This is a genomic window from Halorarius halobius, from assembly GCF_024298865.1.
GTDB lineage: Archaea > Halobacteriota > Halobacteria > Halobacteriales > Haloarculaceae > Halorarius > Halorarius halobius.
This window is the reverse complement of the sequence record NZ_CP101162.1, coordinates 112,976-226,860: the sequence shown is the minus strand read 5'-3', so window position 1 is coordinate 226,860 and position 113,885 is coordinate 112,976. Positions and strand designations below refer to the sequence as shown.

General features: G+C 58.3%; 116 protein-coding genes, 1 tRNA gene and 7 pseudogenes (1 of these 124 cut by a window edge). 54 read left to right on the top strand and 70 right to left on the bottom strand.

Going from position 1 to position 113,885, the window contains the following annotated elements; genetic code table 11:
• The first annotated feature begins 54 nt into the window (after positions 1–54).
• Positions 55–570, top strand: coding sequence for a redoxin domain-containing protein (locus tag NL112_RS20855; protein ID WP_255152764.1), 516 nt, complete (start codon positions 55–57; stop codon positions 568–570).
• Between the two features lie 23 nt (positions 571–593).
• Here the strand turns inward: NL112_RS20855 and NL112_RS20850 are convergent, their stop codons facing one another.
• Positions 594–1,619 (bottom strand): NAD(P)/FAD-dependent oxidoreductase, encoded by a 1,026-nt coding sequence (locus tag NL112_RS20850; RefSeq protein ID WP_255152763.1) that lies wholly within the window; start codon positions 1,617–1,619, stop codon positions 594–596.
• A 178-nt stretch (positions 1,620–1,797) separates the two neighbouring features.
• On the opposite strand from NL112_RS20850, the gene NL112_RS20845 reads away from it, so the two are divergent.
• The 3 genes from NL112_RS20845 to NL112_RS20835 all read left to right on the top strand — a co-directional run bounded on the left by NL112_RS20845 (position 1,798) and on the right by NL112_RS20835 (position 3,947).
• Positions 1,798–2,223, top strand: coding sequence for a hypothetical protein (locus NL112_RS20845; protein ID WP_255152762.1), 426 nt, complete (start codon positions 1,798–1,800; stop codon positions 2,221–2,223).
• 64 nt (positions 2,224–2,287) lie between these two features.
• Positions 2,288–2,845, top strand: coding sequence for a carboxymuconolactone decarboxylase family protein (locus NL112_RS20840; protein WP_255152761.1), 558 nt, complete (start codon positions 2,288–2,290; stop codon positions 2,843–2,845).
• A 115-nt stretch (positions 2,846–2,960) separates the two neighbouring features.
• Positions 2,961–3,947 (top strand): sulfite exporter TauE/SafE family protein, encoded by a 987-nt coding sequence (locus NL112_RS20835; RefSeq protein WP_255152760.1) that lies wholly within the window; start codon positions 2,961–2,963, stop codon positions 3,945–3,947.
• Positions 3,948–3,991: 44 nt separating this feature from the next.
• Here the strand turns inward: NL112_RS20835 and NL112_RS20830 are convergent, their stop codons facing one another.
• Positions 3,992–5,500: a PAS domain-containing sensor histidine kinase gene (locus NL112_RS20830; protein ID WP_255152759.1), complete on the bottom strand. Its 1,509-nt coding sequence runs from the start codon at positions 5,498–5,500 to the stop codon at positions 3,992–3,994.
• Positions 5,501–5,724: 224 nt separating this feature from the next.
• Here NL112_RS20830 and NL112_RS20825 point away from each other — a divergent pair, with 224 nt between their 5' ends.
• From NL112_RS20825 to NL112_RS20805, 5 genes are all read left to right on the top strand, one after another.
• Positions 5,725–6,588 carry an SDR family oxidoreductase gene (locus NL112_RS20825; protein ID WP_255152758.1) on the top strand — a complete coding sequence of 288 codons (864 nt, stop codon included), beginning with the start codon at positions 5,725–5,727 and terminating at the stop codon, positions 6,586–6,588.
• Entirely contained in the window at positions 6,581–7,591 is a 1,011-nt protein-coding gene (locus NL112_RS20820) for a patatin-like phospholipase family protein (RefSeq protein WP_434084207.1), read from the top strand. Before NL112_RS20825 ends, NL112_RS20820 begins: the two co-directional genes overlap by 8 nt.
• Before the next feature lie 128 nt (positions 7,592–7,719).
• Positions 7,720–8,424 carry a bacterio-opsin activator domain-containing protein gene (locus NL112_RS20815; RefSeq protein WP_255152754.1) on the top strand — a complete coding sequence of 235 codons (705 nt, stop codon included), beginning with the start codon at positions 7,720–7,722 and terminating at the stop codon, positions 8,422–8,424.
• Between the two features lie 145 nt (positions 8,425–8,569).
• Positions 8,570–9,406 carry an alpha/beta fold hydrolase gene (locus NL112_RS20810; protein WP_255152951.1) on the top strand — a complete coding sequence of 279 codons (837 nt, stop codon included), beginning with the start codon at positions 8,570–8,572 and terminating at the stop codon, positions 9,404–9,406.
• Positions 9,407–9,520: 114 nt separating this feature from the next.
• The gene (locus tag NL112_RS20805) at positions 9,521–10,015 is read left to right on the top strand and encodes a cupin domain-containing protein (RefSeq protein WP_255152753.1); all 495 of its coding nucleotides are present in this window, start codon (positions 9,521–9,523) and stop codon (positions 10,013–10,015) included.
• A gap of 27 nt (positions 10,016–10,042) precedes the next feature.
• On the opposite strand, the gene NL112_RS20800 is transcribed toward NL112_RS20805, so the two are convergent.
• Positions 10,043–11,083: an NAD(P)-dependent alcohol dehydrogenase gene (locus NL112_RS20800; RefSeq protein ID WP_255152752.1), complete on the bottom strand. Its 1,041-nt coding sequence runs from the start codon at positions 11,081–11,083 to the stop codon at positions 10,043–10,045.
• A gap of 95 nt (positions 11,084–11,178) precedes the next feature.
• Between NL112_RS20800 and NL112_RS20795 the strand changes: the two genes are divergently transcribed.
• Both NL112_RS20795 and NL112_RS20790 read left to right on the top strand, forming a co-directional pair.
• Entirely contained in the window at positions 11,179–12,231 is a 1,053-nt protein-coding gene (locus tag NL112_RS20795; protein ID WP_255152750.1) for an amidohydrolase family protein, read from the top strand.
• Positions 12,232–12,300: 69 nt separating this feature from the next.
• Entirely contained in the window at positions 12,301–13,059 is a 759-nt protein-coding gene (locus tag NL112_RS20790; protein WP_255152748.1) for an iron-sulfur cluster assembly protein, read from the top strand.
• A gap of 189 nt (positions 13,060–13,248) precedes the next feature.
• Here the strand turns inward: NL112_RS20790 and NL112_RS20785 are convergent, their stop codons facing one another.
• From NL112_RS20785 to NL112_RS20765, 5 genes are all read right to left on the bottom strand, one after another.
• Complete coding sequence (locus NL112_RS20785) at positions 13,249–14,067, bottom strand: hypothetical protein (RefSeq protein WP_255152747.1); 819 nt, start codon at positions 14,065–14,067, stop codon at positions 13,249–13,251.
• Positions 14,068–14,195: 128 nt separating this feature from the next.
• On the bottom strand, positions 14,196–15,557 hold the full coding sequence (locus NL112_RS20780; RefSeq protein WP_255152745.1) for a dihydrolipoyl dehydrogenase family protein: 1,362 nt from the start codon (positions 15,555–15,557) through the stop codon (positions 14,196–14,198).
• 108 nt (positions 15,558–15,665) lie between these two features.
• Complete coding sequence (locus tag NL112_RS20775; RefSeq protein ID WP_255152742.1) at positions 15,666–16,265, bottom strand: helix-turn-helix domain-containing protein; 600 nt, start codon at positions 16,263–16,265, stop codon at positions 15,666–15,668.
• Between the two features lie 59 nt (positions 16,266–16,324).
• A complete protein-coding gene (locus NL112_RS20770; protein ID WP_255152740.1) occupies positions 16,325–16,693 on the bottom strand; it encodes a hypothetical protein in 369 nt (122 codons plus the stop codon).
• A gap of 42 nt (positions 16,694–16,735) precedes the next feature.
• On the bottom strand, positions 16,736–18,121 hold the full coding sequence (locus tag NL112_RS20765) for a putative ATP-dependent zinc protease (RefSeq protein ID WP_255152738.1): 1,386 nt from the start codon (positions 18,119–18,121) through the stop codon (positions 16,736–16,738).
• A gap of 115 nt (positions 18,122–18,236) precedes the next feature.
• On the opposite strand from NL112_RS20765, the gene NL112_RS20760 reads away from it, so the two are divergent.
• The 7 genes from NL112_RS20760 to NL112_RS20730 all read left to right on the top strand — a co-directional run bounded on the left by NL112_RS20760 (position 18,237) and on the right by NL112_RS20730 (position 24,641).
• Entirely contained in the window at positions 18,237–19,259 is a 1,023-nt protein-coding gene (locus tag NL112_RS20760; RefSeq protein WP_255152735.1) for a succinylglutamate desuccinylase/aspartoacylase family protein, read from the top strand.
• Positions 19,260–19,537: 278 nt separating this feature from the next.
• A complete protein-coding gene (locus tag NL112_RS20755) occupies positions 19,538–20,938 on the top strand; it encodes an NAD-dependent succinate-semialdehyde dehydrogenase (RefSeq protein WP_255152733.1) in 1,401 nt (466 codons plus the stop codon).
• Entirely contained in the window at positions 20,935–22,521 is a 1,587-nt protein-coding gene (locus tag NL112_RS20750) for an acetolactate synthase large subunit (protein ID WP_255152732.1), read from the top strand. The genes NL112_RS20755 and NL112_RS20750 overlap by 4 nt, the downstream gene beginning before the upstream one ends.
• A gap of 50 nt (positions 22,522–22,571) precedes the next feature.
• Complete coding sequence (locus tag NL112_RS20745) at positions 22,572–23,207, top strand: DsbA family oxidoreductase (RefSeq protein WP_255152730.1); 636 nt, start codon at positions 22,572–22,574, stop codon at positions 23,205–23,207.
• Positions 23,208–23,277: 70 nt separating this feature from the next.
• Positions 23,278–23,850, top strand: a complete 573-nt coding sequence (locus NL112_RS20740; protein WP_255152729.1) for a redoxin domain-containing protein — start codon at positions 23,278–23,280, stop codon at positions 23,848–23,850.
• Positions 23,847–24,122 (top strand): glutathione S-transferase N-terminal domain-containing protein, encoded by a 276-nt coding sequence (locus NL112_RS20735; protein WP_255152727.1) that lies wholly within the window; start codon positions 23,847–23,849, stop codon positions 24,120–24,122. The genes NL112_RS20740 and NL112_RS20735 overlap by 4 nt, the downstream gene beginning before the upstream one ends.
• A 3-nt stretch (positions 24,123–24,125) precedes the next feature.
• The gene (locus NL112_RS20730) at positions 24,126–24,641 is read left to right on the top strand and encodes a redoxin domain-containing protein (RefSeq protein ID WP_255152726.1); all 516 of its coding nucleotides are present in this window, start codon (positions 24,126–24,128) and stop codon (positions 24,639–24,641) included.
• 77 nt (positions 24,642–24,718) lie between these two features.
• Here the strand turns inward: NL112_RS20730 and NL112_RS20725 are convergent, their stop codons facing one another.
• The 4 genes from NL112_RS20725 to NL112_RS20715 form a co-directional block, all read right to left on the bottom strand.
• Positions 24,719–25,567: a hypothetical protein gene (locus NL112_RS20725; RefSeq protein ID WP_255152725.1), complete on the bottom strand. Its 849-nt coding sequence runs from the start codon at positions 25,565–25,567 to the stop codon at positions 24,719–24,721.
• A 185-nt stretch (positions 25,568–25,752) separates the two neighbouring features.
• Positions 25,753–25,911, bottom strand: a complete 159-nt coding sequence (locus NL112_RS23000) for a DUF7559 family protein (RefSeq protein ID WP_434084206.1) — start codon at positions 25,909–25,911, stop codon at positions 25,753–25,755.
• Positions 25,912–26,133: 222 nt separating this feature from the next.
• Positions 26,134–26,718, bottom strand: a complete 585-nt coding sequence (locus NL112_RS20720) for a histidine kinase (protein WP_255152724.1) — start codon at positions 26,716–26,718, stop codon at positions 26,134–26,136.
• 200 nt (positions 26,719–26,918) lie between these two features.
• Complete coding sequence (locus NL112_RS20715; RefSeq protein WP_255152723.1) at positions 26,919–27,158, bottom strand: hypothetical protein; 240 nt, start codon at positions 27,156–27,158, stop codon at positions 26,919–26,921.
• Between NL112_RS20715 and NL112_RS20710 the strand changes: the two genes are divergently transcribed.
• A complete protein-coding gene (locus NL112_RS20710; protein WP_255152722.1) occupies positions 27,157–27,624 on the top strand; it encodes a cupin domain-containing protein in 468 nt (155 codons plus the stop codon). The two genes, NL112_RS20715 and NL112_RS20710, sit on opposite strands and share 2 nt — an antisense overlap.
• Positions 27,625–27,735: 111 nt before the next feature.
• Here the strand turns inward: NL112_RS20710 and NL112_RS20705 are convergent, their stop codons facing one another.
• The gene (locus NL112_RS20705; RefSeq protein WP_255152721.1) at positions 27,736–28,152 is read right to left on the bottom strand and encodes a CoA-binding protein; all 417 of its coding nucleotides are present in this window, start codon (positions 28,150–28,152) and stop codon (positions 27,736–27,738) included.
• A 159-nt stretch (positions 28,153–28,311) separates the two neighbouring features.
• Between NL112_RS20705 and NL112_RS20700 the strand changes: the two genes are divergently transcribed.
• Positions 28,312–28,641, top strand: coding sequence for an SDR family NAD(P)-dependent oxidoreductase (locus NL112_RS20700; RefSeq protein ID WP_434084205.1), 330 nt, complete (start codon positions 28,312–28,314; stop codon positions 28,639–28,641).
• Between the two features lie 81 nt (positions 28,642–28,722).
• The gene (locus tag NL112_RS20695) at positions 28,723–30,657 is read left to right on the top strand and encodes an aconitate hydratase (protein WP_255152720.1); all 1,935 of its coding nucleotides are present in this window, start codon (positions 28,723–28,725) and stop codon (positions 30,655–30,657) included.
• Positions 30,658–31,030: 373 nt separating this feature from the next.
• Here the strand turns inward: NL112_RS20695 and NL112_RS20690 are convergent, their stop codons facing one another.
• The gene (locus tag NL112_RS20690; protein WP_255152719.1) at positions 31,031–33,616 is read right to left on the bottom strand and encodes a heavy metal translocating P-type ATPase; all 2,586 of its coding nucleotides are present in this window, start codon (positions 33,614–33,616) and stop codon (positions 31,031–31,033) included.
• Between the two features lie 107 nt (positions 33,617–33,723).
• Between NL112_RS20690 and NL112_RS20685 the strand changes: the two genes are divergently transcribed.
• Together NL112_RS20685 and NL112_RS20680 are read left to right on the top strand one after the other, a co-directional pair.
• Complete coding sequence (locus tag NL112_RS20685; RefSeq protein WP_255152718.1) at positions 33,724–34,269, top strand: ArsR/SmtB family transcription factor; 546 nt, start codon at positions 33,724–33,726, stop codon at positions 34,267–34,269.
• A 77-nt stretch (positions 34,270–34,346) separates the two neighbouring features.
• Positions 34,347–34,550, top strand: coding sequence for a heavy-metal-associated domain-containing protein (locus NL112_RS20680; protein ID WP_255152717.1), 204 nt, complete (start codon positions 34,347–34,349; stop codon positions 34,548–34,550).
• Positions 34,551–34,626: 76 nt separating this feature from the next.
• On the opposite strand, the gene NL112_RS20675 is transcribed toward NL112_RS20680, so the two are convergent.
• Positions 34,627–34,920, bottom strand: a complete 294-nt coding sequence (locus tag NL112_RS20675; RefSeq protein ID WP_255152715.1) for a PadR family transcriptional regulator — start codon at positions 34,918–34,920, stop codon at positions 34,627–34,629.
• Between the two features lie 127 nt (positions 34,921–35,047).
• Between NL112_RS20675 and NL112_RS20670 the strand changes: the two genes are divergently transcribed.
• On the top strand, positions 35,048–35,215 hold the full coding sequence (locus tag NL112_RS20670; RefSeq protein WP_255152713.1) for a DUF1931 domain-containing protein: 168 nt from the start codon (positions 35,048–35,050) through the stop codon (positions 35,213–35,215).
• A 75-nt stretch (positions 35,216–35,290) separates the two neighbouring features.
• On the top strand, positions 35,291–35,851 hold the full coding sequence (locus NL112_RS20665) for a TATA-box-binding protein (protein WP_255152711.1): 561 nt from the start codon (positions 35,291–35,293) through the stop codon (positions 35,849–35,851).
• Between the two features lie 44 nt (positions 35,852–35,895).
• Here the strand turns inward: NL112_RS20665 and NL112_RS20660 are convergent, their stop codons facing one another.
• On the bottom strand, positions 35,896–36,471 hold the full coding sequence (locus tag NL112_RS20660; RefSeq protein ID WP_255152708.1) for a hypothetical protein: 576 nt from the start codon (positions 36,469–36,471) through the stop codon (positions 35,896–35,898).
• Between the two features lie 37 nt (positions 36,472–36,508).
• Positions 36,509–36,763: a DUF8129 domain-containing protein gene (locus NL112_RS23060; protein WP_491543653.1), complete on the bottom strand. Its 255-nt coding sequence runs from the start codon at positions 36,761–36,763 to the stop codon at positions 36,509–36,511.
• A 324-nt stretch (positions 36,764–37,087) separates the two neighbouring features.
• Between NL112_RS23060 and NL112_RS20650 the strand changes: the two genes are divergently transcribed.
• Entirely contained in the window at positions 37,088–37,237 is a 150-nt protein-coding gene (locus tag NL112_RS20650) for a hypothetical protein (protein ID WP_255152706.1), read from the top strand.
• Positions 37,238–37,379: 142 nt separating this feature from the next.
• On the opposite strand, the gene NL112_RS20645 is transcribed toward NL112_RS20650, so the two are convergent.
• The 3 genes from NL112_RS20645 to NL112_RS20635 form a co-directional block, all read right to left on the bottom strand.
• Positions 37,380–38,153, bottom strand: a complete 774-nt coding sequence (locus NL112_RS20645; protein WP_255152705.1) for a hypothetical protein — start codon at positions 38,151–38,153, stop codon at positions 37,380–37,382.
• 87 nt (positions 38,154–38,240) lie between these two features.
• Positions 38,241–39,167 (bottom strand): hypothetical protein, encoded by a 927-nt coding sequence (locus tag NL112_RS20640; RefSeq protein WP_255152704.1) that lies wholly within the window; start codon positions 39,165–39,167, stop codon positions 38,241–38,243.
• A gap of 159 nt (positions 39,168–39,326) precedes the next feature.
• Entirely contained in the window at positions 39,327–41,939 is a 2,613-nt protein-coding gene (locus NL112_RS20635) for a VWA domain-containing protein (protein ID WP_255152702.1), read from the bottom strand.
• A 121-nt stretch (positions 41,940–42,060) separates the two neighbouring features.
• Between NL112_RS20635 and NL112_RS20630 the strand changes: the two genes are divergently transcribed.
• Positions 42,061–42,393 carry a hypothetical protein gene (locus NL112_RS20630; protein WP_255152701.1) on the top strand — a complete coding sequence of 111 codons (333 nt, stop codon included), beginning with the start codon at positions 42,061–42,063 and terminating at the stop codon, positions 42,391–42,393.
• A 66-nt stretch (positions 42,394–42,459) separates the two neighbouring features.
• Here the strand turns inward: NL112_RS20630 and NL112_RS20625 are convergent, their stop codons facing one another.
• The 18 genes and pseudogenes from NL112_RS20625 to NL112_RS20540 all read right to left on the bottom strand — a co-directional run bounded on the left by NL112_RS20625 (position 42,460) and on the right by NL112_RS20540 (position 58,443).
• Positions 42,460–44,070 (bottom strand): AAA family ATPase, encoded by a 1,611-nt coding sequence (locus tag NL112_RS20625; RefSeq protein WP_255152699.1) that lies wholly within the window; start codon positions 44,068–44,070, stop codon positions 42,460–42,462.
• Between the two features lie 148 nt (positions 44,071–44,218).
• A complete protein-coding gene (locus NL112_RS20620) occupies positions 44,219–44,752 on the bottom strand; it encodes a PIN domain-containing protein (protein ID WP_255152697.1) in 534 nt (177 codons plus the stop codon).
• A gap of 6 nt (positions 44,753–44,758) precedes the next feature.
• A complete protein-coding gene (locus NL112_RS20615; RefSeq protein WP_255152696.1) occupies positions 44,759–45,346 on the bottom strand; it encodes a DUF7437 domain-containing protein in 588 nt (195 codons plus the stop codon).
• 57 nt (positions 45,347–45,403) lie between these two features.
• Entirely contained in the window at positions 45,404–45,646 is a 243-nt protein-coding gene (locus tag NL112_RS20610; protein WP_255152694.1) for a hypothetical protein, read from the bottom strand.
• A gap of 63 nt (positions 45,647–45,709) precedes the next feature.
• Positions 45,710–46,648: a hypothetical protein gene (locus tag NL112_RS20605; protein ID WP_434084204.1), complete on the bottom strand. Its 939-nt coding sequence runs from the start codon at positions 46,646–46,648 to the stop codon at positions 45,710–45,712.
• Entirely contained in the window at positions 46,645–47,373 is a 729-nt protein-coding gene (locus NL112_RS20600) for a DUF8168 family protein (RefSeq protein WP_255152950.1), read from the bottom strand. The genes NL112_RS20605 and NL112_RS20600 overlap by 4 nt, the downstream gene beginning before the upstream one ends.
• Before the next feature lie 10 nt (positions 47,374–47,383).
• On the bottom strand, positions 47,384–48,250 hold the full coding sequence (locus tag NL112_RS20595) for a hypothetical protein (protein WP_255152689.1): 867 nt from the start codon (positions 48,248–48,250) through the stop codon (positions 47,384–47,386).
• 318 nt (positions 48,251–48,568) lie between these two features.
• Positions 48,569–49,978: a hypothetical protein gene (locus tag NL112_RS20590; protein WP_255152687.1), complete on the bottom strand. Its 1,410-nt coding sequence runs from the start codon at positions 49,976–49,978 to the stop codon at positions 48,569–48,571.
• A gap of 157 nt (positions 49,979–50,135) precedes the next feature.
• On the bottom strand, positions 50,136–50,666 hold the full coding sequence (locus NL112_RS20585; protein WP_255152685.1) for a hypothetical protein: 531 nt from the start codon (positions 50,664–50,666) through the stop codon (positions 50,136–50,138).
• Positions 50,667–50,750: 84 nt separating this feature from the next.
• Positions 50,751–51,002, bottom strand: a pseudogene (locus NL112_RS22955) (DUF6166 domain-containing protein); the annotation flags it as partial.
• Positions 51,003–51,027: 25 nt separating this feature from the next.
• The gene (locus NL112_RS20575; protein ID WP_255152681.1) at positions 51,028–51,951 is read right to left on the bottom strand and encodes a DNA polymerase sliding clamp; all 924 of its coding nucleotides are present in this window, start codon (positions 51,949–51,951) and stop codon (positions 51,028–51,030) included.
• Positions 51,952–52,118: 167 nt separating this feature from the next.
• A complete protein-coding gene (locus NL112_RS20570; protein ID WP_255152680.1) occupies positions 52,119–52,988 on the bottom strand; it encodes a hypothetical protein in 870 nt (289 codons plus the stop codon).
• Positions 52,985–53,935, bottom strand: a complete 951-nt coding sequence (locus tag NL112_RS20565; protein WP_255152679.1) for a winged helix-turn-helix domain-containing protein — start codon at positions 53,933–53,935, stop codon at positions 52,985–52,987. The genes NL112_RS20570 and NL112_RS20565 overlap by 4 nt, the downstream gene beginning before the upstream one ends.
• Positions 53,936–54,277: 342 nt before the next feature.
• Positions 54,278–55,933: a transposase gene (locus tag NL112_RS20560; RefSeq protein ID WP_255152678.1), complete on the bottom strand. Its 1,656-nt coding sequence runs from the start codon at positions 55,931–55,933 to the stop codon at positions 54,278–54,280.
• A 93-nt stretch (positions 55,934–56,026) separates the two neighbouring features.
• Positions 56,027–56,140, bottom strand: a pseudogene (locus tag NL112_RS20555) (DUF2080 family transposase-associated protein); the annotation flags it as partial.
• A gap of 125 nt (positions 56,141–56,265) precedes the next feature.
• Complete coding sequence (locus tag NL112_RS20550) at positions 56,266–57,279, bottom strand: transcription initiation factor IIB (protein WP_255152676.1); 1,014 nt, start codon at positions 57,277–57,279, stop codon at positions 56,266–56,268.
• A gap of 45 nt (positions 57,280–57,324) precedes the next feature.
• Positions 57,325–57,864: a hypothetical protein gene (locus NL112_RS20545; protein ID WP_255152674.1), complete on the bottom strand. Its 540-nt coding sequence runs from the start codon at positions 57,862–57,864 to the stop codon at positions 57,325–57,327.
• Between the two features lie 81 nt (positions 57,865–57,945).
• The gene (locus NL112_RS20540; RefSeq protein ID WP_255152672.1) at positions 57,946–58,443 is read right to left on the bottom strand and encodes a DUF7995 family protein; all 498 of its coding nucleotides are present in this window, start codon (positions 58,441–58,443) and stop codon (positions 57,946–57,948) included.
• 152 nt (positions 58,444–58,595) lie between these two features.
• Between NL112_RS20540 and NL112_RS20535 the strand changes: the two genes are divergently transcribed.
• A complete protein-coding gene (locus NL112_RS20535; protein WP_255152671.1) occupies positions 58,596–59,207 on the top strand; it encodes a hypothetical protein in 612 nt (203 codons plus the stop codon).
• Entirely contained in the window at positions 59,200–60,027 is an 828-nt protein-coding gene (locus tag NL112_RS20530; protein WP_255152670.1) for a nucleotidyl transferase AbiEii/AbiGii toxin family protein, read from the top strand. Before NL112_RS20535 ends, NL112_RS20530 begins: the two co-directional genes overlap by 8 nt.
• A 38-nt stretch (positions 60,028–60,065) precedes the next feature.
• Here NL112_RS20530 and NL112_RS20525 read toward each other — a convergent pair.
• From NL112_RS20525 to NL112_RS20515, 3 genes and pseudogenes are all read right to left on the bottom strand, one after another.
• Positions 60,066–60,738: pseudogene (locus tag NL112_RS20525) on the bottom strand (RNA polymerase subunit sigma-70).
• Positions 60,739–60,801: 63 nt separating this feature from the next.
• The gene (locus tag NL112_RS20520; RefSeq protein WP_255152669.1) at positions 60,802–61,095 is read right to left on the bottom strand and encodes a hypothetical protein; all 294 of its coding nucleotides are present in this window, start codon (positions 61,093–61,095) and stop codon (positions 60,802–60,804) included.
• Positions 61,096–61,155: 60 nt separating this feature from the next.
• Positions 61,156–61,228: transfer RNA gene (locus tag NL112_RS20515), tRNA-Gly, on the bottom strand.
• On the opposite strand from NL112_RS20515, the gene NL112_RS22995 reads away from it, so the two are divergent.
• Complete coding sequence (locus NL112_RS22995; protein ID WP_434084203.1) at positions 61,203–61,457, top strand: DUF7475 family protein; 255 nt, start codon at positions 61,203–61,205, stop codon at positions 61,455–61,457. The two genes, NL112_RS20515 and NL112_RS22995, sit on opposite strands and share 26 nt — an antisense overlap.
• 72 nt (positions 61,458–61,529) lie before the next feature.
• Here NL112_RS22995 and NL112_RS20510 read toward each other — a convergent pair whose 3' ends face one another.
• Positions 61,530–62,387 carry a DUF7847 domain-containing protein gene (locus NL112_RS20510; RefSeq protein ID WP_255152668.1) on the bottom strand — a complete coding sequence of 286 codons (858 nt, stop codon included), beginning with the start codon at positions 62,385–62,387 and terminating at the stop codon, positions 61,530–61,532.
• A 157-nt stretch (positions 62,388–62,544) separates the two neighbouring features.
• Here NL112_RS20510 and NL112_RS20505 point away from each other — a divergent pair, with 157 nt between their 5' ends.
• Together NL112_RS20505 and NL112_RS20500 are read left to right on the top strand one after the other, a co-directional pair.
• On the top strand, positions 62,545–63,105 hold the full coding sequence (locus tag NL112_RS20505; RefSeq protein ID WP_255152667.1) for a TATA-box-binding protein: 561 nt from the start codon (positions 62,545–62,547) through the stop codon (positions 63,103–63,105).
• Positions 63,106–63,188: 83 nt separating this feature from the next.
• Positions 63,189–63,356 carry a DUF1931 domain-containing protein gene (locus tag NL112_RS20500; protein ID WP_255152665.1) on the top strand — a complete coding sequence of 56 codons (168 nt, stop codon included), beginning with the start codon at positions 63,189–63,191 and terminating at the stop codon, positions 63,354–63,356.
• Between the two features lie 99 nt (positions 63,357–63,455).
• On the opposite strand, the gene NL112_RS20495 is transcribed toward NL112_RS20500, so the two are convergent.
• From NL112_RS20495 to NL112_RS20485, 3 genes are all read right to left on the bottom strand, one after another.
• On the bottom strand, positions 63,456–64,493 hold the full coding sequence (locus NL112_RS20495; protein ID WP_255152664.1) for a sensor histidine kinase: 1,038 nt from the start codon (positions 64,491–64,493) through the stop codon (positions 63,456–63,458).
• Between the two features lie 154 nt (positions 64,494–64,647).
• Positions 64,648–65,304 carry a sensor histidine kinase gene (locus tag NL112_RS20490; RefSeq protein WP_255152663.1) on the bottom strand — a complete coding sequence of 219 codons (657 nt, stop codon included), beginning with the start codon at positions 65,302–65,304 and terminating at the stop codon, positions 64,648–64,650.
• Positions 65,305–65,842: 538 nt separating this feature from the next.
• Positions 65,843–66,157: a DUF7344 domain-containing protein gene (locus NL112_RS20485; RefSeq protein ID WP_255152661.1), complete on the bottom strand. Its 315-nt coding sequence runs from the start codon at positions 66,155–66,157 to the stop codon at positions 65,843–65,845.
• A 272-nt stretch (positions 66,158–66,429) separates the two neighbouring features.
• Here NL112_RS20485 and NL112_RS20480 point away from each other — a divergent pair, with 272 nt between their 5' ends.
• The 7 genes from NL112_RS20480 (at position 66,430) to NL112_RS20450 (ending at position 71,955) form a co-directional block, all read left to right on the top strand.
• Positions 66,430–67,065, top strand: coding sequence for an RAD55 family ATPase (locus NL112_RS20480; protein WP_255152659.1), 636 nt, complete (start codon positions 66,430–66,432; stop codon positions 67,063–67,065).
• 110 nt (positions 67,066–67,175) lie between these two features.
• A complete protein-coding gene (locus tag NL112_RS20475) occupies positions 67,176–67,550 on the top strand; it encodes a DUF7522 family protein (RefSeq protein WP_255152657.1) in 375 nt (124 codons plus the stop codon).
• Positions 67,551–67,680: 130 nt separating this feature from the next.
• Complete coding sequence (locus tag NL112_RS20470) at positions 67,681–68,190, top strand: hypothetical protein (RefSeq protein ID WP_255152655.1); 510 nt, start codon at positions 67,681–67,683, stop codon at positions 68,188–68,190.
• A 229-nt stretch (positions 68,191–68,419) separates the two neighbouring features.
• Positions 68,420–69,454, top strand: coding sequence for a sensor histidine kinase (locus tag NL112_RS20465; protein WP_255152653.1), 1,035 nt, complete (start codon positions 68,420–68,422; stop codon positions 69,452–69,454).
• A 191-nt stretch (positions 69,455–69,645) separates the two neighbouring features.
• Entirely contained in the window at positions 69,646–70,836 is a 1,191-nt protein-coding gene (locus NL112_RS20460; RefSeq protein WP_255152651.1) for a GAF domain-containing sensor histidine kinase, read from the top strand.
• A gap of 102 nt (positions 70,837–70,938) precedes the next feature.
• The gene (locus NL112_RS20455) at positions 70,939–71,586 is read left to right on the top strand and encodes a DUF3267 domain-containing protein (RefSeq protein ID WP_255152649.1); all 648 of its coding nucleotides are present in this window, start codon (positions 70,939–70,941) and stop codon (positions 71,584–71,586) included.
• A gap of 111 nt (positions 71,587–71,697) precedes the next feature.
• Complete coding sequence (locus NL112_RS20450; protein ID WP_255152648.1) at positions 71,698–71,955, top strand: hypothetical protein; 258 nt, start codon at positions 71,698–71,700, stop codon at positions 71,953–71,955.
• A gap of 16 nt (positions 71,956–71,971) precedes the next feature.
• Here NL112_RS20450 and NL112_RS20445 read toward each other — a convergent pair whose 3' ends face one another.
• The 4 genes and pseudogenes from NL112_RS20445 to NL112_RS20430 all read right to left on the bottom strand — a co-directional run.
• A complete protein-coding gene (locus tag NL112_RS20445) occupies positions 71,972–72,268 on the bottom strand; it encodes a hypothetical protein (RefSeq protein ID WP_255152647.1) in 297 nt (98 codons plus the stop codon).
• A gap of 208 nt (positions 72,269–72,476) precedes the next feature.
• On the bottom strand, positions 72,477–72,974 hold the full coding sequence (locus tag NL112_RS20440) for a type II toxin-antitoxin system VapC family toxin (protein WP_255152646.1): 498 nt from the start codon (positions 72,972–72,974) through the stop codon (positions 72,477–72,479).
• A complete protein-coding gene (locus tag NL112_RS20435) occupies positions 72,958–73,290 on the bottom strand; it encodes a hypothetical protein (protein WP_255152645.1) in 333 nt (110 codons plus the stop codon). Before NL112_RS20435 ends, NL112_RS20440 begins: the two co-directional genes overlap by 17 nt.
• Before the next feature lie 66 nt (positions 73,291–73,356).
• A pseudogene (locus NL112_RS20430) lies at positions 73,357–73,470 on the bottom strand (zinc ribbon domain-containing protein); the annotation flags it as partial.
• A gap of 177 nt (positions 73,471–73,647) precedes the next feature.
• Between NL112_RS20430 and NL112_RS20425 the strand changes: the two are divergent.
• Together NL112_RS20425 and NL112_RS20420 are read left to right on the top strand one after the other, a co-directional pair.
• On the top strand, positions 73,648–73,902 hold the full coding sequence (locus NL112_RS20425; protein ID WP_255152644.1) for a hypothetical protein: 255 nt from the start codon (positions 73,648–73,650) through the stop codon (positions 73,900–73,902).
• On the top strand, positions 73,899–74,306 hold the full coding sequence (locus NL112_RS20420) for a PIN domain-containing protein (protein ID WP_255152643.1): 408 nt from the start codon (positions 73,899–73,901) through the stop codon (positions 74,304–74,306). Before NL112_RS20425 ends, NL112_RS20420 begins: the two co-directional genes overlap by 4 nt.
• Positions 74,307–74,336: 30 nt before the next feature.
• Here the strand turns inward: NL112_RS20420 and NL112_RS20415 are convergent, their stop codons facing one another.
• Positions 74,337–75,593 (bottom strand): RNA-guided endonuclease InsQ/TnpB family protein, encoded by a 1,257-nt coding sequence (locus NL112_RS20415; protein WP_255152642.1) that lies wholly within the window; start codon positions 75,591–75,593, stop codon positions 74,337–74,339.
• Positions 75,594–75,949: 356 nt separating this feature from the next.
• Between NL112_RS20415 and NL112_RS20410 the strand changes: the two genes are divergently transcribed.
• Both NL112_RS20410 and NL112_RS20405 read left to right on the top strand, forming a co-directional pair.
• Positions 75,950–77,581, top strand: coding sequence for a hypothetical protein (locus NL112_RS20410; protein WP_255152641.1), 1,632 nt, complete (start codon positions 75,950–75,952; stop codon positions 77,579–77,581).
• Between the two features lie 168 nt (positions 77,582–77,749).
• Positions 77,750–78,643, top strand: a complete 894-nt coding sequence (locus tag NL112_RS20405) for a DUF4238 domain-containing protein (protein ID WP_255152640.1) — start codon at positions 77,750–77,752, stop codon at positions 78,641–78,643.
• Between the two features lie 178 nt (positions 78,644–78,821).
• Here the strand turns inward: NL112_RS20405 and NL112_RS20400 are convergent, their stop codons facing one another.
• From NL112_RS20400 to NL112_RS22990, 4 genes are all read right to left on the bottom strand, one after another.
• Positions 78,822–80,084 carry an RNA-guided endonuclease InsQ/TnpB family protein gene (locus tag NL112_RS20400; protein ID WP_255152639.1) on the bottom strand — a complete coding sequence of 421 codons (1,263 nt, stop codon included), beginning with the start codon at positions 80,082–80,084 and terminating at the stop codon, positions 78,822–78,824.
• 1,060 nt (positions 80,085–81,144) lie between these two features.
• The gene (locus tag NL112_RS20395) at positions 81,145–81,783 is read right to left on the bottom strand and encodes an IS6 family transposase (protein ID WP_255152638.1); all 639 of its coding nucleotides are present in this window, start codon (positions 81,781–81,783) and stop codon (positions 81,145–81,147) included.
• A 59-nt stretch (positions 81,784–81,842) separates the two neighbouring features.
• A complete protein-coding gene (locus NL112_RS20390; protein ID WP_255152943.1) occupies positions 81,843–83,030 on the bottom strand; it encodes a tubulin/FtsZ family protein in 1,188 nt (395 codons plus the stop codon).
• Positions 83,031–83,219: 189 nt separating this feature from the next.
• The gene (locus NL112_RS22990; RefSeq protein WP_434084211.1) at positions 83,220–83,522 is read right to left on the bottom strand and encodes a DUF7577 domain-containing protein; all 303 of its coding nucleotides are present in this window, start codon (positions 83,520–83,522) and stop codon (positions 83,220–83,222) included.
• A 472-nt stretch (positions 83,523–83,994) separates the two neighbouring features.
• Between NL112_RS22990 and NL112_RS20385 the strand changes: the two genes are divergently transcribed.
• Complete coding sequence (locus tag NL112_RS20385) at positions 83,995–84,420, top strand: ArsR/SmtB family transcription factor (protein WP_255152942.1); 426 nt, start codon at positions 83,995–83,997, stop codon at positions 84,418–84,420.
• Between the two features lie 2 nt (positions 84,421–84,422).
• Positions 84,423–84,725, top strand: coding sequence for a DUF7521 family protein (locus tag NL112_RS20380; RefSeq protein ID WP_255152941.1), 303 nt, complete (start codon positions 84,423–84,425; stop codon positions 84,723–84,725).
• Positions 84,726–84,788: 63 nt separating this feature from the next.
• Here NL112_RS20380 and NL112_RS20375 read toward each other — a convergent pair whose 3' ends face one another.
• Positions 84,789–85,415 carry a DUF502 domain-containing protein gene (locus tag NL112_RS20375; RefSeq protein ID WP_255152940.1) on the bottom strand — a complete coding sequence of 209 codons (627 nt, stop codon included), beginning with the start codon at positions 85,413–85,415 and terminating at the stop codon, positions 84,789–84,791.
• Between the two features lie 274 nt (positions 85,416–85,689).
• On the opposite strand from NL112_RS20375, the gene NL112_RS20370 reads away from it, so the two are divergent.
• Complete coding sequence (locus tag NL112_RS20370) at positions 85,690–86,709, top strand: hypothetical protein (protein ID WP_255152939.1); 1,020 nt, start codon at positions 85,690–85,692, stop codon at positions 86,707–86,709.
• 753 nt (positions 86,710–87,462) lie between these two features.
• Here NL112_RS20370 and NL112_RS20365 read toward each other — a convergent pair.
• Together NL112_RS20365 and NL112_RS20360 are read right to left on the bottom strand one after the other, a co-directional pair.
• Positions 87,463–88,497, bottom strand: a complete 1,035-nt coding sequence (locus tag NL112_RS20365) for a helix-turn-helix domain-containing protein (protein WP_255152938.1) — start codon at positions 88,495–88,497, stop codon at positions 87,463–87,465.
• A 457-nt stretch (positions 88,498–88,954) separates the two neighbouring features.
• The gene (locus NL112_RS20360; protein ID WP_255152949.1) at positions 88,955–89,743 is read right to left on the bottom strand and encodes a universal stress protein; all 789 of its coding nucleotides are present in this window, start codon (positions 89,741–89,743) and stop codon (positions 88,955–88,957) included.
• 769 nt (positions 89,744–90,512) lie between these two features.
• Here NL112_RS20360 and NL112_RS20355 point away from each other — a divergent pair.
• On the top strand, positions 90,513–91,382 hold the full coding sequence (locus NL112_RS20355; RefSeq protein WP_255152937.1) for a universal stress protein: 870 nt from the start codon (positions 90,513–90,515) through the stop codon (positions 91,380–91,382).
• A gap of 108 nt (positions 91,383–91,490) precedes the next feature.
• Here NL112_RS20355 and NL112_RS20350 read toward each other — a convergent pair whose 3' ends face one another.
• Positions 91,491–91,778 carry an amphi-Trp domain-containing protein gene (locus tag NL112_RS20350; RefSeq protein WP_255152936.1) on the bottom strand — a complete coding sequence of 96 codons (288 nt, stop codon included), beginning with the start codon at positions 91,776–91,778 and terminating at the stop codon, positions 91,491–91,493.
• Between the two features lie 281 nt (positions 91,779–92,059).
• Between NL112_RS20350 and NL112_RS20345 the strand changes: the two genes are divergently transcribed.
• Both NL112_RS20345 and NL112_RS20340 read left to right on the top strand, forming a co-directional pair.
• Complete coding sequence (locus tag NL112_RS20345; protein WP_255152935.1) at positions 92,060–93,406, top strand: hemolysin family protein; 1,347 nt, start codon at positions 92,060–92,062, stop codon at positions 93,404–93,406.
• A gap of 344 nt (positions 93,407–93,750) precedes the next feature.
• Positions 93,751–94,128 (top strand): DUF555 domain-containing protein, encoded by a 378-nt coding sequence (locus NL112_RS20340; RefSeq protein WP_255152934.1) that lies wholly within the window; start codon positions 93,751–93,753, stop codon positions 94,126–94,128.
• 102 nt (positions 94,129–94,230) lie between these two features.
• Here the strand turns inward: NL112_RS20340 and NL112_RS20335 are convergent, their stop codons facing one another.
• Both NL112_RS20335 and NL112_RS20330 read right to left on the bottom strand, forming a co-directional pair.
• Complete coding sequence (locus tag NL112_RS20335) at positions 94,231–97,206, bottom strand: DEAD/DEAH box helicase (RefSeq protein ID WP_255152933.1); 2,976 nt, start codon at positions 97,204–97,206, stop codon at positions 94,231–94,233.
• A gap of 266 nt (positions 97,207–97,472) precedes the next feature.
• A complete protein-coding gene (locus NL112_RS20330; RefSeq protein ID WP_255152932.1) occupies positions 97,473–98,066 on the bottom strand; it encodes a hypothetical protein in 594 nt (197 codons plus the stop codon).
• Positions 98,067–98,296: 230 nt separating this feature from the next.
• On the opposite strand from NL112_RS20330, the gene NL112_RS20325 reads away from it, so the two are divergent.
• The gene (locus NL112_RS20325) at positions 98,297–98,809 is read left to right on the top strand and encodes a hypothetical protein (RefSeq protein ID WP_255152931.1); all 513 of its coding nucleotides are present in this window, start codon (positions 98,297–98,299) and stop codon (positions 98,807–98,809) included.
• 557 nt (positions 98,810–99,366) lie between these two features.
• On the opposite strand, the pseudogene NL112_RS22985 reads toward NL112_RS20325, so the two are convergent.
• From NL112_RS22985 to NL112_RS20305, 4 genes and pseudogenes are all read right to left on the bottom strand, one after another.
• Positions 99,367–100,224: pseudogene (locus NL112_RS22985) on the bottom strand (replication factor A); the annotation flags it as partial.
• 323 nt (positions 100,225–100,547) lie between these two features.
• On the bottom strand, positions 100,548–102,251 hold the full coding sequence (locus NL112_RS20315) for a phage NrS-1 polymerase family protein (RefSeq protein ID WP_255152929.1): 1,704 nt from the start codon (positions 102,249–102,251) through the stop codon (positions 100,548–100,550).
• Between the two features lie 268 nt (positions 102,252–102,519).
• Entirely contained in the window at positions 102,520–106,638 is a 4,119-nt protein-coding gene (locus NL112_RS20310; protein WP_255152928.1) for an ATP-binding protein, read from the bottom strand.
• A gap of 361 nt (positions 106,639–106,999) precedes the next feature.
• The gene (locus tag NL112_RS20305; RefSeq protein WP_255152927.1) at positions 107,000–107,392 is read right to left on the bottom strand and encodes a hypothetical protein; all 393 of its coding nucleotides are present in this window, start codon (positions 107,390–107,392) and stop codon (positions 107,000–107,002) included.
• 288 nt (positions 107,393–107,680) lie between these two features.
• Here NL112_RS20305 and NL112_RS20300 point away from each other — a divergent pair, with 288 nt between their 5' ends.
• The 4 genes and pseudogenes from NL112_RS20300 to NL112_RS20285 all read left to right on the top strand — a co-directional run bounded on the left by NL112_RS20300 (position 107,681) and on the right by NL112_RS20285 (position 110,410).
• Positions 107,681–107,866, top strand: coding sequence for a hypothetical protein (locus NL112_RS20300; RefSeq protein ID WP_255152926.1), 186 nt, complete (start codon positions 107,681–107,683; stop codon positions 107,864–107,866).
• Positions 107,867–108,134: 268 nt separating this feature from the next.
• The gene (locus NL112_RS20295; RefSeq protein WP_255152925.1) at positions 108,135–108,860 is read left to right on the top strand and encodes a CPBP family intramembrane glutamic endopeptidase; all 726 of its coding nucleotides are present in this window, start codon (positions 108,135–108,137) and stop codon (positions 108,858–108,860) included.
• 705 nt (positions 108,861–109,565) lie between these two features.
• Positions 109,566–109,733, top strand: a pseudogene (locus NL112_RS20290) (ATP-binding cassette domain-containing protein); the annotation flags it as partial.
• Between the two features lie 32 nt (positions 109,734–109,765).
• Positions 109,766–110,410 (top strand): amidohydrolase family protein, encoded by a 645-nt coding sequence (locus tag NL112_RS20285; protein WP_255152924.1) that lies wholly within the window; start codon positions 109,766–109,768, stop codon positions 110,408–110,410.
• Between the two features lie 347 nt (positions 110,411–110,757).
• Here NL112_RS20285 and NL112_RS20280 read toward each other — a convergent pair whose 3' ends face one another.
• The 6 genes and pseudogenes from NL112_RS20280 to NL112_RS20260 form a co-directional block, all read right to left on the bottom strand.
• A complete protein-coding gene (locus NL112_RS20280) occupies positions 110,758–111,135 on the bottom strand; it encodes a hypothetical protein (RefSeq protein ID WP_255152923.1) in 378 nt (125 codons plus the stop codon).
• Positions 111,136–111,269: 134 nt separating this feature from the next.
• A complete protein-coding gene (locus NL112_RS20275; RefSeq protein ID WP_255152922.1) occupies positions 111,270–112,067 on the bottom strand; it encodes a DUF7847 domain-containing protein in 798 nt (265 codons plus the stop codon).
• Between the two features lie 103 nt (positions 112,068–112,170).
• The gene (locus NL112_RS20270) at positions 112,171–112,587 is read right to left on the bottom strand and encodes a hypothetical protein (RefSeq protein WP_255152921.1); all 417 of its coding nucleotides are present in this window, start codon (positions 112,585–112,587) and stop codon (positions 112,171–112,173) included.
• Between the two features lie 223 nt (positions 112,588–112,810).
• Positions 112,811–113,341, bottom strand: coding sequence for a PQQ-binding-like beta-propeller repeat protein (locus NL112_RS20265; RefSeq protein ID WP_255152920.1), 531 nt, complete (start codon positions 113,339–113,341; stop codon positions 112,811–112,813).
• Between the two features lie 21 nt (positions 113,342–113,362).
• Positions 113,363–113,443, bottom strand: a pseudogene (locus tag NL112_RS23055) (hypothetical protein); the annotation flags it as partial.
• Positions 113,444–113,491: 48 nt separating this feature from the next.
• Positions 113,492–113,885: the 3' end of an IS1595 family transposase gene (locus NL112_RS20260; RefSeq protein WP_255152919.1), read on the bottom strand. 584 nt of this gene lie beyond the right edge of the window; the window shows 394 of its 978 coding nt (coding positions 585–978); the start codon falls outside the window, past its right edge; it ends in the stop codon at positions 113,492–113,494.

Sequence of the window (113,885 nt, the reverse complement as noted above, 5' to 3'; positions counted from 1 at the left end):
GCCAGGTTGCACGGCTCCCTGTCTCTAAAGTCACCCGGTGTGGTACTATCCCACATGATACGAGTAGGACAGGAGGCACCGGACTTCACGCTTCCCGGCGCGGCCGCCGGAAGGATCGAAACGCACGGGCTCTCGGAATATACGGACCGGGGCTGGGCGGTGGTGCTCGTCTTCTATCCATTCGACTTCCATCCGGCCTGTACTGACCAGTGGTGTTCACTGCGCGACGCCGACTGGCTCACGTTGCTGGACGACGTGGTCGTCCTTGGCGTGGGGGCGGACGGGGCTTACGCCCATCGTGAGTACGCAGACAAGCACAACATCCAGTTCCCACTGCTGTCAGATACGGACGGACAGGTCAGCCGGGCGTACGGCGTACTGGCTGAGGAATTCGATGGACATCGCGATGTTCCGGGTAGAGCGACCTTCGTCGTCGGCCCTGGCCGAGTCGTCCAATTCGCATGGTCTGCTCGCAGCCCGGATGAACAGCCTGATCTCGACGCGCTCCGGAAGGCGACGAACTGCCGCGACGATCAGTGTACCATCGATGAATCCGACGAAGCAGTCTGACCACTTCGCGTAGGCTGAAACGGCTATTTTTCCCCGTAAGTGTGGAAGTCAACGGCTTGTTCGAGCAGTTCGTCGGGAATTCCAGGGACCTCCTCGGAACGCACTGGCCCCTGCTCGTCGAGGAGATCGGGGTCACGTGGGAAGTCCCGGAGCTGGAAGTGAACGTCGATGCCGGCCTTCGCACCTTGGCCGAGCGCGACGGGGATCTGATTGTGACCTGGAGTACAGTCTCCCACGGCGTAGACGTCGTCAACGGATGTCCGTCCGTGGTTGTCGACCTCGATCGTTCCGTCGTCGTTGATATCACAGCCGAGTTCTCGCGCGAGGCCGTTGTTGTACTCTGCGCCGTACATGGCGAATCCACCCTTGTACTCCCGCACGCTCCCGTCCTCGAACTCCAGAGCCTTCAGCCAGCCGTCCTCACCGTTCCGGACGCCCGAGACGTCGTCATGGACGACATCGATCGGGTGGTTCTCGAGCATTTCGGCGGTCTGTTCGCTCCATTCGGGGTCGTTCCCGCGCGTGAGCAGGTCGACCTCGTCGGTGAAATTCAGCATGATGGCCGCAACGTGGGCGGCGCTCTCGGCGTGGCCCATCACGTACACCGACTCGTCGACGAACATGTGGGCGTCACAGTGCAGACAGTAGTGGAGCCCGCGGCCGGTCCGCGGGAGCGGCGGCGCCGGCCGAACGTCGTTAAACCCGGTCGCGAGAACGACACGGTCTGCCTCGTACTCCGCGTTGTTACCGGAAAGTCGGATTCCGTCCGAGTCGGGCCGCGAACAGGTCGTAACCATGTCGCGGTGGATATCACACCCGTACGCCTCGAGCTGTTCTTGCCCGATGCCGAGAAACTCCGCTCCACTCGTCTCCTCTTTCACACCCAGGAGATTGTGGACCTCCTGCATCATCGCTGCCCGTCCGCCGCCCCGGTTGACGACGGCAGTGTCGTGACCGAGTCGTGTGCTGTACAATGCTGCTGTCATCCCGGCGGGACCGCCGCCGACTACGACCACTTCGTACTCGTAGCTATCTAGTGACTCACTCATACGTCCAAAAAGCGGAGCATTCTGGAAATAGCTGTGCCTACGAGAGAGTAGAGCCCGAACATTTCAGACTGGGTTTAATAGGTGAGTGTATTCACGTCAGTCCTTTCTGCGGGTGTGTGACTCCATTCAACGACCGCGTCGCGGTTTAATACCCGTCCTGCATCTGATAGAACTGAACATGGCATCAGTTATCGCCGGTTTGGCGGGTGGCCTCGTCGCAACGATCGTTATGACCATCTTGATGATGGTAATGGGTGACGGCGGGCCGCCGCCGACGGCAGCACTCGTTGCAAAATTTGCGGGCGGAGAGCCTGACGACTACGCGATGCCTGGGATGGTATTACACCTGATATACGGTATCGTCGCCGGAGCAGTCTTCGCTGTAGGTGTCCCGCTGGTTGGCCTGAGTCTCGGTTCCATCGGCGTCGCTACTGGCCTCGGTCTCGTCTACGGCCTCATCCTCATGATCGGGGGGATGATGTTCTGGATGCGGATGATCATCGGCATGGAACCCGATCGCGATATGATGATGATGTTCGGGACGGTTCACGTCGTCTACGGTATCGTCTTAGGTGCCTTCCTCGGGGCCGGCATTCTCGCGTAGAAGGTTCCGATCGGGTGCATCAGGACCGAGTACAAGTGCGGCTCCACCAGAGACACCAAAACTCATGTCACGACTTCCCCTACTCGAACTGGACGACATCCCCGAAGAGTATCATCACCTGTTCACTGACGATTACCTCGGTGACCGTCACATCTTCCGCGTCTGGGCGCACAACCCCGAGGTTCTCCAGGCCACGTTAGAGTATCTTGATACTCTCTACGACCAGCTAGGCGACCGGCGAAAGGAATTGGTCATCCTCACCGTCGCTCGGGCGCGTGACGCTCGATACGAGTGGCACCAACACGTCGATATCGCTCGCGACAAGGGCGTCACGCTCCAGGAAATGCGGGCAATTGGCGGTGACGACTTCTCGATGTTCGACGATGCCGAGTACGTCCTGCTCCAGTACGCTCGGGCTGTCGAATCCGGCACCGTTACCGACCAGATTCACGATGCACTCACTCGAGAATACTCCCCTGCAGAAATCGTCGCACTCGGACTCCTAGTTGATTTCTACGTCGGGCTGTGTAATTATATCGCAGCCGTCGATCTCCCGTTCGAAGGAGGCGAATTCGTCGGGTGGATTCCTGAAGAACAGGCAGTCTCAGAACTCTTCGGGTAGTATCAATGGTTTGTGAGAATCGCTCCGAACACGAGGGCGCGGTGAGTGTTGGTCCTGATCGCTGGAAATCCACGATGAGTATTACCAATAGCACCCTCCATGCCATCTCCCAGCTATGATCAGAAACCGACCAGTCATATTCAGTGGATTCGTCACTGTCGTCGGTTTGCTCGGCGTGTCGTTTCTGGACGGTTCGACGGGGAGTTTCGTCGCCATCACGGCACAATCGCTCCCCATCCCGACCGGCTTTCCAGTTGATAAGTTCCTGGCACACTGGTGGGTGTTCCCAGCTTCGATTCTCTTTGCGATGGTCGCGCTCGCGTCCGGCGTCTCGGGAGCACTGTTTTTCAGTCCGTTCTTTATGTTGATCGTCGGTCTCTCGCCCGCACAGGCAATCGGAGCCGGCCTCCTGACGGAGGTGTTCGGGATGGGGAACGGGTTGCTGAACTACGTCCGTCAACGAGTCGTCGACTACCAGACAGCGAAGTGGCTCCTGCTCGGGGCCGTACCGGCTGTTGTGATCGGGGCGTTAACCACCCACCTCGTTCCGACGACGCTGCTGAAGTTCGCCTTCGGTATCGGGCTGCTCGGGCTCGGCGGATTCCTCGTTTATTATGACCCGCCCGAGGAGCACGAGCCCGGTGAGCGCGAGGGCGCCTACCTCGAACGGAAGAACACCGGGGGCGGCAAGACAACCATCGAGACGACGGATGGCGAGACGTTCACCTACGACACCTGCTGGCGGCCGCCCGGCGTCGGCCTGGCGACCGTCGGTGGCTTCATCACCGGGCTTATCAGCGCTGGTCTCCCTGAGGTCACAACCACGCAACTGATCGTCCGCTGTCGGCTCCCGCCCCGTGTCGCAGTCGCAACGAGCGTATTTGTACTCGGTATCGCTGCCATTGCGGGTGCGGTCGTTCACGCACTCGCTGCGACCCCTGTGTGGTATATCGTCGCTTGGTCGATCCCCGGCGTTTTGATCGGCGGGACGATCGGCACCCGAGTCGGGAAATACGTCCCTAGCGAAATCATGGAACCGGCGCTCGGAGTCGTCTTCGCTATCGTCGGCGTGATCGTGCTCGCGAGCGAACTCCTCACGTAGTCTGTCGGCGCTTCCAATGGCTCTCTACCACCGGAGCAGTCCTCCTACCCTACGGTGAACTCGAACCGTGCGCCGCCACTCTCGCTGTCGGTTACGGTCACATTCCAGCCGTGGGCTTCGGCGATCCGTTCGACGATTGCCAAGCCGAACCCGGTCCCCCTGTCGCTCGTCGTAAAGCCGTGATCGAACACTCTCCGGCGGTCTCCTTCGGGAACGCCGGGGCCGTCGTCTGCCACGTAGAACCCATCGTTACTCCTTCCAACCCGAATCGTCACGTTTTCGCCACCGTGCTCGACGGCGTTACGAAAGAGATTTTCCAGCAACTCTTGGATGCGGTCAGCGTCCCCGTGTACCGTGGCCAGATCGTCGGCCACCTCCAACGTGGCGGTCGCCGTATCCGTCCTCTCCCACGCTTCCTCGACGGCATCCTCGAGCGAAACAGAGGTTTTCTCGTCGATCGTTTTACCCTGTCGTGCGAGCGATAGTGTGTCCTCGATGAGAACGTTCATTCGCTCCAGTGCGTCTTCGATGGCGTCGAAATGTTCGGAGTCACACTCCTCTCTTGCGAGCGACAGACGGCCCGACGCCACGGTCAGCGGATTCCGCAGGTCGTGTGATACGATGTTCGCAAACTCGTTGAGGCGCTCGTTCTGTCGTTCGAGTTCTCGTTCGCGGTCGCGCAGCTCCTGTTCGCGCTGTACGCGTTCGAAGGCCGCTGTCGCGTTCCTAGCGAGAATCTCGATGAGTTCGCGCGTCGCCGGATCGAACTCCTCGACAACACAAGAACCGACGTGCAACTGCCCGTGGCCGTCCATGGGGACCAGCAGCAGCGTCCCGAGTGGTGTCTCCGGGTGGGCTGGTGCGTCCATCTGCTGATAGTTTTCGATGAGCGTGGGCTCCCCCTTGTGGAACACCTGCATTTCGGTGGTGTCGGGGGGAATCGTCCCGATTTCATCGGCCGTGTCCTGCGATTCGTCTAAATCGTCCGCCGTGTCCGTCGCCGCGAGCGGGACGAGTTGTTCCTCATCCGATTCGTAGCGCCAGAGCGCGGTCAGCGGCTGATCGAGTACGTCAGCAGCCACGTCAACCGTGACGTCAGCGACCTCGACCATCGTCTCTGCGGTCACGAGCCGACGAGCCGCCTCGTTGAGGGCTCTGAGCCGCTTTTCGTACTGCTTACGACTAGTGACGTCCGAGAACACCCAGATGCGTCCGTAGTATGTCCCGTCGTCGTCCTTCGCAGGTGCCGTGTACCGCTCGAAGGTTCGCCCGTCCGAGAGGTGGATCAGTTCGTGGCCCGTTTCGTCGGGATTGTCGTAAAAGTATTCGACCGTCTGGAGGAATTCGTTGGGCCGTTCGAGTTCGGCGAGGACTGATTCGATCGCCCGCTGGTCGTCGCCTGACGCGACTACGTCGTCGGGAATCCCCCACATGTCGACGAACTGTTGGTTGTACGTGAAGAACTGCCGATTCTTGTCGACGACGAGGATGCCGTCGGGCACCGTCTCGACCACTGCCTCCAGAACCGATTGCCGGTAGCCGGGTTCATTCATAACGATACGCGACCCCTCTTGCTCTCCTATCTCCGTGGTCCACCATATAGTGAGGGTACGAAAACGCCGGCCTGGAACCGATCCAACTCATCAAGCGTCGTTCAAGTACTGTCCTCGGTTGGCCAGTCACGAGTGTGCCCACCGACTTGATGGAAACCCCTGTTGGGCTGTATTGCACACACGAAGTACTGCTATATCTGCCGTACTGCTATGCTCTCTCACGCATGCCCACCGATGAGTTCGCCATAACCCAACCCGATATGACGACGGACGACCTGCTCGTGATCGACGATCCACACTTCGACCCCGACACCGTGGCCGTCGTCACGGGTGCTGCATCCGGAATCGGGCAGGCGACTGCGGTCGCACTGGCGGCAAATGGACTCTCGGTCGTCGGGGCGGACATCGACGAGGACGGTCTCGAGCAGACGGTCAACCTTGCTGACGACCTGGATGCGTCTGGCACGATACACCCCGTTCCGACCGATCTCACCGACGACGCTGATGTCGAGGCGATGATCGATACCGCAGCCGATTACGGGGAGTTGCGATACGTCGCGAACGTCGCCGGGATGCAACATATCGCCTCCATCTCGGAATTCCCGATGGAGAAATACGATTTGCTTCTGGATATCATGCTTCGGGCTCCGTTCCTGACCGCCAAGCTCGCGACGCCCCGTATCCGAGACACCGATGATGGGGTCGGGGCAATCGGCAACATGTCCTCGGTCCACGGCCATTATGCCACACAGGACAAGCCCGCGTACATCACCGCCAAGCACGGTCTCCACGGACTCACGCGCTCAATCGCCGCCGAAGGCGGGGGAACGCTTCGGGGGTTCTCGGTCAGCGTCGGGTACGTACTCACGCCGCTGATGGTGAACCAGATTGAGGACACCGCCGAGGAACGCGGTATTTCCGAGCAAGAGGTCGTCGAGGACGTGATGTTGGGACAGGCCCGGACGAAGGAGATGATGATGCCTGCCGAAGTCGCGAACCTCTTCGTATTCGGCTTCTCGGGGCACGGCAAACACCTCAACGGTGGCGACTTGCTCTGGGACGGTGGCTACACAACGACCTATGAGTGACACGATGACCGATGGCGACGACCCCACGAGAGTAGCGATTGCCTGTCAGGGTGGCGGAAGCCACACAGCTTTCACGGCTGGCGTTTTGAAAGGCCTCCTACGCGAATGGGATGACGAGTACGAACTGGTCGGGGTCAGCGGGACCTCCGGTGGCGCGTTCAACGCGCTCGCGGCGTGGTACGGGCTGGTCACAGCCGACGAGGACAAAGCGATCGAACTCCTCGATGCGATCTGGGAAGACCTGTCGGCGTCCAGTCTCTCCGATCAGTTCATGAATAATTTCGTCGTCGGCCTGTCGCGGCTCGGGAGCACTGGGATCCCGATGCTCCAGGTCAGTCCGTACGATATTCCTGGCTCGGAAGTGGGGAAGGACGAAATTCGGGAGACGCTCGAACGGCACATTGACTTCAATACAATCCCGGACCTCTGTGGCCGGGATACACCCGAACTCGTCGTCGGAACGGTCAATATCAACGCCGGCATCTTCGAGACGTTCACGAACGAAGCAGTGACACCCAAAGCGATCCTCGCGTCCGCCGCCGTTCCGGCGATGTTCGAAGCCGTCGAGATTAACGGCCACTACCACTGGGACGGGCTCTTCTCCCAGAACCCCCCGATCGACGATTTGATGACTGTCGATGCTGGTCGCAAGCCCGAGGACCTGTGGGTCATTCAGATCAATCCCCAAGAGCGCGAGGGCGAACCCACGTCACTCGAGGAGATCGCCGACCGGCGCAACGAGCTATCGGGCAACATCTCGTTGAACCAAGAGTTAGGAGTCATTGAACGGGTCAATACGTGGATCGATGAGGGACACCTTCCAGAGAGTGAATTTTCGAAGACCGATATCCACCGGATTCCGATGGGTCGGCAGTATCACTGCTCAACGAAAGTTGACCGCAGCCCGGGGTTCATTCAGGAACTGATGGATCTGGGTGAACAACGCGCCGAAGAGTTTCTGGCCAGTCGCGCCGGATCACTACCAATCGAAACGACTTCGTGACCGAGGGAGGCGCCACGTCGCTGCAACTTCTCTCGGCTCGGTGTACGGGCTCGCCGTAACGACTGACGGTTTGACGCGGCGCTCGTAATCCCCCCTACCTCTTATTTGCGCGCTTGTTAATATCTATCATGGGAATAACGAGCGCCGATCCGACCGGTTCAGCAGTCGAACTCGAATTCGAGCTCCGGGATCGCGACTGTTTCTTCGTCGATGCATCCGCCCTCGCCGACTGTCGAGTCACCCTCGAACACATGGTGAACCGCTCGGACGACCGACTGCTGGAGTATTTTACCGTGGAAAGGACGGCACCCGATCGCGTTCTCTCCATGGTCGAGGAGGCGACAGTTATTGACGAGGCGCGGCTAATTAGCCGGGGGGTTGACGGAGGCCTATTTGAGTTCGTGGTTTCGGGCCCCTGTGTGACGACTACCCTCGCTGATACGGGAGCAATCGCACGATCGGTCCTGGCTGACGAAGGGATCGGTGAGATCATCGCAGACGTGCCGGCCCACGTCGACGTCAGGCGGGTCGCCGAACAGTTCGGAGACCAGTATCCGGAGTCGACGCTCACTGCCTGCCGAAACTCCGACGAACCGGTTCCGATCCGGACCGAGTCCGGGGTTCACGCGACGATGGCCGACCAGCTCACCGACAAGCAACAGGAGGTGCTCCGAACCGCCTACCTGAGCGGCTACTTCAGCTGGCCACGACGGTCCAGTGCCGAGGAGTGTGCCGACGCGCTCGGCATCGCGCAGTCGACGTTTAGCCAGCACATCCGGACTGCCGAGGAGAAGGTCATCGGGCGGCTGTTCGAAAGTGGCGTCGAGCAGTGACTGTCAGCGACTGACCGTCCGACAGGGGAGTTATTGTTGCTTCGAAACCGGCTGCTGTCTGGTTTGACTAAAAACCTATCCTATCAACATAGGGACTAGCGCTTTGCGCCTTTCTACCAAAACATCTGCGAGGGCAAGAGAGACGATGACGACAACCTACGACGAATGGACGGCGGCACAGGAAAGCACGACAGTCACAGTGGACGACCACGACATCGAGATGGCATTTCGCGACGAGGGCAGTGGTGACCCCGTCGTCTTCCTCCACGGCATCCCGACAAACTCGTACCTCTTTCGCGACCAGTTCGACGCGGTTGCTGCGGAACGGCGTGCGATCGCGCCGGACATGATCGGCTACGGCAGCTCCGCGATGTACGACGGGTTCGACCGGTCGATCCGCGCCCAGGAGATTGCGATCCGGAGTCTCGTTGACGAGCTCGACTTCGATACCATCGACTTCGTCGGGCACGATCTCGGTGGCGGTGTGGGTTTACGCTACGCGGCCCGGACGCCAGAGGTGATCGACCGGCTGGTCCTGTCGAACTCTGTCGCCTACGACTCCTGGCCGATCCAGACGATCACCGACCTCGGCCTGCCCGAGACGGCCCGAGAGACGAGCGTCGAGGAACTCCAGGGGATGCTCGACGGGTTGTTCCGAGACACGCTTTTTGGGGACGATCACGACGAGACGTTCCTCGACGGAATGAAGGCGCCGTGGGCCTCCGAGGAAGGCGTCACCTCCGTCGTACGCAACGCGAGTGCGACAAACACCAGCCACACGACGGAGATCGATCCGAGTGACGTGACCGCCGACACGCTCCTGCTGTGGGGCACCGAAGACGAGTTCCAGCCGATCACGTGGGCAGAACAGCTCGAATCGGACATCGATTCCTGTGAGCTGATCGGTCTCGAAGCGAACCATTGGGTTCCGGAGGATCGGACGGCGGAGTTCACCGACCATCTGACCGAGTTCCTGCTGTGAACCGCCTCGGGGTCAAGCCCAGAGGAACTCGGCCTGCTCCGCCTGTAGACGAGTCTCCGTCTGACACACCACTCGCTTGTCGTCTTTTATAACCTCGGCCCGAACAGGACACGCATGGAAAAGGTTCGCATCGACGAGGTCGACAACAGCGTCCAGCCGGCGGCGGTGATGCGCCATCTCACAGAGCCGCTCGGTGTCGCCGACCTCGCGATCAACTACTACGAGCTCGAACCCGGCGATAGCTTTGCGTTCGCCTACCACAACCACGAGGTACAGGAGGAACTGTTCTACGTTCAGTCGGGGACGGCGACGTTCGAGACCGAGGCCGGTCCGGTGACGGTCGACGAAGGCGAGATTATCCGGTTCGACCGTGAGGAGTTCCAGCGTGGCTGGAATCGGGGTGACGAACGCGTCCGCGCACTCGCGCTCGGCGCACCGCTGGAGTACGGGGAGCAGCACAAACTTCGATACTGTCCGGAGTGCGAGACCGACACGGAGGGGCGACTGGAACGAACCGACGACGAGAGTACAGTTGTCGCCTACTGCAAGCGATGCAACGCGGAGACAGGACGGTGGTTCCGGGGATCGATGGAGGGCGAGGTTCCGTAGTATTGTTCGATCCTCACCCTTCGCTACCTATGGGCGGATCACCGCTCGCCCCTCGATCTCACCATGTTCGAGTTTTTCAGCGACCGCGTTGACGTCGTCGAGGTCGTAGTAGGACGTGTGTAGGTCGACCTCGTCCTGCTCGACCAGAGCGACGAGTTCCTGAAGCTCCGAGAACTGCCCGACGATGTTACCTACGTAGGAAAATTCGCCGTTGACAAGTGCCTGAGCGGGTTCGTGGATGTGCCCGCCGTAGCCGATGATGTGGTGGTCGCCGCCGGCGGCGGTGATGTCGGGAGCGTACTCGGTCGTCACGTCCGCACCGACGAAGTCGAGCACCTGCGTTGCGCCTGTGCCGTCGGTGACGCTGTCGATGAACTCGCGGACGTCGTCGGTCTCGGGATTGACAGTATGGTCGACGCCGAGGTCCTCGGCCAGTTCGAGTGCCTCGTCTTTCAGGTCGACGGCGGTGATCTCTGCGGCACTCATCGCGTCGAGACACTGGACGCCGATATGACCGAGGCCGCCGACACCGATGACGGTGGCGTGGTCGCCCGGGTTCAGCTCGTCGACTGCCTTCTTTGCGGCGTGATAGGCAGTGATCCCGGCATCGGCGTGGGGTGCGATCTCTGCCGGATCGACACCAGCGGGCAGCGGGATCACCGACCGCTCGCTGGTCAGCAGGTAATCGGCGAACCCGCCGTCGATCGTCAATCCGTTGAACGACTGGTTCTCGCAATACATCGTCTCGCCGAGTCGACAGGGTCGACAGGTTCCACACGTCTGGACCGGATGGCAGATGACCTGGTCGCCCTCTGAGACGATGTCAACCTCGTCACCTGTCTCGACGACCCGACCGGCGTTCTCGTGGCCGAGCGTCATCGGCAGGTCCTGGTCGACGTACTCGTCCCACATTCCTTCGATAATGTGGTTGTCCGTCTGGCACCAGCCGGCACCGATCACCTCGACAAGGACGCCGTCCGACCGCTCGATCGTCGGTCGGTCGATCTCCTCGATCGTCAGTCCCTCGCTCATGTCGTCCGTGTACTCGTGGAGTCGTGCTGCGTGCATGTTACACTCTACCAATAGCGCCACTCTGCCTAAGAAGTACGCCTATAGTTATCGGTAAAACCACTATTGTCGTGTGTTACCACTATCCAAGAGCAATGTACACGCACAACGGCGAAGACGTGTTCGTCATCGATGGACACATCCACCTCTGGGACGCGACAGAGGAGAACATCATCCACGAAGGCGGCGAACAGTTCATCCAGTGCTTCTACGACTACCACACGGCGTTCACGCCCGAGGAAGAGCAGTGGGACATGGACACGTACCGGCAGTACGGGTCCGAACGAATGGTCCTGGACCTCTTCCGAGACGGCTACGTCGACATGGGCATCTTCCAGCCGACGTACCTGACTGACTTCTACGACAAGGGGTTCAACACGACCGATCAGAACGCCGAACTCGCCGAGCAGTATCCCGAACGGTTCGTTCTCAACGGGAGTTTCGACCCCCGCGACGGCGACGAGGGCATCGAGCATCTCGAGCGTCTCAAAGACGACTACGACATTCAGGGCGTGAAACTCTATACGGCGGAATGGCGTGGCGAATCGAAGGGTTGGCGGCTCGACAGCGATGAAGCGTTCCGATTTCTCGAGAAGTGTGCCGAACTCGGCATCGAAAACATCCACGCCCACAAGGGGCCGACGATCAGGCCGTTGAACCGCGACGCGTTCGACGTACGCGACGTCGACGACGCCGCTACCTCGTTCCCGGATCTCAACTTCATCGTGGAACACGTCGGCTTCCCCCGCGTGGATGACTTCTGTCACATCGCCACCCAGGAGACCAACGTCTACGGCGGACTCGCCGTCGCGGCACCGTTCGCCCAGAACCGCCCGCGAAAGTTCGCCGAGATGATGGGCGAACTCCTGTTCTGGGTCGGTGAAGACAACCTCCTCTTTGGCAGCGACTACGGCATCTGGGAGCCCGACTGGCTCGTTCCGGCAGTGATGAACGCGGAGTTGACCCAGGAGGAACGAGCCGAGTACGGCGTCGAACTCTCCCCAGAGGTCAAGCGAAAGATCATGGGAGAAAACGCGGCACGGCTCTACGATATCGATATTGAAGAAAAGAAAGAACAGTTCCGCGACGACGCGATCAGCCAGGAGTTCGGGCTCGGCGACAGCTACGAGGAGGCGTCGGCAGACTGAACCATGGCGACTACAGATCCGCCGGATCCATCGGGCTTGACGAACCACTCGGAGATCGCCAGCTGCTCGGTGACCACCGACAAGTCGGTCGATCTCGACGCCATCCGCGAGCGTCTCGACCACGTCCACGACCCTGAACTGGACCGCTCTATCGTCGAACTCCAGTACGTCGAATCGATCGAGATCGACCACGGTGCAGTAACCGTCGCATTCGTGCTTCCGACGGCCTGGTGTTCGCCTGCCTTCGCGTGGATGATGGCGACGGGTATCCGAGACGAAGTTGCGGAACTCTCCGGTGCCACGTCCGTCACCGTCCGTCTCTTGGACCATATGCACGGCGACGAGATCACGACCGGCGTCAACCAGCGTCGCTCCTTCGAATCGGTGTTCGAAGACGCCGAAGACGGTATCGAGGCCGTCCGCCGGAAACTCGACGAGAAGGCCCGATTCGCCCGCCAACACAGCGCGCTCACGACGCTCCAGCAAGCCGGACTCGACCCCGATCAGATCGCGCCGCTGACGCGGGCCGACGTCGATCTCGATTTCAGTTCGGACCAGGCGGCTGTGACCATCCAGAACGGTGCACTGACGGTAACCGTCGCGCGCGACCCGCTAGCCGAATATCTCGAAAAGGCTCGAGCGACAGGTCTCGTCACCGACGACAACGATCCTCTGTTCGCTGACCGCGAGGGCGAGACGCTGTCTTCGGACCCGAAGTCGTTCGAATCGATTGTCCGTGACGCACGGCTCGCTGCCGCGAACATCGAGGGCCAGGGAGCGATCTGTGAATCGCTCCATAAATCCCGGAACGACGTCGACTTCGAGTGATCCAGTAGCGGCTCTCTGAGGATACAGCCTCCGTTCGGCCACCCGCGAGTTTCGACGCGCCGGGCAACCCTCTGAGGTGGAGCCTCGAGAGCGCGCCAACGGCGGAGAAGAGTGCCAGCGGCGCGAAGGCCCGCTGCCAGCCGACAAGGTCGACGTCGAGTGGGATCAGCTGGAAGCTATCCGTGGTTCCTATGGGACAAAGACGAGCTCGCCGGTCGCTACCGCGACGACAACGAGATAGAATGCAGTCCCGAACGCTGCACTTGTCACGACGACCAAGTCGGGATCGCGCCGCGGCAGAGTATGCCGAACGAACGGAATGTCCGTGAGTTCCGGGCGCGTCAGGACGTGGTTCATGATGACTCCGAACGCGCCGACGAGAATCGGACCGAACATGATGCTATTGACCAGACGGGAGAGCCATAGCGTCGTGTCGTCACTGAGCGTGACCGTTGCGACGGGACCGAGTACCCTCGATGGGTGGGGAACCATAGACACTACACCGCCGTAACTGGCGTAGAGAAATACTGTCCCACCCAGGACGATCGCGAACAGTTTGAACGCTCCGGCTAGGTGGGCGGGGAGAACCCGAGGGAGGACGAACACGCCGACGAGGAAGATCACGTTCATCCCGAACCAGGGCCCGAAGTTCTGAATCGCCAGCGGTAGTCCCGTGGCGAGAATTCCCATGCTAACCCAATCGAGGCTCATCAGCGGCGAACTCGGACACGAGCCCGCGAGCACCTGTGTTCGATGGGTCGGGTGGAGCAGGTGGGTAATCACCCGCGCGAGCAGGAATGTCGGCACCAGAAGCAGGTAGGCCAGCAGGCGCACCTGGAGGCCGGCCGGCGTTCCGACCGCGCCGATTGCGACCGCGGTCGAAAAATCGAGGACGCCGTTGACAAACCAGAACGTGAGCAATGACGGCGCGAACAGACACCCGTTCAATATCGCCGTGAGGTAGCCCGTCGAGTACGAGAATTCCTGTGAGAACAGGGTTTGTCCCAAGGTCGACAAACGTCCCGAATCGCTCTTGTGTCGTTTCCTGACTCATAGTTCAGAGAGGATAGGATGCTCTCGTCGTTCGTCTGTAGGCTCGATAGCTAGCGACCGTCCCTTTGGAACGCCGAATTCGTTTACGCGGTCACGTCCCGGAACGCCGACTCGACGATCTTACTCAGGGTCGGGTGGGCATGGATCGCGTTCGCGACTTCGTCGACGGTCACGCCTGTCCGCATCGCGAGGATAGCCTCGTGAAGCAACGTCGATGCCTCGTATCCGATGGCGTGTGCACCCAGAATCTCGCCATCAGGGGCTGCAAGAACCTTCACGAAGCCGTGGTCGAGTTTCTTGGCTCGCCCCATCGCCGAGTCGCTGTACTCCGCCTGCCCGACCACGTACTCCGTCCCTTTCTCGTCGAGTGCGTCTTCCGTCGCGCCGACGCCGGCGATCTGCGGTTCGGTGAAGATCGTGTGCGGCATTGCCGAGAGGTCGAGTGCTTGCTGCTCGCCGTCGATGACGTTCGCAATCGTGTGGCGGGTCTCGTAGTCTCCCGAGTGTTTGAACAGCGCATTCCCTGCGATGTCGCCCTGCGCCCAGACGTTCACTGCGGAGGTCTCTAGGTATTCGTTCGTCTCGATGAACCCGTTGTCGTCGACGTCGATGCCTGCGGCGTCGAGATCGAGTGTATCGCTGTTGGGGCGGCGTCCGAGCGCGACCAGTACCTCGTCTCCTTCGACAGTCAGTTCGTCGCCGGCCTCGGTTTCCGCGTGGACGGCGTGGCCGCCTTCGATCTCTTCAACCGCTGTCACCCGGTGGCCGGTGTAGACATCGTGGCGGTCGGCTGCGATATCGGTGAACGTCTCGGCGACAGCCGTGTCCTCCCGCGGCAGTAGCGTATCCATCATCTCCACGATGGTCACGTCCGTTCCCAGCGACTCGAACACGTAGCCGAGTTCGACGGCGATGTAGCCGCCGCCCATGATGACGAGACTCTCCGGTGGTTCCCGGAGGTAGAGAGCGTCCTGGCTCGTGAGGTAGTCGATCTCGTCGAGTCCCTCGATCGGTGGCACGATCGGACGACTCCCCGTGGCGACCACGACCTTCTCGGAGGTGACGGGTTCGCCATCAAGTTCGACCGTCCGTTCGTCGACGAATTTCGTTCGCTCCTTGAACAGCGTGAGGTGCTCTTTCTCCCGATACCGCGCTTCCATGTCTTCGGCGATACCGCCCAGCAGGTCGTCCATCTCGTCGACAACGGCAGCGTGATCGATCCCCTCTATGCTTGCGTCTACGTGGAACTGTTCGGCGTTCCGAACGTGATTGATTGCGTTGGCGGCCTGGATAAGCATCTTCGAGGGATTGCAGCCTCGATTGAGACAGGTGCCACCGAGCGGGCCTGGTTCGACGAGGGCTGTCTCTAGCCCAGCGTCCGCTGCGGCCGCAGCGACGTTGTTGCCTGTCCCGCCACCGATAACGAGTACATCGAAGTCAGCCATACGTAGTATAGACCGAATCAGGGACTAAGAACTTCGTGCGGTAATTCAAGCAAATTACACGGGCGGTGAAGAGCGGAGCGGGGAATCGAACCACATTCTCGACTCGTTTTATTCATCACCAAACGAGTCCCAGAACACGTCCGGTAGCTCTTGGTCGGGATTCTCATCGTGATAGTCCTGCTTCATCACGTTGGCGTCCTCAATGAGTGCGGCTGCTTCACCGGCCCAAACGTAGAATCCGATGAGCGTCTCACGCCGCATCCGCTCGAGGTCAACCGAGTGATACACGTTGACCACGCCGCCTCCCTCACGGTTCAGCTCTGATCGCCGGAGCAGACCCAGTTCCACGAGTGTATTGAGATAGCGGGTGACGGTACTCCGGTCGTAGCCCAACGACTCGGCGACCTCGTTTGCGGACAGCGGCCCCTCACCAATGACACACAGACAAATATCGAGGCCGGCTTTCGGAAGGCCGAATGCCTGGAGGAGTACCTGTTTGACATCCGGCGGTTTGACACTCATCTCTACGTCTGTCACGCGCTCCATTGGCCTGTCGTGACAGGACATCGGCGGTTCGTCACGACCGAGTGCGAGGACGACGTTGTCGCAGTCGGGGCATTCGTAGAGATCGTATCGACTTGACTCCGGATTGTACGCCACCTCTTCGGGTTCTTTTTCTTCTGGCTGGTTTGGTTCGTTTCTCGCCATTAGCTATCTCTCTCCATATGTTGAACAATTACGCGGGCTGCCGATAAATACCGGTCCTCTCATACCCCTGCGCTCGGCGTTGCGGAGTCGACGATCACCATCTCATCAGTGTCGAGCTCCAAGAGTTCTTCACCGGTAATTGTCACCCGCACATCCCCATTTGGACCTACTCGAGCCAGCTCACAGGCTTCCAGGCCGTGCAGATGCGATTCGACTGTGTGTTCATCGGCGTCAAGCGTAGCTGCAAGCGCTTCGATGGTAGTCGTCTCCTGTCGCTCAGCGTCGCTTACTGCAGCGAGCTGTTCCAGGACAGTTCGTCTCGTTACAGACATTCTAATCGTCGGATATCCCAGCCAGAGACCACCGATTTCGTGATCTCTGACATCCTCGGATTCGCTGTTTACTACGCACTGCCGGTGGCGGTTCAATACTTCGATAGCGGGGTGTGGAGTGCATCGTACTCATAGTACTCATTCTTCGACAGTTTGGCTAATATCCAGCGTATATGCTTCGAGAACGTCCCGGCCGAGCAGAACTGGATAGGTCATCTCCGACCGATCGGTAATGCTGGCCGTGACTGTCCGCCAACGGCCGTTCAGACAGAGGTTGACGTCGACGAGCGGTCGTGTCTCAGTCTCGCTCCCCGTCCCAGACCGCACTTGGGTTGTGCCGACGAGTGGACCGACACCGATCCGACCAGCAAGGTCAGTATCGATACTCGTTCGTTTGGCTCCCGTGTCCGACTTTGCGACTGCTTGTTCTGCGCCATCCCGGCCGTTGATCCGTATCCGAGTCGTGTACCCGAGGACCCCGTCGTCGCCCTCCTCCTGGACGAGTGGCGGTTTACAATCGGGCACGGAATCGTCAAGCGTCGCTTCCAGCTCGACGACCTGTGAAGTCTCGACGCTGCCCCCCGCACGCTCGATAGCAAGGCGAGCGATATGTGGGGCCGCCGAGACACCTGTCGCGGAAAACAGACCTTTGAATCCTGCAGTGGCATTGACTTCGAGGATGTACCACTCGCCTTCGATGGGCATCAGGTCGACGCCAGCCAGATCCAATCCAAGGATGCTCGTTGCTTCTTTGGCGAGACGGCGCGGTCTCTGATCGAGGTCGTCAGTCACCCCTTCGACTTCGCCACCAACCGCGACGTTCGTCCGCCAGTCGCCCTCGGGAGCGTGGCGTCGCATCGCACCGACGATTTCTCCACCGACGACGTACACACGAACGTCGGACGGGCGGTCAGCGGGATCCTCCAGAAATTCCTGGACGAAGGAGTGTTCGTCGTTGATCATCGGGCTGACGGGCTCGTTCGGCGAGACGATCGACATGTCCTGCCCGTTGGTCCCGATAGTATGCTTGTGCGCGGCGTCGTTTGGGAGGTATTCCGGCCACTCTTCGAACGTTCGCGATGACCGACCAAAATAGGCGTCCGGAACCGGAAGGTCGGCTGCGGCGAGCTTCGCACCGGCGCGATACTTGTGGAGCGTGTTCGCGACGGCTTGGGGCGGGTTCACGACGGGTGTCGTCTCCTCGTAGAGTGCGGCCAGCTGGAGATCTTCGAGTTGGTGGTCGCTCTTCGTGAGGAGCATTCGGTTCACGAGGACATCGACGCGTGGCGAGAGCTGGACGGTGCCGTCCTCGATCCACGAGGTGATGTTCTCGTCGCGGATCCAGACGGGTTCGTGCCCCAGCACCCGAACCGCATTCAGGATCGCTTTGGTCTCCTTGCTGTTGTGGGGGCTCAACACGCCAACCCGCTGTGTCCCCGCGGCGGTCTGTGCACTCTCGATGCTTGAAGACCGCGCCGAGTCCGTCGCACCCTCTGGCCCGGGCGAATTGGAAGAGGCAGTCATTAGCGTTGCTCTGGTACTGATTGGGGATAGCCGTCATTACGGGTTCTGCGTGCGTGTAACACAGTTACAACCGCTCTTTCGATTTAAGCCGATAGGACCCACCACGTAGGGACTGATGACCGCGCAACAGGCAGAGGCGTTCACCTTTGATGGCGGCCGAGTGGAGCCGGGCGAAACTGAGGAACTCCGGTATTCAGTGAGCGAAACCTATCTCGGCGATCCAGTTCGTATCCCAGTTACGATTATCAACGGGCCACGACCCGGACCAACCGCGTTTCTTTCGGCTGCGATTCATGGCGATGAACTCAACGGCATCGAAGTCGTCCGGGAAGTCGCACAGGAGTGGAATCACTCAGAGGTCTGTGGAACGCTCGTCTGTTTGCCAGTGTTGAACGTCCAGGGATTCACCGCGCAGGAGCGCTATCTCCCGATCTACGAACGGGACCTCAATCGTGCCTTTCCAGGGAAACAGGATAGTACGAGCTCGAACCGGATCGCCTACCAGATCTATCACAATTTCATCGAACCCTGTGATTTCGGTCTCGATTTCCACACGTCGACCCGCGGGCGGACGAATATGTTCCACGTCCGCGCCGACATGGATGACGAGGGAGCAGCGCGACTCGCTCGCGCGTTCGGGACGAATCTCATCATGGCTGGCGAAGGCTCGGAGGGGATGCTTCGTCGGGAGGCGACGGACGATGGGATTCCAACGATTACCCTCGAAATGGGTGAGGCACATCGCTTCGAGCGGGAGTTGATCGACCACGCACTTGAGGGCGTACGGAGTGTCTTTGCCGAGTACGGTATCTATCAGCAGGAGACAGTTCGCTGGCCGGGGTGGCGAACCATCATCGATGGGTGGAGTGAAAAGACATGGCTTCGGGCGGATGCCGGCGGTATCGTCGAGATGCTCTACGACCGAGGCGACCTCGTTCACGAAGGTGAGACAATTTGTCGGATCACGAATCCATTCAAATCGGCGGAGACGACTGTGGAGGCACCGTTTACCGGACTTCTCGCCGGCGTACTCGAAAATCCAGTGGTGTATCCCGGAAATCCACTCTGTCATTTCATCAAGGTCGGCGAAATGCAAGAACACATCATCGAAGAGCGAACCGGGAACACCCACGAGTGAAAGACCATGCAACTCGCCGTCGAGATGGAACTCGATGTTCGGGACATCCCGTTCGAGGCTACCATCCGACCACACCCGAAATACTCGACGGTCTACTCCGGAGGCCGCTTTCGAACTCGACCGATGGTCACGCACCCAGCCACACTGAATCGCGGTTCGCGGTGGGATTATCCGTTCGGCCCGACTACTTTCAGTCCGAAACCGAAGGTAACCGTTCCGATCCGCACCGGAGTAGGACGTGAACGTACGAGCACCAAGACCGATTCAATACTCTACAAATGAAAAGCAGCAATCCAGCGACCGGAGAAACGGTCGAAACGTACGACGAACACACCGAATCCGATGTCGACGATCGGCTGTCGAACGCTGAAACGGCATTCGAATCGTGGCGAGAGCGACCCGTGACGGAACGCGAAACGAAACTCGCAGCGGTGGCAACGCTGCTCCGGGAGCGAACCGAGGAATACGCGGAACTGATGACCCGAGAGATGGGCAAACCGATCGCACAGGCCGAGGCGGAAGTCGAGAAGTGTGCGTGGGTCTGTGACCACTACGCCGAACACGCAGGACGTTACTTGCAGGACGAACAGCATCCGAGCCCTCCGGGATCGAGCGTGAAGACAGTTCACGAACCGCTCGGGCCCGTCCTGGCGGTGATGCCGTGGAATTTCCCGTTCTGGCAGGTATTCCGATTCGCTGCCCCCTACCTGACGGCGGGCAATGTCGGGCTTCTCAAACACGCCTCGAACGTGCCAGGATGTGCGCTCGCTATCGAAGAGGTGTTCCGCGACGCTGGCTATCCCGAGGGTGCGTTCCAGTCACTGCTGATCCCATCCGACCGTGTCGACGATGTCCTCTCAGATGACCGTGTGAAGGCAGCGACGCTGACCGGGAGCGGCCCGGCGGGACGGGCGGTCGCTGGCACGGCCGGCGAGAACCTCAAGAAGACCGTTCTCGAACTCGGGGGAAGTGACCCCTACGTCGTCCTCGATGACGCGGATGTCGAGGCTGCCGCGACGACCGGCGCATGGGCGCGTAACCTGAACGGGGGCCAGTCCTGTATCGCGGCCAAACGGTTCGTCGTCCACGATGCCGTTTACGAGGAGTTCATTGAACGGTTCGTCACCGAGATCGAGTCGTTCACTGTCGGCGACCCGATGGACCACGATACGGACGTCGGACCGCAGGCACGACAGGACCTCATGGAGGGGATTCACGAACAGGTGACTGCGAGCGTCGACGCCGGCGCGACGGTACTCACGGGTGGCGAACCACTCGACGACGATGAGCCGTACTATCCCCCAACGGTGCTCGCGGACGTTCCACCGGGCTGTCCCGTCGACGCCGAGGAGGTGTTCGGTCCCGTTGCTGCCGTCTACCGAGTCCCCGACGAGGAGGCCGCCGTCGAGAAAGCGAACGACACGGAGTTCGGTCTGGGAGCCAGCATCTGGACGGACGACCTCGATTGCGGCGAGCGGGTCGCCAGCCGTATCGACGCTGGCTGTACGTACATCAACGAACTCGTGAAATCAGATCCGAGAGTGCCGTTCGGCGGTGTAAACGAATCCGGCTACGGCCGTGAGCTCTCCGAAGCCGGGATCAAGGAGTTCGTCAACCGCAAGACGGTATGGAGCCAGCAAGCGGAGACGAGTGACGACGACGAGGTACCGACCGAATGAAAGCCTCTGATCTGCTCGTGCACTGTCTCGAGGGCGAAGGCGTCGAGCACGTGTTCGGTGTTCCTGGCGAAGAGACCGAAGATCTGCTCTTTTCGCTTCGGGACTCGGATATCGAGTTCATCCCGGTCCGACACGAGCAGGGAGCCGCGTTCATGGCGAACGTCCACGGCCGGCTCACGGGGGACGCAGGCGTCTGTCTCGGGACGCTCGGTCCCGGTGCGACGAACCTCGTGACGGGCGTCGCGGATGCGAACCTGGACAAAGCACCTCTCGTCGCGATCACAGGACAGGGTGGACTGGAGCGCCTGCACCAGGAGAGCCACCAGGCGCTCGACATCGTCGGCATGTTCGGACCGATCACGAAGTGGAACACGCAGCTCAACGATCCTGACATCATCAGCGAATCCATCCGGAAGGCGTTCAAGGTCGCCGAATACGAGAAACCCGGCGCGACGCATCTCGAATTTCCCGAAGACGTCGCCGGGTCGGAGACCGACACCACCCCAATGGACGCTCGTGAGCGTGTCCGACTCGCATCTCCGGACTCGGACCTGCTCCAACGAGTCCAGGCGTTCCTCGAAGAAGCCGACCGGCCGCTGATCATCGCGGGGAACGGAGCGGTACGGACAGACGCCACGACTCGGCTCCGCGAGTTCGTCGAGACGACCGGCATCCCCGTCGCGTCGACGTATAGCGGGAAAGGGGCGATCTCGGATCGATCACCACAGTCGTTGCTGACCCTCGACTCCGGCGATCACCAGGAGGCCTCCGACGCGATAGAGATGGCCGACCTCATCCTCACCGTCGGATACGACATCGCCGAACACGACCCGGCCGGCTGGAACAAGGGCGCGGACACCGTTATCGTGCACATCGACAGCGAGCCAGCAGAGGTGTACGAGGCGTACAACCCGAACCTCGAACTCGTCTGTGATCTCTCGACAGCACTCGAGAAACTCACCGAGCGGATGAACGAAAGCGAGACGCAGTTCGACGAGACGTGGTACAGCGATCTCAGGGACCACATCCTCGAAGATGTCGCCGCCGACCCATCCGGAGATGATCCGTTCACCGTCCGGACGGTACTGCCGGTGTTACGGGAAGTGATGAATGATGAAGACGTCCTGATATCCGACGTCGGAAGCCACAAGATGCAGATCGCACAGAACTTCCTCACCTACGAACCCAACACGTGCGTTATTTCGAACGGGCTGGCGTCGATGGGAATTTCGGTTCCGGGAGGGATCGCGGCCGATCTCGCGACCGACGCAGAGGTCGTCGCAGCGACCGGTGACGGCGGATTCCTGATGAACGGTGCCGAGATCGAGACCGCAACGCGGGTGGGGTGTGGCTATACGATCCTCCTTTTCGTCGACGACGATTACGGGCTGATCTCAGAGAAGCAGCACGCGCATCGCGGGGAATCGTTCGGAACGGGACTCACGAATCCCGACTTCATGACGCTCGCCGAGAGCTTCGGTATCGAGGGGTATCGCCCCGAAGAATGGGACGAACTCGAGGAGACGTTGCGGGATGCACTCCTGACAGATGAGATGTCGCTCGTCGAGATCCCAGTAGAGTAACCTCGAACTCACTGCGGTTCTTTTCCGGCTAGCCCACATACTGTTGAGCGATGGCTCGGAACGACGACCACATCACAGTGTACTCCGATTACGTGTGTCCATTTTGTTATCTCGGGCGACGCTCCCTCGAAGAGTATCAAGAGACTCGGGAACGTGATCTCAAAATTGACTGGCAGCCGTTCGATCTTCGGAGTCAAAAACGAGGCCCCGATGGCGAGATCGATCACTCGGTCGACGATGGCAAAGACGAGGCGTATTTCGACCAGGTGCGCCAGAACGTCACCCGGCTGAAAGACGAGTACGACGCAGACGAGATGCTTGACCTCGACGACCTTCCGGAAAACGTGGATTCGTTCGAGGCACAGGTCGCCTCGTTCTACGTAAATACCGAGTATCCCGAGCAGTGGCTCGCCTTCGACGAAGCGATCTTCGAAGCGCTGTGGATCGATGGGCGGGACATTAGCGATGTCGACGTTTTGGTCGAGATTGCAGAAAACACTGGATTGGACGGCGACGAGATTCGAACGGCAATCGCGAACGAGGACCTCCGCGACCGTCTCCGGGATCAGTTCACCGAAGCCCAGCAAGACGGAGTCACAGGCGTTCCGACGTTCGTCTACGACGGGTACGGTGCTCGAGGAGCAGTTCCGCCCGAACACTTGGAACGACTCGTCGAGGAAACGTGACCCATCTACTGCAGTTGGGTTTGCGTCTCGCACTCCGCTGTGTACCCACGGCTCCCACAAATCAGAGATAATGTCAGTGAACGTTTCGAGGTTCGAACTGGAGAACGCCGGTGCTGGGACGTCTTCGTTCCGCCTCGAGGACGCCCCCTCTGACCCTAATATCGAGGCAGTTGTCCTGTTGCTCCAGCGTGATTACCATTGCCGACAGTGTCGCCAGCAAGTTCAGGACATCACCGCACGGTACGACGAGTTCGAAGCCGAGAACGCACTCGTCGTCTCCGTCCTCCCAGAGCCGCTGGATCGAGCCCGCACCTGGCAGGAGTCCTATAACCTCCCGCTCCCCCTCCTCGCGGACCCGGCGAAAGAACTGGGCGACGCCCTCGACCATCTGTCCCAGTTCGGTGTCCATGGGAATCTCCACGACATGATCGGACGGATGCCCGAAGCACTCGTCATCGACGTCCGGGGCGACGATCCGATCGTAACCGACATCCACGAGGGAACGTCGCCATCGGACTGGCCGTCGATCGATAAACACCTCGAGGAGGTCCGTCAGCTCTCGGAGACTGCTGACAGCGCAGTACTTACCTGTGAATCGACCCAATCCAACCCAACTCGATACAATCAACGGCTGAACTCATGAGCGAATCACCATCCACCGACGACCCGGCGATAACCTTGTACCGACTTCAAGCATGTCCGTTCTGCGAGCGTGTCGTTCGCAAGCTCGACGAGTACGACCTCAACTATCGGTCGCGCTTTGTCGAGGCGATGCACTCCGAGCGTGACGTCGTCAAGCGCATCAGCGGCAAGCGCACCGTGCCGGCGATCGTCGACGAGAACACCGGTGTGACGATGTCCGAGAGCGCCAACATCGTCGAATACCTCGACAACACCTACGGAGCGGAGGCATAGCGGATGGACCTCGGCTTCGATGTCGTCGAACTCGACGAGTCGGACCACCCCACGGAAGATGAGCAGGCACCCGATTTCGTCCGCCCCTTGGTGAACGACGAGTACTGGGAGGACGTTGCCCTATCGGAGCTCACCGCCGACGGGCCGGTCCTCCTCATATTCTACACGATGGACGGGGACTTCCCGGCGACGTACATCTGGAACGAGCTGCGTGACCGTGCGTGGGACGACGAGTACGACGTCACAATCGTCGGACTCTCGATTTCGACACCGTACGAGCACAAAACGTTCATCGAAGAGCGAGAGATGGACTATCGGCTGTTCAGCGACCCACAGAACGGCGCCGCCGAGGAGTATGGGATCGTCAACGACCTCGACGGGATGACCGGCATCAGTGAGCCACGGCCCGCCGTGTTTCTCCTGAACGAAAACCGGACGATCGAGTACGCCTGGGTTGCACAGGAGTGGCCGGAGTTCCCTGATTACGATGAGATCGAGGACGAACTCGCTGGCCTCTGAGCTGATGGTGGTTCGTTCTGTGGATGGCATCTCCGGTTGTAGAACTGAAAAACGGAGAGCGGTGGTACCGCCGTCGTTCACCTGTTCGCAGGGAATGTGAGCACGTTCCGAATAGCGCCACCGGGAAGCCCGATGACGCCGCGGGCAGCACCTGCACCCCAGTCGTCGTGGGACAAGTCGCAATTGAAAGCCTTAGGACCATCGAGATAAACTAGGATCGGATCAGCAGATTTGAAATCCAACACGATCGGCGCCTCCTGATCGCCCATTTTGATATTATAATTGCCGAAAGCGAGAAGCGATGGCGCATCGATCTCAACCCCTTCCTCCCCGCCGTAGGTGCCATGCAGCGTCATCGGCTCTCTGATCGTGACGTGCCAGCCGCCATCCCGGACTTTCCCGGTTCGCATCTCGTCGCGGTTCGTAGCGTCCTCGTCGTATGGGTTCGGCATTCCTCTACCCGAAACCACGTACGCATGATACCCGACATCTGGATCTTGATAGGCTGGGTTCAACACTGCCTTCCCGTCGTCTGTCGTCTTCGGTTCGAACAGTTCGTCTTCGCCGTCGAACGATTCTAACTCGATGCCAAATCGCTCTTCGTAGAACGTTTCAGCCGTCCGCCGATTTGCCATAATCTCGTCAGTCGTCCGATCCATGATCTCACGTTGGAAGTGTTCGGCTTTCTCAACGCCGTCCCACTCACCTTCGATCTTCGGTTCCGCCAGGTAGACGAGTACGTGGTCGAACCCGCCAAGATCAGGCGTGGCGAGGGTTTTCCGACCGTTATATGCGTTGACTCGCCCCGGGTTTTTCGGGCTTTCATCGTTTCCATCACCGCCTTTCGAAGCACTTGCGGTGCCCAAGCTGGCTGTGGCCGCTACACCGATCGATCCGAGCGCTTTGAGGGTGTTCCGTCGGTTCATAGTTTTTCGAGTCCTCAAACGCGCGTCCGAGGACTGATAGACATTTACACGCAAGGGGCATAGGATTAAGACAACTGATAGGTGACGGAGTCACGAACTGGAAACTTACGAGACAGTCACTAGAGTACTTGCGCCTCACCGCCACATACAAACGTTGGGAACCTTGCTATAATCCCTCCCTCGGTTCAGGGTTCGATTTCCCGTAAGGAGTCTGACTGCCTACAGTAGGGACACTGGAAATCGTCGACTGTGACATCGTCAGGCATATCATACGTGTAGTGGAGTTCGGCCATATCCAGTTCACAATCACCGTTTTCGCACGCAATTTCAAGTGTCGCAGGCATAGTCCCCTGTTACGTGAGCGCTCAAATAAATCAGGGGCTCGCGGCAGTAATCTATTGTTCCGTGCTAACAGTCCACTGCAGGATTACACCTGTACTAACGTAATAGTAACCGGGTTACTAGTTGCTCACCGAAGTCGATCTATCTGAAAAGACGTGTCCAGCTTCGGCTATGGGGTCGTATTGGGTGTTCGATCCGAGGTAGACGTATGAAAACAGTTCCTTCTAATTATCTTCCAATACCGGGAATAGACCACCGAGTACGAGCCCGTAGATCAGATGCCAGAGAAGTAGCGGCGTGGTAACGTTCGGGATTGGAGGGGGCGTGGAGAACCCGGTAACCCCCAACCAGATGGGCATGATGATCCCCGCACCGACCACCGCGAGCATCATCCCGAAGACGATGCCGGCAACGATCGTTTTCCAGTACCACTCAGTAACTCGGTACAGCCCGGGGGCTGACAGCAGGAGGGCGAAAATCATCCCGAATAGTGTTCCGTGCACCAAATGGGCGACCCAGCCGGCAATAAGATTCCCAGATTGTCCGTAGAGACCGGCAATGGCGAGCTGCAACGTCGGTAGGTGCATAACGCTAATGACTGTACCCATTACCACCGTGGCGAGGAAGCCGGCGATCCCACCACCTTTCCACGCCCACGTTGCCTCGAACGGAGTTGCTGTTTCGTCTCCGATACCCTGGTCGTGGTCGTTGTTTACGCTCATAGTTCTGGCTTCGACGAGGAGTTCCGGGTATTCTGTGGCCAGAATAGTAACGGGAAGTGCGTCGTTAGAAAACCACCCTGCAGCCACAACGCGCTACTCCCTCGAGAACGGATGGCTACCCGCAACGGTATTCCTTGCATCGGTGGGAGCGAATGTAGCATGGATGGGCCGGGCTGGCTCGACTACCGGAGATACGACGATCTCCAATATCATCCTAGGACAACCTTCAACTCAGTCGGTTACAGCCCGGTGACCCCTATCAGGAGGGATCACAGTCGGAATTCCGGTCAGGTTTCTGCTACCAGTTCCCCGTGGAATCTTATCTTCTCTGATTGTGCGGTTACAGCCACGTTTGCCCTTACGGGTATCAACACGACCCAATTCGTCGATATCACGAATGGACTGGTCGACAGCTCCTGAATCCATATATTGGCCACCACCGCTCCAACCTTGACCCTAGTGTACTGACCCGATCGTTCTGGACGGCCAGATAGTATTTTGTGCGTCTTGGCCATCGCTTCGGTCATGGATAAGATACGGATTGACGAAATCGACGAACGCGTCGATTCAGCCACTGTCCAGCGGCCGTTGACCGATGCGGTAAACGCCATGAACGTGGCACTGAACTACTACGAACTCGCACCGGGCGATAGCTTCGCATACGGGTATCACATGCATGAAAAGCAGGAAGAAGTGTTTGTCATCCAAGAGGGCCAAGTCACCTTCGAAACCGAAGAGGGGTTCGTGTCTGTTGGACCAGACGAGGTGATACGGTTTGCACCTGGAGAGTATCAGCAAGGGATCAACAAGGGTAATGAACGAGTTATCGCACTCGCTATTGGAGCACCGCAAGAAGCGGGGAAGTCAGAGATTCGTCGTGCATGTGAATCATGCAGGGAACGCACGCCCAATACAATCGAACGGAGCGAGAACGGTACAGTGAAAATCACGCGATGTCTGGAATGTGGAACAGAGACCGCTCGTTTCGAGTGAAGCCTCCGTATCCTCGCCAGGATCACCAGATTAAGTCGGCATCAAGACAGCCACAGCAGATCGCGAAGACTGTCCGCGTCGCGGCTCCATCAATTCGTGGCGGACACTCGATCAGGCAGACGCGATCAGACGCTGATGTTCGGGTTTCATACACCGATTCTGGACGACGCGCAGCCCGGCTGCTTCCGCCCGAGCGACAGCCTCGTCGTCGTGAATACCGAGTTGGAGCCAAATGACCTCAACGTCGTCGCGCGCAAGCGCCTCGTCCACGATTCCTGCGACTTCGGCACTGGGTCGAAAGACGTCCACGATATCGATCTCTTCCTCGACATCGGAGAGTGAATCGTAGGCAGATCGTCCCAAGACAGTATCTGCGTTGGGATTGACCGGGATGATCTCGTACCCCTGTGCCTGGAGATATTTCGGGATTTCATGAGCGTCCTTTCCCGGGGTCGATGAACACCCGACGACAGCGACCGTCTTTTTTCCGAGTATCTCTCGGACTTCAGCATCAGTCTCAACAGGCATACGATTCGTAGGATGCCAAGGACGAAAAGGCCCTCGCCGTATCCAACCAGCGACGGCTCATGCGACAGAGCCCTATTCGATATCACCGCTCATTCACAGGTGCCCTCTGGCTGTTGATGTGCACCATCACCGTTTTAGAACTCACATGGATGTGTTACTGTGGCACGTATCGCAGTAATCGCCGGCGTGGGGCCCGGACTCGGTGAGTCACTTGCCAGAAAATTCGCGTCTGAGGGGTGTCGCGTCGCCCTGTTCGCACGTTCGACGGAGTCCATCGAGGAACTCGCGGTCGACCTACCAGACCCGGGAGAGGGACTCGCTGTTCCAACCGATCTCACCAGCGTTGAGGAAATCCGGGAGAGATTCAAAACCGTCAGAGATGCGTTCGACCCCATCGATGTCCTCGTCAATCACGCCAGCGCGGCGTCGTGGAACGGGCTGATGGATCAGGCTCTCGATGCCGACACTCCTGTGGAGGTGCTGAACTAGACCGTGCGCTAATTCGTAAGAGCATTCTCGTCCTCGCATAGCAGCCCAAGAACAAAGGGGAGTCTCGTCGTATTTCCGACTATGCCTGGGACTGTAACGGAGAAACTCATCGAAGATCACCTAGTTGAAGGGCAGATGGAACCGGGCGAAGAGATCGCGCTGGAGATCGATCAGACGCTGACCCAAGACGCCACCGGCACGATGGTCATGCTCGAACTCGAAGCTATGGAGGTCGAACACCTCGAAAGTGAACTCTCCGCGCAGTACGTGGACCACAACCTGATTCAGGAGGACAACAAGAATCCCGACGATCACCTGTTTTTGAGAAGCGCCTGCGAGAAGTGGGGCATCTGGTTCTCGCCCGCCGGCAACGGCGTTTCGCACCCCGTCCACCAGGAGCGGTTTGGCGTGCCGGGCAAGACATTACTCGGATCGGATTCACACACGCCAGCCGCTGGTGCGATGGGCATGCTGGCGATCGGATCTGGCGGCCTCGACGTGGCGATGGCGATGGCCGGCGAACCCTACCACGTGAATATGCCCGAGGTGTGGGGCGTCGAGTTGCACGGCGAACTCCCAGACTGGTGCAGCGCCAAGGACGTGATCCTCGAGATGCTGCGACGTCACGATGTCGACGGTGGCGTCGGGCGCGTCATCGAGTACTACGGACCTGGCTTGGAAACCCTGACTGCGATGGACCGCCACGTGATCGCGAACATGGGTACCGAATTGGGTGCCACCAGCACCGTGTTCCCCGCCGACGACGCCGTCAAGCGGTTCCTCTCACGGCAACAACGCAGGGAAGCGTTTCAGACGTTGCAGCCCGAGGATGACGCCGAGTACCACGTGACGGAGACGATTCACCTCGATGAGATAGAACCGCTGATCGCCAAACCCTCCAGTCCCGGTAACGTCGTTCCGGTCGCGGACGTACAGGGCGAGGACATCTACCAGGCCTACATAGGATCCAGCGCGAACCCGGGGCTTCGCGACTTCGCGGTTCCGGCGATGATCGTCGATGGACAACGGATTCCATCCGAGATCAGTTTCGATGTGAACCCAACCTCTCGACAGATGCTTGAGAACTTGACGGAGATGGGCTATCTCCGCAAGCTGATCGCGAGCGGTGCCCGCATCCACCAGGCCGGGTGCAACGGGTGCATCGGGATGGGCCAGGCGCCGGCCTCTGGCCAAAACAGCCTGCGAACGGTCCCGCGGAACTTCCCCGGACGTACCGGCACCCGCGAAGACAGCGTGTTCCTGTGCAGCCCTGAGACCGCGGCTGCAAGCGCGCTCACAGGTGAGATCACGGATCCACGAACCCTCGAGGAAACGCACGATATCGAGTACCCAGGCTGGACCGAGCCCGAGGAAATCATCGTGGATGAGACGGCGCTGAGCGCTCCCCCCGAGACCCCCGGTGGCGAGCTGGAAAAGGGCCCCAACGTAAAATCCTTGCCAGATTTCGAACGCGTCCCGGACGCTATCGCCGGTCCCGTGCTGATGAAGGTCGGCGACGACGTGTCGACCGACGAGATCATGCCCGCCGGCTCGGAGGTGCTTCCGTACCGGTCGAACATCCCGAAGATCAGCGAGTGGGTATTCGACCAGGTTGAGCAGGGATTCTACAAGCGAGCCCAGAAGCAGGGAGCGCCGTGGCTAGTCGTCGGCGGGTCGAACTACGGGCAGGGGAGTTCACGCGAGCATGCAGCCCTAGCGCCCTACTATCTAGGGATGCGGGCTGCGCTGGCTGTCAGCTATGCTCGCATTCACTGGCAAAATCTCGTGAACTTCGGTATCGTGCCGCTCGAATTTGTCGACCGAGCCGACTACGAAGCCATCGACCAAGGCGATACCCTCGAACTTCCCGCGATTCGTGAGGAGATACAGAACGGTCACGAGGTCACCGTGCGAAACGCCACGCAGGACACGACGTTCCAGGCCGAGCATAGTTTGAACCCGCGCCAGGTCGAGATCGTCCTGCAGGGCGGATTAATCGAGGATTATAAGGCGTGAGGCTCTATCCAGAGTGGCTGGTTATCAAAGAAGGCAGTGGTTTGCAACCCTGAATCAACGGTTTTTGGTTCGGCATGACAGAAGAGAACATTTCGGAACGAGGGTTAGTGAGGACGACGCCATCACGGTGAGGGGACCCCATGAACACATGGCCAACCATGATCACATGGGGCGGATGCTACTGGTCGATCACGAGACGGTCCTACATAGTATGTCGGTGACGAAGAATTGCCTGGCATCCAGCGGGAGACGGCCTTCTGGAGTTCGGGAACGGGGTTTGCGTCTACATTCATCGCGATGGTGGATCATTTCCTCGACGGGGCCCCCGATCGGCATTAGGAAGACCACCATTTCGATCCAGCGCTAGCAGCTACTAGGGCGTCGGTGTTGGCTCGATTTTATCGACAGCATAGCCGAGGTCGCTGATCGTTTGCCGGAGCGTTTCGGTGCTGATCTGGTGGGGGTTAAACGTGATCTCGACGTGTTGCTCGTCGGCGTCGGCACGGACTTCTCGGACGCCATCGCGTTCGTCCAGCGCGTCCGTGACTCGGTCTTCACAGCCGCCACAGTGCAGGTCGACGTCGAACACCACCGTCTCGCGGGCCGGCTTCTCGCCATCGGCAGCTTCGTTCTCGGACTCCATCGCTGTCTCCTCGGCCGTCTCGGCTTCCGTCGGCTCCTCACCGCCCACGCCGTCGACCGAGAAGTCGGTCTTGATGCCCTCTCCGGAGAGCAGTTGGCCGGCGAAACTGTTGGCCAATACCGCCGACACCGAGGCGACCATCGCGAGCATCGCAAACACGGGATGAACCAGCCCCGTCGTCGCGGCCGCGACACCGATCCCGTTGAAGCTGAACGCTCCAAGCAGGTTCTGACGGGTCTTCTTGTAGCTCGTCTGAGCGATCTCGTAGGCGTCCATCACTCCACCGAGGCGGTCGCCCATCAGGACGATGTCCGCACTCTCGATGGCAATGTCCGTCCCCGCACCGATGGCGATGCCGATGTCGGCCTGCGTCAGTGCAGGTGCATCGTTGATCCCATCTCCGACCATCGCCACGCGCTCGCCTTCCTCTTCCTGGAGACGGCGGATTTCATCCCGCTTGTCGTCAGGAAGTACCTCAGCCATCACCCGGTCGATTCCGACCTCGTCAGCCACCGCCTGGGCGGTGCGTTCGTTGTCGCCCGTGATCATCACCGGCGCTATCCCTGCATCTTTGATCCGCTGAATGGTGTCCTCAGCATCGGCCTTGACCTCATCGCCGATCCCGACTAGCCCGACGAGTTCGCCATCGACAACGACGCCGATCGTCGTCAGCCCGCGACGTTGGAGGTCCTCGATCGCGTCCTCGCCGGCACCCAGATCGACGCCCTCCTCGTCGAGCCAGCCAGGTTTCCCGACGAGCACCTCGTTGCCATCAACAGTTGCCGTAACACCCTTGCCCGTGACCGAGTCGAACGTCTCTGGATCGGGGAAGCTGACGTTTTGCTTGTCAGCATAGTCGAGGATAGCGTCGGCAAGCGGGTGCTCCGAGAACGCCTCCGCACTCGCCGCCATCCGGAGGATCTCGACCTCGGCGTGTGCATCGATTCCGACGACGGTGTCGACGGCAGGTTCGCCCTCGGTGATCGTCCCCGTCTTGTCGAGGACGATCGTGTCGACGTCACCGTACACCTGGAAGGCGTCCCCAGAACGCATCAGGATCCCATGTCGAGCAGCTTCACCCCCACCACGGATGAGTGCAAGCGGCGTCGCCATCCCGAGCGCACACGGGTACCCGAGCACGAGCGCAGAGATGGCAGCGAACACGGCGGTTTCGACTTGCGGGCCGCTCCCGAGAACGGTCCCCGGGAACACAGCCGGGACCACTAGCCAGAAGCCGAACGCGGCAGCCGCAATCGAGAGCACGCCCGGCACGAAGTATTTCAGGACGCGGTCGGCGAGCTGGACGATCCCGGGCTTCATCGCACGGGCCTCCTCGATCTGCTGGGCGACCTGATTGAGGAACGCGTCCTCGCCGGTCGCGGTCACCTCGATCAGCAGCGTGCCAGTCTCGTTGACGCTGCCGCCGATCACCTCGTCGCCGGGCTGCTTGTCGATCGGCGTGGACTCGCCGGTCGCGACGGATTCGTCGACCGCGCTCTCACCGTCGATGACTTCGCCATCGATCGGCAGGTTTTCGCCGGGCTTGACACGGACGTGGTCACCCACCTCGAGGTCGTCGACATCGACCTCCTCGACGTCACCGTCCTCGGTGACGCGGCGGGCGGTGTCGGGCTGGAGATCCATGAGGTCGTTGACCGCCCGCGAAGCGCGCGTCCGGACGATGAGGCTCGTGTATTCGGAGAGGATGTGGTAGGTGGTGATGAACGTCGCGACGATGAAAAAGTGCACAACGGGAAAGCCCGATCCGGTAAAGACGAACCAGCCGAGGAAGCCACCTGCGAGGCCAGCAAATGCACCCGCCTCCAGGAGGACGTGTTGGTTGAAGATGCCCCGTCGTAGACTGTTGTAGGCCTTCTTTTTGATGTAGATGCCTGGCCCGAACATCGTGACGAGCGCAAGTGCGAGTGACCCGTACCACATCCACTGCTGGTCGGTCTCGGCGAAGATGTTCCAGCCGTTGCGCGCGACCATAATCCCCATCAGTACCAGGGAGAGGATGGATGCGATTCCGCTGATGAGGAGTCGTCGCCTGCCGTCCTCGAGTTCTTCCTGCTGTTGTGCGAAGCGTTTCTCCTTATCGGGGTCCCGGATCGTGTACCCGAGGTCGCGTAGCGTGTCCCGCAGGTCGACATCGGAGACGACATCGTCGTCGTACTGGATCAGCACCTCTTCGTGCGCGATGCTGACGTTGGCGTCTTCGACCCCATCAGTGCGTTCTAACGCCTTGTTGATCGTCTCGGCGCAGAACGAGCAGCTCATCCCGCCGACGTTGTACTGGACCTGCGTGGCTGCCATGTGCACGAATCTATGGTCGGGACATCCTTAACCATTATGACGAAGTTTGTACCGGTTTAATCCAATTCTCGCTAGTCTTATGGGGATAGACCAACTACCCCTTCGTAATGAGTCTCCTCAAGGAAGACGTTCCCGTCCGGAACGTCATTACGACCGACCCAGAGAAGGCCAAAGCACTGGAACAGGACGTGCGGGCGAAAATTCTGGACATGCTCGCCGATGAGGAACTGACGATCAAGGAGATTCACACGGAACTCGACCGGCGGGGCGACCAGAAAGCGGAGACAACCGTCCGCCACCACGTCAACGTGCTCAGAGATGCGGGGATGGTCGAGATCGCTCGGCTCGAAGAAGCCGGTGGCGGCACGCGGAAGTACTACAAATCGAACACCCGCGTGTTCTCCTATGAACTTCCAGACGATGCCGAAGACCGTCTTGAGGAGGCGAGCGTCCAACTCCGCGACGACCTCCACGCTGTCATCGCCGACCTCCTTGCAGAGCACGGCGACGAGATCGAAGCGGTTGCCCGCGAGATGAAACCCTGTGAGTACTGCAAGACCCAGCACTACGAGGAGTTCATTATCCGGGAGTTACTCAACCGAACGGTCACTGACCTGAGCGAGGACGGTGATCTCGACGCACTTCTCGACTGACCAGAACTATTGAGATTGTACTGGTACAATATTCCCCGTAAGACATACCACTCAGCCACTCCAATCTCATCGTGAGTATGGAGCAATACGAGCTCACGGTCGAGGGAATGTCCTGCACGGGCTGTGAAGAGACAGTCTCGAACGCGGTCCGCCAGGTTGAGGGAGTCCACCGCGTCGACGCTGATCACGAAACTGGTGAGGTAGCGATCACCGCCGATGAAGGGACTGAATCCGACGTCAGACAGGCGATTCACGACGCCGGCTACGATCTCCCAGCCTGATAGAGTCGGAAGCGACGTTCACCACAGAATGAGCAAGAGGTTCGTTCGATGACCCGGACCGCCTGCCGGAGAGTATCTACGCGGGTGCAGATTCGGCGGGCTCGACGTACTGGTGTTCCCACTCACGACGAGCCTCGATTTCACGGCGGCCGCGACGAGTGAGCGTGTAGACGTTCGTCCGCCGGTCTTTCTCGCCCTTCTCGACGAGTCCTTTCTCGACGAGCGTGTCGAGATTCGGGTAGAGTCGGCCGTGATGGATCTCTTTCTCGTAGTAGTCCTCGAGCTCCTCCTTGATGGCGAGGCCGTGGGGCTCGTCGAGTCCAGCGATTACGTACAGGAGGTCGCGCTGGAAGCCGGTCAGGTCAGGCATCGTCCTGCGTACTGATACGTATCGCTGGGCCATACGTCTGTTGCCCCTCAGAGGGCATTAACACCCCACAGACGCCGAATCAGATACCTGTATGTTTATACAGAGGACGGGAGAACAGCCGCTGCGTATGGCAGACCTGATCGTCAAATCGGCCGTGAAAGAAGCGCTCAACGACCACAACGTCTCGGCGGATTTCTACGAGGCGCTTGACGACGAAGTCACAGAGGTACTCGAAGATGCAGCCCGTCGAGCCGAGACGAACGACCGGAAAACTGTCCAGCCTCGCGATCTCTAGGTCGCTCGGAACGTACCATCCCACCGCTCGAATTCACTCCCTGTTTTAAGAGGATCGTGACTGGAAGGTACACCTATGAGTGTCACAACGGAGTCAATTCAAGTCGAGAACGTGGTTGCATCGTCCGATATCGGTCAAGAACTCGATCTCGAAACGCTGTCTGAGGACTTAGGAGCCACGGACTACGATCCCGATAACTTCCCTGGCCTCGTGTATCGGATGCACGACCCAAAGGCTGCAGCCCTCATCTTCCGCTCGGGGAAAGTCGTCTGTACGGGCGCAAAAAGCGTCGACGACGTGACGACCGCGCTGGAATACGTCTTCGACGAGCTCCGTGAATTGGGCGTCGATGTCGCTGCCTCACCAGAGATTGAAATTCAGAACATTGTATCGAGTGGGGACCTCGACCACACACTCAATTTGAATGCGATCGCTATCGGTATAGGACTTGAGAACATCGAATACGAACCCGAACAGTTTCCGGGGCTCGTCTATCGGCTTGACGATCCGGACGTCGTCGCACTTCTCTTCGGTAGTGGCAAGCTCGTCATCACTGGCGGGAAGCAACTTGACGATGCACAACGGGCACTGGAGGTGATTGAGGACCAACTCGATGAACTCGGACTGTTGGCTTAGTTGGGGTCCTAAGACGATTGTCTGCGAGTTTCAACCGGGAATACTCACGCAGGTTCTCCGGTCGGTTCACGGTCCTCCTCTGCAAGCAGCTTCTCACGGGCGGAATTAATGTTCGATCGGACGGCATCTTCGGTCACACCCCGGATATCGGCCCACTGAGCAACGGTGTAGCGCCCGGCCTCCTCGACAACGGTCCAGTCGACGGCTTCGTGGAGCGAGAGGTCACCGGCGATGAGTTCGGCAATCCGTTCGAGGAACTCCTGTTCTTCCCAGGCGAGCACGACATCCTCGAACTGGTGGCTCTCGCGGTCGTAGGAGGCGAACATCTGGACGGCGCCATCCTGCTCTAGGTCGGCTCGAACGTGCGCTGGGAGTGACTCCAATGCGGGGTGCGGCAGTGGGTATGCCGGGACATCGTGTAGCGAGGCCACGTCGAACGGGGTTAAGCCGCGGTGTGAAACGTCGCCGAATTTCATCAGGTAGCCAGTCTCCGAGGCGAGCTGCGTTCGGCCTTCGAGCAGGTGCTCGGTGAGCTCGGGGTAGTCGTCGCGATCGACTGAGCCGGTCTTGAAGATCGTCACGAAGTCACGGCCGCCGCTACTGGGGGGATGCGTTGCCATCGGTCGTTATCCTCCGTTGTATAACTCAGATTCGTCTTCACGGATTATGAGTCTGCCTCTGGGGTGTAGAGCCCTCAGCGTCTGTTTCACGGAGCGTTGCGGCGCGGTCGGCGAGCATCCGGAGGACCCAGCGCCGGCGTTGATGCTGGTTTTCGTAGCCGACGTACTCCCGGACCGTCTCGACGTCGTGCATACAGGCAACCCCGCCCCGGATGAGCCGTCGGTTGTCCGTCTCAAGGAGCGTCGCAGGGGGGAGCGCCTCCAGAACCGACTGGGATGGACGTTCGGACATGGGGGGCTACTGGCCCGGTTCGGACCGGCGGTTACCCCACAAATGAGATTCAAATACCGTTGGTGGGGTAACTCGGCCGACTGGAGCCATCGTGGACTGGAATCCCATCGACACTCACTCCTGGGCAGTATCCGATCGACGGTTGGACCGATCACCGAACAGCGGTACCATCGACGCGTCGCGACCGTCGAGTGTCCGCTGGCCTGGGTTCGGCGAGGCGAACAACGGCTCCTGCTCACTAGCGTCCACACTGCTGTCGCTCGTTTGCGGCCGGTCGTCGACGAAGCTCTCGCTCGTGGGGATATTGAGTCGGGTCGACCGCTGATGGCCGACCTCGATGCCGTGATCGGTGAGCGTAGTCTCGACCGCACCCGTCTCGACCTCCAGTCCCTCAGTCCCGAAGACTGCCTGGCGGTGGATAGAGAGATCGAGTCGTGGATGCTCGTCTGTCGGTTCGTGATCGGACGGTCGTGAATCGTCGGTTGGCATGAGGTGGTGAGGGAACTGGCGTTGCAGAACCGCCAGCTTCCCCGCTCCATTCGAGATGATAAATTTCGCACGACTGCGGCGTCGTTGCTGAATCTCTCTCCCATCTCGACCATCCTTTCGGTCACACTCACAGTTTCGTCCTCGCGTACGCTCCTCCCCGGGGACCGTCACCCTTGATGTACTGTCCCTCGAGGTGAACCTCCAGCGCGTCCGGCCGTCCACCTATGAAGCGCCCGGTCACGGTGAAGGGGGTGACCCACGGCCCTCGCCCTTCGTCGTTGTCGCTGGTTCGACACGCGTCGTTGGGAGTGGCTTCGACGTACACCTCGGCCGTTCGGTCGTCGACGAGGACGTGGGCGAGCGCGAATCCATCACAGTCCCACTCGAGGTGGCCTCGCCCGTGGACGGTGAATCGGTCGCCGGCGACGGTAATCGAGAGTTCGTCGGGCTCTGTCCCGAGGAAATCCCGAGTCCGGTCCGTGCCAAGAGTGAGAGTCACGTCAGCCAATCCCAGCCCGTCAGCAGGATCGTCGACCCAGGGATGCTCGTTGGTCGGGGGGCTATCGACGGGACCATCGATAACCTTGCCGCTGCGTTCTGACGGCTCTCGGCTGGTCTCATCCTGCTCCCCATCACCGGGGGTCGCCGCCGGGTCTGCCGTGTCGGTCGTACGTCCCGAACTCGGGCCACCGGGACCGCTCCCCTCTCCGTCACCGGCGCTAACAGCCGGGACACCGCTCTCCGGTTCTGGCTGACCGAGGATACTTGCACAGCCCGCCAGCGATACCAGTGTGGCTGAGGAGACTGCCGCGAGAACGTCTCGCCGCCGCCACCTGCGTCGCTGGAATCGACTCAGATGCTGGTGCGGGTGATGTGTGCGGTGCCGACGACGCGAGGACATATCTCGTCTACTTCCTCCTCAGCGGCCATCCACTAAGAAATTTCAGAGGGTGCGCGAAACGCAACTGTGCGTTGGCCCGACCGCCGGTTAGGGCCATTCATCGCTCGGGAGCCCAGGAGTATGGACGCTCGCCATGGCAGGACTGACGAACCGGCGGGCACGATACGGGACATCCAGTCCGTCTGTCACGGGTAGAAAGAGCGACTCTCGGGCACCGAGGACGATCGCTGCGAGCAGCTCGTGTTTGCAGAGTACTCGCCACGGTGCGTCGGCCTTGAACGGGCATGTACAGACCAGCCCGTCAGACCACGGAACTAATGGATACCGGCTCCCACTCGCATACTCGCCCACGAGAAGCGGGGCGGGCAAGTCGAGTCCGTACTCACTTGGAAGCGCTCCCGCTTCGCTCTGGCCGCAGGAAAGATTCCGTTCACGAACGACATACTGCGGGGGAAGGCTCCGCTCTCGGGCGAATGCTTCGGGATCGGAATCAGAACCGAGGACGACCGCTCCAACGAAGCCGTTGTGTTCGAGGAGTGTCTGACCATCGGCCGTCTCGGCGGGACCGTCGTCGATTAACGAGCCGTACGAGGAGCGTTTTAGGACCGAACGGAGGTTGAGCTTGGGAATCAGCGTCCGGTACCACGTCTCTCGACGGTCGCGCTCCGACCGGACGGCGGCTTCCGGAGCATCCGCTGAGCGACACTGCCGAAGGCGATGGGCGAGGAATGCTGGGGCATCTGAAAGCGCGTCTTCGTCGTCATAGACCTCGTAGTACGGTGCTTCCTCAATGAGACGGTGCTGGCAAGTTCCCTCTGCGTACTGGACCCCAAGCGGTTTCGCTCGGCCTGCCCGGTGCCAGAGATCGGAGTCGATTGCATCGCGCTCTCGGGAAGTGGAGTTCGTCAGGAGTTGATCGTACCGAATCAGCCCGCCGGCCATGAAATCGAGGCGAATGCGATGTTCGACCGGCTCGATGGCCGGCGGGTCGGTTTCGACATCGTAGTCGTGCACGGCATCTATATCTGCTATCGCTCCCGGAGGGAGCTTCAGTGGCGGTAGCGTCGACGAAGAGGCGTGAATGTGTCTTCGAGGCATGGGAATCTCGGGGCGGGTCTGAATCGATCGCACCCCATTCGGGTGGATAAAGCAGGGCGAACACCGCCTATATTCTCAGAAGCCGATGAGGAGGCTGGCGAACTGATCGAGCCGGTCATCCAGTCGCTCCCCGTCGTACACCGTGGCCTCGCGCTCATAATATGCGGCGAGTTCCGAGGCGTCAGTAGAGAGACGTCCCGGCTGGGTATCGGTGGCGATAGTAAGCGAACAGACGGGTCCGTGGGACGCCCGAATCTGGTCAATGACGTCGTCGACACTACTCGGCTCGCCGTCGGTCACGGCGACGATGAGGGGCTCGTCGCGGTGATCCTCAACGAGTTGGCGTGCAAGTTCGAGAGCGTCCGCCAGCGGCGTTCCCCCACCACAGTCCGTGTCGAGTAGCGCCGCCTGGACGTGGCGAGTCTCGACAGAGAAGGGCTTCGCGAGTCGAGCATGACCGTCGACGAAATCGACGATCGCCACCTCGATCCCGAGCCCCTCTGCGGCGACGGCGAACCGCGCCAGCGCCTTCGTCGCGACCTCGATCTTCGGGGGCTCGCCGTTTCGCATCGAGCCCGAGCGGTCGAGGACCAACACCAGTGCGTAGCGTTTCTCGCGGCCCGGCGTGTCGACCTTGCAGACGCGTGGGTCGCCGATCAGAAGCCGGTGGCCCGCAGTAGTGTCGTATCCACCGGCGGTCAATCCTCGCCGGATACCACGCTGACGGTCAAGACGGAGCTGTTTTTCGAGCGTGCCAGCAATCCGGGCAGCGCCCTCTTCGATGTTGGCCCACATCCCCAGTGGTGCAGGGTCATCAGCGATAGGGACGAACTCCAGTTCGTCGAGCTGACCCGGTCCCCCAGAAGTCCCGCCGGCCACCTGATCGTCGTCTGAACCACTCCGGTCAAGCCGGTGAGCGAGATCATCCAGCTCACGCTCTAGCGCGTCGGTGTCGATGCCCTCCCGATCTGCCTCGTCGTGAGCCGCAGTCCGGTCTGCGGTGAGTGCTTCCTCGTAGGTGTCCGTCTCGTCCACGGGATCTCGATCGAGCACCTCAGCGTGTGCCGGCTCGGGATCGGCTGCGGATTCCGATCCGACCCCAGCGGAGGTACTCGTGGTTGGAGACGTGCCTTCGGATTGCTCATGGTCGGAGTCGCGGTCCTCGTGAGAGTCAGTCGTTTCTCCAGCTGAGCAGTCGTTACGAGGAGCGCCGCTGGCGTCGAAGTCCCCGATGGTCGACTGTTGTGCGGTATCAGAGCCGCCATCCATCTCGTCGCCACTGGAGGCACGTTCACCGTACGAGGACTCGGGTTCTGTGTCCGAGCACTCGATGGAGCGAGCGAGTGCCCGCGCTCTGGAGTCGAGGGGATTCGAGGTCGGCGACGGCTGGTCTCCATCGCTGCCTACCGATGGCGATGAACCGTCGGAGTCTGATCCGGGGGTATCGGCAGTGTGGGGATTCGGATCGTCAAGGCCGGGTGTCTCGTCGAGATCCCCAGCAAGCCGATCCGGCGTGATTGCGGGCTGGTCGAGGACGTCCTGGAACGGATCGTCCGTTGCGCTCCGTTCGACCTGCGGGCGCTCGTTGCCCTTTACGTCAGCCCCCTCGTCGCTCGATGGGTCAGTTTCAGTCTCAGGACCAGCTGCTTCCGAGCCGTCCGAGTCCGGCGACGAGACGGAGTCCGCAGCGGTCTCTTGTTCATCGCCCTCCGTTGGCGACTCGGCGGATGCTTCGGAATGGTTCTCGAGGAGCGGGAGGATCGCCGACTGCCAGGTCTCTACAACGAGCCGAGCTCGCCGTACAGATGCGGTCTTGTCGTGGCTGTGGGTGATGTCGTCGCGCTCGGCGCTCCGGATCACGAGGGCATCCCGCGCTAACCGCTGGAGTGCCTCCTGAACAGCATCGAAGCCTGTGGCATCCGCCTCCGACGCGAAGACGATCCGCTCGTCGTCCTCATCGAGGAGTACCTCCGTGATGCCCGTCGGATAGATCGCCCATTCGTAGAGAGCGCTCGTCACGGCGTCCCAGAAGGAGAACCGAACCTGCTCTCCGTCGGGAACGTCATCGGGAACTTGCGAATGGATCCGGCGGGTGAGTTCGAGGCGAATCTCGGCGTTGTTGCTGAAATTCGCCCCCTCGATCGCCTCCTGTTCGATGGCCCCATCCTCGATGATGTTGACGAGATCGTGGACCTGTCGGCGATGGTCAGGATCGATCTCGGTTTCGAGGAGTTCTGCGATGGGGCCGATAGCCGTCTTGAGGATATGGAGCAGTTCGTGAAAGGCGAGCCCGAACTGGTGGGCGTGATCGGCGGTCAGTTGATCGTTCACCGGAATTTGGTCCAACGGCGCCGGTTGGGTCGTCACGAGGACGAGGAACTCGGCGTCAACGTTCTCGAGAAGTTGTTCGGCCTGCTGCCGCTCGAATTCAGTTGCGTCGCTGGCCACGAGCGCATCGAGACTGGCAGGAAGGACCGCAGCGGTTTCGACAGCCGGCGTGAGAACGACTTCGACATCGATTCCCGGTGGCAGATGACCACGAACGAATGCACGAAGCCGCTCTGTTCGTCCAGATGACGTCCGCACTTGAGCAGTTACGTCAGGGACGAATCTCTGTGCTGTAGACCCGGTGGACGAAGTGATATTGAACATGGTGATACACGAGAAGCGCGTAGCCTCCTCGTTCATTTACGGGAGATAAACTCATCTATAGAGCGTTACCCCACGGGCGGGTCGAGTCTAACTCGTGGGGTAACTCTACAGAGCGCTTAACACTACAACAAACCGAACACGAACACAGGTGGTGTAGATGGACTACGTAAAGGGAGAAGACGTCACCAATAACGAGCATCTCGCAGAGGCCATTGATATGACCAGAGAGGGCAGTGCTCCAGCCGATGGAACAACCGGCTATGATGAACCGGGAAGCGCCGGTCCTGATTTCACACTTCGCGATTCATGCTTTCACGTCGCTATTGAGGAGCTCGAAAAGATCAGTACAGCCCCAGGGGATAGTCAAGAAGAGATAGATCGGGTGTTGCGCATGCTTCGAGAAGCGAGGAACGCCGATGATCGCCGCCGCGCTCAAGTCATGGCTGAGGCTCATGAAATTCTACAGAACGTGTGGGTTCCTCCTGAGTAGCGCTCCGGTATTCCGTTCAAGGCTGACTATAGACGACGACCGAGATGGCTCAGTTTTCGGAAACAATCACAGATAGTCGTTCAGCGTTTCGTAGGTGTCCTCTGGATACTGATTCGGCTCGGCGACTGCCCACACCTCGTTCTTGACCGCCGCTTTCGGGGAGGCGCCGTCCTCGATGTGCTCACAGAGGATCGTCAGATTTCGCGTCGAGAGCGTCGGCCAGTTCTCGTTCTGCCGGGTCTGGTGGGCGAACTGGACAATCTTCCGGAGCGTCACCCCGTCCACGACCTCGTGACTGGTGTTCACCTGTGCATCCAGCGTCGTGACCTCCTCGTCGACGTCCTGGATGTAGGGCTGTTCGAGTGCCCGGAACCGACCACGAGTGGCCGAGTTCATCGGCTCGGAATCCCGGTACTCACGGGTCGGCGGATTCATCGTGATCACGATTCGCGCCGACGGATGGGGTTCGACCAGCTCGCCGTGTGCTTTCACGAGGAGTTTGCCCTCGTTGAGCAGGCGATGCAGAGACATCGCGGCGCCGGCACGCATCACGGGGAATTCGTTGAGCACCAGCACCGACCCATTCAGTAGTGCTTGCTTTGCCGGCCCGTTCCGGGGCGTGATCAGCCCGTCCTCAGTGGGCGTGAGCGGTCCGAAGAGATCCTCCGTATGGGTCGCCTCGTCACAGTCCACCGAGACGTAACCGCGGTTCGTCCGGTGACACAGGTACTTGACGAGGTAGTTCTTCCCGGAGCCGCGTGGGCCAACCAGTCGGACCGGAACTAACCCACGGGCCAGTTTCTTCGCGAGCAGTTCGTCCAGTGGGAGCTGGAGACGCGGCTCCGTCGGAATCGCCGGCGGAACCACTTCCCCCGACGCATCGACCGGCAGGGCATCGTCACCCGCCTCGGGATGCGTCGCGGCCTTCGGGACATCGGGATGGTCAGGATCGTCGAGGACGTGTAGACCTGTCGGCACCGGGTCCTGTTCGTTCCGGCCGATATCGGAGACGTACTGGGCCTCGACAGCGTCCGGCTCGAGCCCCTCGGATCGATAGCGGGGTTCGCCGACGGGCTCGGTGGCCGCGGTGATATCGACCACCTGGGCGGTCCCGAGACCCGTCGTCTCATCCACGCGTCGACCGTATCGGACATCGGCACTCCGGGCGAGCCACACGCCAACGGGGACATGTCGGGGTGCTGCCTGGATGATCGCCTCCGCACGACTCTCGGTTAGCGTCCCGGTTACTCCGGCGAGATCACCGATGTCGGCGTCCGCGAGATCGGTGAACGTCGCGTAGCCGGCGTCACGGAGTGCGGCCGCAATGCTCTCGGTGACGACCTCAAGGGATTGAAAATCGGCAGTCTCAGTATCGCCAGCAGGGCCGCCGAAGGCCTCCGTGATCACGGCCGGCTCCTCCCCCTGGGGCGAGACCCCGACGATGGTCGTACTTCCACCGGTCCCCCGGTCGAGAGTGAAAACCCCCTCGGCAGCACCAGCATCGATGAGGTCTGCGGCCTCCTGATCGCCGATATCGACGTAGTCGCTGACCCGGAGGGTCACGCGTTCGAGCGGGACACTCCCTCCCTCGCGCTTGAGCAGACGATGGACGAGGTGTGAGAGGACGACGAGCGGTTCGGGCCGGTCGACAGCTGAATCTGACTCGGATGAGGACATGGGTAGGGGACAGAATCCACGCGGGAATCCCGCCACCCAATTGTGGGTCGGTAAATTCGGCGGTCAGGATGCGTCGTGGAGATCGTCGAGCCAGCGCTGGATGCAATGGTCGTTTGGTTATACGTCTCCAACAATTCGAACGGAGCGATTACCCTTGGAACTGATACCGATTTTCGACCGCCTCGACGAAATCGAACGCCCGGACCAACTGGACGCGATCCTCGTAGCCATGCTCGGTCAACGCCCGCTCGATTCCGCGAAAGGCGGGTAGATCATGCGTGTAGACGGCGACCGAGTCAGCGTCACCACGTTCGAGAAGCATCGCCGTCGCACCACCGACTTCGGCATCGGCCTGTTCGATGTCGTGTTCGGGGCGGTCGTCAGCGGCAGCAATGTATCGACGAACCATATCCATCGTCGCCGAGACCACGGGGTTCGTGTAGTCGACGTCCTCGAGGACCTCAACCCACCCAGCCTCACTCGCGTCATCGACCGGCGGCGTTCCATACGGATAGTTCGCTGGCGTCAGTTCCTCGTATACCCGTGGTGGCAGGAGGAGAACGACATCGTGGGCTCGGACGGCTCGTTCGAGCAGGTCGACAGTGTCGTGTCGCTCGAAGGCGACGAACAGATTCGTATCGATGACGTGTGCCTCCACGTCCGGAAAGAGCGAGTCCGACACGTCGACTCACTCCCCGCTACGTTCGTCGACTGCCGCGTCCAGTTCGTCGACGTCGGGGCTCTCTTCGAGATCGGGGTCGACATCCAGGAGCACGTCGCGCATCTCCTGCAGGATCGTCTCGGCTTCGAGCACGGGAAGGTCCTGCTCGCGCGCCATGATGCGGGCATTCATTCGGCCCTGGGCGTAGTCACGGGCGTACTCGAGAGCGGTCGCAAGGCCGCTGACACCGTGTCGGTCGAGAAACAGCTGAATGTTCTCGTTCGTCTCGCGTCGGGCGAGCGCGACGAACAGCGCCGGCGTAATCTGATAGGAGTCCTCGTCTGTCCCGACATGGAGGTCGATCCGGCGGGCCCGGTATCGATGCGGCTGGGTGTCCGTCACGCGCTCGAGAATGTCGCTCTCGACGAGGTGTTTCACGTCCTCGTATACGGTCGTCGTCGAACTATCGAGCCCTTCAGAGAGTTCCTCGACCGTCGGCGTATCGAGCGTGAGCACCCGGGCGTAGATCTTCGCATACCGCTGGTTCGTCACGACATCGGAGATAGCGAGCATCGCATCGAGTGGATGTGAACCCCGGGAAGCGGCGTTGGCCATGTATTTCATTTTCCGCGGATTCTATAAAACACTGTCGGCGGACCCCCTCCTCAAGAATTAATCGAGATCGTCGAGCTTCCGTTGGACACGGTCGTGGAGCCGTTGTGCGCCGCCGTCTGAGAGATCGACCTCAGTGTCGACCTCGATGCCAGGAACGTCGACGATGTCCTCCAGCGCATCGCTGAGGGTCTGTTGACCGTCTGCGAGGACACGTTCATCCGGCTCCTCGACCTGCCGGTCGTGTTCTTTCAGGGCCAGCTGAATCATCATGGCCGGTTTGCGGAGGAGTTCACCAGCCACCTCGATGTACTCTTGATAATTCTTGTTGGTAATACGACTTCTTTATCAATTGTTTGAATAGCATCAGAGATGATCAATTTGCCGTCCTCCACGAGCATGGCCGTCAGTTGTCTCTGCATGGTCGGGGACTGGGATGACGCGGAGTTCACCGAATCCCATCCGTGAGTGCGACCCGATCCGAGTGAGTCCATTCCGAGCGGTCTCTACCGGACGATCACCGAGATATTCAACCACTTGTCCGTGATCGATCGTCTCCAAGCGATATGGCTCACCGGACGCCAGTAGGCGCTCCTCTCGGAACCGGAGGTCACCACGATCTTCTGCCCACCACCGTGGGACAGCCACGTCGTTCGTACCGGGATAGTCACTGGCAGTCACGAACGGAGTAATTAACCGGATGAGATGGGCGTCGGCGTCATCCAGCCGGGAGTACTCGAGCGCCTCAAGTTCCACCACTCGAGTGTCTTTCAGCGTGGCCTCGCCGTAGCCGTAGGTGCGCTTGCCGCCGAACTGCACGTCCGAAAGGGTGGCCTCGCCCAGCGGGAGCGCCGCGGGGTCATCGGCATGGAGATACGCGTGGACGTACCAGCGCGTCGTTTGCGTTTCATTCCGGTGGTCCCTCGGGCGCCCCATAATCGTGCGACACGCCAGAGTCGGATGGCCGGCATCCGTTCGGAGTCCGTGTGTATTGAGCGCCTCTTGAGGGCAGGATTCGAGCAGCCAGCGATGATCCGGTTCTCGGTGAAGGAACAGGTCTTCGTACGCATTGACGTCGGGGAGGCCACCTCCGAGGTAGGGCTGGACGCCGGATTGACTGTGTTCCTCCGGGAACCGTCCGAACTGTCCCGGAACGAACATCCCATGCGAGGCATGGAGCGTTCGCGAGACGCTTGAGTCGAGCGATGGTCTCAGCGCGTGCAGGATAGCGTTTCCCGAGACGTAGTACGGGTGCCCGATGTAGTCCATCTCCAACTTCCAGAGTACCTGCTGAATCCGGGTCACTGTTCCCGCCTCCATCTGGTGAAGTCTTCGAGGTACTGTAGAGCTGTACTCCACGCCCAGATCCGCCGGAGGTTAGCATCCAGCGCCATGTCCCACTTGTCGTAGTCCGTGTTCAGTGGGTGGGCGGTAAGCCGGTTCCACGTCGAGGCCCACGAGCGCCACGGCTGACTTCCGAGCCGTGCTGAGGGTCGACTCCCATCGTGGGTGTCGATCCGGAGCGCGAACCGATCACCCGAGTACACAGTGCGGTGGGGAACGATTTCGTCGGCAGGGTCAGCGACCAGATGCAGGTCCTCGAACGAGAGGCCGGCACGGTAGGTGTCTGAGAGCGCCGCCACGAGAAGCGTATGATACTTCAGACTCGTGTAGGGGAATGCGACCGCCTCGTTGAACAGCGTCGCCACATCGCTGTGTAGCCAGCATTCATGCGCACTCTCGGCGTCGGCCACCGTCAACAGGTCCCGCACGTCGTTTTCGACAGCTGCTCGAGCTCGGCTGTCGGGTATGTACACCGGATCACCAGTCAGTAACGAGAGCCGGTGGTGTATCTCATGTGTCGGGACAACGGGATCGTGTCGACCCGGAGGGCGGGAGAGCGCCCCCGCGTCGGAATCGGCACCGTACGGGACGGCCCGGTTCACGGGGATCCCGGCGAACTCCTCGGGGGCGTCCGCGTGGGATTGCCCGTGGAATTTGTGCGCGTCGTGACGATAGACGTCGATCATTCTGGTCGCCTCATCCACCAGTTCGGCCCTCGATACGACTGCTAAGTGCTGAGCGGAACTCCGGGAGGTAATCCCGCTCCCACTGCTCGTCTTTGTCGGCCATCGCGGCAGTATCCTCCCCCCGCCGGTCGAAGACCCGCCGCAACTCTCGCTCGGTGTAGAGAGGATTGATGAGTTCACAGTCCACGATTCCACCACCGAAATTCCGGGCGCCGCCTAGCTGATGGAGAAAGTCCGTCTGATGTTCGCTCAAAAAGCGAACCGCTTCGGCCAGCAGCCCGACGAATGCCGGTTTCTGCTCTCGAAAGCACAGGTACCACGCGCCGTCGAGGTTCGCCACAGCATCCATCTCGACGACTCGGAGCGATTCGCGACCGTCATTTGGGTTCCGGGAGGCAATTTTCCGGGTCAGTCGTCGGTAGTGTCCCTCCGCTTGCCCACGAGTGTAGTCGACCTTGGATCGGACCGGGTTGAACTGGATGGGTCGACGCATGATCTTTCCCGGTCGGTTGCCGATTCCGCCGAACAGATCGAGAATCAGGCAACCGTCATCAACGCTGTCGAGACACGCTCCCTTCTCATGGTAGCCCGCCTCCAGGTCACGGCTGTACACCTCCTCCTTTCGGAAGTTCGCGTTCGCTTCGCCAGGGTGGCACGCCGTCGCCCCATGTTCCTGAACGACGCGTTCCATCCCGTGACGGAGCCACCCCGACAGCGAGAACGACGGGATGATACCGCCGATCTGGTTCTGCGGATCCGTTGGGTCGTAGTTGCCGTTTGAGGCGTGGTGACGATCCGTCAGGATGCTATCCCCGATGATCAAGAGGTCCGCTCGCAGCCGAACGAAGAACTCCGGATCGAGTTCTTCAGACGCCATCCGGGTCCTCCGACCACTCGGGTGATGACGGGTTAGCCCACGATCTCGGGATGTAGCCGTGTCGTTCGATGCGTCTGGCATACGAGCGCAACAGCGCGATCAATACGAGCTCGGGGACGCCGGCTCGTGACTGGATGGCGAGCCAGCACCTCAGATTTCGGTCAGCTTGGTCGATGCGGTGTGTTTCAGGGTTCATTTCGGTGACCTCGGGTGGCTCGTTATCGTATATAAGGGTCAAGAACTGGCAGGAGTCATCTCTATTCGTCGCGGGTAGCGACTTCGGAGAGCGCGGGGAAAACCCAACGTGGGGCAAAGGAGCTATTCTGGAGACTGTAACTCCGTGAGTTTGCGCTGAACCCGGTTGTTGAGTCTCTGGGCTTCCTGATCCGACAACTCCCCTTCGTCACCGACCTCAATCCCTGGAATATCGACGATGTCTTCGAGCGCATCGGACAGCGTCTGTTGGTCATCGGGGAGGACGCGGTCGCACTCGTCGTCGGTCTGACGGTCGTGCTCTCTTAGCGCCAACTGAATCATCATCGCTGGTTTTCGAAGTAGCTCCCCGGCGGTCTCAATATACTCCTGGTACGTATCCGACGCCAGCGAGCCCTCGTACGAATCGAGGAGTGCGATCAGTAGCGACAGCTGAAGATTATACACCGTCGGTCGTGACGGCGGCGAGGCGAGAGTCGTCGCCCGGTCGGCAGCGGCCTCGGCGTACGTCGCGGCCAGGCCCCAGTACTCATAGCAGGCGGCCACATCGAACGGAAGGACCTCGAAGTCGTAGGCGATGGCCCGGGTGCGGCGAATCGCCCGGTCGACGTCGACGAGTCGGTCGGCGATATCGTCGTAGATCGCCTTCCACCACTCGTTGATCGGCACACGATCGTTCGCCCGCTCATGAGTGGCGTCGGTCGCCCGCCCATAGTGCCGGCGCGTGTAGCGCCTCCCCGTATCGGGAACGACGGCACCAGTCTCGGGGAAGTAGAGGATGGGCTTCGCCCACAGCGTCTGCGTCCCGCGGAAGTCGTAACCGGTCTCGAACCCGCCGTACACGACCAAATCCGCCTCATCCGAGTCACCAACGCTCGTCACGCCGTCGGGGTCGTCATCGAACTCTGTGTCCCCACTCCCGGAGACGGTGTGCTCGAGGCCCGGACAGACAACGAACATCTTGAGGAGGCCACCCCAATCCCGGTAGCTCGCCCAGCCGAACGCCGCAGTCTCACCGCGCTGCTGGAGCGCACCGATGATGGGGAGATACGCCTCCTGTGGGTTGATGATCGAATATCTGTCCGAGGCGATCTGCCAGCGGAACTTGACGTCGTAGCCGAGGGCACACAGCGCCTTCCGCCGCTCGTCAACGATGTCCTGGTGATCACGGATTCGAACTAGCGGGTCCGACGACGCCCTCGTCGCAAGATCGCCGAGTGAACACCCCGCAGCGTCCTCGAGCGCGTCGACATCTAACCCGTGGATATCGCAGATCGCCTCGGTATCGACGGTTCCGTCCACGCCGACGAACTCGTTGGTCGCCCAGAGCTCTCCGGAACCGGCCTGCGGGAGCGTCGCGATGACGTCCTTCAGCGGCCGGGGATCGGGATCGAGACACCGAGCTTCCGATGAAACCGCATCGGGGTAGTCGCCTTGGTCGGCAGGAGTGAGGCCAGCAAAGGAGAGGGTCGTCTCACGGGCGAGCAGGTCTGCGACCGGAACGGTCGCCGCCATTGAGCGTGGCCCGTCGTCAGCGGTGGCTGTGTCTGGTTGTGGTGGTGTGGACATGATGATCGAAGGCGAACCGCGGCTCTCGATGAACGGAGAACTGAACTAGTCCGCCCCTCACCCGATTCAGGAACCTAAATCACCAAGGGCGAACAAGTCGCAGCTATCCAGAGGCGGTAATCGAAGGATCATCCTCGGCTGCTTCCTCGTTCCCGTCATCCTCGTCAGTGTCGTCAGTCACGAGCGTCTCCTGGTCGTCGTCGTACTGTGGAATGTACTCTTCTCCCCCGAACCACCGGACGAGCGTCGGTCGGAGATTCCGAATCGTCGTCGCCGTCGATTCGCCGACGTGGTCGACCGTCGTGAGCGAAGTCGCATAACAGGCCCAGGCGGCGAATTCGCCCATCGTCTCGAACTCCTCTCCAAGCGCTCGTTTGGCAGCCGACGAGGTGAGCCGTCCATGTGTCGAGAGCCACTGCTTGGAGAACGGCTCGGCCGCCGGGTCACGCTCGCCACGTCGGATCGCCTGGAGTCTGACCAGATTGCCGCGGGTGTTGCCTTTCTTCCAGAGGACATCATCATACCGGCGGATTAGCGCGAGTTCCTCGGCGTAGGAGATCGTGTCCATGTCGATGGATTCGATGTCGACGTCCGCAGGCTCTGGAGCGGTATTCTCCGGATACTCCCGGTGCATGTACTGCTCTCGATAGCCCGACTCGCGGAGGTCCTGGAGACGAACCGACCATTCATCGCCCGTGAGTTCCCGGCGGACGAAGTTCTCGGCGAAGAGATGGTAGTCGTCGACGGCGACTTCGAGTCCGAGTGTTGGCGCGAGCAGCGCGATGGCGAGTTGGCAAGCACGTTCGGGAGCCGCGTCCGGGCCCCAGTCGAAGCCGCCGGGCGACACTGGATGGACTGTGAGGTGCTTATCGAGGAGATCGTCGCCGGCGTAGACGAGACAGCCTCCGAGCGTTCGCTCGCCTCGATACCGTCGGGCTCGATTCGTCGACCGTGAGTAGCTTGTCTTCATGCGCGATGGATGCCGAGAACCGTGGTCACGTCTCGATCCGTGGCGCGAGCATCCGGGTCATTGACCCGTCCCCGTCGCCGAGATCGTACGAGAGCATCACCGGGAACTCGGTCCCGAAATCGATCCTCACAGCGGTTCCCGCGGGTGTCGTCCGGACGATTTTCTTCATGTAGTCCAGGCTGAACAGCGAGGACGCCTCCGCGAGGGTGACCGCCCCCCAGTCGTCGGCGTCAATCCGGAAGTCGACGCTATCCGTATCGCCCTCGGCATCGATCCGGAACACTTCCTCCTCGGGGTCCATTCGGAAGCCGACGTGGTCAGCAACCAGATCGGCCGCTTTCACCCCCTGGCGGAGCGTGTCGCGGTCGACGGTGACGCTCGCTGGTAGCTCCAGTTCGGGAAGCGTCGGTTCCGACCGAATCGTCGCCGGGTCCAGACAGGCCATCTGGAACTCGAGGCCAGTGACGGCCACGACCAGCTTCCGGCTCTCCGTGTCGAGGTGAAGTTGGACGAGGTCACCTTTGTTTGCGAGCGAGACCGCATCCCAGAGCCGGTCGAGGTCGACTCCAATGACGCCAGGCGTCGCCTCGTAGGACTTGAAGGCGCTCGCCGAGAGATCGAGGTCGTCCATCGCGACGTTCGCGGGATCGACCGCTCGGACGCGGAGGCCCGATTCGTCGATCTTCACGCGAGCCTCGTCGACAGTCGCCCTGAGTGCCCGCAGAATGTTCTTCAGTGGCTCCGACTGGATCGCCGCCCGGAACGTCTCCGGCGGACCTGTGGACGTCGGGTCGTCCGTCTCTTCGTGTTCGGACGGAGTGGGGGCTCCCTCGTCATCCGGTGCTTGGTCGGTCGTCGGTTCGTCTTGCTGGCTGGTCGCTGACGGATCGACAGGCGAATCCTCGCTCTCGTCGGTGTCAGCGCTCTCTGAGGTTGATTCTGTACTCATAGTTTGTGGTAAGAGCAGCCACTAGGAGTGGAGGATAAGAGTCTAATCGAAGATGAAGCAGATCGACTCTACCTCTCACTCGATCCCTTACGGGATGATAAATCTCGGCTATCGATCGCTAGCCCCGAGGTACGGTCCACAAGGACAAGACAACGGGCTACCAAGGGTCACTGGAGCCGAACAGTAGCCCCGTCGCACTCGAGAATATGCTTGTCGACCAAGCGATCAATAGCATCGTCGACTGCGTGCTTCTGGTCGTCCGAGAGCATTCTCACATTCGAGAGGACGTGCTCCCGGATTGCCTCGACATCGTCTATCCCATCATCAACAGCCCCCAGAACAGTATACTCGACCTCGAACTCCGTCGCGAAATCCGCGATACGGGACGTAAATGTGTTCGGAAGCCCTGACAGAGAATTGACCGCCATCTCGATAGTGAACAGCGGATGGGATCGGTCGCGGATCTGTCGTGCTTCAGTCGAGCCAGTGTTGAAGGGTCGCTGTTCGTCAATCTCGGTCAGAATCGACTCGTAGTCGAGCCCACGCTGGGCGTACTTTCGCATATCCTCGATATCGCGTCGTCGGCCACTCGCCAAGTCACCGCCGGAGACCGCTTTCAGTAAGAACATATCTTCGTCAGAGAGAATGAATGCCGTCGCAAAATTGCCGGACCAGAATATCTCAGCACGGTCGTGCATTCGATCGGTAATCCACACCTTCCCGACGACTTGCCGTTCGAAGAGATCCACCCGGAACCCACGCTCGTCATGCCGGAGTTCAACGGTTTTTCCCACACCCTCAAACGATTCCGTTGGTTCGTCGACCACCGCGAATTCCTGGGACTGCAGCGCCTGATAGACGTGTTCGAACTCGGAAACAACACCCAGGGCCAGGTCGATATCCTCGGTCTGATCTTTCAGCCCCCGTATCGTCATCGCGGACCCTCCAAGGAGGTACACGGTAACAGGCTCCGAGAGCCAGCTGTCGAACTCTTCGAGAAACGCCCTGATCGCCTCACCTCCTTTGAACACGGTCATGATACCTCGTACTGCTCTTTGAGGGCCATATATTCTGATTCACTCGGGAGGAAGACAGGGAAGTTGTCCGAGGCACCGAACTCTCCACGAAGCGGCCGGTACAATGCAGTCACCGTTGTCTCTAGGTCGTACCAGCGCGCGGTTTCTGTCAGCGTCTGCTGGTCGATATCCAACTTCTCGATCAAGAGCATGGAATAACTGACGCGGCGCGAACCACTGTCGAGGACGAGGGTATGGCAGACAACGTCGGTAGGCGTGAGTTCTTCATCGGGGGCATACCAGAACGCGGGTTCGCCAGCGAGGAAGAATTGTAGGCCGTATTCTTGAAATTTGGCGAGCCCAGTCAACTGCCATTCAGCGGCTGACTGCAGTGCGGTCGTATCATCGGACGTCTGTACACGGACGAGCGCCCGCTTCGAGTCGCACCACTCAACGGTCGCACTCGGGGCAATCTCCCGAACCCGCGATCGGTGGTCGTGGCGTACGACGGCACGAGCGAACTCGAGCAGCGGCGAGAGGTCGTCGCTCAACGCATACTCGGGACCGGACGGCGACAGCATCGCTCGATGCTTGAGTGGCGATAATGCGTTGTGGACGCCCTGACGAGTGATATCGAGTCGTTCTGCAATTTCGGAGGCACGGCGCGGTTCGTCGAGATACCAGCACACCCGGAGCGTAGCGGGCGAAAGAACCTCAGTCCAGTCAACGTGACCGAGCTTCGACCGGAGATCTCGATACGCTTCGACGACCGGGTGGTCGGTCGCTCGGACCCGACGCTGGTTGTGGGACGCTCGGGTTTCGGTCACCAGGCCCTCGGACTGCAGCTCGTCCAGTATCTCATAGAGATGGGGTTGAGAATACTCAGTCTCTCCTGCGAGTTCAGACGGAGTTGCTGTCCGGCCAGCACTCAGTGCGTCCAGTACAGCGAGTCCGGCCTTGGTGAGCATCGGTGTAAACTATAGTACTGAGTCGTATAAATACGTTTGTGGAATTTTGTTTACAGTCTGTTGAAGTAGTTCACACGCTCCTTGCTACTGCTCATAGAGAGCAAACTGCCGGAAGCCAATCGCACTCCGGGCAGAATGCGTCGTACACACCGAGTGTTTCGTCGAACTCCCACGATCCATCCGAACGGAACCGCACGCCTGCCCTGACGATAGCGTGAACGACCGAGTGACCACACTCTGGACAAGGGTTGCCCGGACGCCATCCGACTGTGGACGGGTCGAGCATAACCTCGATACGTTCCTCTCGACCAGTGATCTCGTCGGTAGTCATGGAAATCGTTCCTATTTTCGGCAGTAAACAGCAGTCCTCTTAACGAATTGAGAACAACTGTGTGTCGCTGGGCCTGACACGGAATTAGATTTACTGCTATTGTTTTTCGTCTCTGTCGGGGTGACAGCGGGCGCGATAAACGCCGACCCGCCACCAGCAGTCACATCTTGCTCCGACTGTTCGGTAAACACGATAGGTGCTTCACCGAACGCGAGACGCGAGCCAGCGGAACGGCTTGCTGGCACGATTTCAAAGCCCTCCGTATAGGAAGACGTGAAATCGTGGTCCAGCGTTGCCGAGTTGCTGAAGAACACGCGAGCCACGTTGACTGCACCAACGTAGTCCCGGTCGGCTTGGAACCCACACCGGGCGTTGTCACAGCGGAAATGCCCACCCCACCACACCTCAAACGAGTGGTCAGGAGACTTCGTAGTGTGGCCAGTCGCGCCACACCGTGGACACGACCGAGACGTGTTTCCCGGACGTACTCGCTTCATGTGCAGTCCGACGATGTCCGCCCGGTACTCGATTTTCGAGATTATCTCTCGCCGTGCCCATGAGGACAACTCCCACGAGAGTTGGCCTTCACCACGAGGCGGTGAGAGGCTCCGCAGGTCTTCGTGGATAATCGCATCAACGTCGTACACAAGAGCGAGTGCGAGGATTTGGTTTGCGACATCGTGAACGAGTTGTTCGCGCTTGTTCACGATTTTGTTGTTGACGCGCTCGTACTCTGCGTGGACGTATGTGAACGAGTCTGTGTGATCGAGTCCTTGTCGTCGCAGATACGCGAGTTTGGAGTTGAGTTGGTTGCGTTCCCGGGCAAGATTCTTCATCCGCTCGCGCTCAGTGTTCTGGATGAAATACGGGACGGAGAGTTGTTCTCCGTCTTCGGTCACGACGACTGCGGTGGCGTCTTTTCGGATACCGCCGTCAATCGCTAGAACGGTTTCAACGTCGTCGGGTTTCTCTGCGTGTTCGACTTCCACCGGGAACGAGAGTTCATAGTAGTCATCTCCTGTTTTGGTTCGTGTAGGTTGAAACGATGGGGCAGAGAGACTACCTTGTTCGAGAAGTTCGTGAAACGCTTCGTAGCCTTCCAGTTCGTGTTCCGTCCACGTCCAATCCCCTCGCGTTTCAGGTTCGACGGTATCGGGTGTTTTGAGTTTGACTGTGAGTGTCTGTGCGTCTTCGTCGTACTCGTATTTGACAGCCTGTCCACTTGTGTGGCCATCATCTGCGGAATACGGGAGGACGCCTTTCGAGTACGCGGGACACTCTTGCATCTCGAAGTACGATGCAGGCAATCGACCGTGGCGGTCGTAGTAAGAGTTGAGTTGCCCGATGAGCAAGTCAACATATCCTGATGTGAGGTATCCTTCAGCGCCCCAGAGTTGTTCTTTGATTCTACGGGTGTGAATGCGCCGAATCTTGTGGTCAGGGAGTACGGACTGGATGGACTGAAAGGCTTCGCGTTTGTCTGCGTGGCTCCGTAGTGTTTCTCCGACTTTCTGCATCACACACCGCTTGTACCGACTCGGGAGATACAGGTCAACGTCAGCGAATGCTTCGGCTTCATCAAAGTATGTCCACGCTTGATAGGAGTAGTCGTCAATCCCGGTGAGGTGTTCTGGCGTCCAGTATTGTTCGATAAGCGTGTTCGCCACGCGGGTTGTGAGTGTGTCCAATCGAGCGTGGCGCTCTCGCTCTTCGAATGGTAAGCAAATTGGGAGTGAGAGGTATGTGGACGCCATAGTGTGTTACTCGTTGTTTTCCGTTTCTTGTTGTTCGAGGCGGATAACTGCGACTGTCTCACCAATCCAGTCTTTGGGAACATGGACGTGTGCCCCACCACCAACGGGTTTTGCTTCTTTCTCAAGGGCTTCCCGCCCCTAGAACGTGAACTCAGCCATATCTATAATATATACTCAGTATCTATGGAGCGTTTGGATTCGATTGATATGAGAAGGCTGCTGTTCACTGCTGATTTTTGTAGCAGTCATGGAAGCCCCCGTTCGATTTCAGTTGAGGAATTGGAGGATTCAGCGGACCAGGCCGGTAACTCTCGATCCTGGAGATCCTGCCAGACGTGCTGGAGACTGACCTCAGAGATACGAGCGGCGGTGGCGAGCTGCTCTTGCGTTACGGCACCGAATCCCTCCAGTTCACGACCGGCGAAGTAGAGACAGCCAGCAGCGACACCGGCGGGTTTGCGCCCGTTCGCGAGGTCGATGACCGCGTCCGAATCGCACAGTTGTACCGCTCGCTCTCGAACCCGCTCTGACGCCTCGACCGAACTGGCGAGTCGTGGGAGATAGCCCGCAGGCATCGCCGGTGGAATCCGTAGCGACAGCTCGCGATTGAGCACCCCATACGCCAGCCGAACCTTACCGCGGTCGACCCGAGCCGCCTCAGCGACTTCGTCGAGAAAGCGTGGCAGTCGACGACGGCGACACACTGCGTACACCGCCGCACTCGCCATCGAGTCGAGGGATCGACCCCGAATCAGATCCTCGGACTGTGCCTCGCGAAACAGCTGACTCGCCTCCGCCTGGATACCCTCTGCGAGGTCGAGCGCCCCGCCGATCCGTCGAACCTCACCGAGTCCGTGTGCGAGATTCTGGTCAGCTTTACTCTCGAAGCGTGCTCGTCGATTCCAGCGGCGGAGTCGACGCAGGCGGGCCCGGGTCGCAGCCGAAAGCTCGCGACCGTGTCCGTCTCGGAACAAGCCGATCTTGGCAGAGATGCCCCAGTCGTGACGCATCGGCGTGACGGGGCCACCGACTCGGCGCCGTTCCGCCTCGTCATAGGGCGTCCACTCTGGACCGTGGTCAAGGCCGGCATCCTCTACGATCAGACCACAGTCGGGACAGTACGTCTCGGTGTCGTCGCTGACGAGCGGCACATCATCGCACTCTGGACAGCAGTTACGCTCGTTCGAAGGCGATTCGTCGACGAGGTCGACACGCTGGTCGGTCGGGACGGCGGCGTAGCTGGGTGAATCGAGGTACATTTTGGAAAGTGGCCCGGTGAGGGCCGAGGATCGATCTTCGGTCGGTCAGTCGAGGTTCTGGTCAGCGAGATCCGGCGGGAACGGTGGGTCAAACGTGTCGTGGAAGGCCAGACAGACCCGATCCTGCCAGGCAGCGTATTCGTCGGGAGGCGTCCGCTCGAACCGCTTCACGCCGAGGCCAGACTCGCGGGCGAAGGCCTCGAGATCGACCGCGTCGATGCTCGTGATGGCATCCGTCGCAGGCGTCGGCTCGGCTGCTGCGGGAAGCGGTCGCTCGATCCAGCCGTCGAAACAGCCGTCCGTTGAACTGATCACCACGACGCCGTCGGTCGCACCGACGAACAGCCGCGTCGTAATCCGAGCGAGGTTTCGATACAATCCAGGTGGAATCCCGAGCACCAACTGGTCGGTATCGATCATCTCGACCCGACCGTGCTCGATGACGCGTCCGTCGACCCGCCAGTGCTGGTAGTCGTCGAGCCAGCCACCGGTCTGGAGTCGGCCAACGGCGGCCTCTAGAAACGCGAGGGTTCGGTACTGAATATAGCCGGCAACCGTCGCGTAGAAGCTCACAGCCCCCTCCACGAGTCCTCGCGAGTGTCGAGGCCCACGTCCACTTCGAACGGGTGAGGACGGCTGGTTGAGCCGAGGCTCGCCACTGGCCGGTCAGTAGTGGACATCGGTGGGCACCACCCAGAGCGAATCGGAGTCCCGGTCCTCGACGTAGCGGTCGACTGCACTCCGGGAACGGAGCCCGGCGCCGTGCTCATCGTAGATCCAGACTGATGGGCCTGCGAACTGTCCGAGCCGATAGCAGTCGTACCGGGCGAGGTCGACATCGTCCATCACGTCGGCCGGTTCGAGCCTATCGAGCTTCTCATGAAGCGTCGCGACGGTTTCGATGAACCACGTTGCTTGTGCCTCGATTGCGTCGTCGAGGAGTTGTTCACCGGTCGCGGACGACAACCGATGGGCGGGATCGAGCCCACCGTAGCGAGGGTGGTCGCGATACCGGGCGGTCGATTCGTCGAGCGTCTTGTAGTAGTCGAACGCAGTACTCGCGCCCTCACCGATCCCGATCAATCGGTCGAGCGCGAATCGTGCGGCGCCGACCGCCTCTGTCGCGTCGGCTGCGGGGACGAGTACGCGTATGAGCATGTGCATGATCGCCGTTCCTCGCCCCCTTCGGGCAGATAAACTCGCGTTGTCTACCCCCAGACGTCAAGAGAAGAGGAGTAGTTCGGTTCAGTATATAACTATCTTCGATAGCCGAACGTTCGGTTAGATATATAAGTATAGGCAGTAACCTAGATAGTGTGCTGCTCGAAAAGCCGGCCCGTGAACGCGGGTTCAAGAAAGAGCGTCTCCACCGGACCCTCCTCAATCATCCTGACGGGGAGCTGAGCCGGTACGAGATTACGCAGCGGGCCAACGTCTCGAAAGGGTGGGCCTATGAGTACTTCGAGCAACTCGAGTCGGAAGGGTACATTCACAACGCAACCGTTCAGGATCCGGACGGGCTGTATCGTCACTGGCTCGAGACGCGAATCGAACCGAATGCAGTCCGGGTGTCGTTTCAACAGCCGCTGAATCAGATCCGTGAGGCTGATCTCGACTACGCACTCACTACCTATGAAGCCGAACAGGTCCACCAGGGGTTTCTCTTCAGTTCCTCGACCGACCTGTACGTCAGGGAGGACGATATCCCGACGTGGCTCACCATCATCGAGGAAAATGGCCTCATCGGCGGCGGCAATACGGAGTTCCGGGCGACCGACGAGCACGTCTTCTACAACACCCAAACCGTCGATGACGTCACGACCGTCTCGGTCCCACAGCTGATCGTCGATCTCCTCGATGAAGACGGGCCTGCGGCCGAAGCCGCAAACCGACTCATAGCCAGGTATCACGGAGAGGACGATGAGTAACGCTGACCGGAGCCAGTATGCCGAGGCCGTCACACGGCTCTCCGAACAGGAGCTCCAAGACGTCATCGCTGTCGCTGAGCCGCCGACGTGTTTGCTCGGTGGGTGGGCGGTCCATCTGCACGTGACGACCGGGGTTCAGGACGCACACGGACGCCCATACATCGGGTCGCGAGATATCGATCTCGGCATCCATATCGACCCCGAGTGGTCGGTCACAGACCTCCAAGCAGCACCAGTTGCAACGACACTCGAACGGATTGAGGCTGATCTCGGCTACAACCGTGGACGATTCGGATTCTACCAGCAGTTTCACCGCGAAACCGGTGACCGACTCTCTAATGAGGCCGCCCGAAGCCAACCAGCACACAATATCTTCCGGGTCGATATCGATATCATCCCAGATACGACGAGGCTCGATGAGTTCCAAGAGACGTTCGGCTTCCGGCCTCCTGCTGAACCGCTTCTTGCACCGGTGTTTGCAGACGACGAAGGAGAACCGCTCGGAGAGTATGTCTCGTGGACGACACCGGAAACAGCCCTGATTGCGCCTCCAACAGCGCTGGCAGCGATGAAAATCCGAGCGTTTCCAGAGCGTGATAAGAGCCACAAGCGACTGAAAGATCTTGCCGACCTCCACGCCCTCCTCTGGTACGTCGATGAGTATGGAGACATGCGCTCGGCTGTTCGTGACCGTGTTTCGAACGATGGCGTGGAGACGTTTCGAGCAGCGGTATCAGAAGGGCTCTATGAACAAACAGCGAGCCTCATCGGTGTCGATTCGAATATCGTCCAGCAGTCGATCGAGCAATTGTTCGTATAGACCGGAGTACGCCAATTCACCTCCTCGACGTAGGCCGATCAGTCGGGTTGTTCCGATTCGCGATAGGCCACGTCGAGATCAAGGTCGTCGTACATGCGATCGAGCATCGCCAGCGCCGACTGGAACTGCGCGTAGTGTTCGCACATGTAGGCGACGGTCTCGTCGCGCGGGACGACTGGGTAGCCGTCGACGTGGTCGATTTCGAGCGTTGGTCGCGGATCAAGGACGATCTGAAGCGGGTCATCGAGTCCGTCCCGCGGCTGTCGCTCGAACGCCGTGGGTAAGTCCGAACCGCTCGAAAAAGCCCTGCCACGCCTCGACATCCTGCTCTCGGATGGCGAGAAACAGCGGATAGTCATCCGGGTCGCGACCGACCTGATAGCCCCCTTGTGTCCAGACGTAGACCGCATCAATCCGGGCGAATGCGAACGGCCAGTCGCCGAACTGCGGGAGGACATACGCCTCCTCGATAGACGGCGGATTCACGGCGGCACTCGAGGCCAACAGGTCTCGTACCGCCTCACGGACGCATTCGTCGGTAACGAACAGACCGTCGTTGTACCGGAGAAACTCACCATCCTCTAGTTGCTTCACCGTCTGTCGAACCGTCTCGTATGGCGTCTGGAGGCGCTGGGCGACCCGTTGGATCGAATCTCCAGGGTCGACCGCAAGCACCACCCCGGCGGCAGTTTCGTCGAACGGTTCGTACATCTAGTAGATACCAATATCTCAGTATCAATCAAAGATATTACTATACCTTCGCTAGGGGAGGGCTCATCCAATCCGTTTGATCGAACCAAGTCCAGTGACTTCGGCAAGTCGATCTCTCATCTTCGCGTCGGTCATCGTCGTGGTCCACCGAAGAGTAATCCCGACGGTGATGACCGTAGCCGAAAGCTTCGGATCGATACGGTGTAGTTCATCAATCGTTACGTCATCGGCGTTTCCCGCCCGCGAGAGGCGTTCCTCGCCGTCGGTAACGAGATCACCGTCGGCGCCGCATGGGATACGGATCGTCACGACAGCAGTTGTCGTCGGTTCTGGGTCCTTGGGATTGGTTACCGCCATGATATCATCTCCGTTGAGGAGCACCTCACGGGCTAGTTGTTCCACGAATTGTGCTCTGAGTGCGCGAGGGACGATTCGAACGCCCGTCTCGGCCGTGGCACGACCGCATGCTGCCGAACTACACCACTCGCGCTCAAGGAAGAGAAGGAGAGAACAGCGCTATACAGGCTCGAACGTCTCGATTTCATCGATTACCTGCATCGGATGCTCTTATCACGATCCTCGCGTTCTTCGGCTGTCAAGAATTCAGCCCTGACGCATTCTTCCAACAGGGCAGCCTGAATCAGATGGCTGTGGTAGCGAAAGCCGTCGAACTTGTGCTTGCGGTGTGTGCCGGCTACCTGTATTCACAGAATCCGTAGAAGGATCTTCTTTTCGTCACCGACATCCACCTTCTCGATCAAACCTACGTAACCGCGTGTCGATCCGAAAGGTTAGGCTACTGCTTCCTGCATACTCGGCGGATCGCTGGTCGGATCGGTCGAGTCGAGTGTCCGGTAGAACGCCACCGAAAACACCATGAACAGGCTTCCCAGCAGCCCGAGGACGACGTACCCGAGGACAGTCAACGCCGCAGCAACTGGAAGTGCGACCTCGGGAAGCGGCAGATCCATAGGTGCATCCGTCATCTGCATGGACAACAGCATCGACGGAATACTACCTAATAATCCGAAGAACATCCCGCCCGCAAAGACGAGAACCGAGTAGCCGAACACCGACACCAAGTTCCGTCGCACCAGTCCGACGCTGTGCTTGAACCCGCCGATAGCAGACTTCCCATCAAGGACGATAGCCTGACCGTAAAACTGGACGAAAAACAGGGGACCGAACAGGAAGATCAGTGACACTCCCGTACCGATGAGAAACATCGCAATAAACGCCGGACTTGCCGTCCCCGACACCCCACCCGATGCGATGCCGAGCCCTGCTATCAAGACGAGGCTGACGATGCTTCCAATAATCCAGAGGAGGATCATTCCACCGAGTAACAACAGATACGCACCAAGCAGCGATATGTAGTACTGTTTGCCAGTTTCAACGAACGTATCGAACGTTGTTGTGCCGGACAGTGCTTCGTCAGCCATGCCGATCAACCCGCCGAACACGAAGGGTGCGACAATCACTGTGACAACGGTGAAGCCGAGTCCGAGAACTGCTGAAACCAGCGGATCTGCCAATTGTCCGAACTGGGTTGGCATCTGAAGCAGCGTAACGACGAGGACGATGCCAGCGATTATCGGATTTCTTCGAAGGGCACGGCTCGCAGACTGGAGGGCTTGGACGACAGCCATAGCTCATATCACCGAGGTCGATGACGAAAAGCATTACCGACGATAAAATCGGATTTTCAGTTACTAGGGTTCCGAATAACTGCGGTATGCCCTGAGAAGTAGTCGAGAAGTACGCCGCCCGATTTTATAACCTATTCCTGAGTAGGGCAGCCAGCGAATGGCTGCTCCAGTAGAATCCCTCCAAATCGAGAACGTCGTTACCTCGACCGGGATCGACCAAGAACTGGACCTGGACGTCCTTGTCGACGATCTGGATAACTCCGAGTACAACCGCGACCAGTTCCCCGGTCTGATATACCGCAGTCAAAGCCCTGCTGCCACCTCGCTCTTGTTCCGGTCCGGTACAATCGTCAGTACCGGTGCTTCAAGCCGTGCTGCAAGCAGAGAGGCGGTGACACAGCTCTTCGAAGAGCTTCGGAGTCTTGGAATGGATGTGCCGGCAGAGCCCGAGCTCACGGTTCAGAACGTGGTGAGCAGCGGCGACCTCGGACAAGACCTCAACCTGAACGCAGTCGCCATCGGCTTGGGACTGGAACACGTCGAATATGAACCTGAGCAGTTCCCCGGCTTGGTCTACCGTCTTGACGATATGGATACGGTAGCTCTGTTGTTCGGCAGCGGCAGAGTCGTTATCACCGGTGCTGTTAGTGTTGAGGAAGCTGAAGAAACTGTTACCAAGGTTCATTCAGAGCTGACCGATCTTGAGCTCATGGATTGAATTCTCAGTAGAGGTAGCGAATCAGACCTGTAAACCCGGAATATGAATATTTATCGGGAGTGCTGTCACTATACACGTCCTGTATGGCAGACCTTGTTGTCCAATCCCAGGTCCGTGAAGCACTTGACGAGAACAACGTATCTGCTGACTTCTTCGAGGCACTTGACGACGAAGTCGCTGAACTTTTGGAGGATGCTGTCCGCCGAGCTGAGGCCAACGACCGGAAAACGGTCCAGCCACGCGACCTCTAAATAGACTAATTCAGCCTCGTTTAGACGCGGAGAGGTAGCAGATTCTTTTCCGCTGATGACGATACGAATTCTCAGCTCAGTTAGACTGTGTGTTCAGCATTATATGGGCTCGACACCGGTGATCTCGAATCGCGCTCCACCATTCGTTCCATCCGTGTGCTGGATTTGCCAACCGTGTGCGTCGGCTATCTGCTTGGCGATATTCAACCCCTGTCCTGTTCCGGTACATGTCGTCGAATTACCTGCCTCGAATATCTGGGCGCGGGCAGTCGGTGGAATACCCGTCCCGTCGTCTTCGACGTAGAACCCATCCTCTAGGTCCCCCACGGTCACGGTAACAGCCTCTCCACCGTGTTCGACGGCGTTTCGAATGAGATTTTCCAGTAGCTGTCGGAGACGACTCCGATCCGCCAGCAGCCACTGGTCAGTATCGGTCACGAGGGTTGCATCGGCTGTCGGAACAGTTTGCCAGCAAGTCTCGGCAAGGGAAGCCAGTGGAACGGGCTCCATTTCGGACACCTGTTGACCGACTCGTGACAGCGTCAGCAGATCGTCTATCAGTGCTTCCATTCGGTCGTGTGCACCGACCACGTCGTCGAGATGGTCGCTTTCACACTCTTCCTGTGCCAGGTGGACCTGAGCCTGTGCCACGTTCAGTGGATTCCGGAGATCGTGGCTGATGATACTGGCGAACTCTTCGAGACGTTCGTTCGTGGCTTTGAGCTGCTGTTCTCGCTCTTTTTGGGCGGAAATATCACGTGTGTTGACGACGTAATATCCGCTGGGTGTGGGATTTCCCGATGCGACGGATTCGACCCACTTGTACGTCCCATCAGCCTGTTCGTGCCGGTACTCGACCGCCTTCACGGTAGAATCATCACTGGTGACGATGGTCCGAAACGCGGTCATAACTCGCTCGCGGTCGTCCGGATGGAAGTACTCGGCAACCTGTTCGTCTACGAGTTTCTCCTGCTCAAATCCATAAATACGCTGGATCGCAGGACTCTCGTACTGAATAATGCCCTTCTCATTGAGGACAGTAAGGAGATTCGTCGAGTGTAACGGCAGCACATCAAGCGCAACCCCCGGTTCGGAACTCGGAGAAGAAGAGATGTTTGCGCCGCAGTTGTTATCCATACGATTCTGTTCCAGCGATCATGTATGATTCTTGCCCCGAGTTGTTGACCTCTGATATCGACGCATCAGCGCAGGCTGTGCAGTTCGAATTAATGTGTTGTCTGTATTGACCGAAGTCTGGGAGTTGATTAGCCAAAAACAAGGAGTAGTTGTTTTAAGCGGGAGCGGCTTTCGGCAGCGTGATTCGGACGATCGAACCGGTGGGCTCGTTGTCGATAATACGGAGTTCGCCGCCGGACTCGATGATTGCAGCTCTCACCACCCACAACCCGATCCCTTGGGAGTGAAACAACGGTTTCTCCTCACCCAACTCTACGACTTCTCGTTCTACCTCTGGGATTCCAGATCCATTATCCGCTATATCTAAGTCGATTGTGCCTTCAGCATCTGATTGAACTGAAATCCAGATCTGCGGGTTCTTGGAGTCGTTGTGCTTGACAGCATTCTCCAATAACTCATCTATCGCAGTATCTATCTGGTTGTGAGCGCGGACAACACGTTCACCTGTAACCTGTTGATGCACCTCCACATCCGGGTACTCCTCTTTGAGGCTCTCAACACAATTATTGAGTAGTGAAACCAGGTCAACGGGTTCCACCGCATTCTCTCCGTTAAGAACAATGTTTCGTAGATGCCTTGATTTCTCACTTAACTCGATTAAGCTGTCGACGTTCTCCTTGATGATTTGGATTTTCTTGTCATCGGATAACATTTCGTAGTCCTCCAGTAGTTTGACGTGTCCTTTGACGACGTTGCAGGAGTTCCGTAGATTGTGGCGGAGAATCCTGTGTAAGACCTCGATCTGCTGCAACGCTGTTCCACCTGGCTGTTCTGTTCGGCTAACTCTGCCTCCCGGCGAGACATCAAGACGTAGATGAGGAGAGAGGAGGCAGCGACGAACGCCCAGCCTTTCCCTGTTTGAAGCTGCGTATACAACTCTTGGTCTGCTACCAGTACTGCGAGTAATCTGTCGGAAAATGCGATCCAGCCTCCGCTAACCACAGCATAGATAACTGTGATACTGAATGCTGACAACGCGTCAAACCCGTGGCTGTTTCGCGTCTGATTCATGTCTTTCGTAGACAAATTCAGCTGGAAGCATAATACATGGTACCAAGTTACGGAGTCTGTCCGTCTGCGAACCCTTGTCATTAGACATGCTGGTAGAATCCGTCAGTAGCTGTGAATGACGTGTCTAGGAATAAGTCGCTCTTTTTGGATCACTCCAACTGGTAGATGCGTTTCTGGTAGCGTGATGGATCCTGAACGTGTATTTACCGCTGAGGTCCATCTGGATAGAAGCTGATCAGATCGATATCTGTATCGGAAGTCGGTGGAGCGGTGCTCACCTACAACCAGTCGTCAGGGAGTTCGTCCGAATACTTCTCAATGAGCTCCAGAACCGGTTTGATTTCTTCGAAATTTGGACCTTTTGTGATAACGTTGTTCTCTCGATCGTAGTCGATGAGCCCCTTATCCTCCAGCTCAGGTAGGTGATAGTGCCGAAAATCAAGAAGGAGCTCCAACTCCTCGTCTTTCGGTTTCGGTTCATCGTCGTCGACAGGCGTATCGTCTTGGGGATTCGCGTAAAGTAACTCTACTAACAGCCGTCGCTGTGGGCGGTGGGACAACGCACCCAGCTGTGTGCCGAGCGTGCTAACCATAGTCAATCTCGTTATTGCTCCCATATAAATGCCATATATTTTCATAATGTTTCTGAAATTGTTGGGACTTTCTTGGAGTCGTGTGATTTCGCATAGATGTACCGGCCTTTCTATACCTGGGTGCATCTGGTGACCTTGACGGAGCTTGAAGAGGTACTAATGGTTGAAACGTGGCCTATCCCGTGATGAAGGCCTCCTATCCGGAGCCTTACGTCACGAGACGGATGCTTCCAATGGGATGATATACAGGTCTGGGACGCACACAGATCGGTATGGTGCCATCGACACGACGCTACTCGACAGGGTTGCCGTTTCTCGATCGGTGTATCGATGGTGGGCTCCCAGCAGGGTCGCTCCTCGCCATCGTCGCGCCATCACACTCGCAAAGCGAACTCCTCCTCAAACAACTGGTCCAGACCCGGCGAACCACGTTCGTGTCAACGTATCGTCCCCCGGATGAGGTCGAGCGATGGGCTGAGTCCAGTTCGACGTCCATCGACGACTTCACAGTCACCCAGCGGGATGTGTCGGCCCTTCTCGAGGAGTTTCCGGAGTCTGTAGACCCGATCCCGGCCGAGTCGTTCGTCATTCTCGACCGCACGACATCCCTCGAAACCGAATCACGGGACTCCTATCTAGCCTTTCTCGACGCGTTCAAACGCGAACTCGACCGGACCGAGAGCACTGGTATCCTTCACTGCCCGACTTCGACCGCTCCACCGGCTCGACGAGACCTCACGCTCAGTCGAGCCGACCAGGTCTGGCAGCTGGAACTTCTGACGCTGTCCCGTGAAATCAAACACCGGCTGCTGGTAACCAAATCGCGGTACTCCCGGGCGAGTCGGGAGCCCATTGATCTCCTGTTGACTGACCGAGTACAGATTGACACCAGTCGCCGGATCGCCTAACTCGATCGGTCCTACGTCCCGAAGATGACTGTCAGGATCGGTAGAGGTGTCGCCCCATCAATACTATATACAGCCAATAGATAACACGGGAATAGGAGATGGCGACACACATGGCGTCCCGCCTCGAGGAATTCTTCACACAGCAGGCGGGCGAGCACCTCCGGAGCATCGTTAAATACGAACACTCCACGTTCGAACTGGTGTATCTCCGGGAGGACATCGACGATCAGTATACGGATCGCGAGATCGAACGAGCGATCGATGACTCACGGATGGAATCACTGTCGACCTCTTTCTACGGTAATCTCTTCTCCGAGGGTCACGGCGACCTGACCTGTCACGTGAAGTGCTTCGAGAACGTCGTCGAGATGAATTTCGTTCTCGCCGATGGTGTCGGCGCTGTCGTTGCGCTCGATGCCGATGCGATGAGTGAAGCCCATGGGCTTGTCGCCGACGCCCGCGAGATCGTCCTCGAAGAACGGTGAGACCGCACGCGGCGAGTCCAATACCCACAACTGTCCTGCCACGGGAGACATGTCCATAGCGCCATTACACGGGTTACCAGAATCGAGAACAGTCGTAGAAATTTATGATTCTCGGTCGTTACAACTATGTATGGCTCAGGATTCGAGATCGGGGAGTGACTCGATTTTCCTGACGCGACGGCTCAGAGAACGGAGTGCACTCGTTGTCTCCACCGTGATGTTGATGGCGCTTCTGAACGCCCTGTTCGCCGCCTGGAACACACTCGGCGTTCAGGTAACCGTCTACGATCTGCATCTGATGGTGTGGGCGTTCCTCGTTGTGGGAGCCGCAACCTTGGCGTACTACTCGTACAAGCAGACGCCGAGTGCAGTCCTCGGGGTCGGGTGCTACGTGCTGGCCGTTCAGGTGCTACTGAAACCTGTTATCCTGTACGGGTCACAGCTTGCCGCCGGACGGCAGGCAGCTGTCGCGGAAGGGTCCAGCCTCTTCCTCGGCGGAGCGATCGGACTCTTCCTCTGGGTCCCTGTGGCAGTCGTTCTCGCCGCACTCCTGATCCTTGTCGGCCGGTTCTTCCACGTTCGAGATGAACGGGTTCGGCTGCGGAGCTGGCGTGACACCCTGTATGCCGCTGACGACTGATGGTGACCTCCGCACACCTACTGAACGGCTAGTTCGTCGTTTTGCGGATTGAAATGAACGATGGCGGGCTGCTGATTACACTCGCTCTATGCAGCACGCTATCCTGACAGCTACTGAGGAGATAATTCGGTACGTGCTGGATCCACAGCACATATTCAGCGGGATGGTGCTTATCAGCGATTTCAATTTGACATTTTATACGTGACCGTACTCAACAGCAACGTAGTCCATGTCTCCTGATGCAAGGGAAGATTCGAATCTCCGGGGACTCATCAAAAGTTCGCCGGATGCGATTGTGATTGCTAACCCCGAGACGGGCGATATCGTTGAGGTAAATCAAGCGGCTGAAGAGTTCTTCGGCTACACGCAAGAGGAGTTACGCTCGATGGACATACTTGCTCTCCACCCGGCCGACGAACGGGAGCGGTATGAACACCTCTTCGAAACGCATTCTGAGCGGCAACCAGCGGTCATTTCCCAATTTGACGATGGATCACCCGTGTTCGCAGTCACGGCTGATGGCGACCAGATCCCAATCGAGATCAATGCGTGGGCTATCGAAGACACAGAGGAGGACCAGCCGCTCTTCCACGGCGTATTCCGGAATATCTCGGAGCGGCTCCGTCGGCAACGTGAACTCCAGCGCCAGAACGAGCAGCTCGATGAGTTTACCAGCGTTGTCTCACATGATTTGCGGAACCCGCTGAACGTCGCGCAAGGTCGAGCAGCACTCCTTGAACAGGAATGCGAGAGCGAACATATCGATTCACTACAGACTGCATTGGATCGGATGGAAGAGATCGTTGAGGATACCCTGACGCTCGCTCGTAACGGTCAACGAGTAGGCGAGATGGAACCGGTCAACTTCGTGAGTACGATTGGCAAGTGTTGGGAGATGGTTGACACCTCCGAAGCCACGTTGGAAATTGAAGACGACATCACGATCCGTGCGGATCCCGACCGAGTACGGCACATCTGTGAGAACCTGCTTCGCAATGCCGTCGAACACGGTGGAGACGATGTTACTGTTCGGATCGGCCAGGCAGACGAACATTCGATCTACTTTGAAGATGATGGGCCGGGCATTCCTGAAGGTGAACAGGATGCGGTCTTTGATCCAGGGTACTCATCTGCGTCTGATGGAACTGGATTTGGATTAGCTATCGTACAGCGGCTCGCGGAAGCACATGGGTGGGACATCGCTCTGACTGAAAGCGAGTCCGGTGGCACGCGATTTGAGTTTACTGGCGTCGAAATCCAGTGATTGCTATAGTCTCTGTTTCTCGCATGTTACTTCTGACAGTGGTAGGTGAGGTCGGTATTGTCCGTGCTGGATATAGGACGCATATCTCTCACGGCATTCACTCCTGAAGCTGATGTGAACCGCATGCTGTCGCCATCGGGGCTAGTCTTATTTGTCTGACGCCACTGTTGAATAGCAGGGAGAGCTCTTCAGTGAACCACACCGAGAGTTCCGGTTCTCTTACTGATGAGGAAGCGCGGAGCGAACTCTATGCGCTCTTGCATCAACACCAGTCCCGAAAACAGGCGATAGACCGTGTGGTTGAACTCGGGGCGAACTATCTCGGCATCGAACATGGACACATCACCGATATTGACGAAGAGGAGAACCGGTGGGAAGTCATTGGCTCAACGGACTCGCCTGATGGCCCATATCCAGATGGTCTCACCGCAAAGCTAAGTGATTCGTACTGCCGTCGGACAATTCAACAGTCTACACCGCTTGCGTTACACGACGCTGGCAATCAGGGCTGGGCTGACGACCCCGCGTATCAGCTCCATCAGCTGGATACCTACCTTGGGATACGCATTGATGTATTCGGTGAGCCATACGGGACGATCTGCTTCGTCGATCCGGAGACACGGGAAGAGCCCTTCTCTGATGCTGAACTCATTTTCATAGAGTTAGCCGGGCAGGTGCTTCGGAAGGTACTCGAAGAATCTCAGTATGAAAAGGACCTCAGCAATCGGAACCGTTTGATTTCGGTGCTCAATCGCGTGCTCCGCCACAACCTCCGGAACGAGTTAAATGTCGTTCAGGGGAACGCGCAACTGCTGAAAGAGCGTACGTCCGGAGAGGAAAACGGGTTTGCCTCAACCATCGAATCGGCGAGTACGGAGTTGCTTTCTCTCGCGGAAAAAAGCCGGGAGTTGGAAGAGTTGACGCGCTCCGTTCCAGTCGCACGGCCGATGGATATCGTTCCGTTAGTAAATGAGGCGGTCACCGAGGTTCGTGATGAACACCCTTCAGTGAACATCTCACTCGATATCCCTGAGGAAGCCAATTCATTTGCAGCTCCACAGCTTTCAGATGCAGTTTCCGAACTACTATCGAATGCGGCCAAACACACCGGAAGTAACCCGGCAATAGCGGTGGATGTCTATCGCAGGTCCGATCAAACGACGGTGCAGATCGAGGATGAGGGCTCTGGACTACCTGCAAGTGAACGCCGAATCCTCACCGGTGCGAGTGAGACAGCATTAGACCACGGGAGCGGTCTTGGACTCGCGCTTGTATACTGGATAATAACCAACCTTGACGGTGAGATCGACGTAACTGCAGGGTCGTCCGGGACGACGGTTGAACTTCATCTCCAGCGGACCACATCTCCTTCTTCCAAGTAAAGTGAATGAGCCGGTTTGTAGATATGAACGACTTGACTACTAATCTAGTTCTGCGGAGTCATTGGGAAAATGCCTATATTTCATTATGTCGTATGATCGGTAGTGTCTGAGAGCTGGCCACCAACTGGGTATACTAACCCGAGACCTTACGAAATCGATAACAAGCTGATAGTCGGGATCGCGCTGGTGCTAACCCTACCAGTCGTTGTTTTAACACGGTCGGAATTAGTGGAAGGTGCGTCAGAATTTTCGGCTATGAGTATTGAATTCGGGAACAGACTCGGTCTTACTGAATATCCTATCGCCTTCTTGCTTGGTGTTCTTCTCGCACTCGTTATCTGGCTACTTGCTTCTGGTTCCGTGATTATTGCTTTGCATGAGGGGGTTCACTATGCTGTCTCAGCACTCGAGGGCTATAATCCGCGGTTTGAGTGGAGAAGCCATTTAGGATTGAAGAACCCGAGCATAGTGATCTACGCAGAGAGCATTACCCGGAGAGAGAACATTTTGACACTAATCACTCCATTCGTTTTGTTGAGCATTCTCTGTGTCATAGTAATGTGGTTCACGAGCGGAATTCTGGCAGCAACGGCAGCGACGATGTTCTGTGCTAACACTGTACCTTCTTGTGCCGATATCTACCATACTGTCCGAATTGCTCGAATGCCGAACGGAACCCTGTTTGCCAACTTCGACGATGATGGAGACCTTCGCTCGGAGTTTGCAATCCCTAACTCAGATCCCGTATAGGATTGACAGGGATTTCCACGGAGTCAGTTTAGAATTTTAGCGACATAACTGCTGAAGCGCTCAAGAGTCACCTACCTAACCATTATGGAGCCGGTGTTTGAACCCACGCGAATGAACGTGTTGTCGTGGAACGTTCAAGGAGCGTTTCCCTACCACACACCAATTGAACGGATTGAAAACCAGCTCCAGTATATCGACGAAAACGCTGAATGCCCCGATATCATCGCACTAAACGAAGTCAACCGGTTTCGGCGTGATCTCTGGGAAGAGGACTTCCTCGGCAAGACCGGGGCGGGAGAGCTTCCCGTCCTCCCAAGCCTTGAAGGAGTGGTTGAAGTCTTCTTCCAGTTTTCCACTTCGTCCGGGTAGGCTTCTTCGTAAGGATTCACTGACCTTTCACTTCTCTGGCTGCCTTTCTGTCGGCTTCGTTCGCTAAACGGATTTCAACAATCCTGAGATGACTTACTGAATCAAGCCTGTGGTCGTGCGTTACCTTGTCAAGAAGTCCTTCAGGATCGTCCTTGGTGACGTGGTCGGGCGTACTCGGTCTTCCACTCATCGGTTCCGGCAGGTCAACGAAACAGTTGGCGTGGACGTTGAACACTCCGTAACCGTACAACTCGTTGCTCTCGTCTAACGATAATGTATCGCTGCTGTCGTCCGGTACTTGTTCTTCTTTCACTGTTCATCACCTCCAGTCTTGGCGCTCTCCGGTTGGACAAGTTCGATTTCGTCGTTGTCGTTCCAGATGTAGGTGTCGTGGATTGAAGGATAAGCATAGATGGCAACTATCACCTTGCCAGCATAGCCCGGTGATTCACTGATGTAGTTCTAGAAGACTGCGTAGGTGTAGTTCTCTGCTAAATGCTGTGCAGATTCAGTCATAGCTCTCACTCGTGTCTCCGATAGGGGAGCGTCGTCACGTCGAAGGCGTCATAATGCCGGTCGTACGTGAGGATGTGATCAACCTCTAGCTCGGCCATGTGTGACGCGACGATGAAGTCAGTCAAGGATGCATCGAGGTCGGTCCACTCGATGAACGTGTCTGTCGCATCACTGAATACCTCTGGAGTAACTGATTCGAGTTGATAGAGATCACTCTTATCGAGCGTCGTCAGAAACGTCGCAGCGTTTCGCATCGATGCCTGTTTTTTGAGTCGGGTAGCAGCTTCGTCGACGATATGGTCGTTCACGACCAGTCGCCGATATGGGAGGTCGCCGTCGCGGACAAAATCCATGAATGCACGTGAGACGGGATGCATCTGATCCTGCGGATTGAACAGCGCATAGAGAAACTTCGGGCCACAGACGGCCTGATGACGAATCGAACCCGGTCGAAAATGTTCAGCAGTGACCGTCCCAATCGGTGTCTCAACTGGGTCTGCCATCAGAGTTAGGAGTTCGAGGCGGGTCCTCAGCGAGAACGAACGATTCATCGTTGCCGTGCCACTCGTCAACGAGATCGTCTTCTTCTCTGGCGTCTGTCTGTGCCGTCCGTGGGAGCGACGAATCATCGAGATCATCGAGAACCGTAAAGGCTGCATCATTCGGATTGGCCTGTTGCTGGCGTTCGACCCACTCAATCAACGCCTCGTGACTGGCTTCTTTGAGCGACAGTCCGTGTTCCTCAGCGAACTCCCGAAATCGCTCGTACTCCTCCTCGTTCAACTCAGTTTGGACGTGTTTGGTGTCGTTGCTACTCATCCTGACCCTCCTGATGTTGTGTGGATGTAGCGTCTCATGGAACATAAGATGTTCGCATGTAATGATTCATGAAGCGGGCTTGTCCATGAACTCGGCCTCGAACCCGTCCGGGTGAGCAGTGAATCCACCACTCGGCGTCACCGTTCCAGACCTCAGGGCAAGTTGAAAACATCCAGTCTGTATCCGTACCGTCTACTCGTCGCCAGTCATCGAATCCACCTCGTGCCATCTCGTAGTGGCTGGTGCCAAATTAATGGACTTTTCCGGGGGACTCGGTTCTAATCACGGGAGTGTTACCCCACATAGGCCGTCACTATCGCTATGACAGTTATACCGGTTGGGTCCTAACACGGGCATATGGCAACCGATAGCGTCTCCGACCGAGTGCGGGAACTCGCCCAACACCTCGGCATCGATGAATCCGAGGTGATTCAACAGGCCGTCGAGACGGGCGTCGAGGCGCTCTACCGCGATATGATTATCAGCCGATACCTCGATGGCGACCTCACACGTGAGGAGGCGGTCGACGAACTCGGCGCAGATGTTGTCGACCAAGTCGACTCCGCTCGCGACGCGATCGAAGAAGACGTGGAGTGGGGCCTCCACGCTTGAGCAGACTCGTTGTCACCGATACAGGGCCGCGGATTCATCTGGCCGAAGCCGATGTATTGCATTTGCTTGAGTTGGTCGGAGAAATTTGTATCCTAGAGACGGTCCTCACAGAACTCGAACGCGACTCGACAGACACCTCGGAATTGGAGTTCACCGTCGAGCAAGTCGAGTATGACGACGCGACGTATCCGCACCTCGATTCTGGTGAGACGGCCGCGCTGGTGCTGTGTGCGGATCGAAATGCCGTGCTATTGACCGACGACTTGGACGCTTGGAAGACTGCACAGGAGGAGGACATCGAAGTTCACGGGTCAGTAGGTGTCATCCTCTACGCATACAGCCACAGCGAACTCTGTAAACTACCCCTCCCTACTCCCTCAGCGCATACGCGCCTCGGTCCTTGAGGGAGGAGTTTTGATGTGGACTCCCGGCGATCAACTCTCGGCGGGTGGCCGATAGCCGTCGCCGTTCAACGTCCCACCATTTATACGCACGTCTACTGGTGCGTCTACGCTCCCCGACGTGGGCGAGGAACGCAGGCTGTGCTGTCGCTTGCGCATATACCGTAACCCGATGTTTTTCGCGCCGTTATAGTCCGCATTGAGTTCGTACCCACACTTTAGACACCGGAACTGCTCGCCATCCCGATTGGCTTCGTGAGTGAAACCACAGTTGGTGTGGGAACACCGCTGGCTCGTGTGGTCTGGTTCCACCTTCTCAACAGTGACACCGCGTTCTGGAGCTTTGTACTCAACGTACTCGACGAGGCGGCGGAACGCCCAGATATGATGCCAGTCAGCCTGAGGCAGTCGCTCTCGGATATCAGTCAACTCCTCGAACACGATTACGTCACACTCGTGTTCAACCGTCTCCGAGACAATCTCATTGGCAACCGTGTGGATGTACTGTTTTCGCCATGCTCGTTCACGCTTTCCAAGCCGAAGCAGAGCGTTGTGGGCGGCCTGCGTACCGCGCTGTTGCATCTCCGTCCGACGTTTCTCGAACTCTTGTATCCAGTGGTCGTACTCGTCACCACTCCAGAACGTGCCCGTGCTGGCGACGGCGAGACTGTTTACACCGAGGTCGACACCGAGGACTGTCTGGTGCTCAGTACCGTCGGACTCCTCAATTTCAACAGCCTCGCCTTCGTCAGTTACTTTCCGTGTTTTGACGTGGAAGTAAAATTCGTCAGCAGCTTGGTCGTACTGGAGTGTACTCGTCCGAAATTCGTACTCTTCGGACAGCACGTACTCCTCGTATGGTGTTGGACTATCTGCTGGGAGTTCAAACTCACACTCAATGCGTCCGTTCACCGTCGAGAGCGAGATCTTGTTCCGATAGAACGTGGCACTGCGTTTGTCGTAGACCATACTCCACGATGTGAACGCTGGCTTGTTCGTCCGTTTGCCCTTCTTCCAGCGATCAACACCGCTATCGACAGCGTGAACAGCGCGACGGATGGCTTCTTGGACGAGGTTTGCCGTCAGGTCGGTTTCCTCGCGGAGACGGTCGTAGAGTGCGTCTCTGGCTTTCGTATTCGAAGTGATGCAGTCTTCGTAGTCGGTGTTGTCCCAACAGTAGTCACTGGCCTCATTGGCGCAGTAGAGAAATTGCTCGGCAGTTTCGTGGAGGTCCTCGTGACACTCGTCGGGAACGACGAGTTTGACCGGCGCGGTACGTCTGACCTCCATACTTCAGATGTGTGTCGATGGGTACTTAATAATCCGGAAGTCGGGCGGCTACTGTACCGTGGTTTGTGTCGCGGAGTGTCGGCTTCCTCCCGGGCCTACTCGCGTCGTGGTTCCGACGTATCGGAAGCCCTCGCTCCTTGAGGCCGAGGGCTCTGCCTCGAAACGGCATGAGATTCTGTAAGTGAGAGAGAACCAACGAGCCGTGCTTGCTGACGGTAGTCGGTGTGGGATTAATGTGGGGAAAAGCTCGAATTCGGGCGAGTAGAGGCTTCTAGCGGCGATACACCTATGCGTCGCTACGCGGTGTTGGAAGTGAGGCTGACTAGAGCCTCACGAACGGAATTGGTACAATTCCAATGAACAGTAGCAACACCGAGGATAAGAACCTACCGGCGACGGTAGAGGCGACGACACACAAAGACCCCCATGGGACCGCAGACTCGCGGACCGACGCCCGCCGCTCTCCCTACTTCCGGACCTACCGGGAGGAACAGGAGCGCCACCGCTCGACCGACACGGCCGAGACGACCACGCTGGTCACCAGACTGGCAGGGTTGCTCTGGGCCATCGTCGACCAGGCGACTGCAGACGGCTCTTCCCGCGACACCGACGTCGCGACGGAGCTCGACGCGGATCGAGAGCGCTTCACGGAGCGGACGGCTGCGAAGACCGACTTCGGAACGCGAGCGGAACCCGTCGACGGACTGTACGGCTACACCCCCGACGGTGACCCCGTCGTTCCCGAGCGAGGCCAGCTCATGAGAGCCCGGACCAACGCGAACGGCCAGCCCGCAGACGCGCTCCTAGAGCCCGATGCGGCCGGTGACCTCGCGACCTGGACCCCCGGCAACGCCAGCTCGAACTTCGTCGATCCGACCGGCGAACAGATCGTTGGCGTCGCCAGTGGCCTCGATGAATCCGCGACCCGAACGGCTGCACCGGAGACGACCGTTTCCGCGGCTGTCGACGACCTGCAGGCGTACGACCGACCGGAGGACATCGAAGACGACGACACCACGACCGGCATCGAGACCGCCGACCTGGAGGTCCTGACGCCCGGTGGTGAGTACGTCCGTCTCGGTGACCTGCTCGCTGAACCCGAGCAGTTCGCCGGAACGTCACTGGAGTCCATCGAGCGCTCGCTCGCACTGGAAGCCGAGAAGCAGCGCGTCACGGATGGAATCTGCCGCCCGGGCGAACTCAGCGACGAGATCGAACTGGTCGGACACGCGAAGTGGCTGAACAACCGGTTCGACGAACTCGCCGCGCAGCGCCCGTTGACGACAGAGATCGCCGCGGCTCGCGCCGAGGCTGCCAAACAGGCCCGTGATGAGCGTCTGCGTCCACTCCTCGAGCTGGACTCGGACACGCACGACGAGGTCTGTACGATGGCGAATCGGCTGCTGAGTGAGGACTTCGAGAACGTCCACGAGGTGCGCAAGCAACCGCTCACCCTCGCGATCGCGCTTGCAGAGCGTGTCTCCCGAGGTGTCGAGCCAGCGAGTGCACTCCTCAGACAGGCCGAAGCCGAGGCGAACGATCCCCGGAACATCCAGACGATCGGCAACGTCCGATACATGTCGACCCGCCAGACGAAGGGGCGATTCTCGACGCAGGGTCGCGTGGCGATCCTCTTCGGGAACACGCATCCCGGAATCAAGCAGGCCGGCGTACTCCAGGACGACACCGGATCGATCAAGTTTGCAATTTGGAAGAAGAGCGAGTGGGATGAGACGCGACCGACCCCGGATCCGACGGACGTGAGGGGCCGGACGCTGATTCGTTCACACCGCTTCCCCGAGTTGCAAGTCGGCGACCTCGTGCGCTGTGAGGAAGTCGTGAAGGGATGGTACAACGACACCGCGACGTTTGAAACGCGCCGCGACAGTACGTTGACCATCCTCGAACGTGCCGACGCCGCCGAGTTTGAGGTCAACGGTCACGGTGAGAGTCAAATAGGCGATGACATGGTAGCCCCCGAACAGTAGCGAATCGTAGCACCCAGAGTCCAGTACGGACTCAGAACTGTAACCCCTCTTTCCGAACTCCGATGATCTGTATACCCAGCGTAAGGTGAGTAGTGTCACATTCTGCTTTCGATAACGGTTCACATGGTGGCGGGAACCTGAAATACCTGAGCCGAATATGATCTTATCATGAGCAACAGGGTGAAGATGCAGCACTATGTCCCTCGATTCTACCTTCGGAACTTCGCTGCTGACACCTCCGCGTCTACACCAACCGTTCACTGCTTTGATAAGCCGAACCGCAGACAATTCACGACCTCAATCACCAACGTTGGTGGCGAGAACTACTTTTATGACATTCCCGAAGATCCAGAACAAGAGTTTGAATCCCAACTCGCCGCGATTGAAGGCGAGTTCAGTGACGCATACGCTTCTCTCCTCAGTAACGGGGATCTTGGTGGGTTAGATGAGAACGACCGGAGTGCAATTGCCTATTCCATCGCTATTCAAGAACTTCGTACACGCGAAAACCGCGAAAGGTTCCGAGAGATGGTGTCGAAGCTCCGTGAACAGCTGGAGGGAGAAGCTATGACTGACGAGATGGAGGAACAGATGGAAGAGATTCGGGAACTCGATACCGAGGAAGGGGTCAGCCGGTTCCAACGAGAATTCATTCAGGACAACGCGTGGGATCTGGCTGAGATCATTCTTTCGATGAAGTGGATTCTATTCGTCAATGACACCGAGATGCCTTACTGGACCTCGGACCATCCAATTGTCCGTCACAACCATCTTGATCACAGTCCGTATGGGAACCTGGGCCTCCAATCGGAAGGGATTCAGGTGTACTTCCCGCTATCTCCGACAGTCTCCATAGCGTTTTGCGATCCGGTGATGTTCGGACACCTACCTGCAAAATCGTCAGTCGATAGAGATCATGTCCGATTTCAGAACTCGTTACAGATAAGAGAGTCAACCCGACACGTGATTGCGAGTACGAGTGAATTCTTAATGGCGAACGCATTCCTTGAAGACTATCCACAGTACGCAGAACTCAATCGTGATCGCGTATCCGTAGAGTAATTCCTGAGATATCTCGATTGTACGTACAGGCTCAACTATACCGTAATACTCACAGGTTCAACATAGGGTTAGTCGAATTCAGCCCAGTACCCGCAGGAAGATACGATTCGCGATCTTTGACGTCCACTGCAGTCCAGCACCACAGTTCCCCGTGTCAAGACACACTCGCACGGGCGACTTACGGGTTCGTACGCTGCTCGTTGGGATTTGCCCACGCTGGAGCGTCCGTGGTGGAACGCCACCGATGATTGTCCCACTTGAACCGCACGGGCTGCGCCATCAGCCGTGGTCGGTCTGCTCGCTCTCGGTCTAACAACGTCCGGGCTGCCGTCAGATCCGCGTGTCCATCGTACCCGCAAGGACAGGTAAGCCGTTCCCGGTTGCGATCCGTCGCCGCCACTGCCCCACAGTCAGGACACTCCTGTGAGGATTCGAACTCCGAGACCTCCAACAGTGCGATCCCGTGTTCCTCACAGAGGTCTGTAAGCCGGTCGGTGAACCGACGGTGTGCCCAGAACTCCGTGAGCTTCCGGTTGGTGCGCTTCAATCGAGTACGCTGGATCACACCAGTGAGGTCACCGACGTAGATCGTCCGGATGCCCGCCTCGGTCAACCGTTCGATGAGGTCGCGGAGAAGTGCGTCGACGCTGTGGTCACGGCGCGCACTCCGACGACGGTATAGCCGACGAATCCGCTTGCTCACATACTGGCCCTCGGGGAGCTTCGACTGGGCTTCCGATATCGTGTCAGTGGTCGCCTCGAACTGTTCCCACGGGACGCCACCATCGTAGAGGAACTGTGATCCCTCGGTCGTCGCACAGGCAACGAGATTGATGACACCGATATCGAAGGCCGCCGCCTCGCCGTCGTCCCGGCCGGGAGTCGGAGGAGCATCGACAACCACGGACTGGTACGCTCGGAACTCGTCGGCGAGATCGTCGTAGGTGATCTGGAGTTCGCCTCGTCTGCCCTCACGCCACGTCGGATTGCCACGAATGGGAACTCGAGGGCGCTTGTTGGGCGTCAACCCGTACTCGGGCTTGATTTCGCGGCCGATGGCGAGTTCCACTCGAGAGTACCGCCCCCACTGGAGCGTGTAGGCTTGATTCTTCAGGAATATCTGGAGGTCGCGTCCCTCGTCCTCGTTTCCCCAGTAGCCAGGTGGTTGGGCAGACGGATCGCCTTCGTTACGGGCAAAAAACGACCGCCACGCCCGATCATTGACACGGGTCATTGTCTCCGTCGTCGCGGAGCCGAGGAGCCCCTTGTATTCGTCGTAGAAACAGTCTGCCTCCCAGATGTCGTCGTCATCGAAGAACCGCTGTCGACGAGCGTAGGTGAGCTGGTTCCAGAGACTCGCAGCACCATCTAATAACCGATACAGGAGTTCCTCGTACGCCTCGGATTGGGGAACGACGACGAACTCGTTCGTCCGGATCATCGGCACGACCCGCTCTGTTCGTGATGGTATTTGAAGGCGAACATCCCGCATCCCATTGGGAGTGATAAAATCCATCTCGTCTCTGAGCAACCGGAAACAATAGTCATCGGTCAAGTCTCTCGGGAGGATCCGTACAGCAGTGATTTTGGACTCGTTCCAGAAGGCCGACCCTCCCGCAGAGCGGGCACTCGACCAACGGTGTCGACGGAAGCTGGCGGCACTCCTCCAGCGCCGCCTCCAAGTGGCGTTGAACGTCGGGGGACTGTGCGCGAGTGAGCGCCTGTGCGAGGTGCATTTCGAGGCGTTCTCGTGCTGTCGACCCATCGGTCGATGATTCGTCGGTCATAGCCCTATCCCGTTGTGGTGGATAAATTGCTGCTGAGGGCGTGAACAGCCGGGCGTGAGTATACTATCCGTCCCGGCAGAGAGATCTCTGAGTCCGTCTAATACGGGGACGAGGCGACCTTCGAGACCCGTCGGGACAGTGAGCTCACGATCCTGGAGCGAGCTGGCGACGACTCGGAGGACGACACGGCCACGTCCGAGACTGCGACGACCCACGAACGACGACCCAGACACCGTCGGCGGACTGGTCCAAAGACGACTGGCACACCTGTCCCGAAGAACCCGATCGCCTACTGGCGAGGGAGCGAACGATGGGTGTTCCCGATCACGGACTGGACCCCCGACTGGTGGCTGGCGCAGGAGAATGTCGAGACTGTCGAACAGGATCGGTCTGAAGTGTCAGTGATGACTGGTAGGAAGGTGACCCCCGAACAGTAGCGACCTGTAGCACAGCGAGTCTCCATCCGAGACTCAGAACTCTAGAACCCCTCTTTCCGAAGAAAGGTCACCGAGAGAGAGGAAGATCAGTTACCCCACGAATGACACACCCCTGTGCTGTGGGGTAACCGAGGTGGTCGGGCGTCTGGCTATCGCTCTCTTCGCGAAGGGCTACATTCCGAGAAACCGTTCATTCTCGGTCCCCAAGGGATACTGGATATGGATCCCCTAAATTAGATACCTGCAACCCCATGCCTCACCCCAGACAGGGGTCGTGTTAACTTTGGCATCGATTCCACCAGACGGCGAAGGCTTGGAGCCACGATTCCGCGGTCGGTAGTTTGACGTTGCTGAACGTATTTGAAAACGAAGATGTACGTCGTTTTACTTCACGAAAGACACGTTCGACGGCATTCCGATTTCCGTGGCGAGTCCTTTGAAATCGGAGGCCGAGTCGGTCGAGTGCAGCTTTGAGATGGGCCGCATCATCGACGAGGAAGGTGGCCTGTTCGACCTGCTGTTTGTCGCGGAGTTCGCGGAGAAACAGCACGGTGAGTTGCGTGGTTCTCGTCTGAAACAGCCTGGCGTGGAGAAATTCATTGGTTTGCGGATCGACGGCAGCGTACAGCCAGTGGCGTTCGTCGTTGATCCGAATCACCGTTTCGTCAAGCGCGATCTGATTCGGGGCCCCGTCGCCGGCCGGCTGTAGGTCGGCCTTCTGTACCCAGTTATGAATAGCCGTTCGACTCCTCTCGACACCCACCATCTCAAGATATTGTTTAGTATTCGAAAGCGATAGACCAGCAAGATGGAGCTGAATACCCACTTCAACGATCTGCTCGGGTGTCCGCTCTCGCTCCATAAACTCCAAGTCTATCCAGTCGCTACACCAGCTGAGGCGGTCAGTTTCGGGCATAGAGCACTCAAAACTTGACCGCCTCGCTCTTAACTTAACACGACGCCAGACAGGAGTACCTAGTTAAAAATGGAGTCGAGTTCGTCCGCATCATCCCCAAGAATCGATTCGAGATGGCGATCCGAGGAACCCGTCCTCTCCGAATTCGTGGTCTGTGCTTCACTTCCGATTGATCGCAATTCGTGAAGTCGATCAGCTCCCGAAAGACCAGAGAACAGAACAGCGACTGCGACCGTGTTCGACCCTGGAAGTGGGTAATCGCCACCCCGTATCGAAAGACACCCGGTTTGCTCTTCTACCCATGTTCGCCCACGTTCGATTCCTTTACGAGTGAGACAGTCACTGGGACCAGCGACAATAACGAGACCGCGGTCAATCGAGACGTTGGCGGGTTCGACTGGGAAGGTGAGACGACCAAGGGTTGCACGGCGAACGAGACTTGTTATCCGATTCGTTCCCCCAGCTGAATCCGGGGAAGACCCACTCGTAAATCGGGAGAGGAGGCCGGGGGCCTCAGTACCATCCTCCTCGTCGAGTGGCTGTGAGGCGTATCCAAGTGTGGAGACACCACCGCCCTTGAGAGTGTTTATGATTTCGCTTGCATCGACGACACTTTCTGGATTCGCAGTTCCCGTGTCAATGTCTCCCGCCCCGAAGAGGACGCCAAGGCGAGTCGCGAGCTCACGATTGATCGCTGCGTATCCGCCCGTCAGTGACTCGTTTGCCTGTCGATGGGCATCGTTATCGAAGACAAGGAGATTGTCCAGTTCCCGAACAGCAGTCTGTAAGGAGCGAGCGGCATTGAGTGAATAGAGCCCGCCTTCATTGGTGCTCGGGAGAATGCCGAGTCCATAGACCGGCTCAGTATACAGCTGCTTGAGATTCCGGCCGACGACGGGAAGGGCACCACTTCCGGTCCCTCCACCGAGGGCAGCGACGAGGAGAAACGCATCGATTTCATGGACAGGAATCGTGTCGATGGTTTGTTGGATTTCGGTGATATCTTCGGTTGTGATTGTGGCACCAAGCTCGTTATCGCCACCGACACCTTGCCCGCCGACCTGTGACTGCCCGATGAGTACCCGTGCGTCCGCTGGAACATGCTCGAGTGCATTGAGATCAGCCGTTGCTGTATTGACCGCGAGTGCATCATAGACGATGTGGCTGTTCGTTCGCTGATCGTACTCAAGGAGGGCATCAACGATTTTCCCACCCGCTTGGCCGAGACCCACGACGCCGAGTTTCATATGGGACCACCCTACCTACCCGGTAGCAGTTTGTAAAGCCAGTTTCCCGGTTTCGGGTAGTGAAGCAGTGTACATCTCGGGCGTTGACCCGATGAATTCTGTCTCGTGTCTTCGGTCACGCAGTGTGGCTCTTCGATCCGGTTTACAGGTGGTCGGAGAGAATGCCCGGGGCGTGACCACCGAGGCGATTCACTGGTCAGACCTTCGATCATCGTCCCAAGATCTCCGAACTGTCGAAGGTAACCGGTTGATACAATTGTGGCAGTATCGATATCCGACAGGATTCCGTGCGCTACAGTTTTGGCAGACAACAACCCAGTCATCTGCTTTTGAGGTATCCTGTTTCGCTTTCCGTGCTTTGACCGCAATAGCAGGATGGGAACGGCGGCGACGTCGTAGACGGGGAAGAACGAAGAAATACCCGAAGACGAGCAGTACACCGATCGCAACAAGGGCGATTTTGGATTCATCCGAGACCGTGATTTCGGACATCCATTGGCGAACAGCACGAACGAACTCAGTCAGCATTTCGTCTAGAAGTGAAAGCTTCGATATGACATCCTGCACGGGCACTATTCGTGCAATCGTTCGCCAATGGTATCTCCGTTAAGCACGGTTTCGGATAGCGAAGCCCAGAGTCCCATTAACAAGGAACGGACTCAAAAGCCAATTTGGGTATCAATGGTATCTGGGTATCCTCGACGAAGGGCGGATATCACGATACCCCAAAGGGCGGAAAAGAATGTGGTCAGGGGCACGATGTAATCGTCGCGCCCACCCCTCGTCTGTAGCTCCCTTCCCCACCCCTGCCCCTTTCCACTACGGAACCCGACACTATTAGGAAAGATTGATACGACAACCGTAGCAAAAACTGAATACGCTCAGTTGCGGGACGTCTTCGGACCGTGAAGCCAATCCCGCAATCGTACATACGCAGGGAAGCAACACGGAGGTGGCATGGACTGTGAGCAAAGAATGGGAGCCAGAGAACGTGTTCGACGTCCTGGGGAGCGAGGTTGCTCGGAAAATTCTCGCGTTAGCCAGCCTCAAACCCCTGTCAGCCACCGAACTTGCTGAACACTGTGGGGTCTCGGAGCCAACGATCTATCGACGGATTCACGCACTCCAGGAATACGATATGCTGGACGAACAGATGGAACTCGACGATGAGGGCCATCACTACAAACGATTCAGAACGAGCCTCAAGGAAGCACGGTTCCAAGTTGACGAAGGACAGTTCGATATCGATATCCAGCTCAAGAAAGACTACTCTGACAAGTTCACGGATTTCTGGACCGACCTCGAAAAGGGAGCAAAAGAGGTTTCGAACGATACGAACGTAGACTCTCGTCACCGTGATAGTTCGTCGTCTGATCTCAGTGGTGGATAATCATGGCTGAGCCGCCGGAGTTCTGGAGTTTCCTCGTAGCCAATTCACTCCTGTTCATCGCCGGAGGAAGCTTGACCGCGCTTAGCTATCGTGCCTACCTTCGCGTCCAACAACGCAGCCTCCGCCTCGCAGCAGGAGGCTTCGCACTCATCACTCTCGGTGGCCTCCTCGACATCATCTATCAACTCGGTGTTCGGCAGGACTACAATCTTGCCGCCCGTGAATCGCTCGCGCTTCAAACGATCGATAGCCTGCTTATCACTGCAGGACTCGTCGTTATTTTCTATGCCCTGTCTCGCTACTGACTGTTTACAACGGAAGGCTGTCGGACGCTATGTTCCGGACTTGGTTAATCATCATCCGTTGTATTAGTCAGTTGTTGTAGGTGGGGATGCGTTCGATGACCGGTCATCTTCGTTTAGAGCATCCGGTTGTGGGGCTTCTCCAAACCCGCAACTGATAATGCGGATGAGGGCATCCTCAGTGGATTCGTCAAGTTCTGTTACGTCCTCCGTCTCAAGTTCGACGACAAACCCTGTTGTGATGTTCGGCGCCGTCGGAATGAACACTACATCACGTCCATCCGACGCACGATTTCCAGTCTTGAATCCAGTCATATACATCCCGGGCCACGTTTGAACTCGTACTGGCGTGCGTAGGTGGTCAGTGCCGTCAACAACCGTCTCGATTCCCATTTTCGAGGCGTTATAGACGATCCGCAACCCAGGGATACGATTCACGAGCGTATCCAGTGTGGCTTCAACGATCGTTCCAGTCGTCGTCCGCATTAATGAGCCGGTGACCAAGACAAGCCCGGCGAACCCGGCGAGAACAATTGCGACGCGAACGATTGGTGGCTGCACAGCATTCAATACCGGGAAACTAGCAAGCATACTGTATATCCATATGACAACATACGCTATGACGAGAAGCGGAGCAAGAACAACGAGACCACTCGCCGCATCTCCTCGCCACGTTGTGAGCCGGCCAGGCATATAATTAATCCAGAGACCCCCAGCAGTCATCGCGTTTGGTGGAGATGAGAGTCATGACGTGAGACGGCAAAATATCCACATCGATTTCTTGGAGTGAATTGGCCCTGCTACCGGCTCGAAAGCAGAGATGAGTCATAATTTCTCGTTCATAGTTTCATTCCCCGAAAGCTAGGTACCACATAGCGACCAGCTTCTCAGTGGCTCCCCACAGTTTCGGTATATGTAGCTCTCCATCTCTTTCCTTATCGGCACAACGTGAGGTCCCACGTGGACGATGAACGGAAGAAAACTTGTTACTAGCCTCGTAGTCATAATGCTCCTGGTGGGCGCAACACCAATGGGCGCCCTTGCGCAGGGAGCATCAGATCCCCAGCCAGTACTGCTGGACCAAGACACGACCCACATTGCGGACATCACCGTTGACGGCCAACAGTACAGCGTCTACGAACACAAGAACGTCTTCTCCTGGGCCAGTGGCATCGACATCTATACGAATGGTGAGCGTGTCACCTCGGAATCGACTGCTGAAGCGGTCCTGACAGCACTTGCACAACGACGGGCCATTCAAGACCTCGGAGCGGAGGACATCAATCAACTCCGCACGACGTCACAGAACGCCAGTACGGCAGCGACCAACGTATCATCGACGGCCACTGCAATCAACGAGACGCTCGTGTATATGGAGCGGATGAAAACGGTCCGCGAGAACGGGACGACGGTCTATAACGCGTCAGTCGAGGCAGCACCCCAGATCACCGAATTCAATGAAACCGCACGCGAACTGCACCCGCAACTTCGCTCCTTCGAGAATGCTTCGACTGCGTACCGATCGAATGCAACAGCCCTCATCGACCTGCTCGAACAGCGGGAGAACGGAACTGACGTCGATCCCCAGCGGCTCTACGCCCAGTACGCAGCAACACTCGACGCGAAAAACGACGTCTCGGATCATCTCGGATACAGCAGTATTGCCGAACCGCTCGGCGAGGTGGCCAGCACGAGCGAGACCATCGCGATGAACGTCTCGTCAGTTCCCGAACGCGGAAACGAGACGGCACAACACTTCTGGCGGGTCCATAACGAGTCGACTGTCGCTGCAAACCAAACTGCAGCACTCGGCCTCGACGACTTTGAGCTTGATGACGTCCAAGACCGGGCCGAATCACTCGAAGAGGACTGGATGGAAGGCTGGGACGAACGGCGGAGTCCCGCGTCCACAGTCTATCAGTCGATAGCTGCCATCGTAGTTGGTATTGCTGCAGTAGGTGGATACATCGCTTGGCGTCGACGCTGATTTCGTCACCCTCCCGCTCAATCGAAAGCTGTGTGAATCAGGGCGGTAGAACACAGCTCACTCTGATTGAGTGAGTTCGGACTCATCGCATCCACCATCGAAATCCTGCCCCAGAAACTCCTCGATATATGCTTTCCAGCACTCTGCACAGAGCCGTTCGAGACACGGTGGCTGTGGAGTGTTGACGAAATCTCGCCGAACAATCTCTGTGTGTTGTGTCGTGATCGGAAAGGCTGTTCCACAGCGCGAACAGGTGTACGTCGTCAGATTTCGTTCCATGTTTTCACATCCGAGTCCATTGCAGCTGCGTGAGCGACTTCTCCCCTTACCGGTCTGAAGAAACGAATGTTGGAATGATAAATTCCCACATTGTCCAAGAGAACGCGCCAATCGTGATTAGCCAGAAGAGCAATCCGAGTAGTAAGAGTGGGAGACTCTCCTCCAGTGTCTCCGCGTACCATGACTGCGAATAGATGAGTAGAGTCGTTCCACCACCAACACCACCACCGTGGACAAGCACTTTAGTCAATTGCTCTTCTACTGAAAGGGAATTCGTCTGTTCTTCAGCAGTCGTCATTTCGAGTGACTGTAACCGTCTATTGCCTTTGGATGTGGAGTTCGCCTTCAGAAGCCGAAGGAGAGAATCCGTTCCGCCCAGAGAAACTCAAGACACTCAAAGCCCAATACTAGGAGGTTCAGTCGACAGACTCCATACTGTCGCTCTCAGCCTCTGCCAGAAGGTATGTACTCGACTCACTCCGAAGTGAACAAATAGCCTGTACGTGAGTTGCCATCGATTAGACCAACACACTTCAGATCCTCTATTGCAGTGGTGAGGCGCTGGATAGACGGTGACGCTCCTCTTTTTGCGAATAGAGAGTACAGTTCATCAAGTGTCCAGGGACCGGACCTGTCGTCGTATTTCACAAGCGAGTAGAAATCGAGACCATGAGTTCTCGATATCATAAAGAGTCGGAGCGCATAAAAGAGCGACTGGGACTTCTGAGTCGCTTTGAACATCATCTTTTCTCGGATCACGTCGCCCGTGATCAAGCCCCGCTCTTCCAGTTTCGAGAGTCGTTCGAGTGTTTTCTTTTGATTCTTCGCTAATGCGGACGCTATTTCTTGTGGACGCACCCATTCTTGAGTAGAATCCGACAGATAGTGAACGTCTTCAACCTCATACGGGGTGTAAAACTCTGTTCCGTCAATTCCATCCCGAAATGCTACTGCTTCGCTTCCATTCCAGCCCAAATATTTCTCGACATCCAGCGACTCCAACGCTCGTTTGCCCGTATCGGTTACCCGATATCGCTTCGGGCTCTTCGAGAACGGTTCCCACCACCGCTCCAAGAACTCCTTTTCACGTAACCGTTCGGCAGCAGCCCGGACATTTGATCGCGATCCTCCGAGCTGTTCACTGAGATCTGCAGCGTCGAAGGCGTTCACCTCGGTCGCAAACTCACAAATCGAGTACTGTTTCGCGGATCGTAACTCGCCGAGCGCAGAGACCAGATGTGGCTCTAACGCAATATCTGCGGGCTCATAGACGCCATACCCAGTCTTCTCAATAAGACCGACGGTTTGTAGCTTGTCCAATGTCGAATACGTAACTGATTTCGAGACATCAAGGTCGCGCCGAATCGCTTTCGGTCTCGTCTCCTCGTGGGTAACGATGTACTCGTAGATCTCAGGTAACGCGCTCGGTTTGTGTGTGACGAGAACCGTCGGATCGAAGTCTGTCGCAGGCGTCTGTGTGGTTCCCTGCTCTCTCGGGTCAGTCGCCATAAGCGATCTATTCACCCGGATTCGATGTTTCAACAAGATGTCTCAGCCCCAATTCACCGACCGGAGATGAGATAGTGGCACATAGTGGCATACCCTGATGGCGTGTTGGTGAGGTACAGTATGTAACTACGCTGGCTCAGTTTCGCGACGCGAAGCCAATGGTTCCCGCCTCTGTTCCGAATGTCCGGCAGTTGGGTCGATTACCTTAGCTTTCCCCGAGGCAGTTCATCAAAATCATCCGGACAACAGGCGTTAGAACCTCTATCCGAACTCGCGGTGAGAGTCCCCCTGCAGGCAGATGATTGATCGTTGCTGACGGTATGAAGATCACGGTTGTAGGGGGTGGAACTTTTGATAGAGAATGTCGCATTCCTATTCCCACGGAATTCCCTTTACGCAGAAAGTCGTTGAATGACTGGCAGATAGCGACCGCATCATTATCGAGGGAAGTAATCTGTCACCTAGTTTCAGAGATATCGCTATTATTCCGTGCTGAGAGTACGACGCTGTCTGCGTCGGCTCGCACGGTAGCATTCGTCGAGCCGAAGATGAACCGACGAAGGCGACTTTTCGTCGGGGCTCCAATAACCGAGAGTCCATAGTAGCGCGATTGGTCGATGATTGCCTCGGCGGTATCCGGTGCCTCAAGTACCCAGGTGGCAGTTGTTTCGGGGCGGGCGATCCGATGGTAGATGTCCTCAACGAGCGTCTCGGCCCGTTCTCGCTGGTGATCGGACGCCTCCTCGTCAATGACGTGCAAGATGTCGATCCACGCATCATAGTCAGCAGCAATAGAGGTTGCCACGTCTGCGGCTAATCCCGAGTGAGGGCCGCTAGCGATCGGAAGCAGAATCGACGCTGCCTTCGAGAATCCTGCCTGTCCGTTCACGACGATGACGTCAGCATCGGCGTGTGTCGCCAACTGTTCGGTCATCCTCTTACGAAAGCGGCTCGTTCCTGAGCTGCTCGGTACCAGCAGCGTATCGACATCACGTCGTCGGACTGCCTGGAGGACGCCCCGCACAACGTCCCGGGCGTACAGGAAGTCGCTCTCGACCTGCGGGAGTGACTCGTCGGTCTGTTCGAACACCCAGTCAAGGAGTGAGGCATCCTCGCTATCCGTGACTTCGTGTCGGTACACTTCGGTCTGCTCGGGAGCGGGAAACGGATTAATGACGGTCAGAGACGCGCCAGTGACACGTGCAAGCGTGGTTGCGACCTTGAGTTGGTCAGTCAAGACAGGCACTTCACGAGTAAGGAGCGGAACGAGGACATGGTCGCCATCAAATTGCCCTGCGACCAGCGGTGTCTCGGCGGATGTCTGCCCTTCATCTACAGGACATCTCCCCGACGACTGAGAAGGCATATATACTCAACCAGAGCCATTCTACAAAAATCAGACGTCGAAGTGTCAGAGGGCGAAGTTCGATTCTATCATCCGGTACCGTTCTCATCCCCACGTACCAACCTTCTCCCGGTGCATCACTTGACCTCTATCTACCGATAGGTGACACTATCCACTGCTGGTGCGTGAACGGTTATCTCCTGTAGATAGTCTATCTTACTGCGAGGAGAGACTCCCGCCGTGTATACCCCGGAGACGATCTCGCCGAGTCACCGAATCAGCGGGTCTCGATGCATCCAATAGAGATGCAGTCAGGTATAGATCTGGTGGGCGATGAACGCAGCGAGTGCGAGCGAGGCGACACCAAGTCCACGGACGATCCATGTCCACTGGTCAGGGATGGTATCGTCAGTGCCGTAGTCACCGCGGCAACGACGGGTCAGGCTTATAATCCGGGGGCTACAATCTAATCAGATCGTCAATTGCTACGTCAGCGAAGCCGCCACCACAGACCGTGCATTCGGGTAGGTGATCGGGAGCGGAGGGCCTTCTATGTGGAGGGCTCCAAATTCGGCCAGACTTCGAACTGTGACTCAATCATACACCCGAATCATTGACGCCGGACAATCTCTTTAAAAGAACACTGCCCGTATGGGCCCGTATTGAGAATATGTACGAAAATATCCTGTTCCCCGTCGACGACAGCGAGGACAGTAGTGAGATTCTACACCATGTCGGGGAACTCGCGAACTGGGCGGACGCAACGATCCACCTCTTGTTCGTCGCAGATACGACGCGCGACAGCGTTACCGTCGTCGAAAACACGGTGGTCGACGCGCTCGTCCAGGAAGGCGAAGGAATCGTCGAGGATGCAAGCAAGACCCTGTCGACCCTTGGTGTCGAGTACGAAACTGACGTCGTGCAGGGGAATCCAGCCCCCACAATTGTCGAGTACGCTGATCGGTACGGGCACGATATAATCGCGATGTCCACCCACGGGCGAAGGGGGGTGTCACGGTATCTTCAGGGCAGTGTCAGCGAGAAAGTCGTCCGTCTCTCTTCGGTCCCTGTTCTCACCGCGAGAATGCAACCCGACGAGCAGCTGGTATTCCCCTACGAAAATGCGCTCATCACAACGGATGGCAGTGCTGACGCAACCCGGGCAGCACAACATGGCTTGGCGCTCGCGGAGTCGCTTGGGGCGACCGTCCACGTCCTCTCTGTCGTTGACGACGCGTCGCTCGGTCTCGATATCCGGTCAACTATCTCTGGGGAGGAGCACGAACAGGCAGCAACGGAAGCCGCCAAGGAGATCATCGAAGATGCGGAGACATATGGCGTTACTGATACGGTACAACATATCGAACAGGGAGATCCAGCGGATGTAATTCTCGACTGTATCGACGCCAATGACATCCACGTTGTCGTGATGGGGACGACGGGGAGGCGCGGTACGGATCGGATCCTCCTCGGCAGCGTCGCCGAAAAGACGGTCCGGTTGGCGCCAGTGCCCGTGCTCACGATCGGTGGAGTAGAGTAGTACGTCGACGCGACTTCGCGACAACAACGAAGGTCCTCCCCAGTGGCCGTATGAGCCGGTTCGATTGGATCGGTGCATTCGAGCGTCGAGACAGCTGAAGTCTGTGCCTCACTCGATCTCTAACGGACCGTTCCCACCGCCACCGTCACTACCGTCTTCATCCCATTCGAGTTCGAATTCGATACTCAATTCACCGGGCCCGTTCGCCGGGCCCTCGCGTTCGGCTTTGACCTCGAACGTCGGACGAGCGGGCGGATCTAGCGTCACGGATTCGCTCCCCGATTTCAGCGTAATCGCGTCTCCGTTTTCGAGATTGTCTGCGACTCTCCGCAGCAGTGCAGCAATTTCTCCCCGGGACTGGCCGCTCTCGGATTTGAACAAGACTTCTTCGGGCATACAATATCGGATAGGCTCGGAGGTCCCATAAGTGACCCTCTAGCTCGACGTTCTGTCTCCGAGAATCTCTGGTATCCTGCTAACTGTTCGAGAACTCGTGGAGTAGTCATAGCCGGACTGGCCAGTCTCCGCTTTGGGTGCGGTGACTAGAGTGACCGATATCCCACCGTGTGACAGACGCGTGTTCGGTGGATAAGCGGACGAGTAGCGGTTGTGGGGGCAGTCGTGTTACGTGACGCTGTATCCATCGTCTAAAAGTCCCCCGGAGGAAAATCAGGCATATGGTAGACTTGATTTCCGTCGGCGGGTTGCTTCTCGCGTTCTTCCTCGTCGTCATGAACGGCGTGTTCGTGGCCGCCGAGTTCGCCTTCGTGAAGATACGGCCGACCCGAGTGAACGCGCTCGTTGACCGCGGGAAACCCGGTGCGGGGCTGGTACAGGATGCCATCGAGAATCTGGATGGCTATCTCGCAGTCAGTCAGCTCGGGATTACGCTCTCCTCACTGGGTCTCGGGTGGATCGGCGAACCGGCTGTGGCAGCACTTATCGAACCAATTCTCGGTGAACTCCTGCCCGCAGGAGCGATTCATCTCGTCGCCTTCGCGCTGGGATTCGGCTTCATCACGTTCCTCCACGTCGTGTTCGGCGAGCTCGCGCCCAAGACGTTCGCCATTCAGGAGGCCGAACGGGTGGCGTTCCTCGTCGCCCCCCTCATGAAGTTCTTTTATTATGTGTTCATGCCGGGTATCATCGTCTTCAACGGGACCGCCAACTACTTCACCAGCCTGTTTGGCGTCTCGCCAGCGGCAGAAGGTGAAGAGACCCACTCCGAGGAAGAAATTCTGATGATTCTCAGTCGCTCCGAAGAAACTGGAGAAATCGATCTCGACGAGGTCGAGATGATCGAGAGCGTCTTCGAACTCGGCGATACGATCGCCCGCGAAGTCATGGTTCCACGCCCCGACGTGGATACTGTCTCCGCGTCGATGAACCTCCCTGAACTCCGGTCTGTTGCCGCCAGCGGAACCTACACGCGATATATCGTGCTCGATGAGGACGGGGAGCAGCCGATCGGATTCGTCCACGCAAAAGACATTCTGAAGGCGAGTGAAACCGAGACAGATGACGACGGCCCGATCACTGCACGTGACCTCGCACGCGACGTCCTCGTCGTTCCGGAAACGCGACGGAACGACGCAATTCTCGCCGAGTTTCAGAAACACGGTGGTGGACAGATCGCTGTCGTCATCGACGAATGGGGTGTCTTCGAGGGAATCGTGACGATCGAGGATATCCTCGAAGAGATTGTCGGCGATATTCGAGACGAATTCGATACGGAACCGCAGGGGCCCACGATCGAGGAGCGAGATGATGGGACGTCCGTCGTCGACGGCGGGGTGCCGGTCCAAGAAGTGAACGAACGACTCGGCGTCAAGTTCGAGACCGACGAGGTCGAGACGATCGGAGGCTTCGTCTTTAGCCAGCTCGGACGCGAACCCGAGGTCGGGGACGAGATCGAGCAGAAGGGATATATCCTTCGTGTCGACGCCATTGACAACGCGCGAATCGAACGGGTTGTGATCCAACCCTCAGAACAGTCTCAGAAGAAGCATACAGAGGAGGGATAGTCCTCCAACGGGGATGGCTGTATCGAAGCAGAAGAGGGGTCCGGTTCAGCCGGGTGTACTCCGATAATGATCTTGAAATCGTCGGACGGTACAGTATGGCGCGGTTCGAGTTCCTCTCAACGCCTTTGAATAGGAATGTCTCTCGCGACGATGAGCAGCACGATACGTTACCCCACATTTCGTACCTTTATCCACCACCGTGGGGTAACTTCAGCAAAGCGAGCGCCCGTCGATGAGCCACTGCCTCCCGGTTTCTAAATTATATATAGGATACCGAGCCAGACCGGCCCGATGAGGCGGACGATAACGACGATCGACCGGCAGTCAGCAGCGCAGGGCAGACGATGAGTCGCTCCGAACAGTACTGGGTGACGCTGTCGGTCCCGTGGCTCGTTCGAGGAGCCCACGCGGTACAGGACGCGATCAATATCGCCGTCAGTGAGGCCGGAAAGCGAGTGAGTGAGGCGGATGCCCCACACGTCCATCACTGCGACATCAGCATTCAGACGCTTTCCTGTACGGCCTGTGGGACGCCGATGGAGGCAGTGCTTGTGGTCGCCGAGACAGCACTCGTCGGCCTCACGCTCGAGTGTACCGTCACGGCACGATCAACCGAGGACGCCAAACAGACGACCCGGCGTGAACTCGGGGCAGCGTTCGACGGGACGCCGCTCGTCCCAGTCGGGACTGTCAGGACAAACTCCCACCCTGACGAGGAATGAACCTCAAGCAGAGGACTAGAATCGCTCAGGCGGCCTCTTCCGGGGCAGCAGCCGAAACCGCCGCTTCGGTCGCGCTCACATCTTCGACGTAGGTCAGAGATTCTACGATGTGTCGATACTCTCGATCTGCCCATTTGGGTCACCGAAGATGTTGAATTCAGCATCCACTCCTTCTAACCATTCCTTACAGGTGAGGAGGGCTGTATTCACATTATCATTCGATCTCGCATCTTCGTAATCCAGACCGGGTTGGACGATGCTGACGGTGAAATCCCACTCCATAGGCAAGAAACTCTCCTTGAAATCGCCGAACCAAGCTTGTCCAGAGACGAAGTGAGGATACTCAGTATTTCCTTCCCGATACTCAATTTGTCCAGGAAGGCCGCTGTATTTCACCCACGATATACTTCGGTGAACCTGATCAACTACCTCGCGGACATCCGCCAATCGTGCTCCACTGTCCTCGTCCTTGTCTCGAGATTTACAATGGTAGAACGTGATCTGTTTGTTAGATGGTTCGATTTGAATGTAATCCGCGATCTCTCCTTGCGTGTGATCGCAGAAGACTATCTGCTCCGCCTCCCCATGCTGTTCAACGAACTCCTCAACCCACCCGAAGATATCGATCCGTCTCTCTGGAGTCACTGACTCCCCATCTTTCGTGATCCCGAATTCGCACCAAGTCGCACATTCACTCCAGTCGATACTGGATTCATCTACGAAACAATCATCGGGTACCGTCGCAAGTTCGTGTCTAATCCGGTGCCCCTGGCCATTCGAGACAAGCGTGCCATCACCCGTGTAGAAATACAGCGGGAATCTATCGAAAAATCTCTCACCCAGGTACTTTTGTTCCCCTTCCTCACTATCAATGAAATACACACACTCCGCAATATCCCCTCGCACCTGGTTCGCTGCAATATCGTACTCTCCAGTCAAGACTTCGTCGCCATCGACAGGCGCATACTCGAACTCAACGATAGAATCCGATGACGGGCGGTGAAGCGACTCCAAGGTAAGTTCCGAGATCTCTTCTCGACCACCCGCCTCAAGCACAGAACTAGTGTCAATAGCAACATCTTGTCGGCGGAGCTTTGGGTTTAATGTACCAAAAATAGGCGACCCAGGAAACGAGTCGACAGCGATTATTTCTCCCAGACCCAGCCGTGGTGGCGTGGTTTGGCTCTCGAACCGGGAAAATTTCTCGGCGAGGCCCTGACACCACTCGATGAACCCATCGATTGTCCGTCGGCCAGATGACCAGACACGGCCCTGATCGTTGCTGATACCCACCGTCTCACCATCCACCGACGCGACTGCATGTCCCTGCGTAAACGCCTTCGCGTCCGTCTGTCTCACAGCGCCTTCCACCCGGTCACCAAGCAACATCTTGTACGATGGGAGGCTCCCTGAACTCCCGAGTGCATTCGCCAGCCCAGCAACCTGATATTCTACAGCTTCGTCTCCTTGAATAACCTTGATTAGAGATTCACCTCCATAGGATTCAACGTCTTCATCAACAAGCGATTCTCGAATAGTACCTATAAGAGAAGCCGACGCAGACGTTGACTCAAATAGCGTCTCCGTCGCCTCGTGATAGTAGAAAAGATGGAGATCGTATTGACGATGCTGGAGAGGGGTTCTCGTCCCCCACGTGGGTCTGTCCGTCTGTTCCGTGATCACACCCACAAAATTCTCCCTCGAGAGCTGTAATCTGTAAGAAATCGTCTCGTCCCCGAACTCGATGATATTCTCTGGCTGGAACTGTGATTCCTGCACATGGAATAGGCGAGTGCTAAGATAGGGTTCGAGATCCACCTCGTTCACTCCCCTAAGGACTTCACTCTGATTCCCTGTTGCGAGGGGACTATGTTGCTCGGTATAGTCCGCAGCAAGCTCAGGCACGAGATCTTCCCAACCCTCGTCCTCATGGTATAACCGTTTCACCTCGTCTTCCACCCCTGCATCATGTAGGTCATCCGGGTCAGCGATAATCTGAGCCTGAACCTCCTCGTTCTCGGTTGGCCGTGTCACGCGACCCAGCAACTGTAGCGTGAACGCGAACGACTTCGGAGGATCGTGAAGAACCGCAATCTTCAGATTCGGGATGTCGATTCCTTCCCCAAGCATCCCTACCGCAATGACCCCGTCAATATCTCCCTCTCTGAGTGCCCTCAGAACCCTCGCATTCTGCTCTGGCGTCCGTCTGGAGTGAATCGCCCGCACATCCAAGTCTTTGGAAGCATATATGTACTCCAACCCCCGAGCGTCACTAATCCTCTCACAGCGGATGAGCATCTTAGCTTCCGAAAAGGATTCCCGCATATCCTCTAATGCTTCCTTCGCACGACGAGCGAATATATCGGCTGAATAGTCTGCTCCTCGCGCTGGAATTGTTTGAAGTGACAGTGACTGATAGAGGTTCTCCTCGATCGCGTTGCTTAGTGGATAATGATAGACCAGTCGCCCGGGCAATGTTTGGCGATCCCGACGGAAGGGTGTCGCTGTTAGTAACACCTGATTCGCGTCCCGATGCGCGTCGACCAGTCGCTTCCAACTGGGTGCTCGGCTCCGATGAGCCTCGTCGAAGAATACAAGATCGAACTTCCCAGTAGGCGGGTCGACGATGTCGTCATACTGGTCCATGTTATAGGTACTACTAATATTGTGAGGCAAGGCGACCACAACATCTTCATCGATGTCCTCCCATTCTGATTCGTCTGTAATCCGCTTCTCGATCACCTTCACAGACGGGCTAATAGAGCCGTCACTGAGAACGCCTGCTTCCTGAAGACCGTCCAGTGTCCGGAACTTCTTGGCGGTTTGACTTCGAAGTATATCAGAGGCGGTGATGACTAGAACCTGCTTCTCGCTGACCGCGAATGATAATAACATCATCAGTGCAGTTTTCCCCGATCCCGTCGGCATCGAAACTAGAGCTGGCTCCTCAGGATATGCAGTGAAGTGACTCCTTACAGCCCAGAATCCACCCTTCTGACACTCCCTAAGTCCTCCTTCAGATTCCTCAGCAAACTGGTCAAAACGGATAGCATCCCGATTCTCAGAAAAGAATTCCATTCGTTGCCATGTCGTTCAAATTCCCTGATGATGAAACTATTCCCCCCAATCCCGGTTCTCTCCAACTACTGCCGTTTACAGGACGCCGTTCGGTGTAGTATCGCGCCAGCACTGAGAGGTAGCGGAGATTCTCGTGGAAAACATCCGAACCCATATTGACAAAGCGGACCGTCAATCGGAATAAGTGTACGTAGTTCAGTGACCGTCACAGACCATCTACCGCCCCACATCATAATCAGCTCTCGTATGAGATTATAGCTAATTGGTTATTGAACCGCCTTTCGATACACTCGCCGAATAGTCGGCCACCCCGCATCGTCGTTTTCAACCAACAGCGAGGTCTGAAGTGCGATATAGAACAAGACTGCGAGCAAGGCAAACGCCACGGCGGGCATCACTGCCCAATCCAGAGAAACCTCAAATACACCGTCGGTCACCTGGAGACCACTCAACCAATCGAGGAGATACAAACTGACGAAGGTGCCAGCGTATAGTATCGCGAACGTGGTCAAACGATTAATCCTCGCCACTGTTTCGGCCATGCGATCGGTAGTCTCGGATAGAGAAGGCTCTATATCGCTCGGTACCGGCCAGCTCGATCGAGGGTCGTTGAGCCAGTAGATGTTCGTCTGCTTGCCTGCCTCCGCACTCAGTAACACCCCTCTATCAACCAGAGAGTTCAGACGCTTCCGAGCCCCCTCATCGCTGAGGCCAGTCATCTCAGCGACGGCCGATTTGCTCAGAAACGGCTTGTTCACTTTCACGAAGCACCTCAGTAGTGCCTCATCTGGAACTTCGACCGTCGAAATATCACGGAGGACATCCCGGTCAATGAAGTCCGGTAGTTCCGTTTCGCTCATGAGTTACTGTCTCTCAGTAGCGGCACCTATTTGAACTTCCTTCCGAGTCGGCGGCTGCCAACCGCGAATTTGCGGTCACCAACCGGCCACTCAGCAATGCGTATAATCCCACATAACGTGACACAACGAATCGTGAACCCGATGACCATCGCAAATTTAATCATGGCATTGACAGCCCAAGAATCAGATCGAGATACGTTACAAAAATATTAGTCAGCCAACATATTCATATGGGACTAAGTAAACTTCACCGCCGAATTGAAGAGACTAAATACAAGCCGTGGCAGGTCTACCTCTTGGCCTCCTCTCTTCTCACTGGTTTAGGGCTCTACTTTAAAATCGGAATCATTACCTCACTGCTCCTAACGATAGAGGGAGCCACATCTGGCTTTGGCTGGTTAGTGATTCTGGGCATTCAAGGGGTGTTGATTGGGTTCGTTGCTGAGTACTTGTATGAACAGGGGGATGAGTATGCCAAGTCAGCTAGCCACCTGTTTGGATCAAAAGACCGAACTCTATTTTTCCGAATCGGAGTGATGACTGTGGTATCTGGGATAATCACGAAGGTGGTACCAACTGTTCTCGAAAACGCAACGGAATATCTGGTTATTCAGACAACAGGTACCGTGATCGCGCTAGGGATTCTGCTAGTTCATGAGAGTTCAAGCGACTGGAATGCACGAACTGAGTGGCCCGCGATTGTCGCCGGATTCATTTTGGCGATTACACCGAGTATAGCATAGAAGCGCAGGTTTGAGGTTCGTTATTCGGCTAATTCCCCGTTGAGCGAATCGACAACTTCGAAGAGCGCACCTACGTCATCCCCATATACCTCTCTAGATCGTCCGCCGAATGGTGCCACTTCCTCCTCAAATGACTCGAGGCGCTCGCGGGTCTGGCTGGCCGTCTCGGCGACCCACGCATCTCGGGTCGCTTCGTCGACCTCGGTGATCGCCTCCGGTTCGATGGCCACGTTCGTCCGGTCACCCCGCTCGTAGGTCCGCAGCTTCCCGACAACCGCGACGTATGCTGGCGGCTCCGCTGCTCGCAGCACCCCCATCGCCTCGGGCTGGTACTGGCCCGCGTAGACGTAAACGGGCGAGTCAGCGGCGAACACCTTGCCCTGCCAGTACTCGGCGTCGGAGCCGACGTCGGCGGTTTCTGCAAGGGTTCCGACGACGAGCACGCGGTTGACGCCCACGCCGGTCGGGGTCAGCCCATAGACAGGCGCCCGCTCCTCATCGGATTCCTGGAACGTCTCCGTCGTCCCGTTGAGTTCCTCGGCGAACAGCCGCCGAGCCGGCTGGCGGGCCGTGAGTGCCGGCTCAACCGCGTCGGCGTCGAACCCGTCCGGGGCGTCGTTCGTCTCCTCGGCCTCGTTCACGAGGAAGTACGTGCCCACGACGCTCCCGGTCAGCCGGTGCCGCCGACCGACCAGCTGCGCGCTGATCTCCTCGGCGACCACGTCCGTCGAGAGCGCGTCCATCGCCATGTCAGTCGCATCACTCAGTGAGATGCCGGTCACTGCCTCGGTAGCAGCGGCGTCGAACAGGGCGCTCAGGGAGCACTCACCGTCGTCGAGGATCGCCTTGATGCGGAGATCGAACTCGCCGTCGCGCTGGCCGTGCTCCGCACATCGGCCGTTGCGGAGAACGCGCGTGCAGTCGTCGGCCCCGCACCGCTTGATCAGGCCCGAACCCTCCTGGATGTCGACGATGCTTCCGACGACCGCGACGCTCCCGTCGCTTGCCGCGACGACGTCGTCGGAAGGACTGATCGCCGTCGCGGAGTTACAGCTCACCGAGAACCGGCCCTGGTACTCGTCGGTAACGACGCTCTCGAAGCGGTAGGCCTCGCCCTCCTCCAGTTCGGGGAGGTCGGCACTCGCCCACTTGACGAACTTGAGGCGGCCGGACTCGTCGCCGAGCAGCCCGACCTGGGCGATCTTCTCGTTCCGGGGCTCCCAGAGTTCGACGACCTCGGCGACGACGTCGATCCACTGGTCGGCCCCGTCAACGTCGGCGAGCATCGTTCGGGAGAACCCGCGGGAGCGCCCACCGTAGCCAGCTAGCCGGGCGATGTCATCCGAGAGATCGGCTCGCTCGAGGTCGGCGTCGCCACATGCCTTGCGAAGAAGCGTCCGGACGGCCTCGTCCATCGGGACTCGGTAGGCACACAGGCGCTCCAGCTGGGCGGTCACGTCCTCGGTGTCGAGGGCGAACGCGGGTTCGGCTCGGCTCTCGTCGAAGGCGACGAGCGCGTCGGTGATGGTCTGTACATGGTCCTGCAGGTCGGGAGTGGTTGCACTGGACATTGCGGAACTCCGAGGATTCGCGAACGCGACTCGCTGCCGAAGCCGGTCGTCGTCAGCACGACTGACTCGTCGCCCGCTCTCGCGATCTCCTCACCCCCTTCGGGATGATAAATACAGATGCAAGGGCTGGAACAGCCACGTTTGCGGTCACGGTACAACCAGGGTCATCAGGAAAACCAACGACGGAACCGACGGGACAACCCGGTGGATGACTCCGTCTCCTGTTCGGATGAGTCCGCATCGACCTCACGAGTGTCCTCGTTTTCGTCGGTGGGGGTCGGCTCGTGGTCGTTGTCCCCCCGACCGTTCGAGGATGCGGTAAAGGATCCCTCAACGTCGTGTCCGATAGGGCGCTCGTTCCAGAACGAGGAGTCGTCCTGCCCCCCGTTTCCTGCGGCAGCATCGGCTATTCCGTCATCCCTCAAGCGAACACTGTCGTCAGGCTGGTCGATTCCGAGAACGGCTCGGTACTGTCGAAGCCGGGCTTCGAGTTCCGCGATGCGATCACGTTTGGCGTCAAGTTCACGCTGCTGGCGCTGTACCTGCGCGGCCAGCCGCCGGGCGTCCTCGACTGCCCCGGCGTCGATCGGTGCCGGATCGCTAGAATGATCTGACCCGGAGGAGGGAGAGGTGCTGGACTCGTCCAGTGGCCGATGTCTGTCGTCCGATCCGGACGAAGTGGCCGGTGACGGTGGCGTGTAGTAGTCGTCGATGGTCAGGAGTGTCCGAGCGATACAGACCGCGCCGTAGGTCGCCCCGTTAGCAAAGTGAACCTTGTCCCACTTCCCCCGCATGAGCCCTGAGTCGCGGAACAGACGATCCATCCGGTCGGGATCGCCGCCAGTCCAGAACGCCAGGTAGAAGCACAGGCCCATATCGGCCTCCGACTGCGACGGATAGCGGCTGTCCCGCCCGCTCCAGAGCTCCGAGCGGCCGTCGTAGAGCGCCTCGATGACATCACCACTCTTCGAGTCCATCGCGCGTTCCAGTACCGTCTCGTCGTCGAGATCCACGCCAGAACCGGCGATGTCATCCATCGAGGTCGGCAGCGGTGAGGGAAGCGCCGACGGACTCAGTCCGTGCAAGGCGGCCTCGAGACCCGGGTCCTCGATATCCGGATAGTCCAGTCCGTATCGGGCGTACAGTCCCGAGTCCGATCCGAGTGCCGTAGCTGTCTCCGAGGGCTCTGTCTCGCCGGCTGTCTCCCCGGCTGCTGGTTCGCCGGCCTGCTGCTCGAGCTCGTCCGCTGACGAGTCGGCACGAGGGGTCCTCTCGGAAGCCGCCTCAAGATCGTCCGGCGCTGTCTCCGCGTCAGGGGGTGACTGGACGTACTCGTAGTGGACACCGAGCAACGCATCCTGGCGTCGCACGAGGGACGTTGGCGTCCCCTCGATGTGGTCGCTCGTGACGGTGAAGAAGCGAGCCTCATCGTACACCTCGACATCACCACGCCGATTCCGACCTGACGGGAGGTCACCCTCAAGGATGATGTGAACGCCCCGCCCCGAGGGTGAGACTTCGGTGTAGGAATCCAGCCGATCGACGATGTCCCGGGCCCACGATGCGAGTTCGCCCGTCGTGGGATCCCGACAGTCATCCAAATCCACACCGACGATGGGCGTCGCGGGAGCAAACACGAAGCCGATCCCGTTGGTCCGGACGCGATCGCTCTCGTGAAACGCGAGTGCACTCTCCAAGTCCCGCCAGTGGCCGGGCTCTGTCGCGCTGGCGTTCGGCGTGCCGTTGGTGTGGTAAGGCTTGATGGGAACTTTAGTCGCCTTCCCGTCACGTTCTGTCTCTTGCCAGCAGATCCACTGCTCGAGGTCGGCCAACCTCTCGGGAATCAGACTGACGTCGATATCGTTACTCATGATGCTCGTCTCTGGTGGGTGAACCTGTGCCGGACACGCCCGATTCGAGGCGTCGATAAATCACCGTGCATCGCTGTGCGCCGGGACGGGCGGTGGGTGCGTGTCCGTGCGCTCGAAATCGCAAGCCCGTGCGCCCCTGGTGCGGACATGCGAGCCCTCCCCTCCCAAACTACTAGTATAGGTATCGAGCCGACTGGCCCAGCACGGATGGAACGAGTTCGAGAGCAGCTATCGAGCGCACCGTGCGCCCAACAACTAACCCAGATCGTCACCGGTCAACCTCCCCGTCGGTCCGGTCAACTATTCGGACGAGATTCCGCCCCCCGACGAACCGCCACTCCCGGGGATTCTCGAATACCTGTTCGGAGAGACGTACATAGTTCTCGATATCTCGATGTGGCACCGTCTGAAGCCGTCCAGCATCGACCAGTACTCTGATAATTTCGTGCGCAACGTCAGTGTGAGGCACCACCCACATTTTCCGAACGCCGTCGAAGCTCGCGAGGTCGTCGTAGTGTTTGATCATCAGGTCGGGACGGATGTTCGTCACCACCTCGGCGATAACCGCCAGCGTCCGCCCGTCACCGTCGCCGGGGAGGAATGCAGCGACATCGAAGATCATCCCGCCGGCCATCGGCTCGTAGTACGTCTCGACCAGCAAGCCCTGATTTCGGAGGTGGCGAGCAGTATACTCGACGTACACCTTGTGGATGGTCTTCTCGAACGGGTCACCGTCGTTGCGGCCCGAATAGATCGTCCGGTCGGCCGCGTCCTGCCCTGCCGGAGTGACATAGTAGTACTTCCGCGTGTTGACCGACTGGAGTTCGAGGTAGCCCATCTCGACGAGCCGGTCCTCGACAATCTCACCGTCGACACCGTTCCGAATCGTCGTCATCGACTGGGTGAGGTCGTACCCCTCCAGTTCCCCGTTGATCCCTGCGATGACGTCTTGGAGGAACTGTTGCTCTGCTGGAGTCAGCGAGTGTGATTCTCCATCGGCTGGGGGGCTCTCTGAGAACGCATCCGCGGCAGCACGACCGTCGTCTATCAGGGGACCTACAGCAGAGTCATCGGAAATCTCGGCAGTCGAATCCGACGGAGCCGGCGATGGACCGCGCGGGGCGGCCCCTGTTCCAAGAACGGTCCCGAACTCGTTCGAGGCACCACCGACCTGACCATCCGCTCGGTCCTCGTTGGAGGAGTCATCACGGCTGTCCGCAGAGTCGTCCCCGGGTATCGTCGAACCAGCCACTAAATCCCGCTCGGTCGTCCCCGAGAACCTCTCACGATCTGAATGAGAGGAGTTAGCTGTCGGCGGGATCGTCGACGAATCCGACAAAGATTCCGAACGGATCGCCTCACTGTTCAATGGTCCTGTTCCGTATCGCGCGGCTCGCTGTGCAGCGTCCGGCGGGCTGTTCACGCCCGGCACGAGACAGTAGCTGAACCTGGTTCGCGACCATTGGAGTTCATCCGCCTCCTGGTAGGTCATCCCCGCGTCGGGGCTGTACGTCCCGACGTCGACCGGGTCCTCGCCGTCACTGTGACCCGATGGGATCGGGAGCGGCTTGAGCGTCACCAGCTCTGGCGTGTCGGTCATGAACCCCGTATCCGGGAGTTGAGCCAGCCACTCACCCCGGGGGAGGGAGGCGATCCGGTTCGACAGTTCGATGGCGTCGAGTTCCTCGTGAAACAGCGTCGTCGCGAGCTCGTCGTCGATAGCGAGCTTCCCGATCAGCTTGGTGTTGATGTTCCGGAGAATCTCCTTGTACGCTCGCGTGTCCAGCGCGTCGCGTTTCACCTGTTCGGGGAAGTGAACGATCAGTTCGAACGCGAGTGCGAACTCGCGAGCGTCGGGGATCATCTCATCGCGAACCAGGCTTGCCTGCATGATCGGCGCCGCCTCATCGATGATCAGGTTCACACAGTATCCCTCGTCGGGGGCGGGAACACCCCGGTTCCAGCGCTCGCGAAGGCGAACCCACGACCAGAGGTAGTCCAGCATCAACACGGTGAAGACGTTGCTCGAGGCCGGACGGAACTCGCCCGTATCGACGAGGATGACCTTCGACGAGTCCAGTAGCCGATCCAGGTCGAGTAACATCTGCTCGTCGGCATACTGGCGAGTGTCGTCGTCCCACTCGGGGACGAAATTGAGCATCCGCCAGATGAAGTCCCGCTCTTTGAGCTTGGTAATCCGGTTCAGCACCGCATCGATGGACGTGGCGAACCGGCGTTCGTCCCCGCTGAAGTGCCGACTGAGCGTGGCGTGAAGCTCGGGGTCGCTCACGTCCGGAATGACCTGTTCGGTCTGCATCCGCGTGGCCGCCTCAAGCAGGTCGCTGATTGCGAAGGCCTCGTCCCCGTACACCGGGTCGAAGAGAGCGACGATGAGGTTCGAGAGGATCTCCTGTGCCACGAACGCCTGGTTGTGCTGTTCCTCGCCGAGGACGTACTCGAGGAGTTCGTTGTAGCGGTCTACCTTCTCCTGAACCGCCGCCTCGCGGCTCATCCCTGCCGCCACCTGCGGTCGGATGTCGAAGAACGGGAAGGCTGGAAGCTCGCCGTTCGGGCCCGGCACCGGGAGATGGATCACATCGTCCAGATCCCCGAAGCGGCGGAAGTGCGCCCGCTTGTATTCGGTGGCCATGCTGCCGCCCTTCTTGTCGAAGATGAAGATCGGCCCGTCGAGTTCCTCGTAGGCACTCAACCCGTCGTTGACCATCGCGGTCGTTTTTCCGCTCCCCGTCGTCGACGCCCGGAGGACGTGATGGGTGAGCTGCTCGGCAGTCAGGCTGATCGGAATGTTCGGTCGGTCCGGTGTGGCAGTCTCGGCTTCACCGATACACATCCCGGTGTCGAACTTCGCGAGTAGTTCCTCGTCTGTCGCGGTGAGCGGTGACCGTGCGTCGGGGGACCCGCCGGACGCGCCGCGACTTGCTTTCGGTAATGCCCCCGTGCTCGGGACAGTGACGAAGTTGGCGAGCTCATCGGGGCTGGTGACGATGATCGGATTGGTGTTCCTGAAACGCTCACGGATGCCCGTCTGACCGAGACGTGCGCTACAGAGGTCCTCGAACTCGCGATCCACCGCATCGACGGCCGCCCCCTCGACGCCATAGTATGGTCCGCTAAGGGCAGTGAATGCGCCCGTCACACCGTTGATGACGCTGGGCTCGCCACCAGCCCGCAACGAGAGGTCGAACGTGACGGTCGGCTGTTTCAGATCGATCTGCCCCATCCGGCTATGCCGAGTCGAAGGGCCGTCACCGCCGCCCGAGAGGGTTCCACCGATTTGCTCGGGCGTGTCGGGACGGTGACGCTGTCGACGTTCCTCTTCGGAGGTGCCGAACAGCATCGCGCCCGCTTCCTGCTTGAACGCACTCCACATCCCCGTCGTGCCCATCTTCAGGTTTCGCTTGTGGGCCTCCGCCTCTTTCGTCCAGTCACGGCGAGGGGTGAACACCGCCTGGAACAGGAACGGCTCGTTCGTCTCGGTGGCCTGTTCGAGCAGGACGCTCAGCGGCGAGCGGAATGCCTCCTCGATGTCGACGGATACTTCGCTGAACTGCGAGAGCAACGTCATCCAGTCGTTGTTCTTCGTCTCGACGCCGCCCCAGCGAACCATCGCCGGAGGTGTCGGATCATCGCCGTCATCGGGACCGGAAACTGGCGCGTCTGGATCGTTCGCACCGTCCAAGAGTCCCGGGTCAAATCCCTCCAGATTCGCGAGCTCATCTAGCCCCTCGAACGACTCGAGATCGGCGAGGGTAGCTCGATCGGGCTCGGCGTCGTCGACGAACACGGCGCTGGTCGCGAAGGGGACGATCTCGAAGCGGAAGCGTTCGGGATACATCGCCCGGACGTTCGCAGCGAGATGTTCGACTGCCTCGACCTCGTAGGGATGAACGCCGAGATAGAAGTCGAACCGCTGTGTGGCCTCCGGCTTGTGGATCAGGAATTCGAAGGAGTGGTGCGTACTCACGAACGAGAGACGTCGCTCGACATGGAACGGGAGTGTGCGACCACTTCCCGCACGGTAGAGTCCGTAGAGCCCCTTGATGACGTGATCGGGGGTAACCTGCTCACGAGCAGGGGTGATCTTGATGTACGGTCGTGGACCCTCACCGTCCGAGTCATCTCCAGGATGTTCCTCCGACTCTGACGGCGCCTCTGGATAGGTCGGTTCATCGGCGTTGATCGTCTCGGGCCCCTGGTGTGAATCTTCCTCGGGTGACCCGCCCCGCGACTCTGTGTCGTCGGGAGGGCCATCACCGAGTCGTGTCGAAAGGGCTCGCTGGATGTCAGCCTCGTCGATGCTCGGGAACCGCGGGTTGCGAGATGATTCACTCCCACCCCGTCGGTTGTTGGTCGAGCGACCGGTCATCGAGTCCGGTCTCCTGTCGGTGAGAGGCGAGCCGACCAGTACTCGAGAAGAGCGGGTCGATGGCTCGACGGACAATACGACTGGTTGGCGTAAATGGGGTACATGGCTTGGAACGAATGAAGCCCGTCGAGGCGTGGGTCGCATCCGGTTGTCCTGCGCTCACTATCGGCGAGGATAGCGGGCGACCAGGTGGCGCTCGGACACGAGTTACACATCGATGACGGGGGGTGTGATCGGACGGGATTTACACTCCGACGACGGGGGTGGGTCGAACGCGGTTTACACTTCGATGATGGGGGGTTGGATGGTAATCGAACCGTTGTCCTTCGGTACCAAATGAGAGGACTGCGCCGCGGAACGATCACCCGGCGATGAACTCGAGCAGGGAGACGAGCGCTCCGAGCCCGAAGTAGGCGATCACCATCGCGCCACCGCCCATCGTGAGTTTCATCCCAGTCTCGGATCGCTGGGAGTTCCGGCGCGCGGTGAGCCAGACGATGAGTCCGAGGACTAGCACTGTCAGGCCGGCGTACTGGAGCGTCGTGTAGACGACGTCGTACAGGTTGGTGAGGATGGTTTCCCAGCCGGCGACCGAGCCGCCACCCCCACCCGTGGGACCACTAGCCTGAGCGGCGGCAGGACCGACAAACACCAGCAGCGACAGGAATGCCGTGATGAAGACGGTCTCGAAGTCGAGGGCGCGGCGAAGCCGACGAAGCCGGCGGCGATACATGTCGAGGTCGGAGTCGGTCATAGTGCTCGTCATTGCACACCGGTCGTTCGACTGGTGCTGTAATGTTTGTTTCAAGAATGCGTAAGTCGCAATCTTACGCCTCGCGCACGGTTGCGTCGGACGCACAGATGCGCGTTTATCAGCGTGTGGTGGGGTCTATGTGGGATCGAGGGAAACAGTTATGCTTGTTACCCTCTCGCATAAAGACGAGCAAGTAGTTGCGGTCCCGACTTGTAGCCGACCGAGAGTGACCGCCATGACACGACCAGACACATCTGGGACGGCGAACAGCCACGGGGAGTGCCCGCGATGAGCCGGTACTCGATCCCCGTGAAAGAGAACACGCGCGACCGTCTTCGTGCGTTCAGCAACCGGAATCTGCTCGATCGGCAGTCCTACGACGAGGCTGTGAACGAGCTCCTCGACCAGGTCGAGTTCGCGACTGCAGAAGAGCTCAACGCCGAGTACCGGCCTGTGGGGAAGAGTCGAACCTAGGTTCGATTCTCTCGATCCGGGTCCCGATATTACTGACTACGTTGAGATCCGATTCGTCGACACTATCTAGCGTCCACGGTATACGTCCCGCCGGAGTTGTCCTCTCTATCCGATTACGTGGAGGGACTCATCACCGCGTTCCTCGTCCGATTTTCTCAACTCAACTGAGGAAAATGGGATTCTGAATTCATCCGGAGGATGTCCTCGAGTGTTTCGAAACGAGACACTCGACTTTGGTACTTACGACCCTCTTTGAGTAAGTCGCTGTATGGAGCGGTTCAGGTCGAGTTTCACAGGCACGAATCAGCAAATCGGATGCCGTATCGTCACAGGTGTCTTGATTGCAGTCGGTCTATGGATCTGGCTTAGCCTCGTTCAAACAGTCCTCGGACCACGAAATCCCGTAATCTTAGCTGGTTTCCCAGTTGTTCGTGATGTCCTCAGTCAGCTACTTCGGGCACTCTATGCAGTAGGAATCGCCCTCGTTGTAGTCCGTGTTACTGACGTTGCACCCCCCGTTGAATGGGTAGGAATCCGTCGCCCCGTTGGGCGAGAATGGGGATACATTCTGCTTGGAGTGGTTCTCATGCTTGTAACCCTGATCGGGGCGCTCTTTTTGATCCAAGCCCTCGGCTTTGAACGGACAACAACCGGATCGTCACTCAATACGGCTGTTCTATATTCGCGGATTATCACGCTTCTCGTCCTTGTCGGTCCAGCGGAAGAACTGATTTTCCGCGGTGTCGTGCAACGTTCTCTGCGCGGCACCATCGGGAGTTGGCCGTCAATCCTTATTGCCGGATTCATCTTCGGGTTCGGTCATATTGACCTCTCGGCGACGATGCCAGGTGACATTCTCTGGCTCGTCGGCCTTTCAGGGCTTGGGGTTATTTTGGGATGGGTGTACGACCGGACTGACAACCTCGTCGTTCCGGCGCTCGCACACGGCGGGTTCAATTCCCTCACGACAGCTCTCCCATTACTACTTGGGTAGGTACGATACCCACGGGGCTCCATTCAGTAGCTGTCTGGCTACGTGTTTTAACTTCTCGAACACCCAACTAAAAATCATGCTTCGAAAACTCCTCACCACGATCTGTGCTGTTGAGGTTCTTACACCAGAAGCTCTCATCGATACGGCCGAGCAAATTGCGCTTGAGAATCCTAACGAGTGTGAGTTGCAATCGTGGGTTCTCCCTGGCGCTCGCTTTGAAGGAGCGGCGTTCTTGATACTGATGTGGCGAAGCAATACCTCGTATTCGTCGTTCAAGAAATTTCTCGGAGTTATTGGATTACTCGCATTGCTCTTCCCTCGGAGCTATGTAGACTACGGAGCCAAGTTAGCGTACAGAGACGCGTCAACTTGTGAGTGGAAACCGTGGGTGTATACTGGAACTCGTCTCGTGGGACTACTCTACGTTCTCGTCGCTCTCGGCGAACTACGGAAAACGGACTGACCCTATCTCAACTAGGTGGCGATGTGTTTCGAAGGTGGAAACTCTCCCTTTCTGTTTACCGTAGTCAAGCGTTGATGCCGACCTGAGATGGTCGTACATCAACTGAATATGAGCTTGTCCCCGAGTTACGACCGACAATCCAAAGAGAGCCCCTTCACGTACATCAACGGAACCAACTGCAAGAGGAAAACTCGTACCGACCGAATCGATCGAGAGACTCTTTCATCTGAGGTTGGTTCGAGATGACATTACAGAGAGACGGCTCACTCGAGTTGCGTATCGAGAGCTTGGACAAACGGTTCGGAGAGACGTGGGCACTCCGGAATATCGACCTCACGCTGGATACTGGAGTAACTGGTCTCCTCGGCGCTAACGGTGCGGGGAAATCGACGCTCATGCGGATCGGGACGATGCACGACGCATCGCCGAGGCCGGTGCGCACGTGCTTCACTGCCCGACTGTGTACAGTTACTTCCAGGCCGGGAAACGAACCTGGTTTCCGCTTCCGGCACTCCAGGAGTTCGGCGCGAAGGTCGTCATCGGCCTCGATGATCCGTTCTGGTTCGATTCCTGGGATCTCGTCCAGGAAGCCAAACACGCTCGATTGTTGTCGAACTTCGAGTACGGAGCCCAGCAGTGGTCATCGTATGATCTCCTCAAGATGCTCACCATCGACGCCGCACGAGCACTCGGGATCGATGACCACGTCGGCAGTCTCGAACCGGGCAAACGCGCCGACCTACTCGTCATCGACGTCGATACGCCACGTCTCCAGCCATTCAGCAATCTCCCGTCGGTTCTGACGAACTCGGTGACTGCAGGAGACATCGAAACGGTCGTCGTCGACGGTGAGGTGCTCATGGAGGAGCAACCGGTCACATCGATGGACGTCGAGGCCGTTCGTGCAGCCGCGACGCGAGAGCGTAAGCGCCTGCAGGCGCATACCGGCTGGAAGACGTCGCTCGCCGGCAGTACACCGTCAGACAAATCGATACTCAGACGCGTGTCCGCACAACCACTGCTTCGAGCGATGAGACAGTATGGCCGAGGATTTGTCAACGAGCACTTTCTTACACACATCAACTAGTCCCTCGCAGACAGGCTGTCCCTCAGAGGAGATACTGACGGCGAGTGGCCCCTACGCGGAATGATCGACGAGGAGTTCTGATCGGGTGGGGAAGATTCCGAATGGAGTCTGGTTTCAGGACCGTCGATAAAGTTCCCATCCAACGGCGATGACGACACAGAGAGCACCGAGGAGGAACGGGAGTGATGCGTCAGTGTCACCGAATCGCCAGCCAAATACGATGTATCCGATCAGCGCAACGACGGCCGTGATGGCTCCAACGAATTGGAGTGTTCGTGACGGGGATGAGCGTCCTGGCATTCGTACGTCCGGGATCGAATACTAGGTGGGTACGCTTGATTGGATTGTTAGTTGCGCGTTCGTATGGAGAGCCAGGCGAGATTTCCAAGGTCGGTGATGAGGAATGCACCGATCGAGGCGTAGAACGGTGAGAGACGAACGTAATCAGTTCCAATGAGATAGAGGCCGACGAACTCGATCGTGACGACAAGACAGGCAGCGAGCACCCACGTGATGGCTTTCCACGTCTGTTCGTAGGGTGGCCAGTACTCGTCGTAGGCTGTGGGAACACCGACTGCGAGTGTCATCAACAGGAGGAAGTCTCCGGCCGAGCCGCCTCCGCTAACCATCGATTGGAACGCGTACGACGTCGGGACGGCGACAAGTATCGCAACGAAGATCGTGAGATTCCGCTGGGTCGTCGCCCACTCGTAGATTCGAGACACGGAACGTGTGGAGGGCATACGCGTTGATTTGTGTGTTCGGCTGTGAAATAGATGAGGTGCTGGGTGACCTTTCTGGGCCGATCAATTCCGGGTCGTATTGTAGCTGATTGAGTCAAGCCCGCATCTCGTTTGCTCTACTGCGTGATCGCGCGATAGAATGACACCGAGTACACCGCAAAGAATCCGCCGAACAGCGTCCCGCCAACGAGGACGACGAGACCCATACCGGCGATAATCGGGAGTGAAGGTTCCGGGAGGTGGAACGCAGTGGTTGACTGGGGCGACATGAGGATGGATGCCGCGCCGAAGACGATGCCGGCAAGTCCGCCGATCACGGCGCCGATGAGTGAGTAACCGAGTGTGCTCACGAGATGGAGGCGCACGACCGAGATGCTTCGTTTGAATCCGTCTACTACGTCCAGGTCTTCGAGAACGATCGCTTGCCCGTAGAACTGGACGAAGAAGATGAGGAGAAGGTACATGAGGAGGACGATCGCGACGATAACGCCGATCACGGCGAGAACAGCGATGTTCGCTGACTGGAGGCCACCGCTCTGGAAGAGAAATACGCCGCCCAAGATCGCCACGAAGAACGCGATCATCCCGAGGACGAAGTTGATAGCCATCAACGCGAGGTACGCCACGAGGATCGAGACGTAATTGGATTTCCCGTCATCAATGAACGTCTGGAGGGTCGTTCGCCCGTGTAGCGCTTCATCGGCCATCCCGATTACTCCACCTTGGAAGAACGGCATCACGGCGATGAAGACGAGTGAGAATCCGAGCGAAACGATGCTACTGAGGAATGGGTTGATCGATTGCAGTGCCAGCTGCGGCACCTGAAACAACATCACGATCAACACCGGAACGAAGAGAACCGGATTGGTGAGGAGGGCACTGGGCGTCCGGCGGAGGGAACTCAGGACAGCCATACAACTAATTTTACAGATAATCTGATAAGTGTTGTCTGTCAAGGAGTGTCCTCCCTTCGGCAACTGCCAGGGGAGAATTTGAGCAGCTAAAGCTCCAAAAGGTTTAGACCACGTTTTGGACTAAACGACCACAAAGGTGTGCTATAGTCCCAATCGCAAGGAGGCCCCCGGCAAAGGCGAGGAAGATGAGCCACGTCGGAGAGTCAGTACTCGGGGGCAAGACAAGGTGATACCCAATTAGGTACACTAAGAGTCCACCAACCGGCCCGAACGAGAGGAGAACTGCCGTTCTGATGCCTTTACCGTTTATTGACGCGTAGAAGGCGCTCGCCCCGACGACGAGGAGGACACTTCCAATCACATACGCAGGCACTTCTCCAAGTGATTGACCAGCCGTTTCATACAGGAATCGTTCAGTCCCGAATGTTACCAGCGTTACAACTCCCAGGATTGCAGAGAGCCCACGATAGCCAATTCGAGGGAGTTTACCTGTCTTGTGGAGGGTTTTCAGGGCAGTCATACGCCGAATATTTTGTTCCTATGGCTATATGCATTCGGTCATCCAGACAGAATCCTCAAGCTCGCCGGTTTAGTCCACCCACTAAATATCAGTACCGCCTATCCGTCAATGAGCCAAACTTTGACCTACTGCCATAGGTGGTACTAACAGCTGACCCTTCCATCAGAATCCGGAATGACGTAGTCTATGAAACGGGTGAACCGTTGCTGGAACGTGGATGCCTTCAATTGGCCTCTCCAGACCGGAGCGCCACCAGGCCAGTTGGGCTGACGACGAATACGCGGCCGGCCGCGATTACCGGGGACGAGAACGCCGCCGCGTGGACTGTCGAGGTTCGCCATGCGATGCGGTCGGGAGCGAGGATACCACCAGTATTCCTGCGGAATCCCCGGAGATCTCCACTGGCAGCGATGACGGCCTGGTCGGTCACGACGGGGGCGGCTGTGCCTTCACTCGGGAGATGTGCTTGCCAGTTTGTGTTCCCGGTTTCTGGGTCGAGTTCATGGAGGTCGCCCGCGGCGACATAGATATCGCCGTTGGCGGCTGCCGCAGCGGCAGCACGACTGTGCAGATCTCGCCGCCACCGAACCTCACCTGAATGCGTGACTGCGACGGTTTCTTGCCAGCCTGTCTGAACGACGCCGCTGTCGTCGACGACCGATGCAGCGTACGGTGTATCCACGGGGATGCGCCAGCGTTCCTTCCCGGTCTCGGAATCAAGTTTTACGAGTGCGTTCCGGTCAGGAACGTACACTCCGTCCTCAGTGACGGCGGGGGCGATCTGCGTTGCGGTGGAGTCTCCGAGGTTGTACTCGTCGTAGATGAGAGGATCGAGCGATCGTTGCCAGCGTTCGGTGCCGTCGGGGGCGAGCCTGACGCAGGCGGTCGCGCTTCGAGCGCGCTCTTATGCAGAACTACGGAAAGACCCGATAACGAGACAATCAATGATTGACTCGGTGGATTCGCCAGCCAGAGTGAGGGAGCGAACGATGCCGAAGGTGTGAGCGGCCTGTTCCAAGCCCTGCTTGGACAGGCCGCGGAACTTCCGCAGCCACGGCTGGACGAGCGAAAACAGGCACTCAACCTGGTTAATATGGACTCCGTCGGGCGAGACGTATGTCTCTTTGTGCACGACCGTTCGGTGGTCACGATCCATCTCTCGGTAGGCTTGGAGTCCGTCGGTCCAGACCTCTCCCAGTGGCTGGGAGAGGTCTTCAGCCTCCTGAATCACCGGTTCAAGGTCGCCTTCGTAATCGATGCCCCGTTGCCCACGAATCACCCGAAGCGAGTCGCGGCTT

Bases quoted from the DNA above. Each gene is read 5' to 3' on its own strand.
- NL112_RS20315 (WP_255152929.1), bottom strand. From the start codon at position 102,251: ATGAGTAACGATATCGACGTCAGTCTGATTCCCGAGAGGTTGGCCGAC.
- NL112_RS20395 (WP_255152638.1), bottom strand. From the start codon at position 81,783: ATGCCCGAAACTGACCGCCTCAGCTGGTGTAGCGACTGGATAGACTTG.
- NL112_RS20760 (WP_255152735.1), top strand. From the start codon at position 18,237: ATGACCGCGCAACAGGCAGAGGCGTTCACCTTTGATGGCGGCCGAGTG.
- NL112_RS20680 (WP_255152717.1), top strand. From the start codon at position 34,347: ATGGAGCAATACGAGCTCACGGTCGAGGGAATGTCCTGCACGGGCTGT.
- NL112_RS20840 (WP_255152761.1), top strand. From the start codon at position 2,288: ATGTCACGACTTCCCCTACTCGAACTGGACGACATCCCCGAAGAGTAT.
- NL112_RS20775 (WP_255152742.1), bottom strand. From the start codon at position 16,265: ATGGCGAGAAACGAACCAAACCAGCCAGAAGAAAAAGAACCCGAAGAG.
- NL112_RS20380 (WP_255152941.1), top strand. From the start codon at position 84,423: ATGGCTGAGCCGCCGGAGTTCTGGAGTTTCCTCGTAGCCAATTCACTC.
- NL112_RS20665 (WP_255152711.1), top strand. From the start codon at position 35,291: ATGAGTGTCACAACGGAGTCAATTCAAGTCGAGAACGTGGTTGCATCG.
- NL112_RS20550 (WP_255152676.1), bottom strand. From the start codon at position 57,279: ATGTACCTCGATTCACCCAGCTACGCCGCCGTCCCGACCGACCAGCGT.
- NL112_RS20585 (WP_255152685.1), bottom strand. From the start codon at position 50,666: ATGCACCGGGAGTATCCGGAGAATACCGCTCCAGAGCCTGCGGACGTC.
- NL112_RS20355 (WP_255152937.1), top strand. From the start codon at position 90,513: ATGTACGAAAATATCCTGTTCCCCGTCGACGACAGCGAGGACAGTAGT.
- NL112_RS20390 (WP_255152943.1), bottom strand. From the start codon at position 83,030: ATGAAACTCGGCGTCGTGGGTCTCGGCCAAGCGGGTGGGAAAATCGTT.
- NL112_RS20345 (WP_255152935.1), top strand. From the start codon at position 92,060: ATGGTAGACTTGATTTCCGTCGGCGGGTTGCTTCTCGCGTTCTTCCTC.
- NL112_RS20415 (WP_255152642.1), bottom strand. From the start codon at position 75,593: ATGGAGGTCAGACGTACCGCGCCGGTCAAACTCGTCGTTCCCGACGAG.
- NL112_RS20750 (WP_255152732.1), top strand. From the start codon at position 20,935: ATGAAAGCCTCTGATCTGCTCGTGCACTGTCTCGAGGGCGAAGGCGTC.
- NL112_RS20495 (WP_255152664.1), bottom strand. From the start codon at position 64,493: ATGGATAACAACTGCGGCGCAAACATCTCTTCTTCTCCGAGTTCCGAA.
- NL112_RS20305 (WP_255152927.1), bottom strand. From the start codon at position 107,392: ATGACCGACTCCGACCTCGACATGTATCGCCGCCGGCTTCGTCGGCTT.
- NL112_RS20675 (WP_255152715.1), bottom strand. From the start codon at position 34,920: ATGCCTGACCTGACCGGCTTCCAGCGCGACCTCCTGTACGTAATCGCT.
- NL112_RS20765 (WP_255152738.1), bottom strand. From the start codon at position 18,121: ATGACTGCCTCTTCCAATTCGCCCGGGCCAGAGGGTGCGACGGACTCG.
- NL112_RS20745 (WP_255152730.1), top strand. From the start codon at position 22,572: ATGGCTCGGAACGACGACCACATCACAGTGTACTCCGATTACGTGTGT.
- NL112_RS20310 (WP_255152928.1), bottom strand. From the start codon at position 106,638: ATGACCGGTCGCTCGACCAACAACCGACGGGGTGGGAGTGAATCATCT.
- NL112_RS20350 (WP_255152936.1), bottom strand. From the start codon at position 91,778: ATGCCCGAAGAAGTCTTGTTCAAATCCGAGAGCGGCCAGTCCCGGGGA.
- NL112_RS20590 (WP_255152687.1), bottom strand. From the start codon at position 49,978: ATGGCGGCGACCGTTCCGGTCGCAGACCTGCTCGCCCGTGAGACGACC.
- NL112_RS20705 (WP_255152721.1), bottom strand. From the start codon at position 28,152: ATGCCTGTTGAGACTGATGCTGAAGTCCGAGAGATACTCGGAAAAAAG.
- NL112_RS20835 (WP_255152760.1), top strand. From the start codon at position 2,961: ATGATCAGAAACCGACCAGTCATATTCAGTGGATTCGTCACTGTCGTC.
- NL112_RS20820 (WP_434084207.1), top strand. From the start codon at position 6,581: ATGAGTGACACGATGACCGATGGCGACGACCCCACGAGAGTAGCGATT.
- NL112_RS20830 (WP_255152759.1), bottom strand. From the start codon at position 5,500: ATGAATGAACCCGGCTACCGGCAATCGGTTCTGGAGGCAGTGGTCGAG.
- NL112_RS20845 (WP_255152762.1), top strand. From the start codon at position 1,798: ATGGCATCAGTTATCGCCGGTTTGGCGGGTGGCCTCGTCGCAACGATC.
- NL112_RS20500 (WP_255152665.1), top strand. From the start codon at position 63,189: ATGGCAGACCTTGTTGTCCAATCCCAGGTCCGTGAAGCACTTGACGAG.
- NL112_RS20530 (WP_255152670.1), top strand. From the start codon at position 59,200: ATGAGTAACGCTGACCGGAGCCAGTATGCCGAGGCCGTCACACGGCTC.
- NL112_RS20340 (WP_255152934.1), top strand. From the start codon at position 93,751: ATGAGTCGCTCCGAACAGTACTGGGTGACGCTGTCGGTCCCGTGGCTC.
- NL112_RS20850 (WP_255152763.1), bottom strand. From the start codon at position 1,619: ATGAGTGAGTCACTAGATAGCTACGAGTACGAAGTGGTCGTAGTCGGC.
- NL112_RS20465 (WP_255152653.1), top strand. From the start codon at position 68,420: ATGTCTCCTGATGCAAGGGAAGATTCGAATCTCCGGGGACTCATCAAA.
- NL112_RS20440 (WP_255152646.1), bottom strand. From the start codon at position 72,974: ATGGCAGACCCAGTTGAGACACCGATTGGGACGGTCACTGCTGAACAT.
- NL112_RS20615 (WP_255152696.1), bottom strand. From the start codon at position 45,346: ATGGCCAACGCCGCTTCCCGGGGTTCACATCCACTCGATGCGATGCTC.
- NL112_RS20725 (WP_255152725.1), bottom strand. From the start codon at position 25,567: ATGAACCGACGGAACACCCTCAAAGCGCTCGGATCGATCGGTGTAGCG.
- NL112_RS20540 (WP_255152672.1), bottom strand. From the start codon at position 58,443: ATGCACATGCTCATACGCGTACTCGTCCCCGCAGCCGACGCGACAGAG.
- NL112_RS20505 (WP_255152667.1), top strand. From the start codon at position 62,545: ATGGCTGCTCCAGTAGAATCCCTCCAAATCGAGAACGTCGTTACCTCG.
- NL112_RS20635 (WP_255152702.1), bottom strand. From the start codon at position 41,939: ATGAACGAGGAGGCTACGCGCTTCTCGTGTATCACCATGTTCAATATC.
- NL112_RS20375 (WP_255152940.1), bottom strand. From the start codon at position 85,415: ATGCCTGGCCGGCTCACAACGTGGCGAGGAGATGCGGCGAGTGGTCTC.
- NL112_RS20810 (WP_255152951.1), top strand. From the start codon at position 8,570: ATGACGACAACCTACGACGAATGGACGGCGGCACAGGAAAGCACGACA.
- NL112_RS20735 (WP_255152727.1), top strand. From the start codon at position 23,847: ATGAGCGAATCACCATCCACCGACGACCCGGCGATAACCTTGTACCGA.
- NL112_RS22990 (WP_434084211.1), bottom strand. From the start codon at position 83,522: ATGTCCGAAATCACGGTCTCGGATGAATCCAAAATCGCCCTTGTTGCG.
- NL112_RS20650 (WP_255152706.1), top strand. From the start codon at position 37,088: ATGGCCGACCTCGATGCCGTGATCGGTGAGCGTAGTCTCGACCGCACC.
- NL112_RS20645 (WP_255152705.1), bottom strand. From the start codon at position 38,153: ATGTCCTCGCGTCGTCGGCACCGCACACATCACCCGCACCAGCATCTG.
- NL112_RS22995 (WP_434084203.1), top strand. From the start codon at position 61,203: ATGCTGCCGAACTACACCACTCGCGCTCAAGGAAGAGAAGGAGAGAAC.
- NL112_RS20740 (WP_255152729.1), top strand. From the start codon at position 23,278: ATGTCAGTGAACGTTTCGAGGTTCGAACTGGAGAACGCCGGTGCTGGG.
- NL112_RS20815 (WP_255152754.1), top strand. From the start codon at position 7,720: ATGGGAATAACGAGCGCCGATCCGACCGGTTCAGCAGTCGAACTCGAA.
- NL112_RS20660 (WP_255152708.1), bottom strand. From the start codon at position 36,471: ATGGCAACGCATCCCCCCAGTAGCGGCGGCCGTGACTTCGTGACGATC.
- NL112_RS20485 (WP_255152661.1), bottom strand. From the start codon at position 66,157: ATGGTTAGCACGCTCGGCACACAGCTGGGTGCGTTGTCCCACCGCCCA.
- NL112_RS20780 (WP_255152745.1), bottom strand. From the start codon at position 15,557: ATGGCTGACTTCGATGTACTCGTTATCGGTGGCGGGACAGGCAACAAC.
- NL112_RS20295 (WP_255152925.1), top strand. From the start codon at position 108,135: ATGGAGCGGTTCAGGTCGAGTTTCACAGGCACGAATCAGCAAATCGGA.
- NL112_RS20450 (WP_255152648.1), top strand. From the start codon at position 71,698: ATGAACGTGTTGTCGTGGAACGTTCAAGGAGCGTTTCCCTACCACACA.
- NL112_RS20670 (WP_255152713.1), top strand. From the start codon at position 35,048: ATGGCAGACCTGATCGTCAAATCGGCCGTGAAAGAAGCGCTCAACGAC.
- NL112_RS20270 (WP_255152921.1), bottom strand. From the start codon at position 112,587: ATGACTGCCCTGAAAACCCTCCACAAGACAGGTAAACTCCCTCGAATT.
- NL112_RS20595 (WP_255152689.1), bottom strand. From the start codon at position 48,250: ATGGCGTCTGAAGAACTCGATCCGGAGTTCTTCGTTCGGCTGCGAGCG.
- NL112_RS20755 (WP_255152733.1), top strand. From the start codon at position 19,538: ATGAAAAGCAGCAATCCAGCGACCGGAGAAACGGTCGAAACGTACGAC.
- NL112_RS20825 (WP_255152758.1), top strand. From the start codon at position 5,725: ATGCCCACCGATGAGTTCGCCATAACCCAACCCGATATGACGACGGAC.
- NL112_RS20625 (WP_255152699.1), bottom strand. From the start codon at position 44,070: ATGTCCTCATCCGAGTCAGATTCAGCTGTCGACCGGCCCGAACCGCTC.
- NL112_RS20510 (WP_255152668.1), bottom strand. From the start codon at position 62,387: ATGGCTGTCGTCCAAGCCCTCCAGTCTGCGAGCCGTGCCCTTCGAAGA.
- NL112_RS20470 (WP_255152655.1), top strand. From the start codon at position 67,681: ATGGCTCAGGATTCGAGATCGGGGAGTGACTCGATTTTCCTGACGCGA.
- NL112_RS20710 (WP_255152722.1), top strand. From the start codon at position 27,157: ATGGATAAGATACGGATTGACGAAATCGACGAACGCGTCGATTCAGCC.
- NL112_RS20520 (WP_255152669.1), bottom strand. From the start codon at position 61,095: ATGGCGGTAACCAATCCCAAGGACCCAGAACCGACGACAACTGCTGTC.
- NL112_RS20570 (WP_255152680.1), bottom strand. From the start codon at position 52,988: ATGACCGTGTTCAAAGGAGGTGAGGCGATCAGGGCGTTTCTCGAAGAG.
- NL112_RS20600 (WP_255152950.1), bottom strand. From the start codon at position 47,373: ATGATCGACGTCTATCGTCACGACGCGCACAAATTCCACGGGCAATCC.
- NL112_RS20690 (WP_255152719.1), bottom strand. From the start codon at position 33,616: ATGGCAGCCACGCAGGTCCAGTACAACGTCGGCGGGATGAGCTGCTCG.
- NL112_RS20405 (WP_255152640.1), top strand. From the start codon at position 77,750: ATGAGCAACAGGGTGAAGATGCAGCACTATGTCCCTCGATTCTACCTT.
- NL112_RS20300 (WP_255152926.1), top strand. From the start codon at position 107,681: ATGAGCCGGTACTCGATCCCCGTGAAAGAGAACACGCGCGACCGTCTT.
- NL112_RS20730 (WP_255152726.1), top strand. From the start codon at position 24,126: ATGGACCTCGGCTTCGATGTCGTCGAACTCGACGAGTCGGACCACCCC.
- NL112_RS20630 (WP_255152701.1), top strand. From the start codon at position 42,061: ATGGACTACGTAAAGGGAGAAGACGTCACCAATAACGAGCATCTCGCA.
- NL112_RS20410 (WP_255152641.1), top strand. From the start codon at position 75,950: ATGAACAGTAGCAACACCGAGGATAAGAACCTACCGGCGACGGTAGAG.
- NL112_RS20575 (WP_255152681.1), bottom strand. From the start codon at position 51,951: ATGAGTACAGAATCAACCTCAGAGAGCGCTGACACCGACGAGAGCGAG.
- NL112_RS20480 (WP_255152659.1), top strand. From the start codon at position 66,430: ATGGTGCCATCGACACGACGCTACTCGACAGGGTTGCCGTTTCTCGAT.
- NL112_RS20365 (WP_255152938.1), bottom strand. From the start codon at position 88,497: ATGGCGACTGACCCGAGAGAGCAGGGAACCACACAGACGCCTGCGACA.
- NL112_RS20695 (WP_255152720.1), top strand. From the start codon at position 28,723: ATGCCTGGGACTGTAACGGAGAAACTCATCGAAGATCACCTAGTTGAA.
- NL112_RS20475 (WP_255152657.1), top strand. From the start codon at position 67,176: ATGGCGTCCCGCCTCGAGGAATTCTTCACACAGCAGGCGGGCGAGCAC.
- NL112_RS20425 (WP_255152644.1), top strand. From the start codon at position 73,648: ATGGCAACCGATAGCGTCTCCGACCGAGTGCGGGAACTCGCCCAACAC.
- NL112_RS20800 (WP_255152752.1), bottom strand. From the start codon at position 11,083: ATGCACGCAGCACGACTCCACGAGTACACGGACGACATGAGCGAGGGA.
- NL112_RS20715 (WP_255152723.1), bottom strand. From the start codon at position 27,158: ATGACCGAAGCGATGGCCAAGACGCACAAAATACTATCTGGCCGTCCA.
- NL112_RS20855 (WP_255152764.1), top strand. From the start codon at position 55: ATGATACGAGTAGGACAGGAGGCACCGGACTTCACGCTTCCCGGCGCG.
- NL112_RS20325 (WP_255152931.1), top strand. From the start codon at position 98,297: ATGGGACTAAGTAAACTTCACCGCCGAATTGAAGAGACTAAATACAAG.
- NL112_RS20805 (WP_255152753.1), top strand. From the start codon at position 9,521: ATGGAAAAGGTTCGCATCGACGAGGTCGACAACAGCGTCCAGCCGGCG.
- NL112_RS20370 (WP_255152939.1), top strand. From the start codon at position 85,690: ATGAACGGAAGAAAACTTGTTACTAGCCTCGTAGTCATAATGCTCCTG.
- NL112_RS20335 (WP_255152933.1), bottom strand. From the start codon at position 97,206: ATGGAATTCTTTTCTGAGAATCGGGATGCTATCCGTTTTGACCAGTTT.
- NL112_RS20400 (WP_255152639.1), bottom strand. From the start codon at position 80,084: ATGATCCGGACGAACGAGTTCGTCGTCGTTCCCCAATCCGAGGCGTAC.
- NL112_RS20565 (WP_255152679.1), bottom strand. From the start codon at position 53,935: ATGCTCACCAAGGCCGGACTCGCTGTACTGGACGCACTGAGTGCTGGC.
- NL112_RS23000 (WP_434084206.1), bottom strand. From the start codon at position 25,911: ATGCCTGCGACACTTGAAATTGCGTGCGAAAACGGTGATTGTGAACTG.
- NL112_RS23060 (WP_491543653.1), bottom strand. From the start codon at position 36,763: ATGTCCGAACGTCCATCCCAGTCGGTTCTGGAGGCGCTCCCCCCTGCG.
- NL112_RS20435 (WP_255152645.1), bottom strand. From the start codon at position 73,290: ATGAGTAGCAACGACACCAAACACGTCCAAACTGAGTTGAACGAGGAG.
- NL112_RS20795 (WP_255152750.1), top strand. From the start codon at position 11,179: ATGTACACGCACAACGGCGAAGACGTGTTCGTCATCGATGGACACATC.
- NL112_RS20330 (WP_255152932.1), bottom strand. From the start codon at position 98,066: ATGAGCGAAACGGAACTACCGGACTTCATTGACCGGGATGTCCTCCGT.
- NL112_RS20275 (WP_255152922.1), bottom strand. From the start codon at position 112,067: ATGGCTGTCCTGAGTTCCCTCCGCCGGACGCCCAGTGCCCTCCTCACC.
- NL112_RS20685 (WP_255152718.1), top strand. From the start codon at position 33,724: ATGAGTCTCCTCAAGGAAGACGTTCCCGTCCGGAACGTCATTACGACC.